The 115,343-nt window shown below is 40.8% G+C and carries 92 protein-coding genes and 1 tRNA gene (2 of these 93 only partly in view); 52 read left to right on the top strand and 41 right to left on the bottom strand.

Annotation, left to right across the window (positions count from 1 at the left end):
• From purL to R8N23_RS05835, 6 genes are all read left to right on the top strand, one after another.
• Positions 1–3,552, top strand: partial view of a phosphoribosylformylglycinamidine synthase gene (purL, locus tag R8N23_RS05860; RefSeq protein WP_318170635.1) — the 3' portion only. 111 nt of this gene lie to the left of the window's left edge; only the last 3,552 of its 3,663 coding nucleotides appear in the window; its start codon lies off the left edge, out of view; the stop codon is at positions 3,550–3,552.
• Between the two features lie 97 nt (positions 3,553–3,649).
• Positions 3,650–3,722: transfer RNA gene (locus tag R8N23_RS05855), tRNA-Gln, on the top strand.
• A gap of 58 nt (positions 3,723–3,780) precedes the next feature.
• The gene (locus R8N23_RS05850) at positions 3,781–4,710 is read left to right on the top strand and encodes a ribose-phosphate pyrophosphokinase (RefSeq protein WP_318170634.1); all 930 of its coding nucleotides are present in this window, start codon (positions 3,781–3,783) and stop codon (positions 4,708–4,710) included.
• 15 nt (positions 4,711–4,725) lie between these two features.
• Entirely contained in the window at positions 4,726–5,367 is a 642-nt protein-coding gene (locus R8N23_RS05845; protein WP_318170633.1) for a 50S ribosomal protein L25/general stress protein Ctc, read from the top strand.
• A 95-nt stretch (positions 5,368–5,462) separates the two neighbouring features.
• Positions 5,463–6,023 carry an aminoacyl-tRNA hydrolase gene (gene pth / locus R8N23_RS05840; protein WP_318170632.1) on the top strand — a complete coding sequence of 187 codons (561 nt, stop codon included), beginning with the start codon at positions 5,463–5,465 and terminating at the stop codon, positions 6,021–6,023.
• Positions 6,024–6,141: 118 nt separating this feature from the next.
• Positions 6,142–6,381 carry a hypothetical protein gene (locus R8N23_RS05835; RefSeq protein ID WP_318170631.1) on the top strand — a complete coding sequence of 80 codons (240 nt, stop codon included), beginning with the start codon at positions 6,142–6,144 and terminating at the stop codon, positions 6,379–6,381.
• 101 nt (positions 6,382–6,482) lie between these two features.
• On the opposite strand, the gene R8N23_RS05830 is transcribed toward R8N23_RS05835, so the two are convergent.
• Entirely contained in the window at positions 6,483–7,676 is a 1,194-nt protein-coding gene (locus tag R8N23_RS05830) for an ABC transporter permease (RefSeq protein ID WP_318170630.1), read from the bottom strand.
• Between the two features lie 307 nt (positions 7,677–7,983).
• Between R8N23_RS05830 and queA the strand changes: the two genes are divergently transcribed.
• The gene (gene queA / locus R8N23_RS05825) at positions 7,984–9,030 is read left to right on the top strand and encodes a tRNA preQ1(34) S-adenosylmethionine ribosyltransferase-isomerase QueA (RefSeq protein WP_318170629.1); all 1,047 of its coding nucleotides are present in this window, start codon (positions 7,984–7,986) and stop codon (positions 9,028–9,030) included.
• Positions 9,031–9,114: 84 nt separating this feature from the next.
• On the top strand, positions 9,115–9,786 hold the full coding sequence (locus R8N23_RS05820; protein WP_318170628.1) for a 2-C-methyl-D-erythritol 4-phosphate cytidylyltransferase: 672 nt from the start codon (positions 9,115–9,117) through the stop codon (positions 9,784–9,786).
• A gap of 62 nt (positions 9,787–9,848) precedes the next feature.
• Here the strand turns inward: R8N23_RS05820 and R8N23_RS05815 are convergent, their stop codons facing one another.
• Both R8N23_RS05815 and R8N23_RS05810 read right to left on the bottom strand, forming a co-directional pair.
• A complete protein-coding gene (locus tag R8N23_RS05815; RefSeq protein ID WP_318170627.1) occupies positions 9,849–10,070 on the bottom strand; it encodes a DUF2795 domain-containing protein in 222 nt (73 codons plus the stop codon).
• A 187-nt stretch (positions 10,071–10,257) separates the two neighbouring features.
• Positions 10,258–11,526: a DUF349 domain-containing protein gene (locus tag R8N23_RS05810; protein WP_318170626.1), complete on the bottom strand. Its 1,269-nt coding sequence runs from the start codon at positions 11,524–11,526 to the stop codon at positions 10,258–10,260.
• A gap of 103 nt (positions 11,527–11,629) precedes the next feature.
• On the opposite strand from R8N23_RS05810, the gene ettA reads away from it, so the two are divergent.
• The gene (gene ettA / locus R8N23_RS05805) at positions 11,630–13,309 is read left to right on the top strand and encodes an energy-dependent translational throttle protein EttA (protein ID WP_318170625.1); all 1,680 of its coding nucleotides are present in this window, start codon (positions 11,630–11,632) and stop codon (positions 13,307–13,309) included.
• A 93-nt stretch (positions 13,310–13,402) separates the two neighbouring features.
• Positions 13,403–15,205, top strand: a complete 1,803-nt coding sequence (locus tag R8N23_RS05800) for an ATP-binding protein (RefSeq protein WP_318170624.1) — start codon at positions 13,403–13,405, stop codon at positions 15,203–15,205.
• On the opposite strand, the gene R8N23_RS05795 is transcribed toward R8N23_RS05800, so the two are convergent.
• The gene (locus tag R8N23_RS05795; RefSeq protein WP_318170623.1) at positions 15,195–15,755 is read right to left on the bottom strand and encodes a cysteine hydrolase family protein; all 561 of its coding nucleotides are present in this window, start codon (positions 15,753–15,755) and stop codon (positions 15,195–15,197) included. The two genes, R8N23_RS05800 and R8N23_RS05795, sit on opposite strands and share 11 nt — an antisense overlap.
• A 114-nt stretch (positions 15,756–15,869) precedes the next feature.
• Here R8N23_RS05795 and R8N23_RS05790 point away from each other — a divergent pair, with 114 nt between their 5' ends.
• A complete protein-coding gene (locus tag R8N23_RS05790; RefSeq protein WP_318170622.1) occupies positions 15,870–16,403 on the top strand; it encodes a hypothetical protein in 534 nt (177 codons plus the stop codon).
• A gap of 55 nt (positions 16,404–16,458) precedes the next feature.
• On the opposite strand, the gene R8N23_RS05785 is transcribed toward R8N23_RS05790, so the two are convergent.
• On the bottom strand, positions 16,459–17,529 hold the full coding sequence (locus R8N23_RS05785; RefSeq protein WP_318170621.1) for a hypothetical protein: 1,071 nt from the start codon (positions 17,527–17,529) through the stop codon (positions 16,459–16,461).
• 167 nt (positions 17,530–17,696) lie between these two features.
• Between R8N23_RS05785 and R8N23_RS05780 the strand changes: the two genes are divergently transcribed.
• On the top strand, positions 17,697–18,029 hold the full coding sequence (locus R8N23_RS05780) for a PadR family transcriptional regulator (RefSeq protein ID WP_318170620.1): 333 nt from the start codon (positions 17,697–17,699) through the stop codon (positions 18,027–18,029).
• Positions 18,029–20,710 (top strand): FtsX-like permease family protein, encoded by a 2,682-nt coding sequence (locus R8N23_RS05775; protein WP_318170619.1) that lies wholly within the window; start codon positions 18,029–18,031, stop codon positions 20,708–20,710. The genes R8N23_RS05780 and R8N23_RS05775 overlap by 1 nt, the downstream gene beginning before the upstream one ends.
• A gap of 78 nt (positions 20,711–20,788) precedes the next feature.
• On the opposite strand, the gene R8N23_RS05770 is transcribed toward R8N23_RS05775, so the two are convergent.
• Positions 20,789–21,142 carry a T9SS type A sorting domain-containing protein gene (locus R8N23_RS05770; protein ID WP_318170618.1) on the bottom strand — a complete coding sequence of 118 codons (354 nt, stop codon included), beginning with the start codon at positions 21,140–21,142 and terminating at the stop codon, positions 20,789–20,791.
• 149 nt (positions 21,143–21,291) lie between these two features.
• Between R8N23_RS05770 and R8N23_RS05765 the strand changes: the two genes are divergently transcribed.
• The 6 genes from R8N23_RS05765 (at position 21,292) to R8N23_RS05740 (ending at position 29,843) form a co-directional block, all read left to right on the top strand.
• A complete protein-coding gene (locus R8N23_RS05765; RefSeq protein ID WP_318170617.1) occupies positions 21,292–21,819 on the top strand; it encodes an RNA polymerase sigma factor in 528 nt (175 codons plus the stop codon).
• Positions 21,820–21,870: 51 nt separating this feature from the next.
• Complete coding sequence (locus R8N23_RS05760) at positions 21,871–22,791, top strand: FecR family protein (protein ID WP_318170616.1); 921 nt, start codon at positions 21,871–21,873, stop codon at positions 22,789–22,791.
• 16 nt (positions 22,792–22,807) lie between these two features.
• Entirely contained in the window at positions 22,808–25,354 is a 2,547-nt protein-coding gene (locus R8N23_RS05755; protein ID WP_318170615.1) for a TonB-dependent receptor plug domain-containing protein, read from the top strand.
• 72 nt (positions 25,355–25,426) lie between these two features.
• The gene (locus R8N23_RS05750; RefSeq protein ID WP_318170614.1) at positions 25,427–27,256 is read left to right on the top strand and encodes a histidine kinase dimerization/phosphoacceptor domain -containing protein; all 1,830 of its coding nucleotides are present in this window, start codon (positions 25,427–25,429) and stop codon (positions 27,254–27,256) included.
• A gap of 14 nt (positions 27,257–27,270) precedes the next feature.
• Positions 27,271–27,990, top strand: coding sequence for a LytR/AlgR family response regulator transcription factor (locus R8N23_RS05745; RefSeq protein WP_318170613.1), 720 nt, complete (start codon positions 27,271–27,273; stop codon positions 27,988–27,990).
• Between the two features lie 26 nt (positions 27,991–28,016).
• Positions 28,017–29,843, top strand: coding sequence for an ATP-binding protein (locus tag R8N23_RS05740; RefSeq protein WP_318170612.1), 1,827 nt, complete (start codon positions 28,017–28,019; stop codon positions 29,841–29,843).
• A gap of 49 nt (positions 29,844–29,892) precedes the next feature.
• Here R8N23_RS05740 and R8N23_RS05735 read toward each other — a convergent pair whose 3' ends face one another.
• The 12 genes from R8N23_RS05735 to R8N23_RS05680 form a co-directional block, all read right to left on the bottom strand.
• On the bottom strand, positions 29,893–31,782 hold the full coding sequence (locus R8N23_RS05735) for an amidophosphoribosyltransferase (RefSeq protein WP_318170611.1): 1,890 nt from the start codon (positions 31,780–31,782) through the stop codon (positions 29,893–29,895).
• Positions 31,783–31,790: 8 nt separating this feature from the next.
• Complete coding sequence (locus R8N23_RS05730; RefSeq protein ID WP_318170610.1) at positions 31,791–33,260, bottom strand: NADH-quinone oxidoreductase subunit N; 1,470 nt, start codon at positions 33,258–33,260, stop codon at positions 31,791–31,793.
• Positions 33,257–34,888: an NADH-quinone oxidoreductase subunit M gene (locus R8N23_RS05725; protein ID WP_318170609.1), complete on the bottom strand. Its 1,632-nt coding sequence runs from the start codon at positions 34,886–34,888 to the stop codon at positions 33,257–33,259. Before R8N23_RS05725 ends, R8N23_RS05730 begins: the two co-directional genes overlap by 4 nt.
• 8 nt (positions 34,889–34,896) lie before the next feature.
• Complete coding sequence (locus R8N23_RS05720) at positions 34,897–36,846, bottom strand: NADH-quinone oxidoreductase subunit L (protein ID WP_318170608.1); 1,950 nt, start codon at positions 36,844–36,846, stop codon at positions 34,897–34,899.
• Complete coding sequence (gene nuoK, locus R8N23_RS05715; protein ID WP_318170607.1) at positions 36,846–37,148, bottom strand: NADH-quinone oxidoreductase subunit NuoK; 303 nt, start codon at positions 37,146–37,148, stop codon at positions 36,846–36,848. Before nuoK ends, R8N23_RS05720 begins: the two co-directional genes overlap by 1 nt.
• Complete coding sequence (locus R8N23_RS05710) at positions 37,135–37,662, bottom strand: NADH-quinone oxidoreductase subunit J (protein ID WP_318170606.1); 528 nt, start codon at positions 37,660–37,662, stop codon at positions 37,135–37,137. The genes nuoK and R8N23_RS05710 overlap by 14 nt, the downstream gene beginning before the upstream one ends.
• A complete protein-coding gene (locus tag R8N23_RS05705) occupies positions 37,663–38,724 on the bottom strand; it encodes a 4Fe-4S binding protein (RefSeq protein ID WP_318170605.1) in 1,062 nt (353 codons plus the stop codon). It abuts the gene before it with no gap.
• 13 nt (positions 38,725–38,737) lie between these two features.
• The gene (gene nuoH / locus R8N23_RS05700) at positions 38,738–39,778 is read right to left on the bottom strand and encodes an NADH-quinone oxidoreductase subunit NuoH (RefSeq protein WP_318170604.1); all 1,041 of its coding nucleotides are present in this window, start codon (positions 39,776–39,778) and stop codon (positions 38,738–38,740) included.
• A 124-nt stretch (positions 39,779–39,902) separates the two neighbouring features.
• Entirely contained in the window at positions 39,903–40,709 is an 807-nt protein-coding gene (gene murI, locus R8N23_RS05695; RefSeq protein WP_318170603.1) for a glutamate racemase, read from the bottom strand.
• Positions 40,710–40,815: 106 nt separating this feature from the next.
• Positions 40,816–41,604 carry a glycosyltransferase family A protein gene (locus tag R8N23_RS05690; protein ID WP_318170602.1) on the bottom strand — a complete coding sequence of 263 codons (789 nt, stop codon included), beginning with the start codon at positions 41,602–41,604 and terminating at the stop codon, positions 40,816–40,818.
• 17 nt (positions 41,605–41,621) lie between these two features.
• Positions 41,622–41,768, bottom strand: coding sequence for a hypothetical protein (locus R8N23_RS05685; RefSeq protein WP_318170601.1), 147 nt, complete (start codon positions 41,766–41,768; stop codon positions 41,622–41,624).
• A gap of 225 nt (positions 41,769–41,993) precedes the next feature.
• Entirely contained in the window at positions 41,994–43,628 is a 1,635-nt protein-coding gene (locus R8N23_RS05680) for a PKD domain-containing protein (protein ID WP_318170600.1), read from the bottom strand.
• Between the two features lie 579 nt (positions 43,629–44,207).
• On the opposite strand from R8N23_RS05680, the gene R8N23_RS05675 reads away from it, so the two are divergent.
• Positions 44,208–44,987 (top strand): hypothetical protein, encoded by a 780-nt coding sequence (locus R8N23_RS05675; protein WP_318170599.1) that lies wholly within the window; start codon positions 44,208–44,210, stop codon positions 44,985–44,987.
• 143 nt (positions 44,988–45,130) lie between these two features.
• Here R8N23_RS05675 and R8N23_RS05670 read toward each other — a convergent pair whose 3' ends face one another.
• The 4 genes from R8N23_RS05670 to R8N23_RS05655 all read right to left on the bottom strand — a co-directional run bounded on the left by R8N23_RS05670 (position 45,131) and on the right by R8N23_RS05655 (position 51,355).
• The gene (locus R8N23_RS05670; RefSeq protein ID WP_318170598.1) at positions 45,131–46,504 is read right to left on the bottom strand and encodes a pyridoxal-phosphate dependent enzyme; all 1,374 of its coding nucleotides are present in this window, start codon (positions 46,502–46,504) and stop codon (positions 45,131–45,133) included.
• A 170-nt stretch (positions 46,505–46,674) separates the two neighbouring features.
• Positions 46,675–47,106 (bottom strand): hypothetical protein, encoded by a 432-nt coding sequence (locus tag R8N23_RS05665; protein WP_318170597.1) that lies wholly within the window; start codon positions 47,104–47,106, stop codon positions 46,675–46,677.
• 25 nt (positions 47,107–47,131) lie between these two features.
• Positions 47,132–49,000: a hypothetical protein gene (locus R8N23_RS05660; protein WP_318170596.1), complete on the bottom strand. Its 1,869-nt coding sequence runs from the start codon at positions 48,998–49,000 to the stop codon at positions 47,132–47,134.
• A 114-nt stretch (positions 49,001–49,114) separates the two neighbouring features.
• Positions 49,115–51,355 (bottom strand): Tex family protein, encoded by a 2,241-nt coding sequence (locus tag R8N23_RS05655; protein ID WP_318170595.1) that lies wholly within the window; start codon positions 51,353–51,355, stop codon positions 49,115–49,117.
• Positions 51,356–51,494: 139 nt separating this feature from the next.
• On the opposite strand from R8N23_RS05655, the gene R8N23_RS05650 reads away from it, so the two are divergent.
• On the top strand, positions 51,495–52,073 hold the full coding sequence (locus R8N23_RS05650; protein WP_318170594.1) for a TlpA disulfide reductase family protein: 579 nt from the start codon (positions 51,495–51,497) through the stop codon (positions 52,071–52,073).
• On the opposite strand, the gene R8N23_RS05645 is transcribed toward R8N23_RS05650, so the two are convergent.
• The 5 genes from R8N23_RS05645 to R8N23_RS05625 form a co-directional block, all read right to left on the bottom strand.
• A complete protein-coding gene (locus R8N23_RS05645; RefSeq protein WP_318170593.1) occupies positions 52,060–54,264 on the bottom strand; it encodes a hypothetical protein in 2,205 nt (734 codons plus the stop codon). The two genes, R8N23_RS05650 and R8N23_RS05645, sit on opposite strands and share 14 nt — an antisense overlap.
• Position 54,265: 1 nt before the next feature.
• The gene (locus tag R8N23_RS05640; protein ID WP_318170592.1) at positions 54,266–55,429 is read right to left on the bottom strand and encodes a DUF4249 domain-containing protein; all 1,164 of its coding nucleotides are present in this window, start codon (positions 55,427–55,429) and stop codon (positions 54,266–54,268) included.
• A 2-nt stretch (positions 55,430–55,431) separates the two neighbouring features.
• The gene (locus R8N23_RS05635) at positions 55,432–58,197 is read right to left on the bottom strand and encodes a TonB-dependent receptor domain-containing protein (protein WP_318170591.1); all 2,766 of its coding nucleotides are present in this window, start codon (positions 58,195–58,197) and stop codon (positions 55,432–55,434) included.
• The gene (locus tag R8N23_RS05630) at positions 58,194–58,925 is read right to left on the bottom strand and encodes a hypothetical protein (RefSeq protein ID WP_318170590.1); all 732 of its coding nucleotides are present in this window, start codon (positions 58,923–58,925) and stop codon (positions 58,194–58,196) included. The genes R8N23_RS05635 and R8N23_RS05630 overlap by 4 nt, the downstream gene beginning before the upstream one ends.
• Before the next feature lie 103 nt (positions 58,926–59,028).
• A complete protein-coding gene (locus R8N23_RS05625; RefSeq protein ID WP_318170589.1) occupies positions 59,029–60,189 on the bottom strand; it encodes a cation:proton antiporter in 1,161 nt (386 codons plus the stop codon).
• 150 nt (positions 60,190–60,339) lie between these two features.
• On the opposite strand from R8N23_RS05625, the gene R8N23_RS05620 reads away from it, so the two are divergent.
• The 3 genes from R8N23_RS05620 to R8N23_RS05610 all read left to right on the top strand — a co-directional run bounded on the left by R8N23_RS05620 (position 60,340) and on the right by R8N23_RS05610 (position 62,312).
• On the top strand, positions 60,340–60,705 hold the full coding sequence (locus R8N23_RS05620; RefSeq protein ID WP_318170588.1) for a VOC family protein: 366 nt from the start codon (positions 60,340–60,342) through the stop codon (positions 60,703–60,705).
• Between the two features lie 111 nt (positions 60,706–60,816).
• Positions 60,817–61,236 carry a cytochrome c gene (locus R8N23_RS05615; RefSeq protein ID WP_318170587.1) on the top strand — a complete coding sequence of 140 codons (420 nt, stop codon included), beginning with the start codon at positions 60,817–60,819 and terminating at the stop codon, positions 61,234–61,236.
• An 89-nt stretch (positions 61,237–61,325) separates the two neighbouring features.
• Complete coding sequence (locus R8N23_RS05610) at positions 61,326–62,312, top strand: bestrophin family protein (protein ID WP_318170586.1); 987 nt, start codon at positions 61,326–61,328, stop codon at positions 62,310–62,312.
• 17 nt (positions 62,313–62,329) lie between these two features.
• Here the strand turns inward: R8N23_RS05610 and R8N23_RS05605 are convergent, their stop codons facing one another.
• Positions 62,330–65,191, bottom strand: a complete 2,862-nt coding sequence (locus R8N23_RS05605; RefSeq protein ID WP_318170585.1) for a triple tyrosine motif-containing protein — start codon at positions 65,189–65,191, stop codon at positions 62,330–62,332.
• 221 nt (positions 65,192–65,412) lie between these two features.
• On the opposite strand from R8N23_RS05605, the gene R8N23_RS05600 reads away from it, so the two are divergent.
• The 4 genes from R8N23_RS05600 to R8N23_RS05585 all read left to right on the top strand — a co-directional run bounded on the left by R8N23_RS05600 (position 65,413) and on the right by R8N23_RS05585 (position 72,225).
• Entirely contained in the window at positions 65,413–66,204 is a 792-nt protein-coding gene (locus R8N23_RS05600) for a rhamnogalacturonan acetylesterase (RefSeq protein ID WP_318170584.1), read from the top strand.
• 294 nt (positions 66,205–66,498) lie between these two features.
• Positions 66,499–70,623 (top strand): ATP-binding protein, encoded by a 4,125-nt coding sequence (locus R8N23_RS05595; RefSeq protein WP_318170583.1) that lies wholly within the window; start codon positions 66,499–66,501, stop codon positions 70,621–70,623.
• 70 nt (positions 70,624–70,693) lie between these two features.
• Complete coding sequence (locus tag R8N23_RS05590) at positions 70,694–70,996, top strand: helix-turn-helix transcriptional regulator (RefSeq protein ID WP_318170582.1); 303 nt, start codon at positions 70,694–70,696, stop codon at positions 70,994–70,996.
• On the top strand, positions 70,984–72,225 hold the full coding sequence (locus R8N23_RS05585; protein ID WP_318170581.1) for a type II toxin-antitoxin system HipA family toxin: 1,242 nt from the start codon (positions 70,984–70,986) through the stop codon (positions 72,223–72,225). Before R8N23_RS05590 ends, R8N23_RS05585 begins: the two co-directional genes overlap by 13 nt.
• A 210-nt stretch (positions 72,226–72,435) precedes the next feature.
• Here the strand turns inward: R8N23_RS05585 and R8N23_RS05580 are convergent, their stop codons facing one another.
• The 12 genes from R8N23_RS05580 to R8N23_RS05525 form a co-directional block, all read right to left on the bottom strand.
• On the bottom strand, positions 72,436–72,864 hold the full coding sequence (locus tag R8N23_RS05580) for a cupin domain-containing protein (protein ID WP_318170580.1): 429 nt from the start codon (positions 72,862–72,864) through the stop codon (positions 72,436–72,438).
• Positions 72,861–74,102: a DUF4861 family protein gene (locus tag R8N23_RS05575; RefSeq protein WP_318170579.1), complete on the bottom strand. Its 1,242-nt coding sequence runs from the start codon at positions 74,100–74,102 to the stop codon at positions 72,861–72,863. The genes R8N23_RS05580 and R8N23_RS05575 overlap by 4 nt, the downstream gene beginning before the upstream one ends.
• 87 nt (positions 74,103–74,189) lie before the next feature.
• Positions 74,190–75,074 (bottom strand): alpha/beta hydrolase, encoded by an 885-nt coding sequence (locus R8N23_RS05570; protein ID WP_318170578.1) that lies wholly within the window; start codon positions 75,072–75,074, stop codon positions 74,190–74,192.
• 43 nt (positions 75,075–75,117) lie between these two features.
• On the bottom strand, positions 75,118–76,608 hold the full coding sequence (locus R8N23_RS05565) for a right-handed parallel beta-helix repeat-containing protein (RefSeq protein ID WP_318170577.1): 1,491 nt from the start codon (positions 76,606–76,608) through the stop codon (positions 75,118–75,120).
• Entirely contained in the window at positions 76,608–78,287 is a 1,680-nt protein-coding gene (locus R8N23_RS05560) for a glycoside hydrolase family 28 protein (RefSeq protein ID WP_318170576.1), read from the bottom strand. Before R8N23_RS05560 ends, R8N23_RS05565 begins: the two co-directional genes overlap by 1 nt.
• Positions 78,288–78,313: 26 nt before the next feature.
• Positions 78,314–79,426 (bottom strand): pectinesterase family protein, encoded by a 1,113-nt coding sequence (locus R8N23_RS05555; protein WP_318170575.1) that lies wholly within the window; start codon positions 79,424–79,426, stop codon positions 78,314–78,316.
• Between the two features lie 6 nt (positions 79,427–79,432).
• Positions 79,433–80,644 (bottom strand): glycoside hydrolase family 88 protein, encoded by a 1,212-nt coding sequence (locus R8N23_RS05550; protein ID WP_318170574.1) that lies wholly within the window; start codon positions 80,642–80,644, stop codon positions 79,433–79,435.
• Positions 80,637–81,968, bottom strand: a complete 1,332-nt coding sequence (locus R8N23_RS05545) for a pectate lyase (protein ID WP_318170573.1) — start codon at positions 81,966–81,968, stop codon at positions 80,637–80,639. The genes R8N23_RS05550 and R8N23_RS05545 overlap by 8 nt, the downstream gene beginning before the upstream one ends.
• On the bottom strand, positions 81,968–82,705 hold the full coding sequence (locus R8N23_RS05540) for a rhamnogalacturonan acetylesterase (RefSeq protein ID WP_318170572.1): 738 nt from the start codon (positions 82,703–82,705) through the stop codon (positions 81,968–81,970). The genes R8N23_RS05545 and R8N23_RS05540 overlap by 1 nt, the downstream gene beginning before the upstream one ends.
• 155 nt (positions 82,706–82,860) lie before the next feature.
• Positions 82,861–84,099 (bottom strand): hypothetical protein, encoded by a 1,239-nt coding sequence (locus R8N23_RS05535; RefSeq protein ID WP_318170571.1) that lies wholly within the window; start codon positions 84,097–84,099, stop codon positions 82,861–82,863.
• A gap of 117 nt (positions 84,100–84,216) precedes the next feature.
• Positions 84,217–85,845, bottom strand: coding sequence for a RagB/SusD family nutrient uptake outer membrane protein (locus tag R8N23_RS05530; RefSeq protein ID WP_318170570.1), 1,629 nt, complete (start codon positions 85,843–85,845; stop codon positions 84,217–84,219).
• Positions 85,846–85,856: 11 nt separating this feature from the next.
• Entirely contained in the window at positions 85,857–88,991 is a 3,135-nt protein-coding gene (locus R8N23_RS05525; RefSeq protein WP_318170569.1) for a SusC/RagA family TonB-linked outer membrane protein, read from the bottom strand.
• Positions 88,992–89,495: 504 nt separating this feature from the next.
• Between R8N23_RS05525 and uxaC the strand changes: the two genes are divergently transcribed.
• The 21 genes from uxaC to R8N23_RS05420 all read left to right on the top strand — a co-directional run bounded on the left by uxaC (position 89,496) and on the right by R8N23_RS05420 (position 111,325).
• Positions 89,496–90,908: a glucuronate isomerase gene (uxaC, locus tag R8N23_RS05520; RefSeq protein ID WP_318170568.1), complete on the top strand. Its 1,413-nt coding sequence runs from the start codon at positions 89,496–89,498 to the stop codon at positions 90,906–90,908.
• A gap of 3 nt (positions 90,909–90,911) precedes the next feature.
• Positions 90,912–91,922, top strand: coding sequence for a TRAP transporter substrate-binding protein (locus tag R8N23_RS05515; RefSeq protein ID WP_318170567.1), 1,011 nt, complete (start codon positions 90,912–90,914; stop codon positions 91,920–91,922).
• Entirely contained in the window at positions 91,912–92,388 is a 477-nt protein-coding gene (locus R8N23_RS05510) for a TRAP transporter small permease (protein WP_318170566.1), read from the top strand. The genes R8N23_RS05515 and R8N23_RS05510 overlap by 11 nt, the downstream gene beginning before the upstream one ends.
• A complete protein-coding gene (locus tag R8N23_RS05505; RefSeq protein ID WP_318170565.1) occupies positions 92,375–93,667 on the top strand; it encodes a TRAP transporter large permease in 1,293 nt (430 codons plus the stop codon). Before R8N23_RS05510 ends, R8N23_RS05505 begins: the two co-directional genes overlap by 14 nt.
• 6 nt (positions 93,668–93,673) lie before the next feature.
• Positions 93,674–95,101 carry a tagaturonate reductase gene (locus tag R8N23_RS05500; protein WP_318170564.1) on the top strand — a complete coding sequence of 476 codons (1,428 nt, stop codon included), beginning with the start codon at positions 93,674–93,676 and terminating at the stop codon, positions 95,099–95,101.
• On the top strand, positions 95,098–96,735 hold the full coding sequence (locus tag R8N23_RS05495) for an altronate dehydratase family protein (RefSeq protein ID WP_318170563.1): 1,638 nt from the start codon (positions 95,098–95,100) through the stop codon (positions 96,733–96,735). The genes R8N23_RS05500 and R8N23_RS05495 overlap by 4 nt, the downstream gene beginning before the upstream one ends.
• Before the next feature lie 519 nt (positions 96,736–97,254).
• Positions 97,255–99,801 carry a GDSL-type esterase/lipase family protein gene (locus tag R8N23_RS05490; RefSeq protein WP_318170562.1) on the top strand — a complete coding sequence of 849 codons (2,547 nt, stop codon included), beginning with the start codon at positions 97,255–97,257 and terminating at the stop codon, positions 99,799–99,801.
• 201 nt (positions 99,802–100,002) lie between these two features.
• Positions 100,003–101,241 carry a site-specific integrase gene (locus tag R8N23_RS05485; RefSeq protein WP_318170561.1) on the top strand — a complete coding sequence of 413 codons (1,239 nt, stop codon included), beginning with the start codon at positions 100,003–100,005 and terminating at the stop codon, positions 101,239–101,241.
• Between the two features lie 5 nt (positions 101,242–101,246).
• Positions 101,247–102,338 carry a hypothetical protein gene (locus R8N23_RS05480; RefSeq protein ID WP_318170560.1) on the top strand — a complete coding sequence of 364 codons (1,092 nt, stop codon included), beginning with the start codon at positions 101,247–101,249 and terminating at the stop codon, positions 102,336–102,338.
• A gap of 125 nt (positions 102,339–102,463) precedes the next feature.
• Complete coding sequence (locus tag R8N23_RS05475) at positions 102,464–102,760, top strand: helix-turn-helix domain-containing protein (RefSeq protein WP_318170559.1); 297 nt, start codon at positions 102,464–102,466, stop codon at positions 102,758–102,760.
• Between the two features lie 94 nt (positions 102,761–102,854).
• Entirely contained in the window at positions 102,855–104,024 is a 1,170-nt protein-coding gene (locus R8N23_RS05470; RefSeq protein ID WP_318170558.1) for a VapE domain-containing protein, read from the top strand.
• Positions 104,025–104,464: 440 nt separating this feature from the next.
• A complete protein-coding gene (locus R8N23_RS05465) occupies positions 104,465–105,157 on the top strand; it encodes a hypothetical protein (protein WP_318170557.1) in 693 nt (230 codons plus the stop codon).
• A gap of 7 nt (positions 105,158–105,164) precedes the next feature.
• Positions 105,165–105,686, top strand: a complete 522-nt coding sequence (locus R8N23_RS05460; RefSeq protein ID WP_318170556.1) for a hypothetical protein — start codon at positions 105,165–105,167, stop codon at positions 105,684–105,686.
• A gap of 122 nt (positions 105,687–105,808) precedes the next feature.
• Positions 105,809–105,994 carry a hypothetical protein gene (locus tag R8N23_RS05455; RefSeq protein ID WP_318170555.1) on the top strand — a complete coding sequence of 62 codons (186 nt, stop codon included), beginning with the start codon at positions 105,809–105,811 and terminating at the stop codon, positions 105,992–105,994.
• 118 nt (positions 105,995–106,112) lie between these two features.
• Positions 106,113–106,685: a helix-turn-helix domain-containing protein gene (locus tag R8N23_RS05450; protein ID WP_318170554.1), complete on the top strand. Its 573-nt coding sequence runs from the start codon at positions 106,113–106,115 to the stop codon at positions 106,683–106,685.
• On the top strand, positions 106,648–107,976 hold the full coding sequence (locus tag R8N23_RS05445; protein ID WP_318170553.1) for a type IV secretory system conjugative DNA transfer family protein: 1,329 nt from the start codon (positions 106,648–106,650) through the stop codon (positions 107,974–107,976). Before R8N23_RS05450 ends, R8N23_RS05445 begins: the two co-directional genes overlap by 38 nt.
• A 164-nt stretch (positions 107,977–108,140) precedes the next feature.
• The gene (locus R8N23_RS05440) at positions 108,141–108,854 is read left to right on the top strand and encodes a M48 family metalloprotease (protein WP_318170552.1); all 714 of its coding nucleotides are present in this window, start codon (positions 108,141–108,143) and stop codon (positions 108,852–108,854) included.
• 265 nt (positions 108,855–109,119) lie between these two features.
• Complete coding sequence (locus R8N23_RS05435; protein WP_318170551.1) at positions 109,120–109,275, top strand: hypothetical protein; 156 nt, start codon at positions 109,120–109,122, stop codon at positions 109,273–109,275.
• A gap of 67 nt (positions 109,276–109,342) precedes the next feature.
• Entirely contained in the window at positions 109,343–109,957 is a 615-nt protein-coding gene (locus tag R8N23_RS05430) for a hypothetical protein (protein ID WP_318170550.1), read from the top strand.
• Positions 109,958–110,561: 604 nt separating this feature from the next.
• Positions 110,562–110,729 (top strand): hypothetical protein, encoded by a 168-nt coding sequence (locus tag R8N23_RS05425; RefSeq protein WP_318170549.1) that lies wholly within the window; start codon positions 110,562–110,564, stop codon positions 110,727–110,729.
• Entirely contained in the window at positions 110,726–111,325 is a 600-nt protein-coding gene (locus R8N23_RS05420) for a zeta toxin family protein (RefSeq protein ID WP_318170548.1), read from the top strand. The genes R8N23_RS05425 and R8N23_RS05420 overlap by 4 nt, the downstream gene beginning before the upstream one ends.
• A 400-nt stretch (positions 111,326–111,725) precedes the next feature.
• Here the strand turns inward: R8N23_RS05420 and R8N23_RS05415 are convergent, their stop codons facing one another.
• Complete coding sequence (locus R8N23_RS05415; RefSeq protein ID WP_318170547.1) at positions 111,726–112,319, bottom strand: hypothetical protein; 594 nt, start codon at positions 112,317–112,319, stop codon at positions 111,726–111,728.
• Here R8N23_RS05415 and R8N23_RS05410 point away from each other — a divergent pair, their 5' ends adjacent.
• The 3 genes from R8N23_RS05410 to R8N23_RS05400 all read left to right on the top strand — a co-directional run.
• Positions 112,320–112,901 (top strand): hypothetical protein, encoded by a 582-nt coding sequence (locus tag R8N23_RS05410; RefSeq protein WP_318170546.1) that lies wholly within the window; start codon positions 112,320–112,322, stop codon positions 112,899–112,901. It begins immediately after the preceding gene.
• Positions 112,902–112,907: 6 nt separating this feature from the next.
• Positions 112,908–115,022 carry a P-loop NTPase fold protein gene (locus tag R8N23_RS05405; protein ID WP_318170545.1) on the top strand — a complete coding sequence of 705 codons (2,115 nt, stop codon included), beginning with the start codon at positions 112,908–112,910 and terminating at the stop codon, positions 115,020–115,022.
• A 198-nt stretch (positions 115,023–115,220) separates the two neighbouring features.
• Positions 115,221–115,343: the start of a hypothetical protein gene (locus tag R8N23_RS05400; RefSeq protein WP_318170544.1), read on the top strand. Its footprint extends 399 nt past the window's final position; only the first 123 of its 522 coding nucleotides appear in the window; the start codon lies at positions 115,221–115,223; the stop codon falls past the right edge of the window.

Below are 115,343 nucleotides of genomic sequence, written 5' to 3'. Positions count from 1 at the left end.
GTTCTAAGTGAAAAAAACCTACCAGGTTCTTTCATTGGACCACGTCAGGAGATGATTACTCCTTGGAGTACCAATGCAGTGGAAATCACACAAAACATGGGCATTGAAGGCATTGAGCGAATTGAAGAATTCCACACTGAAGGTAATTTCGACCCAATGCTCAATCAAAAATATGAGGCACTAAACGAAGAAGTTTATATCATCAACAAGCAGCCTGAAGCTATTCAGGATATCGAAGACATTAGAAGCTACAACCAGAGCGAAGGACTAGCGCTGAGCGAAGAAGAAGTGGTTTACTTAGAAAGTGTAGCACTTAGACTAGGTCGACCGTTGACTGACAGCGAAGTATTCGGCTTTTCTCAGGTGAATTCTGAGCACTGCCGTCACAAAATATTCAACGGACAGTTTATCATCGACGGAGAAGAAAAACCAGTGTCGTTGTTCAAACTGATCAGAAAAACCTCTGAAACCCATCCAGGACAAATCGAATCTGCCTACAAAGACAATGTAGCCTTTATCAAAGGTCCTAAAATGGAGCAATTCGCTCCAAAGACTCAAAACAAAGCAGACTACTTCGAAACCAAAGACATTGATTCTGTGATTTCACTCAAAGCGGAGACACACAACTTCCCTACCACTGTTGAGCCATTCAATGGAGCGGCAACTGGCTCAGGAGGAGAAATCAGAGATCGTATGGCTGGTGGACAAGGCAGTATCCCTCTTGCTGGCACTGCAGTATACATGACCTCCTACCCTAGATTAGAACAAGGGAAAAAGTGGGAAGAAAAAACCAAAGCCAGAGAGTGGTTGTACCAAACTCCTCTTGACATTTTAATCAAAGCTTCCAATGGTGCCAGCGACTTTGGAAACAAATTTGGTATGCCACTAATCTGCGGAAGTGTCCTCACTTTCGAGCATGAAGAGAATGGAGACACACAAGGTTTCGACAAAGTGATCATGATGGCAGGTGGTGTCGGATATGGAAAATTGTCTGATGCACAGAAAAAGCCATTAACTAAAGGAGACAAAATCGTAGTGATGGGTGGTGACAATTACCGCATCGGAATGGGCGGTGGTGCTGTTTCCTCTGTATCCACAGGAGAGCACTCCAATGCAATCGAACTCAATGCCATTCAGCGATCCAACCCTGAAATGCAGAAAAGAGTGGCTAATGCGCTTCGAGCTTTAGCAGAAAGCGACAATAATCCAATTGTATCAGTTCACGATCATGGCGCTGGCGGACATTTAAATTGTCTTTCTGAATTGATTGAAGATATCGGAGGTCAGATCCATATCGATCAACTCCCAGTAGGAGACCCTACACTATCAAACAAAGAAATTATCGGTAACGAATCTCAAGAAAGAATGGGATTAGCTATAGCCGACAAGGACATCCCTGGATTGAAGGAGATTGCTGACCGCGAAAGAGCACCACTTTTCGTAGCAGGCGAAGCCACTGGTGATATGAAATTCACTATGAAGCACAAAGACAGCGACAAAGCTGCTATGGATTGGGGGCTTTCGGATATGTTTGGCTCAGCACCAAAAACGATATTAAAAGATAAAAAACTTCAAAAGCCTTATCAATCTGCAGTTGCCAACGATGCAGACTTCTTAGAAGACTTGAAACAAGTGCTTCAACTGGAAGCAGTGGCTTGTAAAGATTGGTTGACAAACAAAGTAGACCGATCGGTAACCGGCCGAGTAGCCAAGCAGCAGACTTGCGGAGAAATTCAGTTGCCTCTAAACAATGTAGCTGTAATGGCACTCGACTTTGTAAACAACAAAGGAATTGCTACTTCCATCGGTCATGCGCCAGTGGCAGCTATTGCCAACCCAGCTAAAGGTTCGCAATTGGCCATTACTAAAGCATTAACAAATATAATCTGGGCACCACTTACGCACGGTTTGGGTGGCGTATCACTGAGTGCCAACTGGATGTGGCCTACCAAGACAGAGGGAGAAAGAGCGAGACTTTATGATGCCGTAGAAGCAGTAAGCGAATATGCTATCGCTTTGGGAATTAATATCCCAACTGGAAAGGACTCTTTGTCCATGACACAGAAGTACAATGACGGAAAGACTGTAGACTCACCAGGTACGGTTATCATTTCAACTGTGGGTGAAGTTTCAGACATTCGTCAAACAGTGACACCAGACATCAAACCCGTTGCTGATTCGACATTAATATATATCCCGCTTTCTGACGGTACGTTTGCGCTCGATGGATCCAGTTTTGGGCAAATTAAAAATACGGTAGGAACTAACCCAGCTTCTTCTCCGGATGCCGGATACTTCAAAAAAGCATTTGCCGCTGTCCAGCAATTGATCAAGGATGGACATGTGCTGGCGGGACACGATGTGTCTGCGGGTGGCTTGATAACTACCTTATTAGAAATGCACTTCCCTACTACGCAAAGTGGTGCAAGCATTGACTTGAGTGCGTTGAATTCGAATCTCTCAGAAGTAGCATTTAGTGAAAGTCCTGCATTGGTAATTCAGATAGCAAAAGATGCTTCACTAGATGCTTTGGACGGCGTTTCCGTTGAAAAAATAGGATCAGTTAATTTGAACCGTTCGTTTGACATTAAGTCCAATAATAACAATCATTCACTGAATATTGATGAGCTCAGAGACACTTGGTTCAAAACTTCTTATCTGCTAGAGCAACATCAAACGGAAGCGAGCAATGCAAAGTCTCGTTTTGAGAGCTACAAAAATCAAGCGCTTCAATATGCTTTCCCTGCTGATTGGAAAGGAACCATTAGTTCTCTAGGAATAGATCAAAAAAGAAAAGAAAAATCAGGTATCAAAGCTGCCATCATCCGAGAAAAAGGTGTGAATGGTGATAGAGAAATGGCCTACGCTTTACACTTGGCTGGATTTGACGTTAAGGACGTCCACATGACGGATTTGATCTCAGGTAGAGAGGATTTGTCTGATGTAAACATGATCGTATTTGTTGGCGGTTTCTCCAATTCAGATGTACTAGGATCAGCGAAAGGCTGGGCCGGCGCTTTCCTTTACAACGAAAAAGCTAACACAGCATTAAAGAATTTTTACGCTCGACCTGACACTCTGAGTTTAGGGGTTTGCAACGGTTGTCAGCTGATGATGGAATTAGGCTTGGTGTTCCCTGAAATAGAAAACCATCCTAAAATGGCTCACAATGCTTCTGGCAAGTTTGAGTCTATTTTCCTTGATGTCACTATTCCTCAAAACGATTCTGTGATGTTAGGCAACTTGTCGAATACGAGAATGGGTGTTTGGGTAGCTCATGGCGAAGGTAAGTTTGAGTTACCTCTAACAGAAAGTAATTATACGGTTTGTTTGAAATATGCACACGAGGCCTATCCAGGCAATCCTAATGGATCTGATTACAATGTAGCGGGTGTGTATTCAAAAGATGGAAGACATCTCGCCATGATGCCTCACTTAGAACGTTCTTTGTTCCCTTGGAACTGGGCGCACTACACGGAGACTGCTAATGAAATTACCCCATGGATTCAGGCGTTTATCAACGCTAAAGAATGGGTGAAGGGACATCAGTAGAAAAAAGTAAAAATATTTAGCTTTTTTATCGCCAAGGCTTGGCATTATTCAGGCAAATATCTACTTTTGTGTTCCCAAAATAAGAGGGGTGCAACACTGGTCTATGGTGTAACTGGCAACACGTCTGGTTTTGGTCCAGAAGAGTCTAGGTTCGAGCCCTAGTAGACCAACAAAAAAAGAAGCTATCTCTATTGAGATAGCTTCTTTTATTTCACTAACGCAAGAGACATGTCTGCAGTTAAAATCTTCGCCGGAAACGGATCCAAAGAATTAGCCACCAAAATCGCTAATAGTTATGGCAAACCGCTTGGAAACTCAACGTCCAAGAAATTCAGCGATGGTGAGCTATCATTTAGCTACAATGAAACTGTTCGTGGCTGCGATGTTTTCATTATTCAATCTACTGGTCCTTCCGACAATCTCATCGAGCTTTTACTTATGATCGATGCGGCTAAAAGAGCCAGTGCCAAGTCTGTGACTTGTGTAGTGCCTTACTACGGCTATGCACGACAAGACAGAAAGGACAAACCGAGAGTTTCAATCGCAGCAAAGTTGATGGCCAACGTACTGCAAGCAGCTGGAGCAGATCGATTAATGACTTGCGACCTTCATGCCGACCAGATTCAAGGATTTTTTGATATTCCGGTAGACCATTTGGTAGCCGCTTCTATCTTCGTGCCATACATCAAGAAATTGAATTTGGATAACCTAATTTTTGCTGCTCCAGATGTAGGAAGTACAAAAAGAGTAAGAGAATTTGCCAAATTCTTCGAAGCAGAAATGGTGGTTTGTGATAAACACAGAAAAAGAGCCAATGAAGTCGCTTCTATGCAAGTCATTGGAGACGTTGAAGGAAAAAATGTTATCCTGGTAGATGACATTATTGATACGGCAGGCACATTGACTAAGGCAGCCAACTTGCTAAAAGAAAAAGGAGCTATCTCTGTAAGAGCATTCTGTACGCACCCAATTTTATCTGGTAAAGCTTACGAAAATGTAGATAGTTCTGAGCTGGAAGAGTTAGTAGTAACTGACAGCATTAAAATAAATGAAGGTCAATCTTCGAAAATCAAAGTGGCTAGCATGGCAGAGCTTTTTGCGAAAGCGATCAGGAAAATCCATGACCACGAATCAATTAGTTCATTATTTATTCAATAACATATATAAAGTAGTATGAAAACTATAGAGATTGTAGGGTATAAAAGAGCGAATCTCGGCAAATCAGAAGCGAAAAGTCTTCGTGCCGAGGGTCAAGTACCATGTGTAATTTACGGTGGCGAAGAACAAATTCACTTCTACGCACCAGCGATTCTTTTCAGAGAATTGGTGTATACTTCTGAAGCGCACTTTGTAAAAGTGAATGTTGAAGGCGCTGAGTATGACTGTATCATGCAGGATATCCAGTTTCACCCAGTAAGTGAAATGATTTTGCACGTAGACTTCTTGCAGTGGTTTACTGGCAAGGCTATCAAAATGGACATTCCAGTTCACTTGACAGGTGTTTCAAAAGGTGTTTCTAATGGAGGAACCCTGATCCACAAAAGAAGATTATTGTCTATCAAAGCATTGCCTAAGAATATGCCTGAGCATATTGATCTTGACATTACTGCACTTGATTTTGGTAAAGCAATCAAAGTAAGCGATGTAATCACCGACAACTTCGAAATTCTTGATACTCCACAAGCATCTATTGCGGTAGTTGAAGTACCTAGAGCATTGAGAGGTAAGTCTGCAGACGAATTAGAAGGTGAAGGCGAAGAAGGAGCTGAAGGCGAAGAGGCAGCAGAAGGAGCTGAGGCACCTGCAGCTGAATAAGCTACTGAATACAAAATTTAAAAAATCCTGCTCTTCGAGTAGGATTTTTTTTTGACTGATTTTTATAAGTATTAATTTTCTTCTAAAAACAACCGATGAAATATCTCATAGCAGGCCTTGGCAATATTGGTCCAGAGTATGAACTCACTCGTCACAATATTGGTTTTTTGGTACTTGATCGATTGGCGGAATCGCAAGGTGCCAGATTTGAACATACCAAGTTGGCCAACAAATGTGAATTTAAATACAAAGGAAGAACGATCCACTTAATCAAACCTACCACTTATATGAACTTAAGTGGAAAGGCCGTTAACTACTGGATGCAAGACCTTAAAATAAGTAAGGAGAATATACTCGTCATCACCGACGACATTGCGCTCCCCCATGGCAGTCTTCGAATGAGAGCCAAAGGCAGTAATGCCGGCCATAATGGACTAAAAAACATTGACGAACAAACGGGAGGCAATAACTATGCTCGATTAAAATTTGGCATAGGCAATGACTTTCACAAGGGTCAGCAAGTAGATTATGTGTTGAGTCAATTCTCGAAAGAACAACTAGAAAATCTGCCTTTTGACATGGATAAAGCCTGCGATATGGTGCTATCATTTTGTACCATAGGGATATCCAGAACAATGAACCAGTTTAACGACTGATTTGCAAAATACTGACAATCAATAATTTGACTCAAACCGTTAACAATCATTAACATTTTTTCTTGTTAAAGTGAAATTATCGTTCTAGCTTCAAGTTTCACTAAACCAATTCGTATTTATGAAGTTTTTAAGAAACCTTAGTTTGATTGCTGCGGCAATGAGTTTTTTGTTTGTAGTAGGATGCGGCTCTAAAAGCTCATCTGAAGGCACTGAAGAAGCTCCAATGGAGGAAGCTGCCGAGGCTGTAGAAGAAGCAGCAGAAGAAGCTACTGACATGGCAGAAGAAGCAATGGAAACAGTTGACTCTCTGGCTACTGAAGCTGTAGAGGCTGTAGACAGTGTGGCTGCAGAAAATTAAGAAAGCTTACGGGAAAAGTAAAAAATTGAAATCAGCTATTAAAACTAAAGATTTCATAAAATCCTGGAAAATTTCAAAGTCCCGATTGATCGGGACTTTTTTTATGACCGAATGGCAATGACCGGATCCATTTTTGCCGCCAAACCAGCAGGAACAATACCTGAAATTACTCCTATGACCACCGAGACACCCAATCCAATCAGGATATTTTTCAAATTCATAATTAGTTCCAGCGAACCCAAGTCCATAAATGTTAACAGATAAACCAAAAAGATACCGAACATTCCTCCAAACAAGCTCAGAAAGATAGATTCAAACAAAAACTGATAAAGAATAAAGTTATTCTTTGCCCCTAGCGACTTTTGGATACCAATTATATTCGTGCGTTCTCTAACTGACACAAACATGATGTTAGCTATTCCAAAACCGCCAACCAGAATAGAAAAACTACCAATAATCCAACCCGCAATATTCAGCACATTAAACACTTGACTTAAAAAAGTGGCAAAGGCCTCTGGTCGATTCATTGCAAAGTTATTGTCTTCTTTTGGCTTCAGTCCTCTCTTTTTACGCATCAGACCGGTGAGTTCTCCTTCCAATCGTTCTTGACCCGGATCATCAGCCATTCCCTTTATGTTTATAGAAGAACCTAATCCTTTGTGCTTACTAACTAGGTAGAATTTGCTTAACGTTTTATAAGGTATCAAGATATTATCATCATTACTGGGTGTATCCAATAAAGCCTCACCTTCTTCCTCAATGACACCTATCACTCTAAACTTTGTGCCTTTAATTTTTACCATTTGGCCAAGTGGGGATTGAAATGGAAACAATTCTGTTGCAGCTCGTTGACCAATTAGGGCCACATTACTCGCATTTTCAGTTTCCTGAATACTGAAATACCTACCAGTTTGCAACTGCAAATCATTGATATCCTTATATCCATAGGACACTCCAATCATATTCAACCCTGAACTGCTGCTACTCTTCTGCTTGGCCGTAATATTTGTTTTGTAGGCATAAATAGCCAATCCATCATGATTAACTAAGTTGGTCTGTAGATACTTAAACTCCTCATAATCCGGATTAGGTCTTTGGTAATACTTCCACCAGGGATAAAAGCTACCTCCAAACTGGTACGGCCATTTCTCAAGGATGATATTATCTGCCCCAAGAAAATTCAAACTGTTATTGATATTACGTTGCAATGAGTCCACTAATGTGAAGACCGAAATAATGGCAAAAATGCCAATCGTTACTCCCAAGAAGGATAAGACCGTCCTCATCATATTCATCTTGAGGGCATTGAAAGCAAACCGGAAACTTTCCCAAATCAACCGAAATATCAGCATCCTATAATAAATTTATTTACAAGCAATATTTATCAGAACAATTTACTAATTTTGCCCTCTTATTTTGACGTATTGGTCGTACAATCGTTACTTTTATTACATGAATGCAATTGAATATTTTAAACTTCCTTTTTCAGCCATTTATTCAATTCAGAACCCATTCCAAAAAACAGATTTAGATGAAGCAAAAAGCGAGTGCTGCAAATCGTACTTGTGTGTTTCATGTACTGATTAAATAAAATACAAACAGATGAAATTATCAGAATTCAAATTTGACCTCCCACCAGGATTGCTAGCGCTTTATCCTACTGAAAACCGTGACGAGTCTCGATTGATGGTCGTGCACAAGGATACCGGGGAGATCGAGCATAAAGTATTCAAAGATTTAATCAGTTATTTAGACGAAGGCGACAGCGTAATCTTAAACGACACTAAAGTATTTCCTGCGCGTCTTTATGGGAACAAGGAAAAAACTGGCGCAAAGATCGAAGTATTTCTTTTGAGAGAGCTCAACAAAGAACTTCACCTTTGGGATGTGTTGGTAGACCCTGCTAGAAAAATCAGAGTAGGTAACAAGCTATATTTTGGCGAAGGTGATTTGGTTGCAGAAGTAATCGACAACACCACTTCTAGAGGCAGAACGATCCGATTCCTTTTTGATGGGACTGATGAAGAGTTCTACAAGTCTATTGACGAATTGGGCGAAACCCCGCTACCAAAAGAAATTGCTAGGAAAACAGAGCCGGAAGATAGAGAAAGATTCCAAACCATCTATGCTGATAAGGTTGGTGCTGTAGCTGCCCCTACAGCTGGTATTCACTTCACCAGACAAATGCTTAAGAGATTGGAGCTTCAAGGTGTTGATACGAAGGCGATCACTTTACATTTAGGCTTAGGAACCTTCAGACCTGTGGACGTAGAAGATTTGACCAAACACAAAATGGATTCGGAGAACTACATCGTTCCGGAAGACACAGCGACTTTGGTAAATAAGGTACTGGACGATAAGAAAAAGGTTTGCGCAATAGGCACTACGGTACTTAGAGCACTTGAATCTTCAGTTTCTGCCAATGGTAGATTGAAAGCCAATGAAGGATGGACCGACAAGTTCATCTTCCCTCCTTACGATTTCAAAATCGTTAAGTCATTGGTGACAAATTTCCACTTGCCTGAATCCACACTACTGATGAATGCAGCTGCATTTGGTGGATTTGACTTGATCATGGAAGCTTATCAAGTAGCTATTAAAGAGAAATACAGATTCTTCAGCTATGGTGATGCCATGTTGATTATCTAAGATTTATAGAAATTCAAAGAATGAAAAACTCCGAAGGCATCTTCGGAGTTTTTTTGTTTTATAGAATGACCTAATATTGCCTCAATGAAAAATTATGCTGTAATAGTAGCAGGAGGCTCAGGTAGCAGAATGCAAGCCAGTCAACCCAAGCAGTTTTTGGAGTTGGATGGCAAACCGATACTGATGCATACTTTGGAAGCGTTTGCCAATTGTCAGCTTGACATGCACATCATATTGGTTTTGCCGGCTAATCACATAGATACCTGGCAGAAGTTGGTCAATTTACTTCAATTTAAAACAGCACACCAAATCACTCTAGGCGGAGCCACCCGATTCGATTCCGTCCAAAACGGGCTCAATGAAATTAAAGGAAATGGAATTGTAGCCATACATGACGGAGCTAGGCCTCTCATATCATCTGACGTCATACATAGAACCGTAAATCAAGCTAAGAAGTCAGGCAATGGCATTGCAGCAGTACAAGTGAAGGATTCTATCCGCCAGATAAAGAACGATCAAAGTCAGGCTGTCGATCGAAATCAATTCTATTCAGTCCAAACTCCACAGACCTTCGATGTCGATTTGATAAAAAAAGCTTTTAACCAAAGTCAATCTAATCAGTTTACCGATGACGCTAGTGTGATAGAAGCTTTTGGGGAAAAGGTGAATTTAGTAGAAGGAAGTTATGATAACCTCAAAATCACTACGCCAGAAGACCTAATTATTGCTGATTCAATACTAAAAAGGAGAAAATAAAAGGCCTGACCTTTCCAAGAAAGCCAGGCTTAATTTCTTATCACTATATATGACAGCGAGCCTTAGTACTCGTCTTCGTTAAAGAAGAAGTCTTCCTTCGTTGGGTAATCAGGCCAAATCTCTTCAATTGTCTCAAAAGGATGTCCGTCTTCCTCCAACTCTTGCAAGTTCTCAACCACTTCCAAAGGAGCCCCTGATCGAATGGAATAATCAATCAATTCATCTTTTGAAGCCGGCCAAGGTGCGTCCTCCAAATACGATGCTAATTCTAATGTCCAATACATAATTTACTTCCTTTAATTCTGGTGTTTTATATAATCGTGCAAAAATAAATTTTTCAACCAATAATCAAACTATTGACTCCCTTATCTCAAAATTTATTTTAACTGAATATAATCTGTATCAAAAAAAAATACAACTGATATTAAAATGATTCTGATGTTTTTTTTTGAACTCCTAACGCAACGGACATTAGAGTTGTTTTATTTTATCTTGACATTCTTTCAAGAGATTTTTTTTCAGCGCTACTTTTTCTTTTTGGGTTTTGAGCTTGTCGTTTAGCATATCTACGAAAGAGCCCTTGTTGATATGCATATTCCCCATGTTCTCATTAAAAGATTTGAGCTCCGTCTCGTCTCTGTGCAGCAAGTCTCTTATCACTCTTGTTAGATCCTTCAATTGACTCTTCTCATCCTTCTTCGCGAAGCCCTTATTTTTCTTATGCGTCAGGTTCCAAACAAACTGTCTCTCCTGCCATTCTCTAGAAAGCTGTATAAAGGACTCATGAACTTCTGGATGAGCCTTCTTTGAAACATGCCCGCTGTTTTTCCATTTTGTTTTCAGCGCATCAAAAGCCTTTACCTCACTTCCAAATGCATTTTGCACAAGCGATTTAAGCTCATTCAGAATTTCTTGTTTAGCTTTTAAACTTTGTTTTTCGTCTTTGGCTTTTAATTTACGCTCTGAGCTCCTTCTTTTCTTTTGTTTATCAAAGTAATCTTGCGTAACCTTCCAATAAGTGTCGTTGACTGTCTTGAATTCGTTTTCTGGAATGCGACCAACGTCTTTCCACTGTTTCTGAAGCTCTTTTACTCTATCCACACTTGACTGATAGTCTTTCTTCTCAATAAAGGATTTGATTTCAGCTATGATGCCTTGATACTCATCCAATCGAGCCTTCACCAACATTTTCTTATCTTCTGTGAAAGCATTTCTTTTTTCAAAGAAACCATCTACACCAGACTTAAATTTTTCTTCTAATTCAGCTCTTACAGACTGATCAGCACTACCTGTTTTTAGCCATCTGGATTTCAAATCCTTTATTTGCTCAAATGCCTCTTCTTGATCATTATTAGCCAAGATGGCATCTAACTCTAAGAGCAAAGCCTGCTTAATCTCCGTGTTTTTAGCTCTGTTCTTCTGGACATAGTCCTCTAATAGTGATTTCAGTGGACCTATTCTATCCAACAGAGTCTGATAATCACCCAATCCATCATGCGTTGGAATGGAGTCTTCAATATTTTGAAGGCTGGATAGAAAGGATCCTTTATTGCTCTGCGAATTAATCTTCTCTTCTATCTCCTCCAGTTTTAGTTTTAACTTATCAAATCGTGTAGTGAAATAAGCGACAGCTGCTTCTAATTCACCCTCTTTGACTTCTTTTAACTGGAGTGCCGCTACTTGACCAAAAGCTGATCGAAAGAGCGTATTATTTTCTACGTGACCGAATGGTATTTCCACAATATTTGGCGAATGCCTTTTCTTTGATAAATCGGCTGCAAATTTACAAAATCAGGCCAAAGGCAGAATATTTTTTGCATATTTGTCGGAAAAATTACTACTCATGAGCGACGAAAAAATCATCTTTTCAATGGCTGGTGTAAACAAGATTTACCCACCCCAAAAGCAAGTACTCAAAAACATCTACCTCTCTTTTTTTTATGGAGCTAAAATTGGTGTTTTAGGTCTCAATGGCTCTGGAAAGTCGTCGCTACTTAAAATCATTGCCGGTATTGACAAAGAATATCAAGGCGAGGTGGTTTCTTCCAGCGAATATAGTGTAGGACTTCTCGAACAAGAACCACAACTAGACCCTTCCAAAACGGTTAAACAAGTGGTAGAAGAAGGTGTGCAAGAGATTGTAGATCTTTTACAGAAATTCGAGGACATTAATGCCAAATTTGCAGACCCAGAAGTGCTAGATAATCCTGATGCTATGGATAAGCTTATTCAAGATCAGGCGGTGGTACAAGAAAAATTGGATGCGACCAATGCCTGGGAATTGGATAGTAAGTTGGAACGTGCCATGGATGCATTAAGAACTCCGCCTGGAGATGCCAAAATCGAAAACCTCTCTGGTGGTGAAAAAAGAAGAGTAGCGCTTTGTCGTTTATTATTACAAGAGCCCGATGTATTGTTATTAGATGAACCTACCAACCACTTGGATGCCGAATCGGTACTTTGGCTGGAGCAACATTTAAATCAGTACAAAGGCACAGTAATCGCCGTGACTCACGATAGATACTTCCTCGACAATGTAGCTGGATGGATATTAGAATTGGATCGTGGCGAAGGCATTCCATGGAAAGGCAATTATTCCTCCTGGTTAGATCAGAAACAAAAACGACTAGCCCAAGAAGAGAAAACAGAGTCCAAAAGACAGAAGACGCTGGAGCGAGAGCTTGAGTGGGTAAGAATGACTCCAAAGGGTCGTCAGGCCAAAGGAAAGGCGAGGTTGGCAGCCTATGATAAGCTTGCTGGTCAGGATGCCAATGAAAGAGAAAGCAAACTAGAACTTTACATCCCACCTGGACCGAGATTGGGTGACAAAGTCATCGAAGTAGAAGGAGTATCAAAGGCATTTGGTGACAAATTGCTCTATGAAAACCTTACGTTTTCTTTACCACAAGCAGGAATTGTAGGAATCGTAGGACCAAACGGAGCAGGTAAAACTACCCTGTTCAATATGATCACCGGAAAAGAGAAACCAGATAGCGGTTCGTTTGATATAGGTTCTACGGTTCAGATCGCCTACGTGGATCAAGAGCATGATGATTTAGATCCGAATAAATCTGTTTGGGAAGTTATTTCTGAAGGCAATGAATTGATTGAACTTGGCGGCAAACAAATGAACTCTCGGGCTTATGTGAGTAAATTCAACTTTGGTGGGTCTGATCAGGGCAAAAAAGTAAGTGCATTATCAGGCGGTGAGCGAAACAGAGTCCATCTCGCCATGACACTTAAGCAAGGAGCCAACTTACTCCTTCTTGATGAACCAACAAACGATTTGGATGTAAACACCTTACGAGCACTTGAGGAAGCTCTGGAAAACTTCGCAGGGTGCGCTGTTATCATTAGTCACGACAGATGGTTTTTAGATAGAGTATGCACGCATACATTAGCCTTCGAGGGTGACAGTCAGGTGTATTTCTTTGACGGTCCATTCTCTGCTTATGAAGAAAATCGAATGAAGCGCCAGGGAAATGTAGAGCCTAAGAGGATCAAGTACAAGAAACTACAATAGAAAGAAAATTTGGAGGAAATAAATTGTTTTTATCTCCTCCAAAATCACTTCTCTATATTGCTTAATCCAAGTTTATTCGGCATATTTAGGCCTATGCGCTTTTTTTTAATAAGTCTAACCTTATTCGTTCATTTTTCTAACAACGTTCTGGCTGATTCTTGGCAACAGGCCAAAGCAGACAAAAAGGCAGAATTAGATCTATTGTGGTTTACTTCCAGACCATTCGTCCAGCATAATGCTAAACAGGAATTGATTGGCCTTGAATATGAGTTGATCGAGACTTTTGGAGAATACTTACAGCAAAAACACCAAATAGAACTGAAGCTGAATTGGATCAAAGATAAAAGCTTCAATAATATTCTCACCAACATAAATTCCTCTTCTAAACCCAACAAATTTGGTGTATCGGCTTTTTCTATTACCGAGGAAAGAAAGCAACAAGTCAAATTCACAAACTCCTATCTGCCTGACATCAGCGTTCTTGTCTCTAGTCAAGGCACTCCTATAGTTCGTGACTTAGAGCAAGTCAACGAACTCATGAATAACATGGTGGCTGTTACCATAAAAGGTACTACTTATGAAAAACATCTCCTTCAAATAAAAGAAGAGCTTCAGATGAATTATGAGATTCGCTATATCGATAGTGACGAAAATCTACTGGATCATATAAGTAAATCCGATCACATGTTTGGCTTTATTGACTTACCCATTTATCTCATATGGATTAAAAATGGACGAGATCTTACCCGCCAAAATTTCTTCACGATCCGAGGAATTGGTTATGGTTTTATTTTGCCCCAGTCTAGCGATTGGGATATTCCATTCAATGAATTTCTTGCCGACGAAAATTATAAAACCAAAATATCCAGTATCATATCTAAGTATCTTGGTAATGAATTGTATCAATTCATCGATAGTTCGTATGACCGGGAACAACTGGGTACCTATATCCTAACTAAGGAAAAAGAGATTCAGTTGGCACTAATTAAGAATGCCAACCTTAAGCTAGAGGAAGAAAAAACTTACAAGCGAATTTTGCTTTTAGGTATTGGTGTAGTGCTACTCTTTTTAGCTGTCATTATGTATCTTTTTTACAACAACCAGAAAACAACAAAACTCATCATTGCTCAAAAAGATCAAATTGAAATTCAGCAAAAAGATATTAGACAAAAGAATGAACAATTGATGAACCGAAATGCTCAGTTGTTGGCGCTGAATGAGGATAAAAACAATCTAGTGAACATATTAGCACATGATTTGAGGTCTCCCTTAAATAATATTTTGGGACTCTCTGGCATCATGATCAATGAGAGTGAAAAATTAAGTGATGATCAAAAGGATTACCTAGACAAAATTGGAGTAACGGCTAACCGCATGAATCAAATGATTACCAAAATCCTTAATCCTAGCACTCTAGAAAACAACAACAAAGAAATCCTGAAAGAGGAAGTAAATATTGATCAGTTGGTTGAGGATCTTGTGTCCAGATATAGACCTGCAGCTATTAACAAGGACATCGAGATTGAAGTAATAAAGCCTTTGAACAATCTGACATTAGAAACTGATCATATGCTGCTGTTTCTCGTACTTGAGAATTTACTTTCCAATGCAGTCAAGTTTTCACCTGCTGATACCATTGTATCGTTGAAAGTCGACAAAAAAGAAAGCCATATTATATTCGAAGTAAATGATCAAGGACCTGGATTTACCGAGGAAGATAAACAACTAATATTCCAACGATTTCAAAAACTTAGTGCCGAACCTACAGGCAATGAATCTTCCACGGGACTAGGATTATCTATCGTAAAAAAATACGTGAAAGATCTGGGAGGAAAAGTTTGGCTTGAATCAGAAGTTGGGCAGGGCAGCAGTTTTTTTGTAAGTCTCAACGCCTAATATATTCAAGTAAAGATTGGGTATCTAGTATTTCGGCAAACTCCCCTTTCAAAGTAGCCAAGGTAGTCAAGTGAATGGTTTGAGCGTCATACTGTTCGCCCCGGATTCCTACCTTATTAAAAGCAGCAGTTGCATCTGAAACCACTTGAACCCGATAACCCAAATTAGCGGCCATTCGAGCCGTAGTAGATACACAATGCTCTGTGGTAAGACCAACAATTACCAACTCTTTTATCTGTAGTTTATCTAGTTGATCCTGCAAGTCAGTGTCTACGAAAGCACTATTTACACACTTCTCAATAACAGGTTCCGCTTGTCTGGGAGCAACAACTGATTTTATGCGGTTGCCTGGTTTAGAAGGGTGTAATGGTGAGTCTGTATTTGTAGAATTGTGTTTGACATGGAATATTGGCCAATTCCTCTCTCTATACCATTCAAGTATTCGCTGGCAATTGGTTTCTGCGTCAGGATTATTACGCGCTCCTCCATAAAAATCAAGTGTATCGAGTCCATCTTGAATATCAATAAGAATTAAGGCGCTCTTAGTCATAAATTATGCACTTTTCGACAGTCCATCAAAGGTAAACTACTGAGTATAAGAGTGTTTAACAATAATGCGAAGTTAATTAGCTAAATTGAAGTCAAACAAACTTAAAAATTCCCAATGAAACTATTAAACTTAATGATTTGCGCTTTGTTTGTACTGGGCGCTTGTCAGCCACCTCAAGACAATTCTGCGAATGAAGCATTCGAAAAGAATTCAAAAGTAATTATGGCTTATATCGAAGGATACCAAAGCGAAAATCTAGATTATGATTCATGGTACGCTGATGATGTAGTCATCAGAGGAACAGCGTTTGGCGCGCCAGATTCTGTAGGCCTTCAAGATATTAAGGAACAAGACAAAATGTTTCTGGCCGATTTTGATTTAGAATTAACGTCCGAAGTTGTGCTCTTACCTGGAGTAAATGTAGATACTAAAAAAGCTGATGGCTCTGTTCGATATTATGGAGATTGGAAAATGATACGATCCGCTACCGACTCAACAGAAGAAAAGTCTGTAGTTGTGAAGGTTTATGAATCTTTTGATTTCAATGAAGACGGAAAAATTGTATTTCAACAATCATACGGAGATATTTCAGCAGCCTATGAATACTTAGTTACAGACGAAGAGATGGATGACAATCCGGAAATGTAAATACTATTCAAGTATTTTATTTTGCCGTCAAGGATAGAATTCTTGGCGGCTTTTTTTAGGGTGTATAAAATTCCAAGATCAGCTGGCTCAAGTCTGCATAACGCTGATCAGATGTCAAAGCCTCCATATAAAAAAATGAATAGGCTGTCTTTTCCACATCTACCTGTTTCTCTCTTCCGCCCAGTGATTCTCCACCAGGATATACTCTTGTATTTCCTTCGGTACTAATCTCACCTGTTCCTAAAACTCTTGAGGATTGCCAATCTGCCGCACAGGAAAGACCATCCTTCAAAATGTTTTTCAATTCACCTCCATCCAGCAAAACATAAAGTTCTAAGCCTAACTTGAGCGCTACACCGTTGTAGCTGGAATCCCATCCATTGGCCTCTATAAAATAACCAGCGGTTTGCTCTCGAAGTGACATCGCATGAGTGGCTAACCCCATACCTGTCTGCTGAGCGCTTCCATCTTTTAGATATTCACCTAGCGTATAAAATGCTAAAGCATCAAAAAACAAGCGGTTGGGTGAAGCTTTGTCATATTCTTTGATCAATTCTAAATCTGTCTTTAGATAGGCCAATAGACTTTCTATGTTGGATTGCCAACCTACAATCGCTTGCTTCGACGAATGATCGTCCGACAATCCTTGATACCACTCAGAGGTAGATAGTGCGTGAAGACTGATACCCAGTCCATAGCCAAAGAAAAATGTACCACTGGCCAAATCTACGGATAAGGGTTGTTTATCAGCAGGTGCCTCGGGTGGAGCTATAAACTCAAAGTCACCATCTGTTGTTTGATATTGGAATGCGTAGCCTATACTTTTTACAAAAGCCGTCAGTGCCTCTTCATCCTCAAAATGCACTGCATAATTGGCCAGATGAGTTACAGGTAGTTGAAAGCGTGCGTGCTCATATCCATTCTTATTTCTACCTAAAGCCCCTTCCTCGGTTGGTTGTTGAACGAAGCCAGTCAGCACCTCATCAGGTACCGCAGATAATAAATTTAGATAAGTGAAGGACTCGTTGAGCGGCACAGGCTCACAAGTATAAGAATCTTCATTTTCCTCCTCCTTGCACGAAAAGAAAACAAAAATGACGGACAAAATAACAACTGCTAATTTCATAGCTGCAAATGTATGAACAATTTGAAAGTTGACTAATGGTATTAATGGATAGAAAGTACAACGTTTCCATGAATCGGTTATTACAGAAGGATGAAAAACAATTAGTTGTACAAAAACACAACTAATTGTTTTATTTCTTGTATAATTGTACAACAAACGCTCAGGATATGAAAGGAGAACATTTAGGTGAATTAGAAGAATTGGTCTTATTAACCATAGGCTCACTATATCAAGAAGCCTACGCCGTGGCGATTCTTGACGAGATCAAAAAGAACACCAACAGAAAGATGGACGTGACTGCCATTCACTCTGTGCTAAGAAGATTGGAAAAGAAAGGCTACGCTAAATCCGAAATGGGTGGTGCTACCGCCGAACGTGGCGGACGACGGAAGCGATTCTTTGTACTTACCCAGGTAGGTAGAAAAGTGCTTGATGATACCATGGAACTTCGAGTTTCACTCTACAATAAATTACCAAAACTCGCCTTTGCTGGTATCTAATGAAAGCCCAACCGCCCAAATGGGCTGATCGATTCTTGGCCTGGTTCTGCCATCCTGATTTACTCGAAGATTTGCAGGGAGACTTGTATGAGATTTTCGAGCAGCACCTCACTCAAGGCCATAAGAGAAAAGCTAAATATCTCTATATCTGGTTGGTGCTTCGCTCCTTTCGCTTGTCGGCATTAAAAGAAAATCAAAAACTCAAAAACTCATTTTTTACTATGACTAAGAACAACTTAAAAATCGCTATCAGGGTGCTTTGGAGGGATAAGTTCAATAGTGCTATTAATTTAGTCGGTCTTACCCTAGGCATCACCTGTTTCCTGCTATTGGGCCTCTACGTCAAACAAGAAGTCACTTTTGATCACTATCACAGCAAAAAGGACAGAATCTATCGCAGCTGGGTAAAAGAGGATTATGGAGATGGACGTGAGTTCTTCAATTCTCACACCCCACTTCTTTTTGAAGCCCTGTTTGAAGATAACTTTCCAGAAATTGAAAGATCTGTACAATATATAGAAAACGACTTTTTGGTCGGACGAACTGAAAACCGAATTAACGAAATCATTTCATTAATCAGTCCTGACTTTTTGGAGGTCTTCGATGTTCCTCTGATCTATGGAGATAAATCTACTTTTTTACCTTCAAGAGAACACATTGCCATTTCACAGAGCTATGCCTCAAAGTACTTTGGCCTTGAAAACCCGATGGGAAAAACAATTGCTGTTGAAGTAGACACATTGATTCATGATCTAACCGTCTCGGCGGTATTTGAAGATTTTCCAGTAGAATCCAGTTTCCGTTTTGATATGGCCATCTCTACTGAAAATGGTCGCCGAATCTACGGTGATCGACTGTACAAAGCATGGTTTAATATCATTCCTGAAACCTATATTCTTCTAAAAGAAGGTACGAATATTTCATCAGTAGAAAGCAAAACACAAGAGGTGGTGTTGAGTCAAGGAGTAACTTATGGGGATGAGCCATTAGAAAAGGACCAATACCAGATTGGTTTTCAACCATTGACTGATATACATCTGAATCCAGATATCCCATTAGGCACGGCACCCGTGGGCAACCCTCAATACGTTATAATACTCGCGGCCATTGGCTTACTGGTCTTGATCATGGCCTGTGTCAATTATACGACGTTGTCAGCTGGTCAATCTTTGAAAAGATCCAAAGAAGTTGGCATGCGAAAAGTACTCGGTGCTTCGAAACGTACCTTGATCTATCAATATTTAAGTGAAAGCATGGTTCTGGCTATTGTGGCCGTAACTATTGGTACGGGAATTACATTTTTCTTGATTCCAACATTCAATGCACTCACTGGTACAGAGATTTTCTTCCAATTCGAATGGTGGCATGCTGGAGTATACCTGGCTATTGGTCTCGCCATTGGACTAGTTGCAGGCACCTATCCTACCCTCATTATCACAGCATTCAAAACCATAAATATCATTAATGGCAGTAATCAAACGACAGGTAAACTTGCTGCTCGCAAAGGATTAGTGATTTTGCAGTTTCTGGTTACTGTTTTTTTAATCAGCACTGTTCTTATCATGCGTAATCAAATCGATTTCTTGATGGACAAAGATCTTGGGTATGACTATAAAGCTGTGATCTCAGCCGAGTTGCCTATAGATCCTAATGGTCGTGGGATTCGTGATGCTCTTCAATCAGGAATGGCGAATGGGGAATTACTCAAAACTAAACTTGAAAAGCACCCGAAAATATCAAAAATAGCTCTCGGCAACCATTTGTTTGGATCCAACGGCTGGACGCATGTGGCATTTAATGACGACAATGATGATTTCAAGTGGTTTCGTCTTTTAGTTGTCAATCCGGAATATTTAAACGCCTTCAATATTGAGCCAGTACAAGGTAGAAATTTTGAAGTTGGCAATGGATTAGACAAAAGGCAATCAGTAATAATTAACCAAAGTGCTGCCAAATATTTCGGTTTAGAAAATCCAGTTGGTGGAAAATTGCCGGGCCCTGAGTTTGGTGAACATCAAATCATTGGAGTGGTAAAAGACTTTCACTATTCCTCTCTACATACGGAAGTAGAACCATTAGTCATCGTTCAAAACATTATGCCAATTTTCGCTGGCGTTACTGATGCCGATGTAAAAGATTCGTATTCACCCAAAATTGTTTTCACCTACAGCGGACACAACCTACACGATGCAATCGAAATATTGGAAAATGAATGGGAGGTTCTGTTTCCATCTGAAGCCCCTAATTTCGAATTTATAGACGACCGTATTAGCAGGCAATACGAGAGCGAGGCTCGGCTCAACAAGTTGATTGGAGTAGCTACTCTATTATCTGTACTGATTGCCGCACTTGGTTTGTTCGGATTAATAATGATCGTGGCTAATAGCAAAATCAAAGAAATAGGTATCAGAAAAGTGATGGGAGCTTCACCTCTTTCTATATTTCGATTGCTTATCAAAGGATTTGTACTTCAGCTGCTCCTAGCTATCATATTATCGATTCCGCTTACACTCTATTTAATCAATCAATGGCTGGACAACTTTGCCTATCGAATAGAAATCAACAGCTTACCTTTTGTATTAAGTGGTCTGGCTACTCTATTTATAGCTGTAGCTGTAGTAGCCTACCATACAATTCTAGCTACAAGGGTCAACCCTATTGAATCCTTGCGAGTGGAATAGAGATAAAACAACAAAAGTCAGCCTTTGGTAAATCAATTCACCAAAAGGCTGACTTTTGTTCTAACCTCAATTTTAATATTATTGCACGATTACCTTATGTGTGCTTTCCACTTTTCCTTGAATAAAGCGAATCATGTATACCCCTTTTCTCCAATCACCAACAAAAATGGAAAGTTCAGTAAACGTTTCATTGACCTGATAAACTACATGCCCAGAAAGGTCCATTATTTCTAATCGAGTGGTTTCTCCATTAAATTGTGTTGGTCTAATATTTAAATACTCTACCACGGGATTAGGAAATACTTCTATAGGAGTAATCTCGCTTATCCTTTCATTTCTATCCTCAGAAACGAGCCATTGATTTTGTCCGAGAAGGTCATCAGACCAAGTAATTAACCCAAAAATCAAAACTGCAAATATCCTTTTCATCATCCTGTTCTCTTTCTGTAAATACAACGAATTCAACTCCTCGCTCCCTACCCTTCTTCTCAATGAACCAAAGATTGTTCCAAAATTTATCTACAGGTTCTTTTCCTATGTCTCAAGGTGATTATATTTGGAATTCAATACCCAACAAAACTATGGATCAACCCTCTGTTTGCGAAGAACAGTCGTTTACCCGCTTGCATCAAATACATGGTACCTCCTTGCAGAATTTTCTATTCTACCGGTTTGGTAGTTTAGAAAAAGCTAAAGACTGCGCACAAGAGGCCTTCGTTAGACTATGGAATAATTGCAGTAAAGTGGCGTTTGACAAAGCCAAAAGTTTTCTATTCACTACCGCCAATAGGATTTTCCTTGATGACAACGCTCACCAGAAAGTGGTATTGAAATTTGAAAGAAGAAGTGATACAGCTGAAGCACAATTAGAAACCAATCCTGAGTTTCTGTATCAAATGGATGAATTCAAAGAGCAGTTGGAATCGGTAGTCTCAGGTCTTCCTGAAAAACAAAGAGTAGTCTTTTTGATGAGTAGAATTGACAAAATGAAAAATCAGGAAATAGCAGATACTTTAGACATTTCTGTAAAGACCGTAGAAAAACATATTACTTCTTCACTAAAGTCCATTCGAGCTGATTTAGATGAATTAAATCATTTTTCAATTTAGGTAGGGTTTCTAAAGCGTTAGCCGTCATAACATCAGACAAAAGAAAAAGTCATGGAAAACAATCACACAGACAAAGATATAATTCTAGCCCAATGGCTGAATGGTGATATCTCTGCGGAAGAAGCTGCAAAGCATCTGTCTCGTGATGAATTCATGAAATACCAGCAAATACTAGGCGGAGTGGACAGCTGGACGCCGGGCCTTGAAAATTCAATACTCGACCTGAATCAAATATTAAAAACTAAGAAAGAAGGCAAAGTAGTGCAGATGACCACCTGGAAATATATTTCTGTAGCAGCAGCCATTGTTTTAGCCATTTTCGCAGGCCCAAGACTTTATGACTCCATCACCACTGTCTCTTATGAAACAGCCTACGGAGAAACTGAAATTATTGATTTACCTGATGGAACTTCTAAACTCTATTTGAGCGCCAATTCTAAAATAAGGTGGAAAAAAAGAGATTGGAAAAACGGCAAAAGAATATTAAATCTTGAAGGAAAGGCCTATATCGAAGTACCCGAAAAAGGTGGCTTCGATGTGATCACAGCTGAAGGCACCGTCTCGGTTCTAGGTACCAGATTCACAGTATACCAAATGGAACAAGCGCTACATGCCGTGTGTTACGAGGGAAGAGTAAAAGCTACAGCCACAAAGGGTGAATCCGTTGAACTTTCCAAAGGAGAATCTAGTCTATTCCTTGATGGGCTTTGGAGCGCTAAGCAGTTCTTTGATCTGGCTTACCCTCAATGGATTCAAGGACATTTGGCTTTTGACAATGCACCACTCAAACAAGTCTTAGATGAATTAGTCAATAACTACGGAATCAAAATTGAAGTCGGCGGAATTAACTTGAGTCGACGTTTTACAGGTTCCATCCCTAAGGACAATCTCGATCAATCCTTACAAATTATCTTTCCAACATTAGGTATTGCCTATCGATTGGACGACAAAACCCTATATTTGTCGGAGTAAGAGAGAAAAGTTATACATGCGATATTTATTGATCACACTTTTGGTGTGCACGTCGGCGAGTGTATTATATGCACAGCAAAGCACTACATTCTTAGCGTCTATCCAACATTACGAATCTACCGAAGGTGCAAAATTTTCTTACGACCCAGCCATATTTTCACACATTCGGCAGACTTTCGATACTACGCTGAGTTTGGATGAATTCATCTCTACAGCTGAATCACAATTACCCATTAAGATTCAGAAAGTGGGAGAAAACTATTACACAGTAATATTAGTGGAAAGCAAATATGTCTTGAGTCTTTCGGATTCGTTGGCCTCTACTGCTCTTGAACCACCCTTTTTCTTTCTCATCAATTCTGTTCCAGTAGATATAAAGCTAGATGGTAGAAAAGCTGCATTCCGGTACAAACCCCAAATGGAGGATACTTTGATTGTATACGCCCCGGGTTTTGAAAAAAAATTGATAGACAATCGGCAAATGCTGAACTCGAAATCATTGGCAGTAAATCTCATGACTCAGACTTACTTAATGAATGATGTAGTGGTTGAAAGTTATGTAACCAAAGGAATCAATTTAGATCCTAACAGTCAGAAAATTTCAATCGATGTGGCCGACTTGCCTCTACTACCGGGAGAAACTGATGGTGACATCTTTGCTTCATTGGCTGCTCTACCAGGAATCACCACACCAGATGGTCGACCAGGGAATTTATTTATCAGAGGAACCTCCCCAGACCAATCACTAATTCTATTTGACAATATCCCCATGTATCACAGAGGGCATTATTTTGGTACGATTTCACCTTATAACCCAAAAGTGGTCAATAATGTAGAGGTACATAGAAGTGGATATCACCCAAGGATGGGTGGGCGAGTGGGCGGTGCTGTTTTTATCAATTCAGAAGAAGAGGTAAGCAATGACCCACAATTTGGTGTTGGAGCAAATACACTCTATGCTATGGCCTATGCCAAAACACCTCTCGCCAACAATAAAATAGGCTTAGTACTTGGAGCCAGGCACTCCTACCCACCTAGCATCTCTTCACCAAAACTAGACGCCATCACTGAATCAGTATTTGCGGCTACGGGAATTTCTGATGATGAAGGAAACATTGGAACCGATGTGAGAGTAAAGTTTCAAGATTACCACGCCAAACTCATACTAAAACCAAATGAAAAACATAAAATCACCATATCTGGGATTTATAGTGATTCTGATCTTAGCTATGAATTAATTCAGGCTGGTCCTCAAGGAGGAGATGAACATTTAGATTTTGAAAACTATGGTGTAAATACTGAATGGAGTTTTGACATTAATCAAGATTGGTCTGCTTCTCTCACCAATACCCTTGGGCAATTCACTTATTTTACTGAGTCTCCTGTACCCATGGGCCAGCGAACAACAGACAATTCCATTCAGGACTATAATGCACGATTGGAATTTTCAAGAACGAATCGTCGATCAAATCAAATACAATTTGGGATAGATTATAAATTGCAATCCTCAACATTAGAATACAGCGACATCACGAGCAATATTACCAGTGGTGTAACCGAGTCCGTCATTCGAAATGATGAAGTGGAAGCACATACCATATCTCCGTTTGCCAACATGAACTGGTATAGTCAGAAATTAAACATCCAGACTGGACTAAGAGGCGGCTACTATAGCCCAAAGCAAAACTTCTATCTGTCACCAAGAATTTCGGCCAATTACACTATCAATTCATCGATTGATATCAAAGCTTCTGCTGGACATTATCATCAATTTCTTAGTCAGGTCCGAAACTTACAAATTGGAACCGGAGGGTTTGACAATGCCTTGTGGCAGCTTGCCTCAGATGACCAGGGTGAAGTGATTTCAGGGACTCAATTCATGACTGGTGTGATGATTAATAAAAATCGATGGTTGTTCGATGTCGAAGCCTTTTATAAAACTGCCAACAACGTCACCTACTATGAAAGCCTCTTTTTAGATAATAGTAGTGGTTTTTTTAGCGCAGACAATGTACTCTATGGTGCTGATTCTTACCTAAGAAGAGAAATGAGTGAATCGACTTCGATGTGGGTAGGCTATTCCTATGGTGGATCAAAAATTACCTTAGACACCACCAACCAGACCTCTTATAAATCAAAATATGTGCAACCCCATGTCTTCTATCTTGGGGGCGCTTATCAAAAGAATCGATGGAAATTTTCCGGAGTATGGAAATATGGCTCAGGACTCAATGCCCAATCCTTAGAGATTGCCTATGTGCAAGTGATTTACGAAAGAGCTCAAAACAATCGCCCTCCCGGTGCTCCTAGAGCGCCAGACCCTTTCGCTGATGTACCAGAACGATATCCGAATGTCCATTCCTTAGATGTATCAGCTAGTTATAAAATCCCAAAAACAGATCAACGGCCATGGTCAGCATCGTTCGGTTTATCCGTTATCAACGTGTTTGACCAAGACAATCTAATTGATCGTGCATTCAGAGGAAACCCACCTCCTCCCAAATGGATTGACAGAAATGCGCTTGGCTTTGCTCCTAACCTGATGATCACATTTGAATGGTAATTTAAATTTCTGCGATTATTGAATTCATTCCGTATTCCAATTATCTTGATTCATTCAAAAAATAGGTTTTACATGTTTATAAGACTAGCCAAAAATTTGATCTTTTTGTTATGTATCCTTCTATGGATGATACCGTTCAACATACATGGACAAAATAGAATAGATAGTCTGGAGCAAGAACTAGGCCTAGAAAAATCCGATAGTCTAAAGGTTCAACTACATACCCATCTAGGTCAATTGCACAGGCTCATCGGAGCGCATGACTCGAGTTTGATGCATTTTCAGTATGCCCTTGACTACTACCAATCTCAAAATAACAAAAAGGCCGAAGCTGATCTGATCATTGAAATTGGGGAAACTTATCGCAACAATGATGTTCCCGACCGAGCCATGGATTACTTTCTTCAAGGTATCAAGATCTATGAGGAGAGGAATCATTTTGACGGTATAACTACGACCTACAATAAAATGGCTGATCTGGTCATGCGTCAAAATGATTACCCTAAGGCTAAAATGTATTCAGAGAAAGTAGATGAAATTTTAAGGCATTCTCCGTACCCACCCGCCAAAGCGCATTGGTATATGAATAAGGGTAGAATATTCAATAGTGAAAGGCAATTTGACAGTGCCATCTATTACCATCAGTTGGCCATAGACCTCTTTGATTCTGTTCAAATGTATCATGACAAGGGCAGGGCCCTACACAACAGAGCCAACTCCTTACGCGAGCTCCATCGATATGATGAAGCCATGGCTCTATGTCTTGAAGCGCTTGATATCCCTGACCTGAGAAACAATATTAAAAGCCAAATATTCACTATTCTATTGATCTCCAATATTTATCAAGACACTAACCAACTTGATAAATCAATTGAATATTGTCTTCAGGGACTAGCCCTAGCAACCAAGCACAACTTCATGGATCGCAAGCGAGTGGCTCTGTTATACCTTTCTCAAACCTATGAAAGAGCCCGATCATTTGATTCAGCCTACTACTACCACAAGCGGTATGCTAATATGATTGAATCCATATTTGATAAGGAAAAATATGAGCAAGTCAATCGATTGAACACCTTGTATGAAACCGAGAAGAAAGAGCAAACCATTGCTATACAGCAGGCCAATCTGGAAGCCCGAGAGGCTACAATTGCCTTGCAGCAAAGCCGTCAAAATCAACTATTCTACGGTATTGGGTTTTCAATATTGATTGGAGCCATCCTATTATTTGCCTATGTGCAAAAGACCCGAACGAATCAGCTACTGAGTCAGCAAAAACTAGAAATAGAAAAGCAAAACAGTGAAAGGGAAGTACTATTGAAAGAAATACACCATAGGGTTAAAAACAATCTACAGGTGATCTCCAGTCTACTAAGTATGCAATCTCGAAAGATGAAGGACAGTGATGCCAAAGTAGCTGTAAAAGAAGGACAAAGTAGAATCAAATCGATGTCTCTCATTCATCAAAAGCTTTATAGTGAGGGTAACCTCTCCAGAATCAATATGAAGGAATACATTGCTGATTTAAGTGGGTTTCTTTTTAAAAGCTATAAGACTGATGCACAAATAGAACAACTGGTAGAGGCCGATGAAATTTCTCTTGATGTAGACACGGCGGTCCCACTTGGACTGATTATCAATGAGTTGATTTCCAATGCGCTGAAATATGCTTTTGCACCAGAAGAACAAGGACACGTTTCAATCAGACTTAAAAAGCACGACAACGCCTATCAACTACAGGTAGCCGACTCCGGCAATGGTTTGCCCAAAGATTTTGACAAAAAACAAAGTATGGGTATGCGTTTGGTACATATTTTAGTAGATCAATTAGATGCAGATTTACAAATTGATCAAACCAACGGCTTATTATTTACAATTATTTTTAGTGATAAGAGAGCTGCATAGTTTATTTTAACCACATGATTAGTGTACTCATAGTTGAAGATGAATTGATCATCGCCAATGATTTACAAGATATCCTTGAGTCCAACAACTACCATGTAATTGGTATCGCCAAAAGTTATGATCTGGCCATCAATAAACTCTCGACCAAGCAACCAGACATTGTGCTCCTGGATATCCAAATCGATGGATCAAAAGACGGAATTGATCTGGCCAACACCATACGAAATGAGTACGAAATTCCTTTTGTATTTATATCATCACACACCGACCGAGCCACTCTTGACCGGGCCAAGAAGTCTAAACCCAATGGATTCTTAGTCAAACCATTTGAAGATGAAGATGTATTTGTTGCTGTAGAAATGGCATTGAGCAACTTCTCTAAGGAACAAAATAACAACCAAGACAATCAGGACTTCACTATCAACGAAAGTCTTTTCATTAGACAAAAGAATACAGCAGTAAAAGTTGCTTACGACGACATCTTGTACGCTAGCTCAGACGCCAACTACTGTACACTTTACACTGATGACAAGAAGTTTGTTATGCGATCGACCTTGAAGGAACTGGAGAGTAAGCTGAATGATAAAAGGTTCTTTCGTTGTCACAAATCCCACTTGGTCAATCTCAAACACCTCACCGCTATCAATAGCGAAGTTATTTCCATTCAAAATGTGGAGCTTCCCGTAGGCAGAGAGCAACAAGCCCTTTTAATGGATAGCATCAACAAAATTTAGGTGTTAATTTCAGTAAATTAGGACTAATGAGACAAGTGTCAGGGCAAGCTTTGAGAAAATTAGTCAACAAAAAATTTAACACTCTAGGTATAATCGTGCTACTATGGGCGATATGCGTCAATTATTCCAGCGTAGCGAGCAATCTCACATGGATGCAGGCTCAAAAACAAAAAGCCGGCATTGTGGCCATTCAGTATAAGCTAAACGAGCCCTTTCTAATGTCCAACAATGGCAAACTGGAAGGGTTTGAGTACGAAATGATGGCAGGGTTCCAAGCGTATCTCGCCAATCAATATGGCGTGCACATCCAATATAACTGGATAGAATGGAATACGCTGGCTGAAATATTTGTCCAAATACAAACTAAAGAGCACGCCGGAGATATCGGTCTTGACATCATTTCCTGGACAGCTGATCGCGAACGAAATGTAAAGTTCTCAGAACCATACTTTCCAGATTTTCAGGTATTAATTACTCATAGATCCAATCCCTCTGTACTTCACGAAAATGAATTCATGTCTCCCTACAACGACTATACAGCCATCTCAGTACTAGGGACCACCTATGATCAAAACCTGAAGAAAATACGCGATCAAGGTGCTCATTTCGATATTCGCTACATCGAACAAAGCACACAGGTGATTCAAGAACTGATAAGGTCTCCAAAAACATTTGGCTATAGCGATCTCACTAGATACTTACTGGCTCTGAACCAAGATTTGCCTATCAAACGACTCAACGCCTATGCGATCAAAGGTCATGGGCTAGGTGTTGTGTTTAATAGAGATTCAGATTGGGATATACCTTTCAATGAATTTCTCAAAAGTCCTGAATTTGCCAAAATAAAAAAACATAGCATACAAAGACACTTCGGCCCCGAATTCAATCAATTCATCAATAACCTTTCCAATCACCAAGATGAAGAAATGGTACTCCTGATGCAGGAAAAGATGTTTATGGACGACGAAATAGAAAGACGAAAAAAAGAAGCTGCACAACAAGAACAAATAAAAAACCTGCTGATCGTGGCTGTTCTATTTACATTTTTAACTGCCTTTTTTCTATTCAACAGAAGCAAGATCAAGTCCAATGCGAATAAGCTGCTAATGTCTCATCAAAAAATGATTGAGCAGAAAAATAATTTATTAAGTGAACGCAACGAGGAGCTTACGCAATTGAATAACGAGAAAAACAGCTACATACATATCTTATCCCATGATCTCAGAGCACCGATCAATAATATCAATAGTATTTCTAAATTATTGAAAGACGCCAAACTCACGATAGATGAAGCAAAAATGCTAGATCACATTACCACTGAATCCAAAAGATTGAGTGATATGGTGACACGTATCCTGGATGTAGAACGTATCGAATCGCAGCAAACTGAAGAATTTAAAAAAATTGACTTGAGCAAGGTGCTCACTGAAATTGTTACCAACTTTTCTCAAGCTGCGGCAGATAAGCAAATTTCTATTGAATCCAATATATCCCCCAACATCCATATCTCTGGTGTTGATGCTTATGTCTTTCACGTATTCGACAATCTCCTTTCCAATGCGATCAAGTTTACGCCTTTGGAGAAGAAGATTTATTTGGATTCTCAGATTAATGAAAAACAAGTCATCATCAAGCTACGCGACGAAGGCCCAGGTTTGTCTCAAGATGATCAAAACAACATGTTCAAGAAGTTTCAGACACTCACAGCCAAGCCCACAGCAGGAGAAGACTCTAGTGGCATTGGCCTAACGATAGTGCACAAATATGTGAATCTGCTCAAAGCAAATCTAAGTTGGGAATCTCAACTGGGCGAAGGCACCACTTTCATCGTCTCATTCGACAAACTTTCGTAAACGAAAAAGGCCACAAATGTGGCCTTTCAAATTCTTAGCGCTGCAAATCTTAATACGCTCTAACCGTCACCCCTTTCATAAAGTTGACAAACGCTTTGTTTACCACGCGATTGCCACCTACGGTCGGGAAGTTTCCAGTAAAGTACCAGTCTCCTTTATGATCTGGACAAGCTTTGTGCAGATTGTCGACTGATTGGAATATGACTTCCAACTCAGCCTTCATGCCCTTAGGACGAACAATATCCGTGATTTTTGCAGACACTTGATCTGCTGTGAATGGCTCATACAACTCTTGCACATGATTTGGTGCATCAGGATTACCTACAGACTCCTCGCATTTGGCCAGAACCTCATCGAGCATATAAGACTTGTCGTTTTCTTCTAACAGTTCCAGCACCGCACGGAAAGCCACAAAGTCCTTCATCCTACTCATGTCTATCCCATAACAATCAGGGAATCGAATCTGAGGTGCAGAAGATACAATAACTATTTTCTTAGGATCGAGTCTATCGAGTAGTGTTAAAATACTTTTCTCAAGCGTAGTTCCTCGAACAATAGAATCATCAATGATCACGAGATTATCTACACCTTTGTTCACTACCTCATAAGTGGTATCATATACATTGGCCACCAGTTCATCTCTTGAAGAATCATCTGCAATAAATGTACGGAGTTTGGCATCTTTGATTACCAATTTTTCCACTCTCGGGCGGAAAGAAAGCACTTCCTCTATGTCTCCATTATGAGGTTTCCCATCTAGGATGATTTCTTTACGTTTGGCCACTAAATACTGATCCAGTCCACTCATCAACCCTAAAAATGCAGTCTCTGCCGAATTCGGAATGTAGGAGAAAATGGTATTCTTTAAATCAAAATTGACTGATTTCAAGACTTTTGGCACAAGCAATTCACCCAATTTTTTTCTTTCTCTGTAAATGTCTGGATCAGAACTTCTTGAGAAATAAATTCTTTCGAAACTACACGATTTTTTCGGCAACATATCAATGAATTGCTCTTCTGAAAAAGAACCATCTTGATTGATAATCAAAGCGTGCCCAGGCGTAATTTCTTTAATATCCTCATAGGCGCAGTTGGTAGCTGTCTTGATTGCAGGCTTCTCTGATGCCACAATCACCACCTCCTCATCTGCGTAATAATAGGCTGGACGAATGCCTGCTGGATCTCTGGCCACAAATGAAGCACCGTGTCCTACCATTCCGGCCATGGTGTATCCTCCATCAAAATCCTTACAAGACTTCTTGAGGATGTTAATCATCGACAGCTCCTCTTCTATCTTTTTTGTGATATCCTTATTTGAAAGCTTGAACTTGTGCTTATCGAATATCTCTTGATTTTCTTCATCTAGAAAGTGACCGATTTTTTCCATTACAGTCACAGTATCTGTTTTTTCTTTTGGATTCTGACCAAGCGAAATGAGGATGTCAAATAGCTCATCCACATTGGTCATGTTGAAGTTACCCGCTACCACTAGGTTTCTTGATCGCCAGTTGTTTTGGCGAAGAAACGGATGGCAGCTTTCGATACTATTTTTACCGTGTGTACCATAGCGCAAGTGCCCAAGCCATACTTCTCCGGTAAACCCGTAATTCTTTTTCAGCCACTCTTCATCGAGGAATTTTTCCTTTCCTCCCTCTTTCAGTGCCTTATTAAACTTCTTGGCCACTTTGTCGAAGATCTTCTGAAGAGAATTCGCATCGATCGAACGATAGCGACTAATGTATCTATAGCCCGGCTCAAGACCTAGCTTAATATTGGCAATACCAGCACCATCCTGGCCCCTATTCTGCATCTTCTTCATCAGAAGCAGCAGCTTATTGGCGCCGTACAGGGGCGTGTTGTACTTGTCAATGTAGTATTGAAGGGGTTTTCTCAAACGGAGGTGCGCTATCCCGCACTCGTGTTTAATAGGGTCGCTCATATCACTTCTTAAAGTGCAAAGTTAAACTGATTTAATACGTTCAGCAATAGGTCGGCTTTAAAGAATGATAATAAAACTAGGAACACGATGATAGCCACAATAGTGCCATCTTTTATCGAAAAATTTATTTCTTTTTTGTTTTCACTCGAGTGAACAAATAGATAATACGGGATTTTGAGATAATAAAATAAGGAAATGGCCGTATTCAACAACCCAAAACCAAATAACCAAACCAGATAGCTTTGTCCTTCGGTTTGGTAATATTCCCACAGCGAGGTGAACATCAATAGCTTCGCAGTAAACCCTCCCGTTGGAGGCAGCCCTGCCAGCGCAATCATAATCACTACTGTACATACGCCTAGCCACGGCACCTGACGCCCAAGGCCAGACAAGTCCTCAATTTTTTCAAACCCCTGCTTCTGAAACAAGTCAATCACATAGAAAGCCCCCAGATTCATAAAACCATAAACGATGGTATAAAACAGCATGGATTGGATGCCAAAAGCATTGCCCACGATAATTCCGATGATGAGCATGCCTGAGTGTGCGATAGACGAATAAGCCATCATTCGTTTGGCATTGCTCTGACTTAGCGCGGAGAGATTGCCAATGAACATACTCGCTAAAGCCAATCCAGCAAACACGAGCTTCCAATCGAAATCAATCAAATCAAGACCCGTGTTGATGACGAATTGCCCGAAGAAAATCAGCACGGCAGCCTTAGGCAAGATAGAGATATAGGCGGCCACCGGAGTAGGCCCAGCTTCATACACATCTGGCGACCAAATGTGCATCGGTGCCAGTGACAACTTAAACCAAATCCCCACAAAGAACAGCACCAAGGCCGAAGGCAGCCAATGGCCTAAGTCAGTCTCTTGAGCCAGAAACAGGCCAATTTGATCAATTTGTAGCGTACCTGTAAGGCCATAAATCAACGACAGGCCATACAGCATCAGTCCACTAGCCATGGCTCCAAACAGCAAATATTTGATCCCTGCCTCAAATCCTTTTTTATCAAAATTGAAAGTAATCAGAATATAAGACGTGATAGAAATCAATTCCAGTGCTAGGTAAAAGAGCAATAGATTGTTTACCTCGATCACCAGCATAGATCCGAGCAGGATCATCAGCAACAGAAAATGATACTCACCTCTTTTCAACAGGTCCTCTCCTTTCGGGAAAAGCAAAACAAAACCAGTGACTAGTATAAAAAATGGCTTAGCCAATCCTGTGATGGGAGACAAGGACAGTAATCCATTAAAATACGTTCCATAACTTGAGGATGTGGATACGGACAAAGAGATCAACCCCAGCAAGAAAAGACTGCTGACGGTCTTGACGGAGGCGCCTTTATCCTTTAATATCAATTGCAAAATGATCAAGGCAAAACTGCCCAATATCAATGTAGCCTCTGGGAGCAACACCCCAAAGTCTCCAATAATGGCCTGTATTTGATCGTTCAGTGAACTCAGACTCATCGTACGACAGCTTTTATCACCTCAAGGTTCAACTCCCCTTGCGTGTTTACATATTCTACAAATCCCATCACCGACTCGTTGGCCAAGTCGAGTAGTAGTCCTGGGAATATCCCGAAGAGCAGTGCCAAAATCACCAGCGGGATGATCATTATCAATTCGCGCGCATTCAGATCCGGCAATTGCCAGCTTTCTTCTTTCACCCAATAATTACCAAAAAACATGCGCTGGATCGTCCAAAGGAAATAAGCAGCGCCTAGCACCAAGCCAAGCAGACCTAGAATCGGCATAAAAACATCCACGATAGAACCATTGATAGCGCCATCGAAAGCGCCGACCAACACTAAAAACTCAGCAATAAAACCTGAGAATCCTGGTAGACCCAAAGCAGCAAAGAATGAAATAATCACGGCCACACTATACCAAGGCATCTTAGTAGCCAAACCGCTGTAGTTAGCTATCATTCGATCACCCGTACGATCATATAGTACACCCGCCATCAAAAACAGTAAGGCGGAGATGATGCCATGGCTAAACATCTGAAACAACGCTCCAGCACTGCCCTCCACTGTCAATGCTGCCATACCTAACATCACAAATCCCATGTGAGAAACAGATGAATAGGCGATTAATCTTTTGAGGTCGGCTTGCGACATCGCCACAAAGGCCGCATATACAATGGCTATTACACCTATGAGTGCAATCCACCAGCCATATTCCATCGCCCCATCAGGGAAGATCGTATAGCCAATTCGATAAAATCCATATCCACCAATTTTCAATAAGATACCAGCTAAGACCACTGATATCGGCGTAGGTGCCTCCACGTGCGCATCGGGTAACCAGGTGTGCACTGGCACGGCAGGCAATTTGATGGCAAAACCAATAATTAAAAGAATGAATGCCCAGGCTCTATAAGTCAATCCAAACAACTGACCGTCGAAATCCAAAGACAGCAGTGAGCCAGAGATGAAATTCTCTGGATTCATCATTTTCATAATATCGAACGTATGGATCGTAGAATCAGGGTTTTGAACCACAGAAAGGTTCAGCCCTATCATCACCATCAGAATCAACAACGACCCGACGAGTGTATAAATGAAGAATTTGATGGAAGCATAAGCCCTTCGTTTGCCTCCCCATATGCCGATCAAGAAATACATCGGCAAAAGCATGAATTCGAAAAACAGGTAGAAGAGAAAGAAGTCCAACGCCACAAAACAGCCTATAACACTCGTACTGAGCACCATATATAGCAAAAAGTAACCTTGCACGTTCTGTTTGATATTCCAGCTGGAAATCACGCCAATGAATAGCACGATGGCCGACAGAAGCACCAACGCCAAACTCAATCCATCTACGCCTAGATAATATTGTATCAGCAGGCTACCAAATGAACCAATGTTGAGTTGGATCCAATCTAGCTGCTGCGTGAATTGCATGCTCTCAGCACCGTAACCCGATACGTCTTTATCGAAAGAACAAACCAGCACGACCGAAAGTACCGTCACTAGCGCCAAAGCACCTAGCGCCACCCACTTGTAGAAATGGCTTTGTGATTGCGGTATTATCACCATCACCACTGCAGCGATGAGCGGAATAAAGACCAACCAAGAAAGTAAATGATCCATTACCATATTTATCCAATCAATAATTCAAAAAAGTAAAAAATCAGCAGCAAACCAAAGACCGCCCAGGCCAAGTATGCCTGTAGGTTTCCGCCTTGCATTTGTCTGGTGCGGTTGCCCGCAAAATTGACCGTCCAGGTCAGGAGTTTCACGCCGCCATCCACCACAGTTCGGTCAAACCAGCCCGTCAGATAGGCCACTACGACTTGCGTCTCCCCGATCAGATTGACCACTCGGTCTACCACCTTCTGATCCCACCAATAGGCGGCTTTCGCCAATAGCAAAGCGCCACGTACGATCGCCACTTTATATATTTCGTCGAGATAAAAGTTTTTATTCGATAAAGAATAGGCTACTGTCTTGATGCCATTAACCAAGCCCTCGAACATTTTCTTTTCTATATAGAAATAAGAAAATGCCAGACCAGCCAACGCCAAAGCGATCGACAATACTGGAATCAAACTAAAATGCTGAGCAATGGCGCTGCCATTAAAACTCGATAATATGGGAAGTAGCCAGCTGCTGTTTGGGTTGATGGGATTGGCAGAAAAGACAAAACCCAAAGACAAGAGCGAAAGAACGATCAGTGGCACTTTTATGACCAAAGCTTCCGAATACTTTTCCTTTTGCTCACCGTTATTAAAGAATACTTTGAAATACAAACGAGCCATATAGGCAGCCGTCATAAAGACCGATGCGAAGCCGAAAAAGACCACAACAAACGGCAATTGGCTCGAAGCCAATCCATTCAAAATCATTTCTTTAGAAAGGAAACCAGAAAACAAAGGCAGGCCAGCCAAAGCCAGCATACAAAGCGTAAATGCCGTAAATGTAACTGGCAACACTTTTCGCAAGCCACCCATATTGGTGATGTCTTGGGCATCAAAGTCGTGATCCTGATTAGTTTCATGATAGTAATGAATGATGCTACCAGAACATAAAAACAAGCCGGCTTTGAAGAAGGCATGGGTAGTAAGATGCATGAAAGCCGCTACCGGAAACCCTGCCCCAACCGCCATGATCATGTAGCCCAACTGCGACACAGTAGAATAGGCCAATATCTTCTTGATGTCATTTTGCGCGAATGCGGCAAAAGCACCCATAAAGGCAGTGATACCCCCTACGATGCCAATAATGGCAAGCACCTCTGGCACGAGTAATGGAAAGATGCGCACCATCAAATACACACCAGCCGCAACCATCGTAGCTGCATGAATCAATGCCGAAACAGGCGTAGGGCCGGTCATCGCATCTGGTAGCCAAGTCTGCAGTGGAAACTGCGCCGACTTACCAACGGCTGCTAAAAACAGCCCGATGCCCATCGTGATCAATAGTGAACTAGGGATACCCGATTGTGATAGGTCTAATCCAATGAGTGCTTGAATATTTAATGTTTTGAAATAAGCGAACAGGATGAATATACCAAGCAAGAATCCAACATCACCCACTTTGTTCATGAGAAAAGCTTTGAATGACGAAATCGGTGGTGCTGCTTTTTCAAACCAAAATCCGATTAAGAGATAAGAACTAAATCCTACTAATTCCCAGAAAATAAAAGTGAGTAGCAGGTTCGAAGACAACACAATGCCATACATCGAAAAAGCAAAAAGACCTAATAGGGCAAAATATCGGGGCTGTGCCGCATCATGCTTCATGTATTCCAAAGAGAATATAGAGACCAATAAAGCTACAATAGCCACGACGATACACATGATCCCCGATATTTGGTCATAGTACAATCCTACTTGGAACACTTGATTACCTGCTGTAATCCAATCCAAATCTAAACCAGTTTCAAATGGTATATAAAAGAATGCACTTACCGAATAAACTAAAATGAGAGTCGCAGTAATCACCGCTATCAAACCTGATCGTTTATTTGGGACTAAATACGATAGTATTCCACCGACAAGTGGTAAGAATAGAATCATCAATGGTAGTATGTCAGTGTACTTTAACATCACCCTTTGAGTTCGTTGAGTTGGTCGACATCGGATACGCCCTGATGTCTGAATATCTGATAGACGATCGCCAGTGCCACGGCCGATTCAGCCACTGCTACCACAATCACGAATAATGTCATCATCTGACCAGTCAGATTCGGGTCGTTTTGCGAGAAAGCGATCAAGTTGATATTGGCGGCATTGAGGATCAACTCCACACCAGCGAGAATCATGATCACACTCCTTTTGATCAGGATGATCACAAGCCCAATCGACAATAGCAGGGCGCTAAATATGATATAATGCTCAATCGGTACCATGTTTCTTTTTTAAGTTGTGGCCAGCGATATAGGCCGCCCCTACCAGCGCCATCAGGAGCAGCACAGCAGTTACTTCCAGCGCAATCAGTTCGGTGGTCATCAGGTGTACACCGATCTGCTCGGTTACATTCAATCCGATTTCTGCGCCCTTCTCAAAATTGTATAATGGAAAGCCACCTTGGATGGGATACAACAGCACGCCCAACAGACCCAAACCAATCAAACTCCCAACCACCACATTGCGGTTTTGAGTTTCTAATCTATTGCCATCAATCCGATGCGAGAGCATAATACCAAACATCATCAAGATCAAGACACCGCCTATATAAATCATGATCTGGGTCACACCCACAAACTCCGCATTAGAAATAATGAATACTCCCGCAATGCCCAAAAACACCAGCACCAGCATAAATACCGCATGCACCACGTTTTTGGCAAAAAGAATCCCTAAGGCAGAAAACACGGAGAATCCGGCCAGGATATAAAATGCGATGACGTTCAATCCCTCCATTTAATCTTTCTTCTTGGGTTTGATCTTAGGTCGAAAAACTGGCCTTGGGCTTTGGGCTTTAGGCTTTGAACCTTCCGACTTCTGACTTCCGTCTTCTGTCTTCTTCACTACCGTCTTTACCTTAGGTTTGAAGACAGGTTTCGCAGCTTTTGGTTTATCCTCCGACTTTGAAACGTCCACTCCTGAGTCTTCCTGCTTCTTCACCACTGGTTTCACCTTCGGCTTAAAGACTGGCTTTGAACTTTGGGCGTTAGGCTTAGTATTCTCAGCTTCCGACTTCTGACTTCCGTCTTCTGCCTTCTTCACAGCAGGTTTTACTTTCGGCTTGAAAGCTGGCCTTGCTGGCTTGGCATCCGCTGCTTCCGACTTCGGACTTCCATCTTCTATCTTCTTCACTGCCGGCTTACCCATTTTCACTTTTGGTTTAAACCCGCCAGTTTTAGGCTTTTCGCTAGTCTCACCTGAAGTCGCAGTATCTGCTTTTGCTGCAGCCGCTGCTGCTTTTGCTTTTTCCTTTTCAGCCTGATGCGCTTCGAATTCAGCTTTTTTCTCAGCTACCAATTCAGGACTCATTTCACCAAACTCAAAGTTGTGCTCTTTCAGATCGAATACACTGAAGTCGTAATCCTTGGTCATGGTGAGACACTCCGTAGGGCAAACCACCGTGCAGAGTCCACAGAAGCAACATTTCGACATGTCGATGTCGAACTTAGCCGCATAAATTCTTTTAGACGTACCGTCTGAGGTTTTGCCGATTTCATCTACGGCACGTACCGGCTCTATATCGATACAGTTTACCGGGCAAACTTTGGCACATTTGTCACAGACAATACAATCATCGATTTCATTGTTCAGCTGGTACCGGCCGGTGTCAGGCACAGGCAACTGCTCAAAAGGATATTGCAAAGTCACAATCCCATCCTTTTGCTCGAAATAGGTTTTGTCCTCTACTCCCACGGGCGTACGCGAAGTCCTTGCTTGCCAGAAATGGCGCATGGTGATCTTCAGGCCATAAGCCAGAGATGCAGTGGTTTGGATGATATTTTTAAAATATTGTTTCAAATCATTTAGTCGGTTAGCCTATCCACAATTTCCAAATCCCACACACAAATACCATAAACAGCCCGATCGGTGTCAGGTACTTCCAGCTCAAAGCCATCATCTGATCTACTCTCACACGAGGGTAAGTCCAGCGCACCCACATTTGCACAAATACCAAGACCATAGCTTTTCCGATTAACCAGAATATCCCCAAAGCATCGCCTAAAAGGGTGCCATGCGTGCCAGACGTCCAATCTGCTAATTTCACTGCGCCCATATTCGGTAATGGTGTATTCCAACTTCCAAAGAACAGAATGACGGCCACCAGTGAAACCAGAAGCATCATACCGTATTCGCCTAGCATAATGATCGCCCATCTAAAACCTGAATATTCAGTATGAAAACCGCCGATCAGTTCAGATTCTGATTCCGGTAAATCGAAAGGCGTACGATTCGATTCTGCCAATGAAGCGATGAAGTAAATCAAGAAAACAATCCAGAGCATGGGATAACGCATAACGTTCCAAGCCAGGAATCCGCCATAAGTATTTTCAGTATTGAGCAATCCCTGCTGGATGGACATCTCTTGCAGATTTAGGGTTTGTGTAACCATGACCACACATAGTATTGAAAGACCCAATGGGATTTCATAAGACACAATTTGAGCGACAGCTCTAAGAGATCCAAAAAGCGAAAACTTGCTATTCGATCCCCAGCCAGCCATCAGGATGCCAATGACATCCAACGAAATGACTGCCATTAAGAAATAAATCCCTGTTTCTACCTGCGAGCCAGTAATGTCTGAGGTAAGTGGCAACACAGCAAAACCCGCGAAAATCGCTGTGAAAATAACCAAGGGTGCTAATATGAATAGCACTTTATCCGCAGATTTGGTGATGATATCTTCTTTTTGAAGCATCTTCAATACATCTGCGAATGTTTGCAGAATACCATATTTACCCGCCACCATCGGCCCTAGTCGATCTTGCATAAAGGCAGACACCTTGCGTTCGGCATACACCGCCAAAAGCACAAATACCAACAGAAATGGGAGATAGAATAAAAATGCTATCATCAGTGATTAAATAAAAAAGTAAGTTAAGAATTCTCAGAGGAATTTCCAGTGACTTCGCCTTCCTGGTAGGCAGAAAAGAATGATCCTATATTTAGGATCAAATTAGCAACAACAACAGCAACAATTACTCCCAGAGAGGGTACTTCTCAAGGTGAATTTCCTTGTTGAAGAAAAGGCGCGCTGCTTTTTCAAAAGCTGGGGTATAGTCTGATACGAGAAATTGGTCATTGCCATTTGTCTTGTCGCTTAGTAAATTCAGGGCCTTTAATTGCTGTTTTAAGCTTCGAGCTACAATATTAGCAGAATCAACTAATTCTACCTTGCTTTTGTAAAATTCTTTTATGTCTTCTTTGATGATAGGATAATGTGTACATCCTAAAATCAACGCATCGATATGGGCTAACGACGGATCACTGAGATAGTTGGCAATAATCTCTTGGCTGACCGAATTATGTATAAAACCTTCTTCGATCATAGGTACTAACAAAGGTGTAGCCAAAGCACTAAACTCAACATCTATACTTTCATTTTTGATTTTAGTCTCAAAGACTTTTGAATTGACCGTCTGAAGCGTGCCAATCAAACCCACTTTTTTTCTAGACACCCCTTCCTTCAAATGTTCAATCACGGGGTCAATCACATTAATCACGTGCGCCTTGCTGCCTACATAAGCTTTGATCAAATCGAAGGCTGCAGCCGATGCTGAATTGCATGCAATCAGAATTACCTTGCATCCACGTTGCAATAATATGTCTGTAATCTTGATAGAATAGGCCTGGATGGTGGCTGCAGATTTATCGCCATACGGCAAATGCGCACTGTCTCCGAAGTAGATCATATCTTCTTCGGGAAGCAAATTTTTCACTGCCTGTGCAACGGTAAGTCCCCCTACGCCGCTATCAAAAATTCCAATGGGTGCGTTTTTGTCCAATGCCTGAAATGTTGAATGGCAAATATGAATTATTCTTTCATAGAAGCAAACAACAATTCAAATTCCAATAGTAAATTTTGATTTCAAAAACCAGAAAATGAATTGACTAAATCAGTTGATATCTCTCCAACAGCTGGTGAATCAATTGATCGTTGCTATCAGATTTTAATAAACCGAAAAAACGAGAATTGATAGTTTGTTCTGTTTCAGGCAAATTGTAAGTATTTTCAATACACTTTACTTTCGTGTCTGTCATCATGGTGATGGTTTTGAACCAGATGTCCTCATCAGTTGGAGCCATTTTCAAATACACGGATTTGTTGAATATCTCCTCATGCAATCTATCACTTGGATATAACACCCCTCCCTTTCCATCTGGGAAAAGTTCAATATTTGGTCCTAGTTTACTTTTGTCAGTAACCTCATTTGTTTTTATCCACTGCTGATAAGGCTTCAATTTCTTTCCCGCGGTCCATTTGCTCCACGATGCTGCTTTGTCCATGATTCTGCCCTGATAGCAGATGACACAGCCTTCATTTTTGTAATACTCCTCTTTTAAGCCTCGCAGCCAATTACTTGGGTACAGCACATCATCTGCCGCTGTTACGATCAAACAACTTTCATGATTCATCAGTTTGGCAGTTGGAATTAATTTCCTATAGGCACCAATGTTTTTGGTCCATCGAATTTCAAGCCCTTTGTCCACCAGTTCTTTTAGTGAATTAGGTATCTCCTGAATGCCGTCATCTGCTAAATGAGCTTCTTCTGACAGCCAAAGCACCACTCTATCCGCCTTTACGCTTTGATCAAGAATTGATTGGATGGTTAAACTTGCCCTATCCAATTTGGATTGAATGGAAGTGAGGCTTACTATGATGGGTAGTTTATTTTTCATATATACTAACCAATCACTTAATCCTCAATGGCTCCTATGAGCTCAAGTAAGTCTCTTTCTCCCCCTTCTTGGTCTCTGGTACTTGGTTGAGGGTCATCATCAAATGCGCAAGAAGAGGCACTTAGTACGATCAGAACAACTAAAAATCTGTTTATCAATTTCATCTCACTTGCATTTTTTCCAATGCAAGCATAGCTTTCTTATATGAATTAGTGATTAATACAGCTTTAAATAAGAATGAACTTTTTCAACCGATGTGAAGAAATTATTAAATCAATGGATCAAACAAAAAACGCCCTTGCATAATTATGAAGGGCGCTTTCTTATAAAACCAGAGGCTGTTTAGAATTTAGGGCATCATTTTTCACAAACCTTAAACGGCTTTCTGATTAGTCTTTATAAATAGTAAAGAAGGAGAATTCTGCATCCGTGGCTACACCACTGCTGTTATAGGTATATACAGTTACCCTCAAATCCGAGCCTTGAGTACTCCAGCCACCTACGACAGCCTTATAGTTATTATCTCCATACGTGGTAGTCAAAATAGTATTGCCGCTACCTGCTTGGTTGGGTACAATCACCTCATAAGTACCTGTACTAGTTTTTTTAGACGTGATATTTCCGGAACCTGTATTACCATTTCTAAAAGGTGTGTAAGTTGATGTAGAAGACTCTAAATCGGCCCAGCAGTAACCTCCCTTGATATCCGTTAGATTTTTTGTGTAAAGCAAATTAAATTCGGCATCCTTTAATGCTCCAGTACCGGAATGATAGGTTCTAACTTCTACTTTTAAATCACTCCCACTAATAGTCCATTCTTTGATCTTGGCAATTGCGCTAACAGTACTAGCAGCTGTGACCTGCACATTTCCTAAGTTACCAGCTCCTACACCAGGAATGGTTACTGTGTATGTACCTACCGAAGGACTACTTATAGTAGGGGCACTCCCACTACTATTGTAAGACTTAGCTGTATTTGGTGTGTAGCTTCCTGCAGTTTCCTGATCTGCATATAAATATGCTCCTTCAAACCCTGTACCAGTCACATATATATTAAATGCCCGATCAGCCAGATTAGCATCCTTGTCAAAAGTTCGAATGTTAGCTACAAGATCATTCCCAGAATTGGACCAACTCAATACTCTTACTGCACCTTCACTACCACCATAAAGGGCCGCTTGTACATGCCCATTGGTCATGGCCATACCTCCGAATTTCACTGCATAAGAACCAGTAGTAGATCTGGTTACAGTAATAGCTCCTCCTTCAGAATTATAGGAATAACCTGTACTTGGTGTATAGCTAGCTGTTGTAGAGCTTCCACACCAGGCAAAACCTCTCATTACGGAAGTTGCAGTCACTGTAATGTGATCTGTCTTAGTTTCTATATCGGTTCCTGCACTGTTTGTTACTGTTAGTTTAACATCATATTTGCCCGGCGTATTATAGGTCACCGTTGGGTTCTCACTAGATGAACTACTTGGACTCCCACCTTCAAAAACCCATGAATAAGAGCCATCACCAGTAGATGTATTGGTAAACGTAACCGACTCGCCTTCTTCAATGGTTTGGTCGGAAGCAGAAAAGTTAGCCACTGGTGCAGACACTGTCACAGGGGCTGTATCAGTATAATTAGCAAAACCTGATGTTGCGCTTACCTGACTAATTTCAATTTCCCCAATAGTATCAGACTCTTTTATGTAAAAAGTCTTATCGCTTCCTGAATCAGGCGTTCCTATTACTTTATATACATCATCTATAATCTGATATTCGTCATAGACATAATAGATTCCAGGGCTTATGCCTATATAATGTTCAGAATCTTCAGACCCAATATCAAACGTAAGATTACCGGTATCATCATACCAACCACCGGTGAATTTTGAAGGTAGACTACCTACAAAAAATACTTCTTTGTCATCATCATCATCCTTATCCGTTAAATCTTCAAGATCACAAGATTGGATAAAAATTAGCATTGCAACTAATGCTAACAGCCTTACTCCTAGGGTTAAGATTTTCATGATTATCTAAATTTATGTTTGTGAAAAACGTAAATCTAGATAGCTAATTGAAGGTTTTTTTTGAAGTAGGGATGAACTGTAGAAAACAGTAAATCAAACGCAGATAATTGTTAACAAGCAAAACAATGAAGGTTCTCCTACATTTTATCAAATTACAATATGAAATCGCAATACATTGATCACAACTTATAAAAGCACAAACTATTGTTCTAGGATAAAACAGCGTTTTGTTTTTTAAAACCAAAATGAAATTTTTAGCATTGCACCAGCATTTCTTGAGAATTACTTTTAATTGTTATCGACCTACTGCCTCATATTTAATTCTAAAAGTAATTGAGATACTATCCCTTTGTATAAAACTTAGTTCAATCGCCAAGGCACGTGTCCACACTAGCCTTAAATGATTCGTGGGGACACGAAACAAGGCATAGATCATAAAATTTGAAAATCAGAAAAATCAAAACTATGAAAACAAAACACCTACTTACATTGACCATGCTGCTACCACTAGCCGTGAGAGCCAATCACCCAAACCCAAACTCTGCACTGGAATACCAGTAGCAAACCAATACGCGGATTTTGGTAAAAGAAAACCACCTGCGCTTTTTCACTGGTGGCACGGAAAGAGTTACCGTGGATGCTAACGGAAATGTGGGGATTGGGACAACGAATCCAAAATCATCACTTGAAATAGGTTCCCACAACAATACATCTGCAAGTAATTTAGGTGTCAATGGTAGCAAGGTAAGTAGTTTCACCGCATTTGGAAACTTATACAACATCAATGACTACGATATAGCTTCTTTCGGAAGAAGAGAGGCCGGGCACGAGGTCAGCGCAATTAAATTGGTAACTATGACTACAAGTGGCTCCACGCAAGGAGCCAGAATAGCATTTCTTAACTCCAATGTAGCCAGTGTTTCCAGCCCTACTCTTAAATTTATGGTAGGCGGTGGCGCAGGAACAGACGTCATGAATTTATTATCGAATGGAAATGTTGGAATAGGAACAACGGCTCCCTCCTACAAGCTTCATGTAGCAGGAGAGGCCTACGCCACAAAGTTTCGAGCACCAAGTAATGCATCCTGGCCAGATTACGTCTTTGAAGATGCCTATGAGCTGCACGAAATCAAGGAAGTGGAAAAATACATCGAAAAAAATCACCACCTCCCTGACATCCCAAGCGCTGCTGAAGTAAAAGAGAACGGTGTAGATATCGTAGACATGCAGGCTAAACTCTTGCAAAAGATCGAAGAGTTGACCTTATATATGATCGAGCAGAATAAGAAGATAGAATCTTTGACCCTGGAGAATCAAACACAGCATAAAAGAATTCAAAAATTGGAGAATAATGAGTAAACTACTATTGACCACAAGTCTATAGTTTTGGTAAGTTCTAATAAAAGCCAGGTTCACAAACTCATTTTGTGACAGGAGACAGCAGTCAGAAGATTGAAATGTCCGTCACTTCAGTCTTCTGACTTCCATCTTTTTCAATCAATTTACTTAGTCAAACTAACCAACAAATCAGTCTGTGTCAAAATATGGACTTTGTTATTGTCGTCCCTGACCAATAATGCTTTGGTGTCTTTATCCAGAATTTTGGACATCACATCCACGGTGTTGTCTAAGGCAATAAATTTGAATGAGGCATCCATGATTTCAGCAATTGGCTGATCCTTAAGTGAAGGATTTTCAATTACCGCCTTGAGGATTTTGGCATCTGAGATACTACCTACAAACTGGTCATCTTTTACCACCGGAGCTTGGTCGATACCATGCTCGTTCATAGTGGCAATCACTTCACCAATTTTGGCGGCACTTTCAACTGTAAACAATTCACCTTGACCATTTTTGCCAGCTACTATATCTCTAGCCGTGGCAAAACTTCCCGTTTCGGTGAAACCATGGTCTTGCATCCAGTTATCGTTGTAAATTTTTCCGAGATATCTGGTACCATGATCAGGCATGATAATCACCATCACATCATCTTCTTTCAGGTTTTCTTTGGCGTATTCTATAGCACCGTGTACTGCAGAACCACAAGACCAACCCACGAACATTCCTTCTTCTTTGGCCAATCTTCTGGTCATCAAAGCACCGTCCTTATCCGTCACTTTCACAAAGTGATCGATCAGACTAAAGTCTACGTTTTTTGGCAAGATGTCTTCACCGATGCCCTCAGTCAAGTAAGGATAAACTTCATTCTCATCGAATTGTCCCGTCTCTTTATATTTCTTGAACACAGATCCGTACGTATCGATACCCACCGTTACCACGTCCTGGCTTTGTTCTTTGAGGTATTTAGCAACTCCGCACATAGAACCGCCAGTTCCTACACCGGCCGCATAGTGCGTAATTTTTCCCTCAGTATCTCTCCAGATTTCTGGTCCAGTACTTTCGTAATGTGCTAGCGCATTGGAAAGGTTGTCATATTGATTAGGATAGAAGGAATTTGGGATTTCTTCATTCAATTTTTTGGCTACCGAATAATAGGAACGTGGATCTTCAGGCTCCACATTGGTAGGACATACATGTACTTCTGCTCCAACAGCTCTCAAAATATCCATTTTTTCGGGGCTTTGTTTGTCAGCCAAAGTGAATATACACTTGTAGCCTTTGGATATTGCAGCTAATGCCAAACCCATTCCGGTATTTCCAGAAGTACCTTCAATGATCGTACCTCCCGGCTTTAAGACCCCACTTTTCTCAGCATCTTCAATCATCTTGAGCGCCATTCTATCTTTCATGGAATTGCCAGGATTAAAGTATTCTAACTTGACTAAAATGGTTCCCTTTACACCTTTAGCCACACTATTCAACTTTACCAGAGGAGTGTCACCGATTGTATCAATGATTGAGTTATGGAATTTCATACGTTAATTTTTTGATGCTCACCGTAGTCCAGCAGATATAACCAGATATTTGACAGTTATATCTCAGTAGACAAACCTGTGTTCATCGGTTTCATAATTGAGAGTTTATTCAAACGCAAAATTAGAAAGATAAATAGGCAATCCCATGAACAAATGAAAATTGAAGGAAATTAGTAGATATAGCTTTCCTCTATGGCATTACCATTTTCAGTATAACTCACGCTCAGCCGTGTAGACGTCAATTCACCAACCTGTACCGAACCTATGGATTGGTGCTGCTCTTCAGTAAGGCTGATTGAGTTTAAGAAGAAATCATCATTATCTCCATCAACCGTATACTTCGCCTGATATAATGTATCTAATGGCAAAGGCGAACCACAGGTTGGCGGCTTGCCAATAATATAAAGTGAGTCTACCGTAGCATTAACAAAAGTGAGCGTATTGTTTTCCGAACAGGGGCCAAAAACATCTTCCCCATTCTCCATTCGACTAACTAAAGACCATTCTTTTTGCGAATCACTGGACAACAATCTATTCGCATGACTAGTTTCATAAGACTTACTTATGTCCTTGGTTCCGCAAGAAAAAAGTAAGATTAACAAGCCCGCACCAAGAAAAAGGGAAATTTTATCTGACGTTACCACTTCTATCCACTACAAAGTACCCAGGATCATTCGGATCTCCTCCACCATTTTCTAACTCTTCTTCTGTCTTTGTGTAGAAGATTGTCTCTTTTACAATGTCATTGAATTTCACATCAACTGGTGCTCGACTGATTTTCAGTGAGTTCACCCAGTTGGTCTCTCCCTCAGGCGTTACAGAAACTGCAACAATGTTCTTTTTGGATTCCGGCACCAATGAATAGATATATACGGCCACAGTTCCTTCTTGAGATGGGATAAACTTTCCTTCAACCAAAAACTCGCTATCACTGTAGGCAAATCCTTTTATATCAAAATTTCTTTTCCAAAGAATAGTTCGCGCATTGTTTACTCGAGCGATAAACCCTTTGTCTGATGCACCTTGAAATTCCAATCCAACCACGTAGGTATTAGATGAATCATCTTTCATAGATACTATAGAATAAAACTTAGAAAAGTCACGGGCTACATAAGTACTATCCATTCTAGGTATTAAATAAAGTGACTCACTGCCATCTTCACTGATACCCCATCTCGCTCTGGATTTATATTTTTCATTATAAGCCATCCATTCTTCCCTTGAATCCATCAGCTCATTCTCCAATGTTTTGCGATACTTAATAAGCCCCATTTCTCCTCCATATTGTTCGGCTACCAGCTTATTGTATTTTTTCGAAGCGATCGTGATACCGGGCTCTACTAATTTTGCTACCGCATCATCCATAATATCTAAAAGTTGCACCAGACTATCCGACACCGCCAACTGATAATCTACATCATCAGGATCTGCCAATCGCTCGTTTAATGTTTCACTTGTCAAATAATCAAACTTGTTTTTGCTGACCAAAATATTTAACAAATCAATCGCAATTGAATTTTCATCAAACTTATTGATATCCTCAAGTAGATTAGGGTCTATCTCAGTAATTGGCTCTTCATCCAAAATCCCCGAACCACCATTGATCTTCTCTCCTTGAGCTTTCAGGTCTTTGTTAGTCTGTGATATTTGGCTTTTCAGTCTCGTAATATCTCGTTTGATTACATCTTCTGCGTCCTCAGCCCACTTACCGTAATTCCATGCAACCACATCATTTGCAAAAAAGTCTACAGAGGTAAGACCATCCTCACCATAAGCCTCTATATCTTTCCATTCTAGCTCAGGACTATAGCCTTTTTTTCCGATGCGGCTCACTGCGTCTCGTACGTTCTCAAACTTCTCCTTGATTTCTGTGTTTTTATCTATGATTGCTACCAGACTGTCTTTTGTGTCCTCATTGGCCATCAAATACAAATCATTAATATTTGGATATTGTTTGGCAAATGCTTGATAGGCGGCCATTGAAAATTCATTAGCCACATTTAGGCTATACAAATCCGCATAAATGGATTTTGCATATTTATTGATATTTCTTAAACTCTGAAGTTTCTTCTCAATATCCAATTGAACATCTGAAATCTTGATACCAAAATCTCCGGTCCTCAAATCTCTTCTATAGAAATCCTGATAAAACTCATCATTCTTCTTAAGTTCTTTTTCTGTGATCAAAGTCTTCGCTTTAGTGAGGTATATCACTGCAGTATCAGATGCGCCCAAAATAGCCGTGGAATCAGTAATGATATGATAACCATTCACCAGACCTTCATAATACAGACCTACCTGCAAGTTTGGGTTAGGCTCTTCTGCATTTTTAGGATCCGACAAATATTCCCATAATAAGGGCATAGCCTGATCAAAATTTTTGGCTTCTATGAGAGGAAAAATTTCCTTGTCATATTTAATTTTTTTCTGAGCAAAGGAAGAGTGGAACACACAACATGAAAAAATACTGAGTGCGAATAGGATTGATTTCTGCATTTCTATCTCTTTTCTATTGATTTCTGGTTTACCACAAATGTAGTAAAAGATTTTTCCTAGTTTAAATTATAGTTTTTATAGGTAAAATCCTTAACAATAATATAAAACGAAGTTTTAGCTATTAAATTTCCCCTTGAGCATGGCCAATTTGGATTGCAGATCTCCCTGCACCTCTTGTTTAGCCTCTTGCTTTCGCTCAAATTTCTTTTTGGGCTTGCCAAATGGATCCGATTTCATTGATAGTGAAATTCTCTTCTGAGCCGCATTGATTTCAGTAACGGTGACTTGCACTTGCTGCTGCAATTTGACCACAGCTGCCGGATCGCTGACGAAAGAATCTGACAACTGACTGACGTGTACCAAACCATCCTGATGTACACCTACATCTACGAATGCACCAAACTTGGTGATGTTGGTAACAATACCAGGTAGTTTCATTCCGACTTTTAAATCCTTAATTTCATTGACACCTTCCTGGAAACTGAATGCTTCGTATTGCTCACGGGGATCACGGCCCGGCTTGGCCAATTCATCCATAATATCTTTCAGTGTAGGCAATCCTACTTCATCCGTAACATATTTCTTCGGATCAATTTTCGCTCTTACGGATGAATCCTTTACCAAATCAGTCACCGTACTGTTGAGATCCGTGGCCATCTTCTCCACTGTGGCATATCGCTCCGGGTGTACGGCACTTGCGTCCAACACATTATTACTTTCTCTAATCCTTAAGAAACCAGCTGCTTGTTCAAAAGCCTTGTCGCCCATTCGAGGGACTTTTTTCAGTGCTTCTCTATTTTTGAATGGGCCGTTTTCGTTTCTAAACTTCACAATGTTGTCAGCCAACTGCGGACCCAATCCAGAAACATAAGTCAACAATTGTTTACTTGCCGTATTCAATTCTACGCCCACCCCATTCACACAACTTTCTACCACATCATCCAGCGAATGCTTCAATGAATTTTGATCTACGTCGTGCTGATATTGCCCTACTCCTATTGATTTTGCATCAATTTTCACCAATTCAGCCAATGGATCCATCATTCTCCTTCCAATCGACACGGCTCCTCTCACTGTCAAGTCTTGATCTGGGAATTCCTCTCTCGCTACTTCAGAAGCTGAATAGATCGACGCACCACTTTCACTGACCATGGCTATGATAACATTGGCTGACAATCCAATGGATCTAATAAAACTCTCAGACTCGCGACTGGCCGTTCCGTTGCCTATGGCAATGGCTTCTATGTTATGTTTATCTACCATGTGTTTTACAGTAGCCGCAGCTTCGGCAGTTCTTCTTTGCGGTTCATGAGGAAATATCGCTTCGAACTCAAGCAACTTACCTTGCTTGTCCAGGCACACTACCTTACAACCGGTTCTAAATCCAGGATCTAGGGCCATGATATTTTTCTGCCCTAATGCTGGCGATAATAACAACTGCCTCAAATTTTCTGAGAATACTTGAATCGCTTCATCATCAGCGGTTTTCTTAGACGATACTCTGGTTTCCGTCTCCATGGACGGTTTTAACAATCGCTTGTAAGCATCTTTTAGCGCCATTTTTACTTGCGCTACATTGGCGTTTTGGCCTGTGATAATCTTTTTCTCTAATAGGAAATTGGCATCGTTCTCATCTGGGAATATATCCAATGACAAGATCATTTCTTTTTCACCACGTCTCATAGCTAATAGTCTGTGAGACGGGCATTTTTTCAATGGTTCTTCCCACTCAAAGTAATCCTTGTATTTCTGTCCCTCTTGTTCTTTGCCTTTCATGACCGTCGACTTGATCACTGCTTTATCCAAGAAGAGTTTTCTCAAGCCAGCTCGTACTTCTGCATCTTCGCTTACCCATTCGGCGATAATATCTCTGGCTCCTTGCAGTGCCTCTTCTGCATCTTTCACGCCCTTCTCCTCATCGATATACTTTAGCGCCAATTCCTCAGGATCGCCTAACCCCTGATCGAAAATGGATTTCGCCAATGGCTCCAAGCCTTTCTCCTTTGCCATAGAGCCACGCGTCTTTCTTTTGGGCTTGTAGGGAAGGTAGATATCCTCCAATTCGGTCATTGTCAATGCCCCTTCAATTTTCTTTTTCAACTGATCTGTCATCTTACCCTGCTCATCAATTGATTTTAGAATCGCTTCTCTTCGCTTATCCAAATCACGCAACTTGCTAATACGGTCTTTGATATAGGCTACAGCCACTTCGTCCAAACTTCCGGTTTGCTCTTTTCTATATCTAGAGATAAAGGGAACGGTCGCTCCTTCATCCAATAGGGCCACCACGGCTGCCACACCTGATACTGGAACATTGTGCTCTGTAGCAATCAAAGAAATATGCTTTTGACTCATGCGATTCTTTTATTTTTTGTCTGTTGAAAAATTGAGTGCATCAAATTTAATCACCTCGAGGAATTAATATCACTCTACTTTTGTATATGTTCAAAGAAGTTTTCCACATCCTAGGATTAGGTTTGATTTACAAAGATTTATGAAAAAAATTCTCAAAGACTGGTGGTTCATCATTGGATTGGTTTGTTCGATTTATTTTTTCGGATACGCTGAGGTGGCTGGTTTCTTTCAGCGTGTGATTCTATCTACGGGAATTATTCAAGCAGATGTATTAGATGAAAATGAGCAGTATGAAGCTGACTACGATTTTAAACTCTTGGATGAACAGGGCAGTGTTATTGACTTTAGTCAATTCAAGGGACAGACTGTCTTCCTCAATTTTTGGGCTACCTGGTGTCCTCCCTGTGTTGCTGAGATGCCAGACATACATGATTTATACAAAAAAATGCAAGGAGAAAATGTGGCTTTTGTACTGATCAGTCGGGATGAAAATTTTGACAAAGCCAAAAATTTCATCGAAAGGAAGTCCTATACCTTTCCCATTTACAAAGAAGCTTCTCCGCTACCTTCTTTCTTCGAAAGGCGGAGTATCCCATCTACCTTCGTGATTTCTCCCGAAGGGAAAATCATAGCCATGCGAATAGGTATGGCAAAATATGATACCGAAGAGTTTAGAACGTTGCTACGCGATGGCTCAACTTACTCTATTCAACCGTAAAGTAGGCCCGATGACTTAGCGCATTTCCGTCGACGGAGATACCCTCGACTCGAATTTCGAACATGCCTTTCACATCCGATGTAGAGAAGTCTAATTGTAAGGAGCCGCCCGTGTGATAAACAGCTGGGTCCCAATATAAGAGGTCCTGATAAGCAGGAATTCTTGAATTCACTTCTTGAGTAACTTGAACGATGGGTGACTTATCATTCATTTGTACAGGAACCAAGTCGATATTCATCCCTTTTGATGCTATTCCTCCTTTGTCTTTTGCCACAGTATGAACAGATAAAATCCCATCAAAGATGCTTTTACCAAAATAATATTTGTGATTGATGACATCGATTCGGTCTACCAGATAAGGAGAGAGATTCATTAAATCTTCGGAGGAAACAAATGCTCCATCCAACAGCAGCAACGTCGGGTATTCCTCATAAAATCCGTTGACCAACTCCTTCGACCGCATTTTGAATTCATATTTTTCTTCGTTTTTACTTACACCAACTTCTACAATCAATTCAATAAACGTATCTCTCATTGTATTGAATCTTGTAAAATCGTCGAGTTTGTAGCTTTTTACTTGATCAAATTGAGGACGGTAAGCTTTCGTTGAACCTTCCTTTTCCTCTACATAATAAGCGTTCATGATCTGATTGTTGATGCTCCTTTTCACAATTGCTGCTACTTTGGCTGAATCAAAAACAACTGGAATATTGGTGAATTCAGGATAAGAAACATAGTATTCTGGTTCTATAGAGATTTCAACATTTGGCACTTCTGAAAGTATATCGATCACTGGTTCTCCATCTGACACCTCAAGGTCATAAGTCAAAACAAAACGCCCCGACGAATCAGTTGTAGTAACACTCATTTGCCTGTTGATACCGGAGAAAGCCAAACCAACTGGCACATCAATGATGGTCTCGTTTTCCCTATTAGTCACCTGACCTTGCACAATACCAGAACGATATTCTGGTAAGTATTTTACTTCTTCGGGGTTTTCTAATCCACCTGTATAGTTAGAAGTAAGAAGCAAATTATCTAGTTGGTTTTCTGTAACGTTTTGATAAAATGAATGGGGGAGAATTTGATCAATTTTACTACCCACTTCCCCATACCAAAAAATCCCCAACGCCTCGCGTCGTGTGTCTACTTGCTCTACAGATATGGACAAGTTGGAAGCTGGTAAGGCGGAAAATTTCTCCTCCACCGTAGATTTAGTTTTATAGATTCCGAAAGATTGATTTTCATCTGGTTGAGCTCCTTCATTCCAAATCAATCGCTCTTGACCTTTTCCTTCATCATCTATATACACCACCCGCAATAAACCGTTCGGTAAATCATTCTTGTGAATGGACAATGCTGAATTCAAAACAATAGGGCTTGAGAAAACACTTTCCTGATTTTTGAATACCTCGACCTGCCCTTGAGTAAAATCTTCGGGATTAATGGATGTCGATTTGATCACCCACAAATCCGCCGTCTGAATGACTCTAAGCTGAATACAATCTTTACATGGCTTTGGCAAATCAATAAATTCAAACCCATGATCTTTTTCTAGTATCAATTGATATGATTCATCAAAGTCAGGAGTTATATAAAAACTAGAAAATCCAAATTCATCCGTGGCTACTTCAATAGATTCCCTTTCTTTATTCGATACTATCTTTCCTTTCCTACTTATACCTCTTTGAAACTGATCGGTAACTCTTATCACAATTTTATTCTTGGCGTTTGACAAGAGCCTCTCACCTTCTACTGCTATTTGTACATTCATTTCCAACACAGTCGCCTGTTGAAATTTTTGACTGATATAAGGATTAATGATAGTCAACGATTCATGAAAAAATTCATCGAAGTTCTTCATCCATCGCGTATAGGCAACAAATTGATAATTGCCTGTCTCCAAGTCTGTCGGAACAAAAAAACTACCCGCGCACTGCCCAGAATTTATTTCTAACTTGGTTTGATATACCGGACTTCCTGAAGCGTTTAAGATTTCGACATATAATATTCGGCTCAGTTCTGACAATTTGCCGGTTTGCTCACTTTGCAAATAGCTCTTAAAATGTAATGTCTCTCCAACCAGTAGCTCAGTTGAGCTCAGATGAGTAAACACGATTTCCCTGATGTTGCTTTGAGCCAACGATAATCCGGGAATCAATATCAGTAATATGATTATACACTTCTTCATATTAATCCCAATAGTCAGGTTTTTTATTGTCAGCATAGATTCGGCAATCACTGCAAGGCACCAACACAATAATAGCTCCATTGGGCACTGTAACTGGAAATTCAACGATGTTGTAGGCAGACATCAATTCATTGTTTAGCGTATTGATTTGGACCGTATCTACTGCTGTTTGCGGATTACAGTTTCTCAAATCATAATTGGATATAAATCCCTGACTTCTAAAGTCACTAGAAATGAAAAAATCAGTAACGGAGGAAACACCAGCCACTTCAAAAAAACCTAATACTGGTTCAGCAGGATTGTTCTGATTGAAAATATTGCCTGCAATTGTTCCTTTTTGTTTATCAAAAAAACTCCCTGATGATTCATTATTCTCCTGTAGATTTTTATAGTACTGATACGCACTGGCACTAAGCATATACTGTCGCACCGTTAAGGCATATCTATGCTCCAACTGCGGATCATCAACACTCACCATTTGAATTGGAAATTCAGACAATCTATTTTCGGAAAGACCACTGGTGCTTGCGATAATTAAACTCTGGTTTTGATCATTACCGTAGCATGTACCAATATCTTCCGCTCTGGGGCCATAGGTTTGCGTACTTGGGTACCACTCAATTCCTGAGGGGTATGGAACTTTGATTTCAAAATCTTCCAGATATTCATATCGGAAGTAGGATACTTCGCTGGTCTCATCGTGCGTATCAATGAAAAATTGCATGCCTTTCAAAACTTCACCATTTTCTTCAGATGGAAGTTCAAGATACTTACCATAAACACTATCTATGGCCACAGGCGGGGCGAGGACTTGCGGTGTAGATTGATAAGTGGTGCCGTTGGCCAGTGTAATGCTCAAGACATAGGAACTACCAGGCTTTCCTGATATAGTGGAAGCTGTTTCATAAACACCAGCCTCCGTTTCAATCAAATTGATTTCGGTGTTGCCATCTTCTATGAATCGAACTTCTGCCCCCGCTACTTTTGAAGGAGACTCACTGTCTATGGCTCTGGACAAAGACAATTCTACTCGATGGGCTTTCTGTTCATTGGTAAGCTGCGCATCTATCACCATGACTTCAACGGTCTCAGTCACCCCGAAGTCGTAGGGCTCCACACAACCAATGAAAGCAAGCAATAATATGATGACTATTATATTTCTCATTTTCAAAAAGAAAAGTTGTAGGTGATGGTAGGAATTGGGTTGGCAAAGACACTCATTTTATAGCCTTTCACTTCTCCCTCTTCTACCCTAAAAAACACAGAGTACACATTATCTCTACCCAATACATTGTAGATTGAAAAATTCCACGAGGAGTGGGCCAGTTTTTTGATTTTGTGACTGCCTTCGATATTAAATCCTAAATCCAGCCTGAAATAGTTGGGTATCCGAAAAGCATTTCGATCCGAGTAAACCAAATTTTCAGAATTCTTGAAGTCCCACTTGCCAATAGGATAAGTGACCGGAACACCTGTTGCATATACCGCACTGAGCGTCATGCTAAATCTTCTGGAAAACTTATAGTTGGTCACCGTATTGATGTAGTGTGGTTTGTCATAGCCAGTGGGGAAAAACTCACCGCTATTGATGGTCTCTTCAGGAAATTCGCCCCTCAACTGAATCAAGGATCTCGAATAGGTATAATTGACCCACCCGGTCAACCAGCCAGATGATTTTTTGACTGACAATTCCAATCCATACGATTGGCCAGGTCCTTGTAACAAATCTGTTTCAATGGCTTCATTGAATTGCAAATCCGCACCGACCTTAAAATCCACTAGATTCTGAATTTTCTTGTAGTAGGCCTCTCCAGACAATTCAATCGTATGCTTGCCATAGATATTTTTGTAATAGCCCAACGCCCATTGATCTGCAATTTGAGGTTTGATATGAGTACCAGATAGCCTCCAAATATCCGTAGGGGCTACAGAGGCGGCGTTAAGCAACAGATGTATATTCTGCCTGGTCCGCCCATAACTAGCCTTAATTGAGCTGGTCTCATTCAATGAATATTTACCAGACAGTCTTGGCTCAGCACCATGATAGGTAGTAATTCGCTCTCCGCTGCTATAGTCTTTTGTACCAATGACATAACTCAAGTCCTTAGGAGAGTTCTCTGCATATTCCCTAACAGTAGCTGGACCAACAGCCGTATACAAATCGTATCTCAGACCAGCATCCAAAGTGAATTTTTCAGATGGGCTGTATCTTGCAGAAACAAACATGGCTGTCGACCTCCCTTGCTCTTTACTCAAGGCATCTGGAGAGATTAAAGAAGCTTCGCCTGTAGGTGTTTTACTCCCAGGTTGAACATCTATAAATTTAGCCTCCACACCAAAGTTCAAGTTCAATGCCTCCGATAGAAATCTATCAAACTTCAAAGAGGCCAATCGTTCTCTAACTCCAAAGTCTATCCTAAAAGCTTGAGTAGGCAATACATCATATCCAATGTTATAGTCATAGTTGCTTACTCCAGTATGAAGGTGGCCTTGCCACTTATCGTTGAATACGTGTTTCCAATTGAATGCAAGTATCTGATTGGAATATGAAAAATCAGTATAAGACAATAAAGTGTCTGAAGACAATTGGAATTTGTCGTGACTATAATAGGCTGAAACCGAAATCTCATCTTTCTCTCCTAATTGATAGTCTATCTTACCCACCAAATCGTAAAAGGCGGCTTCATTGTTTTTTAATGGAGAATCTTTGATTTTACTTAGGACATAATCAGAATAAGTGGCTCTACCCCCTATCATTACAGTAGGCCCTTTTTTTCCAATAGGCACTTCTAAGGTCAATCGCGAAGTCACTGGCCCTATGCCCCCTGTACCTGAAAATTTCTCTTGATCGGCTTGCTTGGTTCTGACATCAAAGACTGAAGACAGACGCCCCCCGTATTCTGATGGGATACCACTTTTGTAAAGTTCCATGCCTGACAAGGCATCACTATTGAAAACGGAGAAAAAACCAAAAAAGTGATTGGTATTGTAAATGGGAGTGCCATCAAAAAGAAACAGATTTTGATCTGCCTTACCTCCTCTGATATTGATGCCGGCCGAGCCTTCGCCCAAATACTGAACACCGGCAGTGGTGGTGGATACACGAATCAAATCCTTTTCTCCAAGTAGTGCCGGCACAATCTTCATGCTCTCAGGGTCAATCTTAGTCAGTCCCATTTGAGGGCTTTGCACATTCACCTCGCGATTGGCATTTACCACGACGGCATTCAATGCTATCACATCCACCTCCAAACCTATGTCCAATTTTCCATCTGAATAAACCATCAGGTTTCTGGTGGTATTTTTCATATTTACAGACTGTACAAATAGGTTGTGCTTTCCGCTAGGCAAAGACATGGAGTAAAAGCCCTGGGCATCTGTAGACGTACCCAGATATGGACTTGGGATATAAACGAAGGCGCCTTCTACCGGATCTCCTGTTTGTGCGTCAGTGATATATCCGGCTACTGTGCTTTTTTGACCCTTGATATATCTACTCCGAACCCCAATCGTGTGTAATACCTCCTCGACGTTCAAGTTGTTACTTCGCTGATCCTGAGCGAAAACTATGTCCACCTCATCCACCTCGCTCCTTTGATCATAAAATTGAATGATGGCCGGCTGAGAAATTATGGAAGTATTGTTGAGTAAAATAATTTGATCGCCCTGCATGTAGTAATCAAGCGTAGTCTCTGCAAAAAGAGCTTTTAGTTTTTGCTCCAAGTCTGGAAGGGTCATGATAGATCGTTCCACCTCAGTGTTACCTAGCCATTCCTCCTTGTAGTAGATTTTCAATTCATGGTCTTTTTCTATCTCTTGAAGTGCGGCCTGGATAGTAATGAATTTAGATGAGTCTGGACGGCTTTTGTCCTGGGCATGACTTGCCCCAATGGCACTATAACTAAGAAAAAAGAACAGTAGCAGCCTTTTCATTTTTTCATCAATAAATTATCACAATACCTTAATAGCTTGAGCACGCCCTCTTCATCACCGCGTTTCAAATTAGTTTTCAAGCTGCTCCCATATGCTTTCAATTCAGCTTTTATTTCAGGGAAAGTTTTATACAAGGTGTTTTTATTGGCAAACTTGGTGTACTTCTGACCATCAAACAGATAAAACCGGTCTTCATCCACAAACTCTACTCTATTGGCTCTAATGTACTCGTTTTTAATCCGCTTAATATAAAACTGAATGCTGTCTCCGTCGTAGAATTTTTCATAAAAACCAGGCCCATGACTCGGAGCCAGCGAGTCTCGCAAATGCACAAACTGCCGGTCATGAATCGTGAATCCATCTACCTTTTGCTGATTCAGCAAGGTGGGTTCTATGGACGACAATTGTAAGGCAGTATTCCTAATGAGTAGCAAATTTCGGAAAGCATTATAGAGCAAACTCACTTGATCATATGACTGACCATTGAAAGTTAAGTGACCATTTGCCCAATGAGCTCCTTTGAAATATGGATTCTTATCTAAGGCCGCATGCTCAAGTTTGTAAAAAGTCCCCTCCAAGACAGGCGATTTTTCCTGCCCGATAGCGGCATCGTACCAAGCTGCCATATCGCCATCAAGGTCAAGACCAGTAGTGGTATACTGGGCAGAAAGGTCTGCCAGATTTACACACCAAAAGGCTGTAAAAAGAAAGTACTTTAGTTTGGACAAGTTTCACAATTTTATGAATCACTAAATTCCAAAAATTTACCAGTAAGAATGGTGGGTAAATCTCACAAAGAGCAATGCATTTCAAACCTGATAAGTGTATAATCTATTTTGTCACTTTTTTAGTTAGTCCGATCCAAATCGGGCTAAGTAACAACGTCAGGGAAATGACTGCTACTATAGATTGATAGGCAAAGTCAGTGATAATTTCATTGAAGTAGGCGATCTGCCCTAGAACAAAACTGAATTCTCCGATTTGAGAAAGAAGTGCTCCGGCATAAAGACTATCCTTCCAGCTCATTTTGAAACCTCGCATTATCAGCGCATTGATGAACAAGTTGGTGAGTAGTACCACACCTACTAGTGCTAGAATGATTACGATGTGTTCCCAAAGAAATTTGATGTTGATCAACATACCTATGGAAATAAAAAAGAGAGCCACAAAGATGACCTTGAATGAATAAAGGCTTTTATGAAACCATTCTGTAGACTTTGAAGTGGCCACAAAGATGCCAGCCACAAATGCACCCAAAGCCGTGGACAAACCAAAAAAACCAGTGATCATAGAAAAACCAAAACAGAGGCCAAAGGCAAAAAACACCTGAATTTCATGGTCATTTTTGATGGTTTTATGAAACGGTAATTTGAGTTCCCCTTTATAGAAAAGAAAAACAACAAAACCGATAAGCAGCACTCCTCCGATGATTTGCATCCAGATTTCTGTAATGCTCGTCTCCTGACCAGACAGATAGTTTAAGGTAATGAGCATTGGAACAATGAGCACGTCTTGTACTAGCAATATTCCTAGCACGTTCTGACCCACTACGTTATCCATTTCCCCTGAGTCCTGCAGTAGTTTTACAATCACTGCCGTGCTACTCAGGCTCACCACAAAACCTAGTGTGAGGATTCGTGCCAGCGACCAGTCATAGTATTGGCCTATGAGCCAAACGGCCATAATACTTATAATCACTTGCAGGATAGTTCCAATCACTGATATACGCCAGTTGGCCACTAGATTGGGAAGTGAGATTTCCATTCCAATGAAAAAAAGGAGTAGTACGAGCCCCAAAGATCCCAGAGAACTTATCAAATCGGCATCATCCACGATACCCAACACATGCGGACCAATCACCACACCGGTGATTATATACACAATGACATGAGTCTGTTTGAGCATCTTCAGCACAATACCTACCACTACCACAGCGAGTGCTATGGCGACAAACTTTAACAAGAAAGGATTACTTTCTATGACAGCAAGCATGGATTTATTAACTTTTAGTTCATACCAAATTTAGTTGATCGGACAAGAGGAATAATTTTTTCGAAAATATTTTTCATCAACTGTCCCAAAATAAATGGGCTATTCGTCTTCAAGACAAATAATCAATTATAAAACTTAAAACAAACGACTATGAATCCTGTATCCTGGTTTGAAATCCCTGTCAACGATATGGACAGAGCCAAAGATTTCTATGAAAAATCATTTGACATCAAAATTGACATCAACGAAATGGGACCGGCACTGATGGGTTGGTTTCCTAACAACCCAGAAGCTCCTGGTGCTGCTGGTACCTTGCTGAAAGGCGATACTTATGTACCCTCTCACGACGGCACTTTAGTGTACCTCGGTGTCGAAGATATCGAAGCCACTTTAGAAAAAATTAATGCGAATGGGGGAAAAACTATGCAACCCAAAATGAGCATTGGTGAATACGGATTTATCGGTGTTTTCGAAGATTGCGAAGGCAATCGTGTGGCACTGCATAGTCTTAAGTAAAGCTAACATGCTCCTATTGAACTAGATCAATATCAGTCTATGACATGAGCTAGATCATATGAATTAATCTTGGAGGAGGGTAATTTTAGATAGAACAAATAACCTAAAACTATGAAAAAGTCTATCAGAATTATCCTCCTGTGCTATTGCGCCATTGCCGTGCTACAATGCACTCCTCCTTCTAATCCATGCGATCCCATGCAAAATATAGGAATAGGCCCAATCGAAAAACTAGATTTGCAACCTGTAAATACCAATATGGCGGCAGAAGGTCAGAAAATTTACGACCAACTCTGTCGGGTATGCCACAACGAAATCCGACAAATGGAAGGTCCTGCCCATTGGGGTATTATGAATAGAAGAACGCCGGAGTGGGTGATGAATATGATGCTCAATCCAAAGGAAATGTCTCAAAAAGATCCTATTGCAAAAATCTTAGCAGAGCGAGTCAACGGTGTAGAGATGGCGGACATGAATCTTTCCGAAGAAGAAGCTAGAAAGATATTGGAGTATTTCAGAACTTTACAATAAGTACCTCACCCCAATGAAAAACATTTATTTGATTATCTTGACTGTAAGACAACAGAGAGCATTTATATTTAGGTAAAACTTTTTTACCTATGTATATCAAAAGAAACTATGGATTTTGGATGACCTTCAACTGGTCCAAAAAGCCATTTATCCTTGGGTTGATTTATTCGCTGCTTATTTATGGTGCTTCGCACCTGATAGATTTTCATATTTATATCCCTTGGCAGCCAATCAGCATTCTGGGTATTGCCGTAGCCTTTTATCTTGGATTCAAAAACAATAGTTCGTACGACCGGACCTGGGAAGCACGAAAGATATACGGTGGAATCGTAAATAGCAGCCGTAGTTTTGGTGCAGCGATAGTGGCATTTGTCAAAGGAGCAAAGTCTGATGAGGTAAAGAAAGAACTCGTTTATAGACATGTGGCCTGGCTTACAGCCCTGCGCTACCAGCTTAGACTGAGTCGGCCATGGGAGCATAAAGAAGACAGACTAACAAGTAAATACGCACCCACGGTGTGTGAAGCCTACAACAAAAGTCTGGATCAAGAAATGGAAGGTTTTTTGTCTCCAGAAGAAATACAAGGATTGGAAGGAAAAACCAATATGGCCACTCAAATCATGAAGAACCAATCTCAGCGATTGCAAGAGTTGAGAGATCAGGAGTACTTCGAGGATTTTCGGCACATGGAATTGCATCAGTTGATCTTCAGTTTTTATACAGATCAAGGCAAGGCAGAACGTATTAAAAACTTCCCATTTCCAAGGCAGTATGCTTCTACCGCACTTTGGCTCACCCTCTTGTTTTCGCTATTTGTTCCTTTAGGTTTATTGGACATCGCCAAATCCGCCAATGGCTGGATCTATTGGATTTGTCCTGTTTTATCTGCACTCATCATTTGGGTCTTTTTCCTTATGGAAAAAATTGGTGACTACTCTGAAAACCCATTTGAAGGTACCTACAACGACGTACCAATCACCTCTATTTCCAGAGGCATTGAAATTGATTTACGAGAAATGATCGAAGATAAGAGCATCCCTGCAGCCATTCAGGACGAGAATGGGTTTTTGCTTTGATTTAATAGGAATTTGTTTCAATTCAGATTACCCTTTTTACCCGATGAAGCAAACGGATTAGGAATCCCGATGATTTCCAGAAATCCCTTTCCAGTTACTCCCTCACCTCGATTCTCTTCTGCTTTGAGGTATCTTTTGAGTGCTTGCTCTAGGGGAAAAATACAGAAGGCGATCAGCACGTTAATTCCTAAATCCATGACCGGCGAACTTTCAACATTGAAATAATCGACTGCTATGGCTTGCAAAAACTCAATGATCAAGACCAGGGCGAGCACGGTCAGTATTTCTGTGATAACGATGTATTTTTCCTTGGCTCGACGATTCATAAAACCTGAGATGGCCACCAGTAAGATCATCACTAAGATTTGTAAGCTATAAAACCATAGCGTCTGCCAATAGGGAGGTTTGATCTCAAAATTGAAAGAGTCCAATCGCTCAATATTCCCAAAGGCATCCTGCGTCCGGACATCCAGGCTATAGGTTCCTGGCTGTAAATAACTCAGTGTAATTTGCGGATTACTTATCCATTCAGACCAGCTGTCATCTATGCCTAGGACACGGTACTGATAGGTGGTATTGAGTATACCGCGATAATCGGGTTTACTCAACTCAAAATAGAAGGTATTTTCATCGTAGTCAAAAATCATTTCACCGTTCAATTGGATATCTCCCTTGTTGCTGGTCGCACGCCGGATGAAGCTACGACTCATAGTGAACAAACTGTCATCTTCAGATTGGTGATACTCTAACAGGTCATTGGCTCCATCTATTACCCACAGTCGGTCATCATAGGCAGATACAAAGGACATGTCGGGAAATAGACCAAATACCTCCATCAATTCGATGTTTTTTTCATGGTCTATTTTGTACCAGTTTTTACCGTTGAATACCCATACCTGGCCGTCTCTTTGCTGCAAGTGCTTAAGAGGCTTTCCCAAAATATTCATCAATGATTGGTCCGGTACCACCTTTAGTTTCAACGAATCAAGATAAAAATAGCCTTCGCTGTTAATCAAATACAATTGATCATTCAAAAAGGTGAGTCTGGGGTTGTCGATGAATTGATTTTTGTATTTGAATATTTTGTAATCGAAGTGATCCACGGTGATGTCATCAAACTCAATCAGAGCCGTAGGCGTGGCAAACCACGTTCGCCCTTTCTCATCATTAAAAGCAGTTTTCACCAAGTCGCCATGTAAGTTGAGGTTTTCCGTCTCCACCCATTGGTCGTCTTGCTTATAATAGATTTTGACTTCGTTGTACATGTTTCCTACAATCAATCGATCATGCTTTTTCTCTGGTGTAACAAAACGAATGGGCTCATGAATCACCATTTCCGCACTATCACCTCTAATAAGAAACACGCCACTAGTCCCAGCTGCATACAGATCTTCTTGATACACAAAAAAGTACTCTGTTTTGAAATGGATACCATCCACATGTTTAAAGACCCATTCCTCGCCCGCCAGTTGCTTTCTCATTTTTCGCAAACGGACGTTTTTAGATATAATGGTGATTTCTTCTACTGGCTTAAAGATTTTTTGAGAAGGCTTATTCTTGTGTTCCTCTTCTTCCTCTGCAGCTTCCTCCTCTTCGCCTTCATCACGACCTGCCTTTCTCTTTGCTTTTTTGGCTTTTCGGCGTGCGATCCTTTGTTCTTTTTTAGACAATACACGTTGCGGCTCCTCTTCGACTTCTTCCTCTGGTTCATTATCATCAGCAGAAGCTTCCGGAGTAGCCTTGGATGGTACCGACTTTATAATTCTCTTTTTGACTGTTTCATAGTAAGGCACATTTTTGTATCGCTCCACTTTCGTCAAATGATAAACCCCTTCACTAGTCGCTACATACAAACTTTTATCATAAAAAAAGGCCTCATATAGGTGTCCATGTAATCCCTGAAAGTTGCTGAATGTTTTGAATGGTATACCCAGTTCCATTCTGGACAATCCAAATTCATGGGAGATCCATAAACCGTGCTCTCTATCTATCCCAATGGCGTGAACCTCATTATCTGGCAGACCTTTTTCTCTATTGATCACTTCTATCGTGCGATCCTGACGAAAGTCATAAAGAATGGCCCCATTCTCCAATGTGCTCAGCGCAAAGTGGTCATCATCTACCCAAATACCATTGTCGACAAACGATTCATTGTCGTACAATAAGTCGGATACTTTACTCCGAGTAAAAACACCTTCTTCATAAATATAAATGGCATTATCAGTCGTGCCGGCCAGATAGACATTGGCAGCAGGGTGCTTCTCAAAGAAAATGAATTCACTTGAATGATACTTCGGCCACTCAAAACCAACTAGCTCATCATTCACAAATTCGTAGAGTTCCTTGTCTGTTTGCACCAGGATCTTTTCGTCCACCACGAATAGCTTAGAAAAGAAATCATCATAGTCCACCAGGGTGGTTCTGGATATGGATGAAGTAGGAACATCATATCGCACGATAGTTTCCTCATTAACGAAAAACACTGAAGAACCCAGATTTAAAGTTTGGAAATACAAACCGTCATCATCAGACACAGAATCGAGTGAATGGTACTGCAACTTTTTATCCTCAATAGTCAAAAGTCCAAAGTCACCCACACAACCCACATACAACTGATCTTGATCATTCAAGTCCAATGATACAGCCGCACTTGGTGTAGGAATATGACTCCATGATTTTCCGTCATATTGTATTACTCCGGATCGATTGGCAATGTACAGTTGTCCTTTGCTATCAGATTTGATTTGATAGTTTACATCATCGAGTCCCGGAATATTATGGTGATGATGAGTCAGGAACAGATCTCCTTCCTGAGCAAAAGAACAAACAAAGCCTAGAAGCCAACAGCACGTACTAATTAATCGAATTGTCCAACGCATCCACTACGAGATTATCGAATGAAAAAAAATTGAATATCAAATATACAGTTTGTTTGATATCCAACATTGCATTAATACAATTCAATCATGAAATATCCATGTTTTGATTTTTACTTTGCTTGTGCGCTCAATTCCAAAAGAAGCCCAGTGTCTCCTTACCGTGGAGATTAATTGTGAATTATTGAATATGATCATGTGGTAAGTCGCAGTACCTTGATACCATGAAAAAAATAGCATTGTCAATTTTTGTATGTCAGCTTTTGCTGGCAGCTTGTCAAGGGGAAAAGGATCCGGAAGTTGTGATTTATCTCATCGGCGACTCTACCGTTGCCGACTATTCAGACAACTATGACGAAGGCAAAGACTATATGAAAACACGATTTCCTATCACCGGATGGGGTCAGGTCTTTCAGGCATTATTTGAGGATCAAAAGGCATTGTTAAACGGCAAAGTACAAGCGGGTAATTTTCGAATAGTAAATAAAGCCAGAGGTGGAAGGAGCACACGCACCTTCTTTCAGGAAGGTCGATGGCGGAAGGTGTATGATAGCCTTCGGACGGGCGACTTGGTACTCATGCAATTTGGTCATAACGATGCCGCCGAACATAAACCACTTAGATATGTAAACATCGAAGGGTACAAGGAGTTTCTTAGATTATACGTTTCTCAAACGAGACTGAAAGAAGCAATACCAGTCATACTCACGCCGGTGGCTAGAAACTACCCTTGGGAAAATAGCCATCTACAAAATGTGCATGGCGAGTACCCGGCTGCAGCCAAAGAAGTAGCTGCAGAAATGAATGTACTTTTGATTGATCTCAATCAGCTCTCCATGGATTCCTTCTCGAAAAAAAGTGAAACCTATGTGACTGAAAAATATTTCATGAATTTACCCTCTGGAAAATACCAAGCCTATCCAAAAGGTAAAAAGGACAATACCCACTTTCAGCCTGAAGGCGCAGAAGTGGTGGCTAAGCTTGTGTATGAAGCATTGCAAAACCTGCAGCCATAAAATGGAAAAAGCAGACACTCCCGTCTGCTTTTTCACTAGTAGGTAAATAAAATTTTAATTCGATAGTGCCCCAGCTTCAATCAGAATGGGCTCGCACTGCTCTTTTTATCACAGAAATCTTGAGATACAATGCTAAAAGCATCTCGTGGTTTTGATTATTCAGTTTTCAACATCACCTATTCAATTTCAGTTTCCATTCTTTTAAAACTTTCATATTATTTATTTTACATTAAGTTAAAATGCAAGGTTTGTGCACCTATTCATTTGACTATGCGCAGGAGAAAAATGGTTGATATGAGGAAGTTACTTTTGTTGGTTTTATGGTTGCCCTTTTGGGCTGCTGCCCAAGATCGATACGTACCGCAATTTGCCGATCCCATGCTGGAGGATTGGAGATATTCATACTTTCCAGAGCTAGACGACAAAGGCGTTCGCTCCATCGCTTCCTCCAAAGACAACAACAAGTACTGGTTTGGCCTAGACTCGGGGGTAGTATCCTACGATGGTTTCGATTGGCAACATTACGGATTGAAAGATGGTCTTTCTGGCCTGCCTGTTCAAAAAATATTCATCAACAAACAAGATCAAATTTTTGCTGCTACAGCTCATGGCCTATTTTTATTTAATGATCATCGCTGGCAAAATCTATTCGAAGCATCAGAAGACATCCGATTTTCATTCAAATCCATTGCTCAACTCAATAGCGGCAACATCGTCTGCGGCACTACCCATGGAGCCATCTTCGTAACCACAGACGAAACCTATCTACTCACCACCAAAAGGAAGTGGGAAAACGCCAAAACATTAATTCCAGATTTTCGCTTTGTCGAATTGCCTTCTGAATTGCTTATCGATAATGATTTCGACAACATTTCGGATGTATTCGAAGTGTCTCCTGGTCAGCTTTGGCTGGCCGTCACTTATCAATTGGAAGACGAAAAAGGCGACATCATGATGTTTTCTGAAGAAGAAATTACTTCAGGATCTCCCATAAACTTTAACCTGTTTAGCAAGTATTACGACGTGCAACTAGGCTACGAACAGAAGATTCTAAAAACCTCCAAAGGCGACATTTGGATCATCAACAAATCGAATCGACTACCAGCCATCCGATACAAAAATTACCGTTGGGAAGCCATTCCCTATGGGCAGCAATTTGGCGATGACGAATATTCTGAAAGCATCCTGGAAACCAAGGACGGCAACCTGTGGCTCAGTGGCATCGGCAATCTATACACCATGCAGCCCAGTGGCCAATGGACCAAGTACAGCTCACAGACACTCAATATTCCTCAGGGGCATATCGTCCTACATACCGGCAATAATACGGACCTATGGGTGCTAGGCTACCAATCCGAAGTGTATCGGGTAGATCTTTCTGACACCAAATGGAAGACCTACAATGGTTTGAATTATCAATGCTTTCAATCGAATGGAACCACATGGTTTATCGACCTCAAAGGAAACGCAATATCAAACACGCAGGACAGTTGGAAACAATACAGCAAAAAGCAAGGCATGATGGATGGAGCCGTGAGCCTTTTCTCCTCTTCTGAGGATGTGATTTGGGCCATTGGCAGTGACAAAAAACAAGCCTGTGCTGGCTACCTAAATGACGGACAATGGAACAACATCCTCTTTGATTCTCTCTCCTGGGGGATTGACTATCGCGCCATACATGAGGCTCAGGATGGATCAATCTGGATAGGTGGTAGCACGGACGTATTTCTGGAATTAGGGCAAACCGGTGGATTAGTCCAAATAATAAACCCATATAGCTCAGAGAGAAAACTGGTGTACCACCGCTCGAGAACCAAAGGCCTGAACCAACTAAATGCCTATGGCATCACCCAATCCAAGGATGGGAATATGTGGATTGGCGGTACTGCACTTTGTCAATTTGATGGGACTTCTTGGAGCTACATGCAAAAGACCGACCTCAATGATTATGTAAATGACGTAATATCTGATCGCAATGACCTACTCTATGTTGCATCCAGACAGCATGGCCTATATATTCAGCAGGCCGATGGCTGGAAAAACTACTCTGTTCAAACGGGATTGATCAGCAACAACATCATTAGTATCGCAGCTAAAGACAGCACTGAAATCTGGCTTGGGACCGACAGAGGATACAGCTTTTACAATGGCAGCTTTTGGATCAATAACACACTGCCTGAAGCGCTTACACTATCATACGAAGGTGGTTCGGTACACCTCGGTAACCAAAAAGAAATTTGGATTAGCCGATCGTTGAGAGAATGGAAAAGGCGCGTGTACACCGGAAAATCACCCAATCAAAACGTAAGGGATAAATTCGTGACTCACCGCTTTGTAAAGGACAGCATTGCACCAGAAACCACCGTAGACATCTACTCCAAAGAAGTGGACAATGCAGGCAACACCACCATATTTTGGTCTGGCAAGCATTTTTTTAACAAAACGGATGCCTCCGAACTGCTCTATTCCTATCGACTCAACGACGACGAATGGTCGGCCTACTCAGCGCTCAACAATCACACATTTACCGGGTTGGATGACGATACCTATCAGTTTCAGGTAAGAGCCATGGACAAAGAGGGCAATGTAGACCAAACCCCAGCCAGTGTCACCTTTGTGGTGCAGCCGCCGATTTGGAAGCAAACTTGGTTCGTTTTGCTTATCACATCATTCTTAATTGCCATTGGCTTTTACCAATATCAAATCATTAAAAAGAGGCAAATCCTTGAAAAACTAAACCGATCTCTCCATACGGCCAATGAGGAACTGGGCACTAAAAATGATCAGATCCAAAAACAAAAGGATGCTTTGGAAGAACTCGTGCAAAAGATCGACAAGCTATCTCAAGCCAAAATGCAATTTTTCACCAACATCACGCACGAATTCAGGACGCCGCTCAGCTTGATACTGGGTCCCATCGAAAAATTAACGATGCAATCCGAATCCCATTCGAGTAATTCCAGTTTCTATGGGTTGATCAAAAAGAATGCGCTCAGACTACAAAAATTGATCAATCAGTTACTTGAAATCCGGCGTATCGAATCCGGCACGCTGGAGCTTCAGCTTCACCGAACGGATTTGGTAGAGTTTGTGAAAGACACCAAAAATCTATTCACCAATAAAGCACTCGAGAAAGAAATCCGTTTGAGCTTTCATTCAGATTTCGAAAAACTCACCCTTTATTTCGATCAAGACAAGGTCGAAAAAATTCTATTCAACCTACTTTCCAATGCAATGAAATACACGCCGACCAAAGGCAAGATCAGCGTGAAAATATTGAGCAACGATGAAGCCGAGCCATCTAATTTCGTGAGACTTCAGGTGTCTGACGATGGTACAGGAATCGACCAAAACCTGCAAGACCACCTGTTTGAAAGATTCAGTATTGGAAAATCTCCTGTGACGAATGAACTGCAAGAAAGTAGCGGCATTGGCCTGTCTTACATCAAAGATTTGATCGAATTCCATCAGGGAAAAATCAGCTATAGTAGCGAACCAGGAAAAGGCACCACCTTCACCGTTTTCCTGCCTGAAGACCTAACTCCGGAAGAGGAAGTGAAGGAATGGGGCGATTTCAATTTGCAACAAACTGTAGACGCCAACTTGCTTGCTGCAGAAATCCCACTGCCTGCCGCTACTACAACTGCCGACACTGAAAGCAAGCGTATACTGGTGGTGGAAGACAATGACGACATGCGCTTCTTTATATCTAGTTTGCTTCAAGAAAGATATGTCGTACTACAGGCAGAAAATGGACAAGCAGGCTTAGACATTTTGGATGAAGAGTATGTAGACCTCATCATCAGCGATATCATGATGCCGGAATTGGACGGCATATCCTTCTGCGACAAGGTGAAGGCCAATCCCACCACCAGTCACTTGCCGGTTATACTTTTGACTGCATTGGCACTGGACGAAAAGCGAATTTCTGGATATGAGTCTGGAGCAGACTCCTACATTGTTAAGCCATTCTTACCTGAATTGTTGTTGGCTCGTGTAAGCAATCTGCTGGAATTTAGGGACGAGATGAAGCAACGCTTTGCGGCTGACTTGAGATTCAAACCTAAAGAGGTAAAGGTGACTTCTGTAGATGAGGAGTTTTTAGAAAAAATAGCTTCACTCATGGAAGAGCATGTATCAGATTCTCAGTTTGATGTAGGCAAGATGTGCGATATGGTGGGCATGAGCCATATGCACTTCATCAGAAAAGTAAAGCAGCTCACTGACAAAAAACCCATGGAACTGCTCAAGTCCTTTAGGCTGACCAGAGCCAAACAGCTACTCGAACAAAACAAAATCAATGTATCCGAAGTGGGCTATATGGTAGGCTACGATTTACCCAATTCATTCACACGTGCCTTCAAAAATGAGTTCGGCATTACCCCTACACAATTTGCCGAGCAGGGGTTAAAAGCCTAAGGCTATCTAATTCAATAAGTAATATTATATTAGTATTTATAAGTATATTTGCTTTATAATTAACAATATAATGTTATTTAATTCCGTAAAGGCCTTAACAAAAATGGCTCAAAACATACGTGACCTTCGTTTAGAAAAGGGGCTCACACAATCAGGACTGGCCGAACGGTCGGGCGTGAGTCTGGCTACATTGAGGAGATATGAGCAACAGGGGAAAATATCGTTGGAATCCTTTTTTAAGCTTGCCATGGTATTGGGCTGTCTGGACGATTTAGTAAACGCAGTAAATCCTGTGAAGCAAACCTTCACCTCTCTAGATGAGGTACTTAAAAACCAAGAAAACAAAAAACGGCAACGTGGATGGAAAAAATAAACCAGTCTGCTTCTATTGATCAGATTAGCGTAGGCATCCAATTCGAGAAAGACATTATTCCAGTTGGTCGATTGGCGATCAGAAATCAAGACATATTCTTCGAATATCATCCTGATTATATCAGCAAAGGCCTCAATATTTCACCTTTCAAACTCCCGCTCACGCAAGGCGTGCAGTCTTTCAACCCTCGCCTCTTTGAAGGGCTACCAGGTGTTTTCAATGATAGTCTACCGGATGGATGGGGTAGATTGCTATTCGATCGACTGGCTAAAAGCAAAAACTTACTTCCAAATCAGTTTAGCCCTTTGGACCGATTGGCACATATTGGCCGCTTCGGCCTGGGCGCATTGACCTACGAGCCAGATCAAGGTCATGAATCAGCTGACACCATCATAGATTTAGATAGCCTGGCTACTCAAACACAAGAAGTTTTAGCCGGTGAGGCAGACGAGGTGTTAAATGAACTAGTGAAGCTGAATGGATCTTCCGCAGGCGCCAGACCTAAGGCTTTGATTGGCATAGATCCTAATAATCAAAATATTCTTCACGGCGAACGCCAATTGCGCCCAGATCAGGAATACTGGATGGTGAAATTTGCCAACAGTATGGATGGTCCCGATGCCGGTGCCATTGAATACGTCTATTCATTAATGGCTCAAGAAGCTGGTATTTCCATGACACCTACCCGGCTTTTTCCAGCCAAGCAAGGTGCAGGCTATTTTGCCACCAAGCGATTTGATCGAACCAACAAAGAAAGGTTTCACATGCATACCGCCAGTGGGTTATTGCATTCGGATTTTAGAGTTCCCGTACTAGACTACGAAGACCTGCTGACACTCACAGAAGCGCTAACCAAAGATTTCAGAGAGGTGGAAAAGATGTTTCGTCTGGCTGTATTCAACGTGTTTTCGCACAATCGTGACGATCATGGCAAAAATTTCTCCTTTCTGATGGATAAGCATGGCGAATGGAAGATGTCACCAGCATACGATCTCACTTTTTCATCCGGACCAAGAGGTCATCAAAGTACTATGGTCATGGGTGAAGGCCAAAACCCGTCTATGGAGCATTTGATCAAACTGGCCAAGGAAGGTTCACTCACTCAAAAACAAGTCGAACTAATCATTGAACAAACGAAAGAAGCACTTTGCCAATGGGAAACGCTCGCCAAACATCATGACATCAGTGCATCCAATATCAAGCTGATTAAAAGCAGATTGCAGATTTGATACGACGACCTGGAAATCCGGGGGATCCGTCAGCTATGTGTTCGACTTTAAAGTATCTGCTTACAACCACCCGGCAGATAGCCCGGTCTATCGCCGGGCTATGACATTGTGCTTTTGCTTCATAAATATGATCTAAACCCATACCCAGAAATACAGATTGCCCCCAGTTTATCATCATGCTCCAGTCGTAACTTCAGGTACTGATGAGCTTTAATTTTGATACTTCTTTATCACCAAGTATTTCAATTCTGTATCGCCTACATTTTTGATCCCGTGCATCGACCATGATGGACAATACAGGGTAGAATACGGTTTGACTTCAACCGTTTTTCCATTCAAATAAAATTCTGCCGTGCCTTCTAATACAAAGAAGAACTCATCCTCTTCGTGCTGATGCGGTGGGTGAGTCGCAAGCCCCGGAGCAACAGCGCTTAGCTTCAAAGTTCGACCGTCCAAAAATTCTTTATCGACAAACCAAAACTGATGCCCCACCTTGGTCGGGCTGGACTTATCCGCATCATACGTGCTTATGCACGCCTCGATATCCAATGTGTCAGCAACAGGCTGCTGAGCCCGCGACTGATTCATGGTGATCACACTTATTAAACTAACTAAACCAACACTTAAATATCTTTTCATGAGGACTGCTTTACGCTAATTTCTACAGGGTGATTGAGTGCATCCAATTTGGCGTTGAGGTATTTTTGAAACGCTTCCAAGGACTTGATTCCGTTCTTTTCTTGTTCCCAAGCGCCTAGCAAATGATAGTTCACTTCCTCATTCGGCTTAAATACTATGAGATGATCGAAGGAGGAATCCACCACTTCTTTTACATCTTTGGTATTATAAAATATGGCCATCCCCAACTTATCATCGGCCAGACTTTGCTTGCCATAGGTGGCGATGTAAGCCCATCCGCTAGAGCCTACCAAGGAGGCAAAACTAGAAGCAGCGTCGTGCTTTACAATGCCCGTACAGAAGTCAGCTATTGGCTGATCAAAAGCTATCGTATGCTGGAGCGATCGGTCGCCCGATACAATAGATAGATTGGAAACGATGCTGCTCTTTTTATCCGAAGTTTGCCATCCGTAATAGGAGGTTTCTATAGTAGCCGAAAGTTTATTGTTGGCTTTGATCGCACAAGTGACCGAATCGGTCTGCTTGAAATGTTCCACTTTCCCATTGATATATTGGCCTATAGACCCAATCCCCAAAGATTTGCCGGCTTTCAAAATGTCCAGCCCCCATGGTTCTTCTTCGTGATAAGAATCAAACCCATCCAACCCAACAGATTGAAGTACCAGTGTATCCACCTTCTTTCCGAAAATATCCATCGCATTTCGCCAATCCAGATAAAATCGATAGCCAATCAACTCATTTTCTATCCCCGGCCCTTCATATCTGATATAGTAGGAATGATCTGTATGTGGAGCAGGTACGCGCAAAAAATCTACGTTTTGAAAATCACCTCCCACGTACTTTCTATCCTGCCACTCCCCGCCTACTTTAGGCGAGATTTCCGCTTGCACCTTTTTATCCAATGGCTGTCCCAATTTGAGATCATTGGGCCAATTGATGCTCAAGGTGGACTGGGCTTGTAAGTCCACATTCACGACCAGTTGATCCGCTTGCCCATCTTGATCACTATCGATCAGTTCTCCAGCATGTCCGAGCAAAGTCACCCCTTGCGGTTTCAAAGAATCTGTAAATAGCTCGTCATCTTCCAAAACGAGCGTTTCATTTCTGGTGGATGCCAAAGGGTTTTTTATTTCTATCGTCAGTGTACCTTCCTCGGCAACATTATCTTTTGCATTGGTGCTGCAGCCTACCGAAAGCGCTAAACCGGCCACCCATAAGTAGCTTTTATTTATTATCATGTCTTCTATTGATTCTATTTCACATCATAAAAATAGAATGACGAAGACGCGATCAGTATTCAATAATCAACATTGGACTAGCAAAAACTACTTTTTCAACGTTTCATTGAGGAAACTCAAGATGAGATCCACTGTAGGACGAAACCACGGGTCGAATAGCCAAAAAGTATGGGGCGAATCAGGCCATTCGTAGACTTCCGTATAAATACCTTCTTGGTTCAAAATCGTGATCATCTCATCTCGACCCGCATGGAAACGTGGATACTGACTATTGACAAATAGAATGGGAGGATCACCCTTTCCAGCATGGGTCAGCGGCGAGGCTTCTTTCCAATTTTCTTTGGCTTCAGCATAGGTCCCTCCCAGCCAACGTGCTGCAGATGCCCCTTCCCTGGATTCAGGGTGATGAAATGCCAAGATGCCATCCAGATTGATGACGGCCTGGATCGGCAACCCATTTTCGTGAGCGGTCATCCCTATCAGAGAAGCCATTTGCGCACCAGACGAGCAGCCTAGCAGCACTAACTGGGAGGTGTCGATATTCAATTCTGAAGCATGAACCATTGCCCATCTGACGGCTGCTTTCACATCCTCTACACCTGCTGGATATTTTGCTTCGGACGACAGTCGATATTCCATGGCCATGGCCACATAACCTCGCTCGGCAAGTACTGTCCCGAGTGCCTGCATGTGTGATTTGTCACCAGATTTCCAACCGCCACCATGTATCAGGAAAATGGCTGGAAAGTTCTGATCATTGTTTTTTGGACTATAAATATCGAGTTTAAGGTCTCTTAATTCTGTATTGTGATAAATCACATTTTTCCGAATCGAGACATTTTTAGCATTTGCTTTCACTACTTCTATGCTGGGGAAATCCTTTTTATATTTTAGGAATGCGCTATTTACCGTATAGCTGGTGTCGATTTTCGCATCTTGCGAGAAACCATTGACCACAACAAAAAAGAGCACCCCTATAAAAATCAGAATGCTCTTAGGATTTACTTGCGTGATCTTAATTTTCTTTTTCAAAAACGCCTATATCTGGTGCCTGACCCTGAAAGGTCAATCCAACATTGGTACCAGCATCGATCAAATCACTACCAGAAACCAACTGCATAAAATCTACCTCTGGCAGACTACCATCCGCTTGTCTCTCACCAAGCAAGAGATCAATAGCCAAGCTCTCATAGTCGTCGCTGGTAGCGCTGAGTTCATCTTGCCAGCTATTGAATGTGATATCTTTGCTGGTGGCATTAAGGCTGCCCGTCGCACCTACAACAGCACAGTTTTTCACCTCTAATGAAGCCAAAGCATTGCTCGAACTGAAGTTGTAATTGGTGCCGTTGTCGTAGGCGGCGCAATTATAGAGGCTTACCGCTCCACGATTACTGTTGTGGTCGAAGCCGTCAAACACATTGCCTATGGCCAGACAGTTTTTGTAGGTAGCATGGTGCGAAAGGTCTTTGTCATCGCTCCCTCCGGTTTTGAAACCATTGCCATCGCCTCCGCCTACTTCGCCAGATTTCATGATGCCATTCTTGATTGCCCAGCAACTTTCATATTCGGTTTGCACGTGATCCGCACCTCGCAAATATCCGTCCCAGCCATCATCCAGGTTTTGCCACGCCCGGCAACCCACAAATTTGTTACCACTGCCTACACCCAGCTTGGCGGCGAAACCATCTGCATTTTCTACACTGGCGTCCGCATTGTAATACGAGTCGCAATTCAATATCAAATTATCAGCCGCCCCGTCATCAAGCTGCAAACCGGTATCGGAATTTTCATAAAATGAACAAAACTCGATGGTGTTGTTGCTCCCCTTGATCTGCATACCATTGTCTCCTGCTTTGCGAATATCCAATCCTTTGAAATGCCAATAATTCGCTTTGAGCTGAATGCCTTGATTGGACGAATTTTCTTCTTGGACAGAAAAATCCAAAATGGGTCTTTCTGTAGCCTCAGGATCAGCCATCACGGTGATTAGTTCAGCAGCCGTGCCTGAAGTATTGAGCACGATCCTGTCTGTCATGGCATAGGTGCCACCTGCGAGCAAAATCACATCGCCCGGCGCTATATCGGCAAGTGCTGCCACCAATTCTTCTGCTGTGGCCACCTCTATGTCTTCGCCACTTGGTTCGTAAATACTGCTAATTTCTAGTGTGAGGTCTGCGGTTACTGTACTTTGATCCAAGGCAGTCGCCGTCACCGTCACGGTGCCGTTTTGTTTGGCGGTAAGCAAGCCGGTACTTGAAATTTCAGCTATGGCAGCATCGGAAACCGACCAAGCCACTGATTGGTCGGTGGTATTGTCGGGGACAAAAGTGACCTGCAACTGACGTTGGGTTTCGGTCTCAAGATCTTCGCCAGTCAAAACGATGGAGGTGGCAAATATTACCTCCTCCTCGATTTCCTCAGTCACTTCATCTTCGCCACACGAACCTATCGCCCATAGAATAAAACACCATGTGATCATTCTATAAATGTAAAACCTACCTTTCATTAGTCAAATTTCACCTTTCCTTTCCCTACTTCTTTTCCTACCAAAATATCTGATTTGCTAATGCTTGAATTAGAAAAATCCACTTGGCTTTCGCCATAAACATTGATCAGCGTTTGTTCTCCTTCACCTGAAAGTGTGAGGTCTGTAAAATTCATTTGGCTTGTATTAAACAAAGTAATCGATCGGCCTTTGGCAGCCTTCACTGTGACACCAGACCAATCAAATGCCTCCGCATCGATGATGGTAATGCCTCTTTTGCCTTCCAGTACCACATTCTCTAGCGTGATGTTTTGCAGCTTCATTTCTGGCAATCCCTGAAAGAAACCGGCTATCCCTGATCCAGTCGAAGTGATGTTTTTCATGGAAATGTTTTTGAATGAAGGGGTCGTTCTTGTCACGGGTAGGGCGTCTACTTTCTGACGAGCCTTTCCTACTTCGCCGTCTGCACCTACTGGAGATTCTCCTCCGTAAAACAGATTGAAACGAATGGCTTCTGCGCCAATGTTGATCATGTCAATGTTGGAGATGTAGATGTTTTCTACTACGCCTCCACGGCCTCGGGTACTCTTGAATCTTAGGCCACAGTCCGTGCCGATGAATGTACAATTGGATACGTGCATATTTTTCACTCCGCCAGACATTTCACTGCCTACTACAAACCCTCCATGCCCATGGAAAACGGTATTGTTTTTGATGATCACGTTTTCGGTGGGAATGGCTCTTTTCAATCCGTCCTCATTTTTACCGGATTTGATACAAATCGCATCATCTCCTACGTCGAAAGTATTGTTGTAGATCAGCACGTTTTTGCACGACTCTAAATCCACGCCATCACCATTTTGTGAGTACCACGGGTTTCGCACATTCAGGTTTCTTAAGATCACGTTTTCGCACATCAGCGGGTGTAGGTTCCAGGCCGGAGAATTTTGGAAGGTTGGCCCATCCAGCAATACTTTGTTGCAGCCGATCAAACTGACCATGACCGGACGCAAGAAATCTTTGATGGCTTCGTGTTCTTCCATAGTGTCCAAATCTGGCACATTGAAATTGCCAGCAGTATCCCCTTGTTTCGACTTTTCACTCGGATACCAAGTTTGTTTGTCGTCGCTCAATACACCTCCGGTTTTCACTTTTCGATTCCACTGACTGGCTGTCAATTTTTCTCTTTTCACCGCGCGCCATGAGTCACCCGATCCATCGAACGAACCAGAACCTGTAATGGCTATATTGGTCAAGTTTTTTCCATATATGGGAGATAGACATCGGTAAGTTTCGAGTCCCTCGAAGCTGGTTTCTATCAAAGGATACTTGTCAAAATCATCATCAAAGACCACCAAAGCACCGGCCTCTGCATGTAGATTGATGTTGCTTTTTAGGGTGATTGGGCCAGTGAGCCAAATCCCTCTTGGAATGACCACTTTGCCTCCGCCCTTGCCAGCCACATGTGCGATAGCTGCTGCAAATGCTTTTGAATTGTCGGTCATTCCATCTGCTACAGCACCGTACGTGGCGATACTCACCTGATAGTCTGGAAAACTAGGCTCGATTACTTTGGGCATATCAAACTCCACCTTTTGATATATCCAATCAACTTCCGTTTTCTCGGGCGTACTATATTCTAACCCAGCTACGCTCAAAATGGCAAAAATTCCTACCAAGACCAATTTTCCAAAACTCATCATATTCTCTTTTAATTTATTCCCACTTAGGGCTTCACAATCTCATTTTTTGCGGGATCCCAACTGCCAAAGACAGCATCCAGCGTATACTTACTTGCCTGTGCGTCAGTCAACTGACGAGACCAACTCACCCGGCCTTCAGGATTAGCTCCTGGGCCAGAAGATTGATACTCGGCATAAAAAGACCTTTTCTCCGCGTATCGCTTGCCCCAGTTATGCCAGCCTTCCGGCTTGATATGTTCACCCAATTCACAATTGATAAATACCGTGCGCGCATCATCGCGCCATGGTCGACCCAAATACACGTCGTGCCTGGGGGCATTGCTTTCCAGTTTGCAGTTAAGAAAGACATATCCATAGGCTTGATCAATATCGGTGTTGGCAGCTGTGACGTAGTGTCCACCATTCTTGGAGAAAATGGTACATTGATTGAAAATGGCCTGCGACGCACCAAAAATGAAGTCCGTTGTGCCTTCTATATAGCACTGATCATAGTACTGTCGACTATCTTTTCCATAGGTGTAAAGCGTGTCCTGAAAACCCAGGAATCTGCAATTTCGAAAGACGACTCGATCACCATCCACTCGGACGGCCACCGCCTGACCTACTGGGCCAGCGCTGTTTTCGAAAGTGATATTTTCGGCTGTAAACCCATCCGCAAAGACATAAAAGCTGGCCGAACCTGAAGTGCCCATTTTTTCACCAAAAGCATTCAGTCGATCTGCATAATTGTCAAAGGTCAGGATCGTAGTTTCAGCATCTTCACCGATGAATTTTACATTGGTCTTTGACACCGGCAAGATCAATTTTTCTTTGTATGTACCTGCCTGGATGTACACCGTGGTTACAGCCTTACGGAAATCAGGGATGGCATCAATGGCTTCCTGCACGGTTTGGTAATCGCTTCTTCTGCCTTTACCGACTACGATATCATATTTGGCTTGTGCCAAACTTGAGAATGACACTAAGGATACTATCATGAGGAGGAGTGCTTTGGAAGCAAACGCGTTTAAAAGAATACCGCCTTCCCCAGACCTGTTCTGGGTTCTGCTCCATTCTGCTCCACCCTGAGAGACACCACAACAGGTGCGGTGAGTGTGGGGTTTTAAATGCTTTTCCTCTCTGACAGTATCTCTCATCGCTATTTATTTCACTTGATTCTGATTGTTGTAAAGGATCGAAGCCATAATAAATGGACCAACACCTTTCGGATCGTTGTCTCTCTTAGGCTCGTTGACATAATACTCATAAGACGCATCTCTGTAGGGATTACCTCCCAAACCAGCCACTGCGCAGTTGGTCGTCAAGCTGATGGTGCCATCCTGGTTTCGCTTCACGAAACTTTTCACTACGCCTTCGTAGGCATTGTTGGCCACAGCTCTGTAGTCCTCTGATAAATAGCCTTTTTCGATGCCTTTCAAAAAGAAATAAGAAAACATACTAGAACACGATGCCTCCAGGTAATTACCCTCATCTCCACCACGATCTAGAATCTGCCACCAAAGACCTGTTTCTGCATCTTGATACTTCACTAATCCTGTGGCCATCTTATTGATAATGGCCAAAATCTCTGGTCGCTTGGCATGATCCTCTGGCAGAAAGTCCAGCACATCTACCAAAGCCATGGCATACCAACCCATGGCTCTGCCCCAGAAGTTTGGTGATACGCCCGTCTTAGGATTTGACCACTTCTGCTTGCGGCTGTCGTCGTAGCCGTGATAATACAATTGCTTGTCTGCGTCCCAAGTATAGCTATCGACGAGGATGAACTGATTCGCCACGTCATCGAAAAGCGCTGGCTCATTGAACTCCTTGGCATACTCCGCCAAGAAAGGAGACCCCATATACAAGCCGTCAAGCCACATTTGATCAGGGTAAATTTTCTTATGCCAAAAACCACCAGAGGCCAGCCTTGGGTGATCTTTCATTTGATCACGGAGTGTTTCTATTGCCAAGCGGTATTTTTCATCGCCCGTCTGATGGTAAAGGTCGAAAAGGATCTTGCCCGAATTGATTCGATCGATGTTGAAATCGCTCTTCTTATAGGTTTTGATACTTCCGTCTTCACGTACTAAAGAATCGGCATAGAATTTCACATAGTTCAAAAACTTCTCCTTGCCGGTGGCCTCATAGGTCCGCATCATCGCAGAGCAAACCAAACCATTAGAGTACTCCCACTTCGGTGTATCACGAAAGTCTAATAACCGTGGATCAGGATGCCTGATCAACTCAGAACTAGCCATCTGTTCGAAAACAGCGGGCTGTGCTGCGATAGGGTGACTAGCTGCTTTTTCGCCAACGGATTGACTGCAAGCCGCAAGCGTGAGAAGGATGAGTATGTGTTTTAGCCTATTCATTTGGTCCTTGATTTTCAATGATTTGGTTTAAATAAATTTCCAGATTGGTGTAGTATGGATGAAAGCTGGTCTTGGATTGATCAGATGGATCTAGCTCATCAAGTCCTTGTGCAATCTCCCAAGCATCAGGTATACCGTCGCGATCTGTGTCTTTTAACGGCAGCTCATTTTTCAATGGTGGCCACCTGCCCACCTGGTCTTGTGAGTCTATGATGCCATCATTCTTTGTGCCTTTTGAAGCAGTCCCTGCTTGTACTTCTTCGATGATTCTTTGATCAAGCGCATCTCGATTTAAGGATGCTCCGGCCGAGGCCAGTACTTCACCATAAGCCTTTTGAGCTGATGACGCATCTGCATGCATCTGCCACATCGGGGCAGTTGGCAAATAGGTCTCAGGTACTTCGCCCACGATGCCAGCGCGGTTATCGATACTGATGGCTTCTTCACCTTCCACGACGTTGCCAGACACGTAGAAATAACCGTAAGGTGCAGATGGGTCAACTATTCTCGCCCTTTTGGAATCGTGCGTGGCAGGCCCGGACTTAAAGTAATTGTTGATCATCTGGTGATTGCCTTTTTCCCCACCATAAGCCGCATTGAATTGCCAGTTGTAGATGACATTGTTCCAGAAATCCACCTTTTCCAATTCGGGCTGCTTGTGGTAGCGCGCACCGCAGAATCTTGGGTTTCGGCTGGTGTGGTGTGCCAACAAATTGTGATGAAAACTCGCGCCTAGGCCTCCCCATATACCTCCGTATCCGTGGGTGCCTTTTTTGTGTACGGATTGGTTGAGACTCTCGGAAATGATGCTCCACTGAAGGGTGAAATTATCATTATCATAAAACGTCGCTGTCTCATCTGTACCCCAGCTAAAGGTGCAGTGGTCGATGATGATATTTTTCTGTCGGGTGGCACTCACTGCATCGCCTTCCACTCCTGTCTTATCGCCCATTCGCACACGGATATACCGTATGATCACTTGATTGGCTTTGATTTTGAGCGGATAATTAGCCAAACAGATGCCGGCTCCTGGTGCACTTTGTCCAGCGATTGTAACGCTGTCGTTCTTTATTTCTAATGGAGAGGCTAACTGGATGGTGCCTGACACATCAAGTACGATGGTTCTTGCACCTGGCTGCTTCAATGCTGCTCGGAGACTACCTGTTCCTTCATCGTTGAGATTGGCGACATGAATCACTTGTCCGCCTCGTCCGCCAGACACGAATCGCCCATGCCCTTCTGCTCCAGGAAATGCTAGTGGCTGGCTGTTGACTTCCGTCAAAAGGGTAACTATTGAAATCAATATGATGAACAGGTGCTTCATTATTTTTTTAGGTGGTTCAAAAAGTTGAATCTGTATTTCTTCATTTCATCCAGAGCCAATTGGCACATGGCCTGAGCGCCCTGTTTTGAAAAATGGGTATTGTCTTGTTTCCCTTTTGGGAAATAATCGTTGGTATCGGCTGGTACCCAGAGGTAAAGCGCTTTAGACGGTTCGTCTCCCAGCTCGTTTACCAGTTTTTCTGATGACACTTGCATGTCCACAAATGGCACGTTCATTTCTTTGGCTATGGTTCTGGCGACGAATGGGTATGCGCCGTGTGTGTCTTCGAGTACGCCGTCTGCATTGAAATTTCGTCTGACAATCGAGCTAAAAATGATCGGGGTCGCGTCTGCTGATTTTACTTCCTTTATCATTTTCTCCAAATTGGCACGGTAACCAGAGTAGGCGTTGGCGTATCGTTCGGGTTTATTCGTTTTTTGGTCGTTGTGACCGAATTGGATGAACACATAATCACCCACATTCAGGTCATCCATCACTTGCTGCCATCTTCCTTCTTCTATGAAGCTCTTGGTGCTGCGTCCGTTTTTTGCATGATTCACAATAGTGACATTACCATCGAAAAACTCAGGCAATACCTGTCCCCACCCAAACTCAGGATTGGATTCAGGGTTTTCCTTGTCGGCCATGGTAGAATCACCCACCAGATGAAGGGTATATTCTTTTGGCTGACATGCGCATAGGCACAAGACCATGAAGCAGATTTGAAAAAATCGCATGATGGATGGGTTTTAAAAATTTGGGTAAAGGATATTTTATCATCGTCATTTCGAACCGACGAAGGAGTAGAGAAATCCCCGACATGCTGCACGCCGCTGGGGATATCTCGCCTTCGCTCGATATGACGAGGTATAATATCACCTCTTCATATCAATTAGTTCGTTTGATAAACTACCTTAAAGTCTAGCACATAGCTATCTCCTTTTCTGTTGCCATTGTTGTCAATGGTTTCTCTGATGATCACCAGACACTGCGCGCCCCAATCGGTTTCGAAGTACACCACTTTTCCGTTGATGATATCTACGCCAGTAGAAGAGTGAGCCAGATCTCTCAAAATGTCTGTAGCTTCAGCGCCTTCATCTGTTAAACTCATCGCTTGGATGCTTTCGGCAGTTGCCGCAGCAAAGAAATCAGAATCTCCTCTGTCGAGTTTAGAGAATTGCGTATCGTTCAATACCAAATCCGCATTGCCTTCTGTTCCCAATTTGAATTTATCACCATATTCAGTCAAAGGTGAGAAGTATCTGACTTGTGGCGTACCAGAATCGGCGCTAGAAATCATGAAATCGATTTCCATGCCATTCGTATCTCCTATGATAGCATCGTAATCATGCTCTTTGCCGTCAGCCAATGAAATACCGATCGCTACTCCAGTTTTTCTTTTGTCTGTACCATGTAATTCGATTCCTGTATAAGAGAACATTTCAAAAACTGGAGATTCTACAACATTGATCTTGATCGTATGTGAAGCCTCATTGCCTTTAGAATCTTTAGCTTCGATTTTGAAACTTTCCATGCCTAATTCAAAATCGATAGCCTCTGAAATACTGAAATCATTAGCTGCAGTACCCGTAGGATTGATAGTTTTGTACACAGAAGAAGTTCCATTTTGCGTCAAGGTGTAAACTACCTCTGCCAAACCTGAAACAGATGTAATTGAGCCAGAAATCGTTTCTGTAGGATTTACCGAAAGGTCAACTTCTAACTCCGTCAATTCAACTGACATTTCAGGCCCACCTTTTACATTCACTTTTCTTTGTCCCTCTACTACATCTCCTGATGCAGACTCAGCCACTACTCTTACATACGAGATACCAAGTGCCCAAGGCACTTCGACATCGAAAGCATAAGATTTAGCTCCTCCATCGAAAGTAGTTACTTCCATAAAAGCATTATCATCCGTATAAAAAATGACGCTTACGAGATTGTCATCTGCGGAAATATTACCAGTAAATTTTGGCCATTCACCATCCAAATTTACCGGAGCAAATTCGCTTGGTGTTTGATCTATATCAACCACTATGGATTGATCTGTAGTATTGTCATCGTCTGTACAAGAGACAGCCATCACGAGTGTCAAACTCGCTAGTATTGAATAAAATATCTTTTTCATGTCTAATGATTTCTTTTAGAAAATGCATATCAAATCCGAACAAAAAGGCCGTAGAAATCCTGGCGACCGACCATTTGGCCGCCAGCTTCTACAGTAATATGTTCGTTTTGATTGCTTTTAGTTGTATGCCGGATTTTGTTGGAAATCCATGTTCTGGTTTAGGTCTATCGCCTCTTGAGGGATAGGTCTGAGGATTTTCAGATTGCCACCATTTCCAGAGAAGTTAGAAGTTTCCACATACATGTGATGAGCTGATGCCCTTTCAACCAACTTGCCGGTTCTTTTCAGATCGAACCATCTGTGGTATTCTCCTAGCAACTCGCGACCTCTTTCGTCTAGGATGTAGTCGAGATCAAATTCACCAGCGGTAGCATCGGCTACATTAGCTCTAGCTCTCACCACATTCAATCTAGCCAAACCAGTAGTAGCATCGCCAGCTCCTAAGTAAGCCTCGGCAGCTACCAAATAAGCGTCCGCCAATCTTGCGATCACTACGTCTCTATTGCTCGTACGGCCATTGTCGCCGTTAGCCCCGAACAATGAAGTAGGATCATCAAACTTCTTCACGATGATGGTAGCCCAGTTGCCTGAGATATCGGCACCTTCTGGATCGTAAGTTCCGAAAGGACGATAAGTTGCATCTGGCTGCGTAGCTCTAAAAGCTAAGCTGTCTGCAGTAGTGTACCATGCCGGTGCATAGAACTGTGCGGCAGTCAGCGTAGAGTGATCATCTACATCGAAATAATCGAAGTATCTCTCATATACAGTAGTCATGAAAGTACCTTCCCATCTGTCGTCTCCTTGCTCAAACAAGCTCAAGGCAAAGCGGTTCGGGCAAAGGTTATAACTTTTGTATGGCGCGTTGCCTGCTACCTCAGGTCCTCCTGTGTACGATCCGAAGAAATTCTGCTGTCTATTACCCAATTTTCCGGGATCAGCACTAGTCGAACCAGCATCAAACTGCACAGAGAAAATAGTCTCAGCATTCAAATCATTTCCTGGCGCCCACAGCTCACTGAATGGAATATCTAATGCTTGGCCGCCAATAGCCAAATCTGCATAGCTCGCGGCATCAGCAAAGTCAGAACTGGCTGCAAAGCTTTCATAAGCTCTAGTCAAATGCGCTTTGGCCAATAAGAACTGTACTGCTCTTTGGTTGACTCTACCATCGTACGCACTTGTGCTTACAGCTGGCAATGCTTCACCTAAATCTGTAAAAATCTGAGTATAGATATCTTCTGCACTACTTCTATCGAACTCAGTAACCGCCTCAGCAATAAACTCATTGATCAACGGTACACCTCCATAAGATTGCACCAACAGAAAGTATGCGTGCGCTCTCAGATATTTCAACTCTCCAACCAACTGCGCCAAGTCATCTCTTTGCTCTGTGATATCTGCATAGTAGAGACCTGTATTGGCTCTTTGAATAGCGATGTAACATGTCTTATACAGATGATCCACACCTTCGGACGAAGCATTGAGATCAGCATACCTACTCAATCCTACAGGCTCTTGATCTCTACCTTCTGAATACATGTCAGTACCTGCACTAAACATCCAGGCGAAATCGCCATATATTTCTCTGAGTGATGAATAATTTGAATTCACCAAAGCGTCAAACCCTTCTGCTGTGACATAAAACTCTTCTGCTGTCACGTTCGACTTGTTCTCCTCTTCCAGGAAGCTTTCACAGCCTACCAAGAAGAGCAAAGTCATTGATAATATTGATATAATGTTTTTCATGTCTTTCTATATTAAAATTTAAGACTTAAACCCAACTGAGTAGTGATGGTACTTACTCTACCAATACCGAAACTTGCTTCGGCCCACTCAGGATCCCATCCATCATATTCTGTGAATACAAATGGGTTGAGCACGTTTACATATACTCTGAGATTCTGGATTCTCATTTTTTCTAACATGGCATTAGGCAATGTATATCCCAATGAAATGTTGTTGATTTTGATAAAGGAGGCATCCTTGTAGTAGCCCACTTGATCGTTTCTCCAGTAGGTACCTGCGTTTCTTGGCTGTGGATACGTGTTTGAAGCTTGTGCAGGTACGCCCACATTGTTTTGTGGAATATACCAGCTATCGATGTTCAACTTCTGACGACCTCTATCTCGTACATCTTCGAAGTTTTGGTGGAAATTGCTATAAGCCAACACGCCTTGGTTTGCATAAGCATTGATGTTGAAATCAAAATTGCCAACAGTCAATCGAGAGTTTAAACCAGCCGTCCACTTTGGATCAGATGACCCCAAGATCATTCTATCGTCGTCTGGATCAATTACTCCGTCTCCATTTACATCAAGTACTTTAGCCTGTCCTTCGGTCTGATTATATAGTTCAGCTAAGTCAGTTTCATCCGCTTGCCAGATTCCGTCAAACTTATAGTTGTAATGAGAGTTTACAGACTCACCAATGAACCAGCCATTTCCTACATCATCGTTTTCAGATTGACCGTATAGTTCCTCAATGGTGTTCACATTTTTACTAAATGTAAATGTGGTCTCCCATCTTACTTTGGCCGTTTCGACATTTACTGTTTTCAAAAGTACCTCCACTCCGGTGTTTCTGATCAGCGCATTGTTCGCTTTGATCACGCCATATCCAGTTTCAAGTGGCAACGTTTGCTCCAGAATCAAATCATCCGTATCTCTAGTGTACCAATCGATACTACCTGAGATTCTGTAATTCATCAAGCTGTAGTCTAATCCAACGTTTACTTCAGTGGTAGTTTCCCAGCCCAACAATTTGTTGGCTAAGCTTCCAGCTACCCAACCATTGGCTGACGCACCGTTGAAATCATAATAATTTTGTGTATTAAGTGTATTCACTGAAGAATATGGTGACACTCTCTGGCTACCTGTCGTACCATAACTCGCTCTCAATTTCAACGAAGAAACTACAGGGTTTCCATTCAAGAATGCTTCTTCACTGATTTTCCACGCTGCAGATACAGACGGGAATGATTGCCATTTTCTACCTTCGGCTAGCTGAGAAGCGCCATCCCAACGATTGGTCACCGTGAAAATGTATTTGTTATTCAACATATAGTTCAAACGCAGGGCATAAGATGCCAACTGATTTTGCGAAAATGAATTACCAAGGTTGAAAGTACTTTGTTGACCAGATCCTACGTTGTAAAAACCTGTTTCGAATGGTTGCTGAAGTGAAGACATCTGACTTCTCTCTGTACGATCGGCATAGATACTTTGCAATGCCATAAAATTGAAGGCATGAATGTCGCCAATGGTTTTATTGATATCCAATTGGTTGTCCCAAGCATAGTTGAAGTTGTCATAAGTAGACACTTCTGAAGATGCCAAGTTTCCATTCTTACTTCCTTTGTCAGTCAGCACGCCCCAGTATTTTCCTCTTCTATAGCGCTTAGTAGCTGTGGCCAAAGAAGTCTTTACTTTGATCCAGTCTGCGATCTGGTATTGCAAGTAGATATTTCCTAGCACATTCCACTGTCTCGTTTCGTCCGTGGCATTGGCGATCTCTAGTAGTGGATTGTAGGTACTTGTTTTGTTGATAGCGTAAGTCCCACCTGAAGGATCGTTTGGATCTAATAATTTTCCAGGATTGGGAAAAAGCTCGCCTTCAATCTCCTCTAAATTGGTATCAATATTCCAAGGTGTCAAAAAAGGGTTCAATCGAAATGCATCCTGCATGGCATTGGCATTACCTCTTTCATTGTTGGTCAAAGTAGCTGAAAAGCTCGCACCTGTCTTAAACTTTTTGCTCAACTCCTGATCGATGCTCGCTCTAAACGTGTATTTGTCTAAAGACTCATTTTCGATGTTACCGGTTTCTGTTTGGTAACCAAGACCCATAGAGTATGAAGAACCGCCATCTCTATGATTCATCGAAACGTAATTGTTGGCTTGCATGCCAGACTTCAAAACGGCATCATACCAATCGAATCCATCTAAGCTTTCGAATCTATTTCTCAATACCTGATTAGATCCTGCTGAAACTACTTTGTCGTAGTACTCATCTGGAGTCAATTGATCATAATCCGCAGTAGTTGCCAAATATGCACCCATATGGTATTCTCTCCACGTGGCATAGTCCATCATTTCAGGAAGTCTAGCTGCTTCTTTAAAACCATAAAAAGACTCTACAGAGAAAGTAGTACCTGATGGTACATGCACTCCACCTTTAGTTTGAATAATTATTACGCCTTGAGAACCTCTTGATCCATATATCGCAGCAGAAGCAGCATCTTTCAAGATATCTATACTTGCTATATCCTGAGGGTTTAAGAAGTCTATATTATCAACTACGGCTCCATTCACCACAAACAAAGGAGGCTCTGGTGAGTCACCTTCTTTTACCAAAGTATTAGAACCTCTAATATTTACATTGAAATCATCTCCAAGTCGTCCTGAAGAGTTGGTCACTGTGATACCCGCTACAGATCCTTGCAATGACTGCATAGGGCTAGTGGTACCACGCTCTGTAATTGTTTGTGAGTCCACACCCACGATCGCACCTGTCAAGTCCGTTTTCTTCTGCGTACCATAACCAATCACGACCACTTCGCTCAAAGTTTCGGCATCTTCTTGAAGTACGACATCGATCGTACTTCTACTACCGATCTCTACAGTCTGTGTAGCATAACCAATAAAACTGAATTTTAATCGAGTTGCTCCTTCTGGAACACTCACTGAATACTTACCATCCAGATCCGTCACGGATCCTGCGGTAGTTCCTTCTGCTATTACAGCAGCACCCGGTAGTGTGGCACCGGATGGGTCAGTCACCGTACCGGAGACTGTACTCTGAGCAACTGCTGCTGTAGATAACAGAACAGCCATGAGGCCCAGATAAATTTTCCTCTTCATCTTAGAAGAGTGAGATTGTAGTTTTGTATACATATCATCTTATTTAGTTTGACTTATGTTAAGCTCCTCTTCGTATCTAAAGGACTGGCCAGATACAATTCGGAATATTCAAATTTGAACAGATGATCAGCGATTCAATATTCAATACTTAACATATGCCTAGCATTTTTTGGGAAGGTTGGAAAATCGTTGTTTAGAGAAGGTAAGGACGGTTTTCTTTATCCAGCAGGCGGCATTATTTCAAATAAGATTCGTAAAAATACACATAAATTGAGAGAAAATTGACGCCCGTTTACTCCCAAATACCACGTTGCAGATATACAATAAGGGCCTTCAGCAGTACATTTTTCATGACTAGATGTTATATAGAAAATGCTGCTATCCATTTCTCGTTGATTCAATTCTAAAAATTACTGAATAGAGAATGGTAAAAGGTGAATAGTAGTCCAGGCTATTTCCCGCTAACCTTGAAGTCCCTTAATCATGCATGGGATAAATGAGTAATGCTTGTCTTAGGCGCTTACATATAAGAACAAAATGAAGAAATTTTTAGATCAAGACTTTTTACTAAGTAATTCAGTGGCGGAAGAGCTGTATCATAATCATGCAGCGAAGATGCCTATTATAGATTATCACAATCACTTGTCACCAGAAGCTATGGCTTCCAATTATCAGTTTGCCAACATCACAGATGCATGGCTATATGGAGACCATTACAAATGGAGAGCTATGCGAGCCAATGGCATCAATGAAAAATATGTGACTGGTAACGGCACCGACGAAGAGAAATTCCAGAAGTGGGCTCAGACGGTTCCTTATACTTTAAGGAATCCACTCTACCATTGGACGCATTTAGAGTTAAGAAGGTACTTCGGGATAGATGAATTGCTTTCGCCTGAAACTGCTGCAGAGATATATTCTGAAACGGCAGCTCTGTTGAAAAAAGATTCACATTCTTGTATTGGGCTTTTACTGCAGATGAATGTAGAGACGCTCTGTACTACTGATGATCCCGTAGACAATTTAGCACATCACCAGGCCATCAAAGAGCAAATCAAAGCACCGAAAGTGTATCCAAGCTTCAGACCAGACAAGGCCTTGGGCATGGATGGATCAAAAGCTTATTTGACGTACTTACAGCAATTGGCTGAGGTATCAGGTGTTGCCATCAACAGCTTAGACACGCTATTAGAGGCATTGCAGCAAAGAGTGGATTATTTCCATACCAATGGCTGTAGAGTGTCTGATTTAGGCTTCAACCAAATTCCTGCTTTCAACCCCAAGGCTACCGGATTGGATCAACATTTCCAATCTGTATTAGCTGGAAAGCAATTGGCATTGGAAACCATAGAAAACCTGCAAGGCTACGTATTGACCGCCTTGTGCAAAATGTATCATGCCAAAGGATGGGTACAGCAGTTTCACCTGGGTGCGCTACGAAACAACAATGACCGAGGCCTAAGAGAACTCGGCCCAGACACGGGTTACGATTCTATGGGCGACTTTAGTCAGGCGGAGCGCATGTCCAAATTTTTCAACAATCTGGATAACACCGATCAGTTGGCCAAAACCATCATTTACAACCTGAATCCAAGAGACAATGATCTCTTTGCCACCATGACTGGCAATTTCAACGACGGAAAAACAGTAGGCAAATTTCAATTCGGTACGGGATGGTGGTTTTTGGATCAGAAAATTGGGATGGAAGCGCAAATGAACTCCCTATCCAATATGGGACTGTTCAGTCGATTTGTGGGCATGCTTACGGATTCCAGGAGTTTCTTGTCTTTCCCAAGACATGAATACTTCAGAAGGATACTATGCAATCTGATCGGTACGGATGTGGTGAATGGCGAACTGCCTCACGACATGGATTTGCTTGGCGGTATGGTAGAAGACATCTGCTATTACAATGCCAAGAAGTATTTCGAATTTGAACACAACCAGTAGCCGATGAAATTAAAATTGATAGGTTTTGTTTTGTTAGTGAATAGTATATGCCTTCTTTCTTGCTCTGGCAAGAAAGAGGTGCGTGTGCTAAAGCTTGCGCACGAGCTCAACGAAACACACCCCGTCCATATTGGTATGGTGGAGATGGCCAGGTTATTGGATGAAATCTCTGAGGGGCAACTCACCATGGATATTTATGCCAATGGCCAGTTAGGAAAAGAAAGAGACCTATTGGAACTACTCCAAATAGGCAGCTTGGATATGACCAAAGTTTCCGCAGGAGCATTGGAGAATTTTGTACCAGAGATCAAGGTATTGACACTGCCCTATTTATTCAAAGATTCTGCACATACTGCGCAGGTCTTGCAAGGGCCTATTGGTAAAAAACTACTTATGAAAGGTAGCGATTATCGCTTGCGCGGCCTGTGCTTCTTCGATGCAGGTAGCAGAAGTTTTTACTCAAAAGACGCTCCAATAGAATCTCCGCTAGACTTAGCTGGATTAAAAATTCGGGTGATGAACAGCCAGTCGGCCTTCGATATGGTCAGTACGCTGGGCGGCACGCCTACGCCCGTTTCCTTTGGGGAACTGTACACGGCCTTGCAGCAAGGTGTGGTAGATGCTGCCGAGAACAATCCGCCGAGTTTCTACACTTCGCGGCATTACGAGATCTGCAAGCACTATTCAATCGACGAGCACACCACGATACCGGATGTACTCATTGTAAGCACCTATTTGTGGAATAGCTTGGATGAGCAGCAGAAAACATGGCTACAAGAAGCTGCCGACCGTGCCGTCCACTATCAAAAGCAAGTATGGGCAGCGTCTGTTGCAGAAAGCTTAGCGAAAGTAAAGGCGGCTGGTGTCACTGTCTATTATCCTAAGAAGTCTCCTTTTCAGGAAAAAGTAGCACCGCTATACGCGCAATATGAAAAAGATCCTGAGCTGTATCAGCTCATTCAGGAAATCAAGAAAATTGAAAGTAATCCAATCACATTAGCAGATGAGAGATAAGTTGGACAAAATATTAGAAACGAGCCTGAGCTTGCTATTAGGACTTATGGTGATCAATGTCTTGTGGCAAGTGGCCTCCAGATATGTATTGAATGACCCAAGTGCATTTACAGACGAGCTGTCCCGATACTTGCTGATCTGGGTGGGTCTGCTCGGTGCGGCTTATGCCTCAGGCAAAGGCATGCACGTGGCCATTGAATTGCTCGAAAGAAAGCTCACTGCTAAACAAAAGCAATATCAGCAAATGGCCATCCGATTGGTGATTTGTGTCTTTTCGATCTTCACATTAATCATCGGCGGTACGCGACTAGTTGTGATTTCATTCCAGCTGGGACAGACTTCATCCGCCATGCAATTGTCCTTGGGCTATGTGTATATGGCCTTGCCCTTGAGCGGCCTATTGATTTGCTATTACGCCCTTTCAGATTTTTTCAACCAGTTAAAAAGTAGTCATGGAGCATCTTGAGGTATATACATTGGTGATCAGTTTTTTGTTTTTCCTCGTGGTAGGCGTGCCGGTGGCCTATAGCGTGGGGCTAGCTTCTATGCTGACCATTTTGGTCAATATTGATCAGATGCCTGCCTACACCACCATCGCCCAGCGTATGGCTACGGGACTAGACAGTTTTTCTTTACTGGCCATTCCATTTTTTATCCTAGCCGGACAAATCATGAATCAAGGAGGCATTGCCCATCGCTTGATCGCTTTCGCGAAAGCGCTGGTCGGCTCGTTTCCTGGAGGATTGGCATATGTCAATATCATTGGCGCGATGCTGTTTGGTGCGATATCAGGTTCGGCCATGGCGGCGGTATCGGCTATAGGCGGTACCTTAGGCCCACGCATGGAAAAAGAAGGCTATGAAAAGTCGTACAGCGCGGCGGTCAATATCGCTTCATCTACTACAGGCTTGGTCATTCCCCCTTCCAATATTCTGATTGTGTACTCTCTGGCCAGTGGTGGTGTTTCTATTGCTGCCTTGTTTTTGGCCGGGTACATACCGGGTATTCTGATGGGTTTCGCACTCATGCTGGTAGCCTTCGTCTATGCCAAAATCAAAAATTACCCACGAGGGGAAAAGTCAACAATAAAAACTTTGCTATCCACATTCATTCATGCTTTCCCAAGCTTGATGATGCTCGTGGTAGTGATTGGTGGCATCGTGGTAGGGATATTTACAGCCACCGAGGCATCGGGAATTGCCGTGTTGTACACCTTCCTTTTGGCGTTGATTTACAAAGAACTTACGTTCGAAAAAATAAGAAGTATTGCCGTCAGTTCGGTGGGCACTACTGCGGTCGTAGCGCTGCTGATTGCCTGCTCCATGAGCATGTCGTGGGTGATGGCTTACGCCGACATTCCTCAGGCGGTGACTGCTGGACTGTTAAGCATCTCGGACAATCCGATCATCATCTTGTTGTTGATCAATATACTATTGTTGTGTGTAGGCATTTTCATGGATATGACACCAGCGGTATTGATTTTTACTCCGATATTCCTACCTGTTGTGACATCCATCGGTATCGATCCGGTTCATTTCGGAATCATTATGGTGATGAACTTGTGTATCGGATTGTGTACACCGCCTGTCGGGTCGGTTTTGTTTGTGGGCATTGGTGTGGCTGGTATTTCACTGGAAAAAGTGATCAAGCCATTAGTTCCTTTGTTTATCGCCATGATCATCGTGTTGTTTTTGGTGACCTATATCCCACAGCTCAGTTTATTTTTACCACAGTTATTTGAATAAGAAATTATGCAAGCATTAAATAGAAATACAGCATCTACCAACCCCCTTCCCATCAAAGTGCTACAGTTTGGAGAGGGCAACTTCCTCCGTGCATTTGCCGACTGGATGATCGATCTGATGAACCAGTCGCATGACTACAATTGTGGTGTGGCCGTGGTACAGCCTATCGCTCAAGGCATGACCGATATGCTCAGAAAACAAGACAGTTTGTACCACCACATATACAGAGGACTGCAAAACGGACAAGCTACGAGCGAAACTTGTCTGATCTCCTGTATCCAACAATCAATCAACCCTTTTGAAGACCGAGCGAGCTATGACCAAGTGATTTTGTCGAGCGAACTGGAATTAGTGATATCAAACACTACCGAAGCTGGAATTGTATTCAAAGCGGATGATTTCCCTGAAAAAGGGGCTTTGGCCAACACCTTTCCAGGAAAGGCAACCCAACTCTTATGGCAGCGATTTCAGCAGTTCGGCGGTGATGCAAACAAAGGTTTGAAGTTTATTCCGGTGGAGTTGATTGACAAAAATGGTGAGAAACTAAAAGCCGCCATCCTCAGTTATGCTAAACTTTGGAATCTACCCGAAGCATTTACCGAATGGGTGGAATTGCACAACTACTTCGCCAATACCTTGGTGGACAGAATAGTACCTGGTTACCCGAAAGACGAAGTAGCGGAGATACAGAAAGCGGTTGGCTATGAAGACAATCTGATCGTTTCCTCAGAGATATTTCACTTATGGGTAATTGAAGGCAGCAAAGAAATTCAGGCGGCCTTTCCTGCGGACAAAGCAGGACTCAACGTGATTTACACCGATGACCTGACGCCATACAGAGTAAGAAAAGTTCGAATATTGAACGGTGCACATACTTCGATGGTACCTGTAGGATTATGGAATGGTTTGGAAACTGTGAAGGAAACGGTAGAAGATGAAACAGTTGGGCAGTTTGTTCGTCAGATCATTTTCGAGGAGATCTCCCCTACGATCAATTTGCCAAAAGATGAATTAGAGGCCTATGCCGAAGAGGTATTGGAGCGGTTTAAAAATCCATACATCAGACATGAGCTCAAATCCATCGCTTTGAATTCGATTTCGAAGTATAAGGTGAGGGTCCTTCCTTCTCTGTTAGATAGTTTGAATGCCAATCAAGTATTGCCGGAAGGCCTTGTGCTGGCATTTACCCATCTGATCAAATTGTATTTGAGCGATTTTGAAATACAGGACAACGAAGAGGTGAAAATTTTCTTCAACAGCCTCAAATCGACCAATCTCAATGCCGAAGAGATGATAAAAACCATTTTGGCGAAAGCCGACTATTGGGATCAGGATCTAAACGAAATCGAAGGATTGAGAGAATTGATGACCAGCCAACTACAAATGCTCAACGACGGAGCGACCATCGGAGACTTTTTAACTGCAAAAGCATGAATCAGGCAATAACCATCAACGATACAGACAACCTGGGTGTGGCACTGACTGACCTCGATGCAGGTACTACTTTGCTGGTAAACGACACCGAAGTGACGCTACAGCAAAGCATTCAGGCCAAACATAAATTTGCACTACACGATTTTGCCAAAGGTGAAGAAATGTACATGTATGGCCTGGTGGTAGGTACGGCCAAGCACGACATCAAACAAGGGCAAGCCATCACTGTAGAAAACACGGCGCATAAGGCCACCGAATTTTCTGGCAAAACCAACGGCGCGTTTCAATGGACCGCCCCTGACGTGAGTAAATTCACCAATCGCACTTTCAATGGCTATCACCGTGCCGACGGACAAGTGGGCACAGATAATGTGTGGCTTGTATTTCCTTTGGTATTCTGTGAAAACAGAAATATCCTCACCATTAAAAAGGCATTTGAAAAAGCGCTGGGCTACGAACAGTCCAATGCATACAGTGACTTTGCGAGCAGTTTGGTCAATCAATACACCAGTGGCGCTTCGTTTGATGAAATCAAATTAGCCTCCTCCAATGGCCAGGCCAAAAATCACGTATTCGAAAATGTAAAAATCAAATTCATCACGCACCAAGCGGGATGTGGTGGCACTCGTGAGGACAGCGATACGCTGTGTCGTTTGCTGGCCGGGTACCTGAAAAACCCCAATGTGGCAGGAGCAACTGTGCTGAGTCTTGGGTGCCAAAATGCACAGGTAAGCACACTACAAAGTGCCATAGCCGATGCTTCTGGTACGCTGACGAAACCTTTGCTGATTTTTGATCAGCAAGAGATGGGCAAAGAAACCGACTTGATCGAAGGAGCGATTAAGGAAACATTCAAAGGACTGATCGAAGCCAACAAAATAGAGCGACAGCCAGCACCGCTATCCAAACTCACCATCGGATTGGAATGTGGTGGGTCTGATGGATTTTCGGGCATTTCTGCCAATCCCACTTTGGGTCATGTTTCGGATATGATAACTGCTTTGGGAGGCAAAGCGATATTGTCTGAGTTTCCAGAACTCTGTGGCGTAGAGCAGGAGTTGATCAACAGAACGAACAATCCAGCACATGCCGAAAAATTCATCAAACTGATGCGGGCCTACGCCAAAGCGGCGGAAGATGTCGGCTCTGGCTTCGACATGAATCCTTCGCCCGGCAACATCAAAGACGGTCTGATCACAGACGCCATGAAATCTGCCGGAGCGGCTAAAAAAGGCGGCACTTCACCCGTGGTAGATGTATTAGACTATACCGAGTACGCAAACGAGCCCGGCTTGAGCCTGCTCTGCACGCCTGGCAATGACGTGGAATCGACGACCGGTCTCGTAGGCTCTGGAGCCAATGTGGTGCTCTTTACCACAGGCCTAGGCACGCCTACAGGCAATCCGATTGCACCGATCTTGAAAGTGTCTTCGAATTCGAAATTGGCAGAGCGTATGCCAGATATCATAGACATCAATACAGGCGAGGTGATCGAAGGGAAAAAAAGTATTCCAGAAATGGGCGAAGAAATGCTCGATCAGGTCATCAAAATTGCCAGTGGAGAAATTCAGTCCAAAGCCGTACTGATGAATCAGGAAGATTTCATTCCGTGGAAAAGAGGAGTTTCGCTTTGACAACATGAATCGATAGCACAATGACAGGATTAAGATTTGTATCCTAAGGTGGTATAAAATTCGCTATCTCCTCTTCATATTTATGATACAAAGTGAAGGGATGAGTCTCACTCATCCCTTCCAATCACACTTGATTATATCCAACAGTATAGTCAGAGGTGCTTTCGACTATCGTTAGCACCAGATTCAAGTTTCCTCAATGAACTTTTCAAAGTTTCACCACTTATCTCTCTAAACCACCTAATTGGTAAATGAGAAGCGGCTGGATATTGCTCTTCCACAATTTTGATTATTCAAGTAAGCATTTTGCTTCAGATACTGCTAACAAATGAATTGTTATTCAGTACTTAACTCTAGTTAACTGCGAAAAAACACATTCAATTATCAAAATATTCTGCTCATTTTTGATATTTTTAAAAAATCATACAAACAACCATCCATTATTCAATTAAAATCAATTTTACTGATCAATATTTCAACAATTAGGTTGTTTCATTGATAATTAAATCAAGTCAACTAATGAATAATCTACTACCTCAAGCAATTCTTGAATTAAGTGATATTGCCCAAGTAGTCACATACGAAAAAGGCACCTCCTTAAAAAAACAATTTGAACGGGTAGCACATTTCTATCTTCTGCTAGAAGGTACCGTACATTTTCATCAACTGTTGGCTAATGATAGCGAGGAGATTTTGGCAGGGAAAAGCCATTCACCCTTTGCACCCATTGGAATGGATGCATTTATTTCACCCTTTAGAAATGAAACCTCTGCTGTCGTCGCAACGGAGTCGGCCAAGCTCATTCAATGGGAAACTCAATTGCTCATTGCTACCTTAGAGCAAAATCCAAGACTGGCCACTAAATTTTTCAATTTTATCAATCTCCACTCCAGCAAATTCATCAGTGATACAAGTGGATTATTTTCGTCAGGTCAGGTTACCACTGCAGCCATAACATACCAACCTTCAACTAACGGTTTTCTTACTTATGAATCTGAAACCCCATCAGATTCCATCTTGTTTTTAATGCAGTCACCATTTTTTGAAGTGTTTGAAGAAAAACACCTAGCACTACTAACACCAAAAATGGAAAGACGCCAGTATCAAAAAGGGGATCTGATTATCGATCAGGGAGAAATAAAAAAGGGTGTCTTTATCATTGAATCAGGCGCTGTGCAGTATGCCAGAAATCTCTTTGATGTAGAATCAGGGAAAGAATTCAATGTACCGTTTAGATCCATTTCTACACCTGGGTACCTGATCAGTTCGTCTTCTTTGCTTGGAGTCGAGAGTGCTATGATTGCATTTGCTACAAAGGATTCCATCGTCCGATATATTCCCTGGTCTACGCTAACCAAAGGATTTAAACTTCATTGGGAATTTGAATTAAAATTTCAAAAAAGAGTACTTTGGCTTATCAACAACCAACTTCGAGCAGTACGCACTCGATTCATTACTTCCCAGTTTAACGATGAAGAGATCGTAGCCAACACTCTGATAACTGGCAACAACACCAAAATTTCGGTACAATCAGATTTACATAAAGTACCCTTTTTACTAGCTAATAAAAATACGATTCCCGATGCTTTGGCAGTTCTGCATCATGTGGAATTGACTGGCCGACCGGCCGAGAGAAATTTGGCCTCTTTATGTTTGGATAATCTTATCAAGACGCAGAAGGAATCTGCTTTCTATCAAGCGCTCCTTGAAATATATGAAGTTACCGTACAAAGTGATAAAAAATCAAAGGAGGATATCCAACAAGACTGTATGTTGGCTTGTAAAAAAGCATTTACTATTCCATCTATTTTTGTAAAAGGATTAGAAAATATGCCCGCCCAAACGGGATGTATATTTATCTACAATCACTTAAGTAACGATGAATATTACACTTTGCCCAATCAATTTCAAATAACTCTTGATTCTCATTACCTCGGATATCTGCTTTTTGAAATATATGGTCAACAGGCCAAGAGAGTGGTGCGGTTAGGCAAACGAGAAGAATTTGGACATGATAATTATTATAACAAATTCGATTTCATCAATGTAATCACGAGGGATTCAGATGAATCTGACCAATCAAAAATTCAGAAAACAAAGGCTTTAAAAAATTTCAATAATGAGATAAAAAATGCTCTTCATCAGAAAAAAAATATCATTATTAGTCCTGAGGGAGTTTCGCATACAACAGAAACTTCCCCGACGATTTTTAAAGCTGGTATTTTCAAACTGATACAAAATCTGGATTTTGAACCGCTGATTGTTCCAGTAGTTATGGCAAATTTTGATAAAAGAATATCGGACAAAAAATTTGCCTGCGAAATCAAGAAACCCTTTAGGCTAAGTGAAAAACTCAGACCATACAAGAAAGACGACATTTACTCTTTTTTGAATGATTATCAGAAAGAATACCGGGATTACGTGCAGCAGCTGGTGACCACCATTGAAACCGAAAGGAGCGCGCAACTAGAATTTGATCAGGAAGTCAAATCCTTGAGAAGACGTGTATTGCCTAAAAGAAAAGAAAAAGGCCTCATAGCTTTTTACGGGAGTAGCACCCTTCGGCTTTGGGAGACTATGCAATCCGATTTAGAAAATAATAAAGCAACCAATTTCGCCTTTGGCGGCTCTACCTATGAATGGTGCCTACACTACTTCGATCAAATTTTCAAAGGTATTCACCCGAATTCCTTTGTTATTTATGGTGGAGATAACGATTTGGCAAATGGCCGAACACCCGAGGAAATACTCAGAACCGTTCACTTGCTGATTGATAAAATAAAACAGCACGTACCCGCTGCGCCGATCTCAATCATATCTGTAAAACCTAGCCCAAGTCGCATGCACCTTCAATCCAAGATCATCATGCTCAATAAAAAACTCAAATCTTTGGTGGATCCAGATGATCAACTTTATTGGATTGAGACCTACGATTACATGATTGATAAAGGTGGAAAAGCTAGAACCGAACTTTTCATAGAAGACATGCTCCATTTAAATAAAAAGGGCTATGAATGTTGGAGTGAGGTAGTGAAAGGTCAGCTATTGGAGATAGGATTGTTATAAAAAAACCCCTGATAGTCTAAGATTATCAGGGGTTTGAGTACCCAGGGCCGAACTTTGATGTTTTCAGAATTAATTATATCCTCTTTATATTAGCTCAAATCACTGGCAAAGGTCAAATAGAATCTATTCAAATAGAGTTGTTCCAACTTGAACAAAAAATTTGCCACCAGTTTTGCCACCAAATAAGAATTTGAGTTCTATATGATCAATCTTTCCTTTAAGCCAAATGAGCAAAAAAAAGACAAAGACGGCATGTGTCCTATCTTCATGACTTTGACATTTAGTAGTCAACGAATACGTAAAGCTGTGCAGCATGCCAAAGTAAAACCATCTGACTGGAATGATAAGAAATCAAGACTGAAACAATCAGGGGACAAGTCGAAAGAAGATAACCAAATCATCAATTCAAAACTGGAAAGTTTACAAGAGCTTGTTCATCAAATCAACAAAGTTGTACTTAAGGAAAATATTACTTTGACGAAAAAATACGTTCTTGACCGAATTGAAAATCCCTCTCTCCTGGAAGTTGAAAAAAAATCATTTTTCAATGTCTTCGAAGAATTCATAAAAGTTGGGCAAAGCAATAAAGCCAAGCGTACATTAATGGCATATCAAACTTGCTTCAATTTTCTCAAAAACTTCGAAAGCGAAAAAAAGAGAAAACTGACATTTAGAAATATAGACTTCGAATTTTTTGAAGATTTCAGAACTTATGCATTCATAGAAAAAAAGATAGCCGACAACTACTTTTCTAAAATTATCGCTAATCTCAAATCGTTTCTCAACTGGGCAACTGAACGAGATTATAATACAACCCTTACTTACAGAAAATTTAAAGCTCCAGAAATAGAAAAAGAAGTGGTTTACCTGACTATTGAGGAGCTTCTAAGGTTGCATAATTACGATTTCAAATCTAATCGTTTGAATCATGTAAAAGATACTTTCTGCTTTGCTTGTTTTACTGGTTTGCGATTTTCGGATTTAACCTCTCTCCTCCCTGCTCATATCCACTCAGACTACATTCTAAAAAACATTCAAAAGACTAAAGAGGTCAATCATAAAATACCGCTAAACAAATACGCAAAGGAGATTTTGAACCGCTACAAGGACACCATTCACAATCCATTACCTAAAATCTCCAATCAGAAATATAATTCATACATCAAAGAGTGCTGTAAAACTGCAGAGATTGATTCTGAGATAGTTGTTTCAAGGTCTGTAGGCGGTAATAGAATTGAAACCACTAAGCCAAAACATGAGGTTATATCAAGTCATACCGCTAGAAAGACCTTTGCAACTAACTCTCTGATCTTGGGCATGAAGGAAATGGTTGTTAGGAATATCACTGGACACAAAAAAGAAGTGCATTTCAAAAAGTATATCAAGATCGCAGAAGATGTAAAGAAAACCGAGATGGATAACACATGGGATAAAATTTAAGCTATATGATTACTAACCTAAGCCATACACTTCATTATCAAGACTTAAATCAGCTGTTTGAAAGCTGTCTAAAACTAGTTCAAGATAGGTCTGAACTCGACCTAGAATCAAATACCTTTCTGAAACTAAAAGAGAAGATCGAGAGTGAGACCAATTCTCTTATAAGTACTTTCTTATATGAGCATCCCGAAATTTCCTTCATAAAATTGGTATATCAGATTCATGAAATAATTGAAAAAAGAAGCAATCTAATTGCTATTTCTTGTATTTCAGAATATGAAATTCATATACTAGAAGTACTTTTCAAAAACTCTGATAGGCAACTGGATTGTGCTCTAAATGAGTGGTACAATGACTTAATGCATTTATATGAAAATTCAATCACTTTTGAGTCAAACTATCTTTTAGCCTTAATTTTCAATTCACTTGATCAGTTTGACGACTACGTAAAAGAACAAAAAATAGGGTCAAATCTTACGTTACGCTTGAAGCATTTGACGTTACTTAAACAATTCTCTAAAATCACCAAATCAGACACTGTACTGAAGCTGCGTATTGGATCCGTGAATGAGCAAAATGACAATCGAAAATTATTGCCTTTTGGCACAAAAGGTCAAGCGAATTGGTACTGCGAGAAAAACGACATTGATTATTATAAAGGAAGCATCCTTGAAGATCACTTTACAGAACACTACCTTAATATTCCCATCTCTAAAGTTCAAAATATCAACTTTGTAAAATCTTCTTTATTATACCTGATTAACCAAGGTTTCCTACTGATGGATTCCGATAAAATTGACTCACTTATAGAAGCTACCTTTCTCTCAAAGAATAATTGTGCCAAAACCCGAATTCAATGGTCTCCTCAGTTTAAAAAGGGAAACTTGGTCGTATTATTTAGACACTGGCTGACTGTTTTAGGAATATATAACAAGCTAGGCTTCTGCCGAGTTATGGTAAGTAATTTGAATACCCCTTATTCTCTAAGGGCGCTTTATGAATTTTTAATTGATGAGAACAAGATTCCAGTTCATGACTATATCAAACAAATCGACATCTCAGAAATTTACGCAACGAGCGGAGTCTTGAAAAAGTAATACCTCTACTATACACGCTTCTGGCATACTTAATTACGTGATTTTTTGAATTTACGTAAAATCAAAATTTTTCTCTCGTCTTCTTTGAACCCATAAAAGCTGATTTAAACCAAATACAGTTAAACATGGGAAAAGTAACATACACAGAACTAAACGAGGATGAACTTGAACAACTGGTGGCTAACGCTATTCGAAAATCTCAAACTTTAGGGATTATTACTTCATCCGAAGACAAGCCTTTGAATCAACGACAAGCTGCGGAGTTCTTAGGTATAAGTCAAACAACTATCATAACCTGGAAAAAGAAAGGGTTAATTCCCTTTGAACAAGCAGAAGGAAGTAGCAAAGTGAGGTATTACAAGTCACAGTTAAAGGCTGCTATTCAAAAGAATCGGCATCTGCTACAGGCAGCTAGAAAATGAAAAACCACGGTTGCACCCGTGGTCTTACTGTGATTTCGTACTGAATCAAAGGTAAGGTTAATTCAACAATTTCCAAACCTAAATCCCAAGAGCATTGGCGGATAAAAAAGAAATCAAGTCTCTATTCAAAATAGTAGAAGACTATTTGAGTGCCACATACGATTTCCAATACAATGAAATTTCAAACAGGCACGAGTACAAAGAAAAGAATGCCAACAGGTGGCAAGCGCTAAACGAAAACAATATCTACCGTGAGCTACAACATCAAAATTTCAATTTTTCATTAAACAATATAGTAGCTCTTATGAAGTCTGATTTCGTACCTAAATACAATCCTTTCATCAATTATTTTGAATCATTACCGAAGTGGGACGGGACAGATCATATTATGTCATTTTCCACATACATCAAAGTAAAAGAAAGAGAGCGGTTTGAAAACCACTTCAAAAAGATGTTTGTAAGGACGATAGCTTGCGCAATCGATGATAAAGTATTCAATAAGCAAGCCTTGATTTTCGTACACCCAGTTCAAAATAGTGGTAAGTCAACTCTATGCCGCTTCCTAGTTCCAAATCAATTGGCTGATTATGTTACCGAGAATATCAATACCGACAAGGACAGTTTAATCAGTCTATGCGAAAACTTACTCATTGTCCTCGATGAATTGGCCACTCTTACGAAAGTTGAAATCAACGGTCTAAAAAGCATATTCAGCAAGGAAACTGTAAAAGTAAGAAGGCCGTATGAACGCCGTCCTGACATGCTTCCAAGAAGAGCGAGTTTTATAGGCTCAACGAATAAGATGGAATTCCTGAATGACGAGACAGGGTCGGTACGATGGCTTTGTTTCGAATTGGATTCTATTGACTGGAATTACTCTAAAAATGTGAGCATAGACAAAGTTTGGGGACAGGCATATTCACTCTACAAGGATGGGTTTAAGTATGAATTAACACCCGATGAAATCGCCGAAAATGAGAGAGTAAATAGAAAGTACCAGGTATCAACTCCTGAAATGGAACTAATCCAAAGGTATCTGAAACAAGGCACTAAAGATAAGCATGATGAATTTTGGTCTTCAACCGACATAGTCTCATACCTGACAGCCAAAAGTGACAGAACAATTAAGCTAAATGTGATTCAAGTTGGTAAGGCAATGTCTGTACTTGGCTTCAATAGGGAACAGAAGTACAACGGTGTGTACCAAGAAAAAGGATATTATCTGTCTTACTTACTTAAAGGGGATAAATCACTGATTATCTAATACTTACATAAGTAAGTAAGAATATCTGAAAGTTACTTAGTGTCTTAATATCTACTAAGTAACTAAGACAGGTAACCATCTGTCTTTTCATGAAATTAAAAATACTGTGTGAAACAGATTTGAGCTCTGCTGGGAAGCAACTCTCTGAGGGATAGCACAGTGCAATGACGAATAGTCTGCAGGTTGGCAACTCCTTATAAGTTGTGAACCCAGCCTGATCAACTGGGTTCTTTTCTAACTATTCTGAGTTGCTCCATGCCTAAAAAATCCACTTTAAAAAAGTCCGAAAGGACACCACTTGAATTAACATGATGACTCTTGGAAGGCAATTGCCACCTGATTAGATCAAACATAACTGGGAGACCAGCAGCTTAATTAATTATGATTTACTGTGCGATCTATGAAGGTGGTCTGCCTCCAGGAATCAAAACCAACAAATTATGAACCGACTTGCGAGTTTTCTTACTGGATTTGATGCTGTTGTATTAGGGTTAGTTGTATTCGTTATTTATCGATACTTCGAAGTTCAATCTCTATTCTTCAGATACTTACCGCTAAGTGAAAATACGCGACTTATTGCTTCTTGCCTTGTGGCTCTAGTGGTTGTCTTCTCGTTACTCGTTTTCAGTTCACATATCGATAGGTTCAAATTAAGTGAGAAGAGCTCCGGTGATTGGATCAAATGGATCATGTTCATCTTCACCCTTTTCATTAATGCCTATTTCTGGAAGGTGTGGGATCATGAGTTAATGAATGGAGAAAGTATTGAGAATAGTAAACTAGTTCTAGCATTCAAATGTGTAATCACTTTGTTCTTTGGTGTATTTGACTACGCCTACAATCATCTTTTCATTTCCAAGTGGAACGAAAGCCAGAAACTAGAAGGAATTGAAGCATCCCTAGCTAAATCCATCCAAAACTTAGCTAACCTCAAGCAAGAAGGAAGCCAGCTAAAGCAAGCTATTAGCCAAGAACAAGCCAAACTAAGCGAGATCGTAGCAAAGCAAGACCCAAAAGTTTGCCCTCGATGTGCTAGAGAATTTGAGAACTCAAATCAAAGAAATGGCCACTTAAGAGGTTGCAGGGTTCAAGCAAAAAATTCGGCAGAAATAAATCTTTTAACTAAAAACTAACCATATCATGGAATCAAAAATCAAATTTCTCAAAGGTATAATATTTATAGAGGTCGTAATGTTGCTGCTCTTTCTATGGGTGTGCCTCAGTTGTTCGAGCGATATTCCTAATCCAGGAAACCCCATGATTATTGATGAAAGCGTATCGGCCCCAATCTCATGTGGCTATCAATCATTCGGAGAACACTGCTTTCTCAATTACGATTCCACAAAATTTAATTGGAGATACTCAGGCTTCGATTGCGACTATTGGGATTTAGATCCTGCTCATGTAAACATTTCATGGAATGATGAAGCAGATTATGTGATTGTGGAAGAAGTGCCTTTTCGTATGACAATCAATTACGAAATACGAGAGCTCCCTAGCGAAAAGCTTATCAAGATAGGTTGTCAAACTATATGTCCTGAATCAAGAGTAATCATAATTCCTAAAGGTGGAATTGAAGGAAGATACGAAACAATAATACATACCTTTTGCGGAAGAATTGTACTATTTGGTGGCACTGTACCCGAAGAAAAAAACCATTGAATTAGAATCTCAAGGTACTTGCTTATGAAAATATCATTCCTCATTCTATCCAATAATACAATCTATAATTCACTCAATATTTCAATTATAGAAATGATAAGAACAAAAAACCTTATAAAACCATGGAATCGCACACATTCATAAAAATATCTCTTCCCCCCACTCCTAACCCCTCACACTCTACGATGCGCAAGGGGTTAGGAGTGGGAAGAAGAGAAAGTGGTAATGAGTGCTACAATAAAAATGAAGAAATGAAGGAAAAGGATATGGAAGTAATGAGTGTAGATATAAAAGAATTGAAGGGGTGAAGAAGAAGAAGGATAGTGGAAAAGTGAAGAAACAAAATATGGGAAAATAAAGAGGTGAAAGAAGCGAGGGTAAGAGTAAGAAAATTAAATAAATGAGTAATAGGCTAAGCTGTTGAATATGACAAAAAGAGATATCAAAATATTAAAATTTATCAATCGATTTGGGAAAGTAAATACTGATCAGATAGCAGCGTATTTGGAGGTGTCAAAAGTCAGAACTTATCAGATTATGCAGAGGTTAAAAAAATCTGGAATGGTCGAATTGGTACGAGTATTTCATAATGAACCAGGAATATATCTGTGTACTTCTGAAGGTGCAAAATTCACGAATCAGGAGAAATTGAGAGAGTTACATATAGCCAGTTTAAAGCATGATCTAAAAATATTAGACGTATTTCTCAACATAAGGGATGAAATGCAAATTGAAAGTTTTATGACTGAACGAGAAATAAGAAAGTCTGTGGATCTAGAGCATTTTCCGGATCTGCTTATTAAATATTCAGGGGAGCAAATATCAATAGAAGTAGAGCTAAGCCGAAAGTCAAAAACAAGGATGGAAGCGATTAGGAATTTCTATCTAAAAACGGTTTTCATAAAAAAGGTAATCTACTTCGTTCCAAAATCCTTAAAAACATATATAGAATCAATTTATCATGAATATGACTTTATCGAAGTTCGAGACTTGGTTTGAAAGTTTGGGTTATCAAGAGTTTTTCATCACTATTTCTCTAATACTAGTAGGAATCATAGTCCTAGTACTGAATAGCCAGATAAAAAGCACCAGAGTCTCCGTGAAAATGGATGGTGATTCGAACGAACCGCAGTCGAATTCTCATGAGTTTCAACTAGGAATCAACGGTTCAATTCCATTCAATTTAACCTATGATCACTTTAGTAAATTCTGCTTATTGTTAGGAACGACCGGAGCTGGAAAAACAGTAACAATCAAAAATGTAGTCAAGGCATTTATTGAACAATCTTTTCCTGTGATTTATGTTGACGGCAAACCTTCAGATGGCTTGATTCACTTTCTTGACAGTCAGGCAAAAGGAAAAATAAAAGGATTCAACTGTTTAGGATATTCTTCTTATAATTTCTTAAAAGGAACGCCAAGTGAGGTCAAAGATAGAATAATTTGCATCAAAGATGAGTGGGAAAGTGATTACTATAAAACTCTGGCCAGCGATTATATTCAACTAGTCTTAAAGTTCCTCATAGCCCAGGGCGAACAATTAACACTTGAAGCCATTTTGAAAATGTTGGATATTACTACCTTTCTAAAGGAAGCCAGAAATGCCCAAAGTGACTTAATTGAAAAAATCATTTACTTCTCCTCTAATACCAAAAGTAGTGAGCTCAAAGGCTTATATAGTCATCTTTCCTTAATCATAAACAGCGATTTTGGTAGCTATCTGTCAGAATACAATAATGACACCATTGAACTTGATAAGATCATTGAAAATAATGGTGTTGCATATTTTGCATTGCCTGCTTTAAAGTTTCCTGAATTTTCCTCTTTCATTGGAAAAGTTGTGATCAACGACATTAAATCCAGTATTGAAAGAACTAGAAAACCTGTTCTTTTAATCTTCGATGAATTCAGCGTTTTTGCCGGTGGTCAAGTGCTCAACCTCATTAATCAAGGTAGAGAATTTGGCGCACACACGATGGTTGGGACTCAATCTCTAGAAGACTTAAGAGAGTGGTCGGATCAAATTTTAAACAATGCTAATATGCTCATTTCTCATAGAGTCCATAGCAACAAAACTGCTGAAGATATTAGTAAGTATTTCGGCACTAAAAAAAACATTCAAATTACCAGACAACTTAAAAATGAAGAGACCGCACCTGCAGGATCAGTCAGGAGTACACGTGAATTTTTTGTACATCCTGACGATCTAAAAACTCTTGGTGTTGGAGAATGCTTTATAAATATCAAAGATTCATCAGTGATTAAAAAAGTCAAAATCAACTATTTATAGCTATGATTACATTTATAAAACGATTGCTATTATTCACTTTTAGGTTTATTGTGAATTCTGCCATACCAATCTTCCTGGTATTATTTTTTATTCGGATGATCTGCCTCTTTTTTGTGAATATTAGCCTTCATGATCAGGTTCTTTATCTGACCATTGTATTATCCATGTATCTTGGATTGAGTCTATTATCACCTAAGTTATCTTCATTTCTGATCTACCTTAAGGGAGCAAGACGTCCTACACAAAATGAGGCAGAAGTTTTACTTCCAGCAGTTCAGGAAGTGGTAAAATCATGCAGATTCTATAAGGAGATATCACTTAGTATTATCGACGATGAATTAGATCAAAGTGCAATGATTATTGGAGACAGTATTTTGGTCTCTACTGGTCTGTTAAATAATTCAGGAGAAAGAGAATTACAGGCTATTTTGGCGTGTGAAATTGGGCACTATGTAAATGGAGATTCGAAGTTCAACATAATGATTGAGTTTGCATCACAACCAATGATTATTGTATCGAATATGCTCAATTATGTTTTAGAATTCGTCCAAAAAATACCAGTTGTCAGTTTATTCTTTAGCCTGTTGATGCTTATCTATTGGATACCTTTAAGTGCTTTATCTTCAATACTTTCATTGATAGAAAGACAGGTGTTAAAATCAAACGTTTACAGAGCAGATCAATATGCAGTTATGCATGGATTTAGTGATGGGCTAAAATCTTTTCTGGAGCAAATCCGTCATTTGGAACAAAAAAAATCTTTCTGGTCGAAAATGACAGATTCTAGCCCATCTACATCAAGCAGACTGCTGGCCATAGAAAAGTTTACAAATTCTTTTAACCGCTTTAATCAACCTCAGCATGGAGAAAATTTTTGAAATCATTCATGATTTTTTGGAACAGGCTCAGTTCTATTTAGTCGTATTAATAATCTTAGTAATTGGAGCTCTGTATTGCTTCTCATGGCTTAAGAAACACTTTTAACAGAAGATTAATTGAATCAAAAAATGTGAGGAATTAGTAACAACACTCTTTTTTAGCTAACAGGATGTGTATTTACAGGCTACAATCGAACATTTTAATAATTAAATCATCAATTAGTGTGAGTAGTTAGTAACAGCATGTCAATAAGATATTACCATTATGAAAACACCTAAAAACAAACAAATTAAAGTTGAATATGTGGCTAAAGTGGGCTTGCTTTCTCAAATCGATCTGAGACAAATATCTGACAGAATTACACTGAAAGTCGACAAGGAATTACAGGTCATTAGGAAAATTGACGAATCAAATAAATGAAAAAGAAACGTTTTTGAATTGGAGAATCTCGCTGACACGCAATGAATTTTAACTAAATACAAATATTATGAAGATTGACACACAATTTTTTCACGAAGTTGATTTACAAAACGCACTTCTTCTGGGTGATGATGACGGAAGATCATTAATTGAAAAGGAACTAATCCCTGAAGCTCTAGAAGAAGGGAGCAAAATAGAAAATCTCATTATTGAAAAAGAGGTACGTCTAGGAATAGAAAATATCTACATACCAGATATTATGGCATTTCATATGACCAGATATAAAAAGTTGATTTTCTTTGATGTACACATCTTTGAGCTCAAAAAGGACGAGGTCAGACTAGATGCCCTAAGTCAAATTCTCAGGTATAGAAATTATGTTGAAGCCTACTTCAAACGAAATAAGGTTTTCAACGGTTTACTCAAGAATAAAAAACTAAGGTTTCATTGTCATCTCGTTGGAAAGATGAATCATTGGACTTATGGTGATTCTTTTTATACAATGTTGTATTGTCAGAAAAACATAAGTATAGTTAACCATACTTATGAGCTGCACCCGCTCAATGGTCTGCAAATTTCATCTTTTTCTAAATGTCAAAGCATACGCATTAATCAAGATGACAACTCTCTTCAGTATATCGAAAACGCAATAATTGAAGGTTTAAACCCAGAATCGAACTAATTTCAGTTACGTTAACCCCTATCCAATCTAAACAAAGAGGAATTCTGATATGGAAAAACAAGAAATATTTGAAATCATAATCATAACGCTGGTTGGTTTTTCGATCATTATTCCTTCAGTAGTGCTACTGATTTATCATTTCAAGGAATACTCCGAGTCACAAAAGTCTCATAGAAAAAATACTGACTCATGAGTCACTGGAATTATAGAGTGTTAGTTACTAAAACAGGTCTCAAATATGGTTTGGTTTTCAAAAAATGACTGGTAATGTTATGAATGAGTGTACAAAGAAAGTATTTTCAAATATAGAAGAGGCTCAAAAAAGAGGAAATGAAATAAACAAGGCAAACAAAAAGAATGAAGACAACACAAAGTTACGACCGTACAAATGTGAAAAGTGCAAGAATTTCCACCTCTCTTCAATGAGTAAGCATCAGTACAAAATGTCTTCTAATCGGCAGTATCGCCAAAAGATTAAACGATATATGCTGCTTGACAGAGAAGTCGAGTATTGGGAGTCTAAACTGAGGTAATTCAGCCTATTCAAAATAAATCATCCATTTCTCAAACGAAGAATATCCACCAAAAATCGTATCTTTGTTATATGAAAAATGAGAAAAAAAATATTCCTGATTTTTTTCTTCGTCAGCAACAGGCTATGAATGAGAGTTTGACAGCTTTAAAAGCTGAAGACGAAGCTTTTTTCTCTAATACAAGTCTAAAAATTTCGGCTAATAAACTACCTCGTAGAAATACCAAGCTAGCCCTTTGAACATTCCAACCCTGACAGTTATAGCTGGTCCTAATGGAGCTGGCAAGTCCTCACATAGCAAGAGTTTAGTTGCCGATTTTGGAATTGAAGCTTTTGATTTCGACAAGGAATTTTATTCAGCCTGGAAAAAATTCGGATATGACCCAGTCATTGAAGAGGGTGTCAAAAATAGCATAACAGAGAAATTCAATCAAGGACTGGACTTTGCATTTAGTAAGAAAAACCACTTCGCTTTCGAAACTAATTTCAATAATCCGCTCGTAATTGATCATGTCAGAAGGGCAAAAGCAGAAGGACTTCAAACCAATCTAATCTACATCGGACTCTCCTCTCCAAAACAGGCAGAGTTTCGAGTAAATAGACGTGTGCAAAAGAAAGGGCATTTCGTAGATGTAGAAACTATTCATGAGCGGTTCTATGCAGGACTAGACATGCTCGACAACCATTATCAAGAATTTGACCTCATAAGTATTTACGAAAGTCAGGACAACTATCAAAATACCTTATGTGGATATAAAAACAACAATCACCTAGTACTCATGGAGACTCCTTCATTCTCACAATACATTCAAAATATATTGACGAATTGGGGATAAGTAGTACTACATTAGCCTAAACAATTAAAGAGTGTGTCAGTAAGGTTCCACGTTCCATCACACTCTTAAGAAAATAGACTGACGCGCGGCCTTACTGGTCTATTGTTTGCTAATTTAATAACAGAAATATGTTTCGACTAATTTATAATCTCTTTCGCTGGTTCGTTATGATTCTTTGTGTCTTGACTGTCATTCCAGGAATATTGTTATTAATAGATTATGTTATAAATGGTGAGAGATCCACGTTAAGCAGCATCTTTAGAAGCTAGCATTTCAGGCACAAATCCAAATCCTTTGTTATCTCATTCATCTGCACAAAAACCTAACGTACGGTAGTTCGATCGATTCTTTGTTTGCCTCATTTTGTTATAGAATTTTAGCTTTAATTAGCACGAAATAGCTATTTTCTATCCAATATGTACTCAGCATAAATGAGATATTTTGTCATTAACCTTTCGTAGTAAGTCCTAGGCTTTGTCTTTAGAGCTCTCTTAGACAAAATGTCCATAACGACACCAACGAATCTTTCTTGCGACTTCGTTTTTAATTCCCTCCGTCCTACAACCAAATCTTCAAATTTATCTCCATACTGCTTAAAAATTTCTATTTCTGAAATGGTGAAGAATGGTTCCCTTATAATTTGATCCTTTATTTTGAAATTTTGAACAGAGGACTGTTTAGTTTTATTGACCCTAATTCCTCCCTTTCCTCTATTAAAAAACCATTGATACTGATACCCATTTGTTTGAAGCTTTTTCTTTTCATAACTCATTTGTGGCAAATAACCCCCTAGGTCATTAGATAAAATATCTCTAAGCAATTGCGATAGATAACTATACCTATTGTTCTTTAAAAGAATCTTAATTGAAGAATATTGTTCTAAATCTGTTGATCTCAACGGCAATCTTGATGGAGGCGTAGTTTGAACATATTTTTCCACCAAAGCCGAAAGATCAACAGTTAGTTTTTTTAAACTTTCTATATTTTTAGGCATATGGAAAGATATAACCTACCTAACAAAACTACATACTACAACGGATGCAAATTTGATTCTAGGTTGGAACTTCGGTTTTGCCTATTGATGGAGGAAAATAATTTTGCATATTTAGTTCATCCTAAAAAAATATACGATTCCTATTACCGAAACGAAGGGCAATATGTTGAGGTGTTTGAAAATACCAAATCGTACACACCCGATTTTTTGATTCGGTCCATTGAAAAAAACGTTGCCTACTTTATAGAAATCAAACCAGAAGATTTTTCTGATGAAATTCAGCTTTACAAAAGGAACAAAATAATAGCTCGTTACTGTAATAAACTTACAAATCCTATCGATTTTAGAGTTGTATATGGTGGTGATTTTAAGCTAGGACAGCAATCAATCTCCAAGTATGACCAGGTGATTAAAAATCAAAAAAAAGAAAAGAAACTATATGATTTTAGAATTAAATTCTACGGAGGACAAGGGAGAGTTCCATTGATTTTACCCAACCAATGGTCAAGTCAAGAGTATGTTAATTTTGTGAAATATGGCAATAACCCGCAGGAAAACAATTTTCATCATCCACAAACGTAATAATCAATGCTATCAGATAATCCAATAAGTCGAAAAGAGGATGACAGATTCCAACGCTTTGTTTTCGCTGAAAGGTTGGCAAAAACAATATCCAGCTATGAGCCAAATGACTCTCTAACTATTGGGGTTTATGGAAAATGGGGGGAAGGCAAATCATCTGTAATCAATTTCGTAGAATCCAATTTACAATCTTCTGAAAACCTTGCTACCCTAAAATTCAATCCATGGCTTTTCTCCTCTGAGCAGCAATTACTGCAATCCTTTTTCGAAATATTAGGACAAACTCTCAAAAAATCACTAAAATCAAAAGGTGAAAAATTGGTTGAGCTAATCAAAGAATATTCTGAACTAATCGGATCAATAAGCTCATTTGCTGGACTGACCTTTGGAGAGAAGGTATTAAATTTTTTTAAGGCTAAGTTTCCTGAAAAAACTATTGAAGAGTTAAAAACAAAAGTCGATAAGCTTCTTCAAGAATCAGACATAAAGGTCGTTATTTTCATAGACGATATTGACAGACTAAAAATTTCTGAAATACAACACATTTTTCGACTTGTTAAGCTAACCGCAGATTTCAAAAACACCATTTATGTCTTGGCCTTTGATGATGAATTAGTCGCAAAATCCCTTGATAAACAATACGCCAAGGGAGGACATGAATTTCTGGAGAAAATTATCCAGGTGCCGTTAAGCATACCTTTAGCTAGAAAATCACAGTTAAAGACATTTACAAACGAGCTGTTAAATAGCATATTGGCAAAAAATAACATATCTCTAAATGACGATGAAGTATATAGATTCGTAGAATTCTTTGACAAGAGAATGCTTCCTTATATAGATACGCCAAGGGTTTCTATTAGATATTCAAATTCTTTGAGCTTTATCCTTCCATTGCTGAAGGATGAGGTCAATACAATTGACTTACTAATTATCGAATGCATTAAAGCTATTGCTCCGAAATTATACAATGCCATAAGAGAAAACGGTGACCTTCTAACCAAAAACTATAGTGATGAAAACCAATACAACCGAAACGATAGTGAAGGGGAATTAATCAAATCTAGAATTGACAGTTTAGGAACACTCAACTGTTTTGAAAACAATCAAATAATTGAAATAGTCAAGGAATTATTTCCTCAATTAAGAGCTGTTTATGATTTGCATTCCTGGAGCCGTTATGAACGCAAAGAATGGTACGAACAAATGAGAATTTGCTCACCTCGTCATTTTGATAGATATTTCAGTTTTTCAGTAGCTGCAGACGACATATCTGAAATAAAATACAAAAACCTCATTGAAGAGCTAAGTTCAAAAGACTTCGATGACAATCAGAATGAATTAAGACAATTGTTCTCAGATATGAAGATTGACGAACTGGTTCTTAAATTTCAATTTTTAGAAGATCAAATAAACCCAAATGAGGCAGAACTTTTGTGTCAAAATTTAGCAAAATTAGGTGACCTATACCCTAACGATAATGGATTCTTTGGCTACTACGGGATATATTCTCAAATGGCCGCTTATCTAGCTAGGTTGACAGAGAAAAATGATCATTCAAAAAGAATCATTCTTGCAAAAAATATCTTACAAAAAGCCCAACCTATAGATTTTGGCTGGGAAATCTGGAGAATGCTACAAATTCGGGAAAAATCTACCACTATAAAGCCTTTGTCCAAAGAAGAATCGACCGAATTAGGTACAATAATTTTGAACAGGAGTAAAAAGAAATTCAGTTTAAAAGAACTGTTTGAAGAGTTAGAAGAAACCAATTTAATGCATCTATTAATTTTTTGGGGGAAACAAAATACTGCTGAGATATCAAAACTAATGATCCAATTCATAGAAGAAGGGCCAAAAAACTTGATGAGGCTTCTGAATATTTTTAGCTCTACAGTAAGAAGCACAAGTCAACCAGAGCCATACAAATCTGGATTTGATCAAACTTATTATGATTATTTGAAGTTAGTCATTGACCCTTCAAAAATGTACAGCCTGTCAGTTCAATACTTCGGAAACCAAGATGCTCCAAAAAATTTAACAGATAGAGATCCCATTACCCAAAACGAACTCATTGGTTGGTTCCAAAAAATACACAGGGAAAATCTAGACAATAAATCATAGGATTTTCTAGGCATTTGGCAATTCTGAATAGACTAGTCGTTAAAAAACTAACTTTGAGATTGAATTCGATTAACTTACAAAAGTTAATAAATGAATATCACCAAAGCACTTACCAAAAGTCTCAATAATCCGGAATCAAAGAAAATCCTTTCGGATTTTACTGAAATAGGGATCGACTCTTTAATAAAAAACGACGTATTGAAGGAAATCCCACTGATTTCCACAATAACCAGTCTTTATAAATTAAGCAATAGCATTCAGGACAAGATATTCTATAGAAAAGTTGCAAAGTTCTTATCGGAGATCGAAAATTTCACTCAA

It is taken from the genome of Reichenbachiella sp. (assembly GCF_033344935.1).
Lineage (GTDB): Bacteria > Bacteroidota > Bacteroidia > Cytophagales > Cyclobacteriaceae > Reichenbachiella.
Note: the sequence above shows the minus strand (reverse complement) of the source record. Positions and strands in the feature narration are given on the sequence as shown.

Coding starts and splice junctions, on each gene's coding strand:
- R8N23_RS05850 (WP_318170634.1), top strand. CDS start 3,781: ATGTCTGCAGTTAAAATCTTCGCCGGAAACGGATCCAAAGAATTAGCC.
- R8N23_RS05845 (WP_318170633.1), top strand. CDS start 4,726: ATGAAAACTATAGAGATTGTAGGGTATAAAAGAGCGAATCTCGGCAAA.
- pth (WP_318170632.1), top strand. CDS start 5,463: ATGAAATATCTCATAGCAGGCCTTGGCAATATTGGTCCAGAGTATGAA.
- R8N23_RS05835 (WP_318170631.1), top strand. CDS start 6,142: ATGAAGTTTTTAAGAAACCTTAGTTTGATTGCTGCGGCAATGAGTTTT.
- R8N23_RS05830 (WP_318170630.1), bottom strand. CDS start 7,676: ATGAATATGATGAGGACGGTCTTATCCTTCTTGGGAGTAACGATTGGC.
- queA (WP_318170629.1), top strand. CDS start 7,984: ATGAAATTATCAGAATTCAAATTTGACCTCCCACCAGGATTGCTAGCG.
- R8N23_RS05820 (WP_318170628.1), top strand. CDS start 9,115: ATGAAAAATTATGCTGTAATAGTAGCAGGAGGCTCAGGTAGCAGAATG.
- R8N23_RS05815 (WP_318170627.1), bottom strand. CDS start 10,070: ATGTATTGGACATTAGAATTAGCATCGTATTTGGAGGACGCACCTTGG.
- ettA (WP_318170625.1), top strand. CDS start 11,630: ATGAGCGACGAAAAAATCATCTTTTCAATGGCTGGTGTAAACAAGATT.
- R8N23_RS05800 (WP_318170624.1), top strand. CDS start 13,403: ATGCGCTTTTTTTTAATAAGTCTAACCTTATTCGTTCATTTTTCTAAC.
- R8N23_RS05795 (WP_318170623.1), bottom strand. CDS start 15,755: ATGACTAAGAGCGCCTTAATTCTTATTGATATTCAAGATGGACTCGAT.
- R8N23_RS05790 (WP_318170622.1), top strand. CDS start 15,870: ATGAAACTATTAAACTTAATGATTTGCGCTTTGTTTGTACTGGGCGCT.
- R8N23_RS05785 (WP_318170621.1), bottom strand. CDS start 17,529: ATGAAATTAGCAGTTGTTATTTTGTCCGTCATTTTTGTTTTCTTTTCG.
- R8N23_RS05780 (WP_318170620.1), top strand. CDS start 17,697: ATGAAAGGAGAACATTTAGGTGAATTAGAAGAATTGGTCTTATTAACC.
- R8N23_RS05775 (WP_318170619.1), top strand. CDS start 18,029: ATGAAAGCCCAACCGCCCAAATGGGCTGATCGATTCTTGGCCTGGTTC.
- R8N23_RS05770 (WP_318170618.1), bottom strand. CDS start 21,142: ATGATGAAAAGGATATTTGCAGTTTTGATTTTTGGGTTAATTACTTGG.
- R8N23_RS05765 (WP_318170617.1), top strand. CDS start 21,292: ATGGATCAACCCTCTGTTTGCGAAGAACAGTCGTTTACCCGCTTGCAT.
- R8N23_RS05760 (WP_318170616.1), top strand. CDS start 21,871: ATGGAAAACAATCACACAGACAAAGATATAATTCTAGCCCAATGGCTG.
- R8N23_RS05755 (WP_318170615.1), top strand. CDS start 22,808: ATGCGATATTTATTGATCACACTTTTGGTGTGCACGTCGGCGAGTGTA.
- R8N23_RS05750 (WP_318170614.1), top strand. CDS start 25,427: ATGTTTATAAGACTAGCCAAAAATTTGATCTTTTTGTTATGTATCCTT.
- R8N23_RS05745 (WP_318170613.1), top strand. CDS start 27,271: ATGATTAGTGTACTCATAGTTGAAGATGAATTGATCATCGCCAATGAT.
- R8N23_RS05740 (WP_318170612.1), top strand. CDS start 28,017: ATGAGACAAGTGTCAGGGCAAGCTTTGAGAAAATTAGTCAACAAAAAA.
- R8N23_RS05735 (WP_318170611.1), bottom strand. CDS start 31,782: ATGAGCGACCCTATTAAACACGAGTGCGGGATAGCGCACCTCCGTTTG.
- R8N23_RS05730 (WP_318170610.1), bottom strand. CDS start 33,260: ATGAGTCTGAGTTCACTGAACGATCAAATACAGGCCATTATTGGAGAC.
- R8N23_RS05725 (WP_318170609.1), bottom strand. CDS start 34,888: ATGGATCATTTACTTTCTTGGTTGGTCTTTATTCCGCTCATCGCTGCA.
- R8N23_RS05720 (WP_318170608.1), bottom strand. CDS start 36,846: ATGTTAAAGTACACTGACATACTACCATTGATGATTCTATTCTTACCA.
- nuoK (WP_318170607.1), bottom strand. CDS start 37,148: ATGGTACCGATTGAGCATTATATCATATTTAGCGCCCTGCTATTGTCG.
- R8N23_RS05710 (WP_318170606.1), bottom strand. CDS start 37,662: ATGGAGGGATTGAACGTCATCGCATTTTATATCCTGGCCGGATTCTCC.
- nuoH (WP_318170604.1), bottom strand. CDS start 39,778: ATGATAGCATTTTTATTCTATCTCCCATTTCTGTTGGTATTTGTGCTT.
- R8N23_RS05690 (WP_318170602.1), bottom strand. CDS start 41,604: ATGAAAAATAAACTACCCATCATAGTAAGCCTCACTTCCATTCAATCC.
- R8N23_RS05685 (WP_318170601.1), bottom strand. CDS start 41,768: ATGAAATTGATAAACAGATTTTTAGTTGTTCTGATCGTACTAAGTGCC.
- R8N23_RS05680 (WP_318170600.1), bottom strand. CDS start 43,628: ATGAAAATCTTAACCCTAGGAGTAAGGCTGTTAGCATTAGTTGCAATG.
- R8N23_RS05670 (WP_318170598.1), bottom strand. CDS start 46,504: ATGAAATTCCATAACTCAATCATTGATACAATCGGTGACACTCCTCTG.
- R8N23_RS05660 (WP_318170596.1), bottom strand. CDS start 49,000: ATGCAGAAATCAATCCTATTCGCACTCAGTATTTTTTCATGTTGTGTG.
- R8N23_RS05655 (WP_318170595.1), bottom strand. CDS start 51,355: ATGAGTCAAAAGCATATTTCTTTGATTGCTACAGAGCACAATGTTCCA.
- R8N23_RS05650 (WP_318170594.1), top strand. CDS start 51,495: ATGAAAAAAATTCTCAAAGACTGGTGGTTCATCATTGGATTGGTTTGT.
- R8N23_RS05645 (WP_318170593.1), bottom strand. CDS start 54,264: ATGAAGAAGTGTATAATCATATTACTGATATTGATTCCCGGATTATCG.
- R8N23_RS05640 (WP_318170592.1), bottom strand. CDS start 55,429: ATGAGAAATATAATAGTCATCATATTATTGCTTGCTTTCATTGGTTGT.
- R8N23_RS05635 (WP_318170591.1), bottom strand. CDS start 58,197: ATGAAAAGGCTGCTACTGTTCTTTTTTCTTAGTTATAGTGCCATTGGG.
- R8N23_RS05625 (WP_318170589.1), bottom strand. CDS start 60,189: ATGCTTGCTGTCATAGAAAGTAATCCTTTCTTGTTAAAGTTTGTCGCC.
- R8N23_RS05620 (WP_318170588.1), top strand. CDS start 60,340: ATGAATCCTGTATCCTGGTTTGAAATCCCTGTCAACGATATGGACAGA.
- R8N23_RS05615 (WP_318170587.1), top strand. CDS start 60,817: ATGAAAAAGTCTATCAGAATTATCCTCCTGTGCTATTGCGCCATTGCC.
- R8N23_RS05610 (WP_318170586.1), top strand. CDS start 61,326: ATGTATATCAAAAGAAACTATGGATTTTGGATGACCTTCAACTGGTCC.
- R8N23_RS05605 (WP_318170585.1), bottom strand. CDS start 65,191: ATGCGTTGGACAATTCGATTAATTAGTACGTGCTGTTGGCTTCTAGGC.
- R8N23_RS05600 (WP_318170584.1), top strand. CDS start 65,413: ATGAAAAAAATAGCATTGTCAATTTTTGTATGTCAGCTTTTGCTGGCA.
- R8N23_RS05595 (WP_318170583.1), top strand. CDS start 66,499: ATGAGGAAGTTACTTTTGTTGGTTTTATGGTTGCCCTTTTGGGCTGCT.
- R8N23_RS05590 (WP_318170582.1), top strand. CDS start 70,694: ATGTTATTTAATTCCGTAAAGGCCTTAACAAAAATGGCTCAAAACATA.
- R8N23_RS05585 (WP_318170581.1), top strand. CDS start 70,984: ATGGAAAAAATAAACCAGTCTGCTTCTATTGATCAGATTAGCGTAGGC.
- R8N23_RS05580 (WP_318170580.1), bottom strand. CDS start 72,864: ATGAAAAGATATTTAAGTGTTGGTTTAGTTAGTTTAATAAGTGTGATC.
- R8N23_RS05575 (WP_318170579.1), bottom strand. CDS start 74,102: ATGATAATAAATAAAAGCTACTTATGGGTGGCCGGTTTAGCGCTTTCG.
- R8N23_RS05565 (WP_318170577.1), bottom strand. CDS start 76,608: ATGAAAGGTAGGTTTTACATTTATAGAATGATCACATGGTGTTTTATT.
- R8N23_RS05560 (WP_318170576.1), bottom strand. CDS start 78,287: ATGAGTTTTGGAAAATTGGTCTTGGTAGGAATTTTTGCCATTTTGAGC.
- R8N23_RS05555 (WP_318170575.1), bottom strand. CDS start 79,426: ATGAGAGATACTGTCAGAGAGGAAAAGCATTTAAAACCCCACACTCAC.
- R8N23_RS05550 (WP_318170574.1), bottom strand. CDS start 80,644: ATGAATAGGCTAAAACACATACTCATCCTTCTCACGCTTGCGGCTTGC.
- R8N23_RS05545 (WP_318170573.1), bottom strand. CDS start 81,968: ATGAAGCACCTGTTCATCATATTGATTTCAATAGTTACCCTTTTGACG.
- R8N23_RS05540 (WP_318170572.1), bottom strand. CDS start 82,705: ATGCGATTTTTTCAAATCTGCTTCATGGTCTTGTGCCTATGCGCATGT.
- R8N23_RS05535 (WP_318170571.1), bottom strand. CDS start 84,099: ATGAAAAAGATATTTTATTCAATACTAGCGAGTTTGACACTCGTGATG.
- R8N23_RS05530 (WP_318170570.1), bottom strand. CDS start 85,845: ATGAAAAACATTATATCAATATTATCAATGACTTTGCTCTTCTTGGTA.
- R8N23_RS05525 (WP_318170569.1), bottom strand. CDS start 88,991: ATGTATACAAAACTACAATCTCACTCTTCTAAGATGAAGAGGAAAATT.
- uxaC (WP_318170568.1), top strand. CDS start 89,496: ATGAAGAAATTTTTAGATCAAGACTTTTTACTAAGTAATTCAGTGGCG.
- R8N23_RS05515 (WP_318170567.1), top strand. CDS start 90,912: ATGAAATTAAAATTGATAGGTTTTGTTTTGTTAGTGAATAGTATATGC.
- R8N23_RS05510 (WP_318170566.1), top strand. CDS start 91,912: ATGAGAGATAAGTTGGACAAAATATTAGAAACGAGCCTGAGCTTGCTA.
- R8N23_RS05505 (WP_318170565.1), top strand. CDS start 92,375: ATGGAGCATCTTGAGGTATATACATTGGTGATCAGTTTTTTGTTTTTC.
- R8N23_RS05500 (WP_318170564.1), top strand. CDS start 93,674: ATGCAAGCATTAAATAGAAATACAGCATCTACCAACCCCCTTCCCATC.
- R8N23_RS05495 (WP_318170563.1), top strand. CDS start 95,098: ATGAATCAGGCAATAACCATCAACGATACAGACAACCTGGGTGTGGCA.
- R8N23_RS05490 (WP_318170562.1), top strand. CDS start 97,255: ATGAATAATCTACTACCTCAAGCAATTCTTGAATTAAGTGATATTGCC.
- R8N23_RS05485 (WP_318170561.1), top strand. CDS start 100,003: ATGATCAATCTTTCCTTTAAGCCAAATGAGCAAAAAAAAGACAAAGAC.
- R8N23_RS05480 (WP_318170560.1), top strand. CDS start 101,247: ATGATTACTAACCTAAGCCATACACTTCATTATCAAGACTTAAATCAG.
- R8N23_RS05475 (WP_318170559.1), top strand. CDS start 102,464: ATGGGAAAAGTAACATACACAGAACTAAACGAGGATGAACTTGAACAA.
- R8N23_RS05465 (WP_318170557.1), top strand. CDS start 104,465: ATGAACCGACTTGCGAGTTTTCTTACTGGATTTGATGCTGTTGTATTA.
- R8N23_RS05460 (WP_318170556.1), top strand. CDS start 105,165: ATGGAATCAAAAATCAAATTTCTCAAAGGTATAATATTTATAGAGGTC.
- R8N23_RS05455 (WP_318170555.1), top strand. CDS start 105,809: ATGGAATCGCACACATTCATAAAAATATCTCTTCCCCCCACTCCTAAC.
- R8N23_RS05450 (WP_318170554.1), top strand. CDS start 106,113: ATGACAAAAAGAGATATCAAAATATTAAAATTTATCAATCGATTTGGG.
- R8N23_RS05445 (WP_318170553.1), top strand. CDS start 106,648: ATGAATATGACTTTATCGAAGTTCGAGACTTGGTTTGAAAGTTTGGGT.
- R8N23_RS05440 (WP_318170552.1), top strand. CDS start 108,141: ATGTATCTTGGATTGAGTCTATTATCACCTAAGTTATCTTCATTTCTG.
- R8N23_RS05435 (WP_318170551.1), top strand. CDS start 109,120: ATGAAAACACCTAAAAACAAACAAATTAAAGTTGAATATGTGGCTAAA.
- R8N23_RS05430 (WP_318170550.1), top strand. CDS start 109,343: ATGAAGATTGACACACAATTTTTTCACGAAGTTGATTTACAAAACGCA.
- R8N23_RS05425 (WP_318170549.1), top strand. CDS start 110,562: ATGAAAAATGAGAAAAAAAATATTCCTGATTTTTTTCTTCGTCAGCAA.
- R8N23_RS05415 (WP_318170547.1), bottom strand. CDS start 112,319: ATGCCTAAAAATATAGAAAGTTTAAAAAAACTAACTGTTGATCTTTCG.
- R8N23_RS05410 (WP_318170546.1), top strand. CDS start 112,320: ATGGAAAGATATAACCTACCTAACAAAACTACATACTACAACGGATGC.
- R8N23_RS05405 (WP_318170545.1), top strand. CDS start 112,908: ATGCTATCAGATAATCCAATAAGTCGAAAAGAGGATGACAGATTCCAA.